Origin of the sequence: Vibrio gigantis (genome assembly GCF_024347515.1) — a bacterium.
GTDB lineage: Bacteria > Pseudomonadota > Gammaproteobacteria > Enterobacterales > Vibrionaceae > Vibrio > Vibrio gigantis.
Window position 1 is genome coordinate 3344573 of the sequence record NZ_AP025492.1, and the last position, 115343, is coordinate 3459915.

Below are 115343 nucleotides of genomic sequence, written 5' to 3' on the forward strand. Positions count from 1 at the left end.
AACGCGACGCTAGCATCTCTAACTCAGCGACTGTCACACGGTTCTGATAAAGGCTGATATTCTCGTTCTCAGGCAGTGGCGTACCAACGAATGCCGCTGATTGTAAGCGCTCACTTAGGCTTGGCCTAGTCATCATCGAAACCACGGCATAGCACAAGGTATTGAGCACAATACTCAGCACAATTCCCCAGTTCGAGCTGCTGATATCCCAACTTCTGAGTAGCTCTGGTGGTGTGATGATCCAAAGTAAAAGGTTACTGTCACTGTCGCCAGCCAACATGCTGGTTTGACTCATCAGGGTAATAAGCCAAATCAATGAGCCGACCATTAAGCCGACATACACGCCCTTACGGTTACCTGGCCGCCAGTACAAACCACCAATAAGTGCTGGCGCGAATTGAGCAATCGCAGCAAAAGAAAGGAAGCCGATCGCCGACAAGGAATGAATGGTATCGAGCGCCTGATAAAACAGCCAAGCACCCAGTAACAAAAGTAAAATAAGCCCGCGACGAATCACCAATAGCAACCCAGAGAAATGGCGATGAGTCCTTTGGGTTAAGCGCATACGGCGCAGCAATAGCGGCATCACTAAATCATTCGACACCATGATCGCCAATGCAATGGTTGACACAATCACCATACCACTCGCCGCAGAAGTACCACCGAGGAAAGCGAGCAAGGCAATGTGATTGGCACCTTCAGCCATCGGCACACTGATCACATAGGTATCAGCGGGCATATCGGTTAATAGTCCCTGACCAGCCCATGCAATCGGCAGAACAAACAGCCCCATCAAAATCAGATAAAGGGGAAATAGCCAACGAGCGGTGTGCAGATCTTGGGGGCGTTCGTTTTCAACTACCATGGTATGGAATTGGCGTGGCAAACAGACAATTGCCAACATGGTTAAAACGGTATGAATAATTAAGGTCGGAATATTCGGAGATTCGTAGGTGGAAGTAGCCACATCAAGCAGGTCGATTTTATCGCTGCTCATCGCCAGATACATGATGAACAGGCCAACAATCAAGAACGCCGCCAGCTTAACGATCGACTCAAACGCCACCGCCATCATCATGCCACGGTGATGCTCTGTGTTGTCGATGTGCCTCGTACCAAACAGCATGGTAAAGATAGCTAATGCGCCGACCACAAACCAAGACACATGATAGTCCTGATAACCGAAATCTTGCGCCAAATTCGGGGCTACAATATCAAGCCCCATAGTGATACCTCGCAGTTGCAGCGCGATATAAGGAAGAATACCGACCACTGCAATAACGGTCACCGCCACCGCTAAGCCCTGAGATTTTCCGTAACGAGCCGCGATAAAGTCGGCAATGGAGGTGATGTGTTCACGCTTCGCTATCAAGATTAGCCGCGCTAAGATCCTCCACCCCAGTGTAAAGACCAGAATCGGGGCGAGATAGATGGGTAAAAAGGACCAAGGGTTATTGCTCGCCTGCCCGACCGTTCCATAGAAAGTCCAAGAGGTACAATACACCGCAATCGAAAGGCTATAGATCCACGGACGCCAACGCGATAGCCAACGAACCTGTCTGTCTCCATACCAAGCGATCAAAAATAACACGCCCAAGTAGGCTAAAGAGACTGGAATTACTACCCATCCTTGCATTGAAAACCCTTTCATCATCCATAAAAAAACCTCTCCATAGGGGAGAGGTTTCATTTAACTAAGGATGAGTCATTAACTCAATCGCATCGCTTAAATTCTGTGCTTTAGACTCTAATAATCGCGATTGGTTATCAGCTACGAACTTCTGATTCAGTTTGGTTAACTTCAACCACCGAGCTTCTTTCATCTAGCTTGATAAACAGAGCAATTGCTCCCATCGCAGCCATTGCCCAGAAGATATTCGCGCCCCACAACTCGTAGCCCCAACCACTTAAGGTGGTCATTAATGCAATAAAGGCGCCCAATGGAATCGCGTTATACAGAGCTTGTAACGCAACCATCTTGTTTTGTTCTTGAGATTGAATGTATTGAATAGCAGCGATATGTGCCATGGCGAACGTCACGCCGTGAAGTAGTTGAACCAGAATCAAACCAATAATTGCCGTGGTTGATGCGGTAATTCCCCAGCGAGCCATTACCCCTAATGCCGCGACTACAAACAGAGTACGTAATGCTAACCCAGAGAACAGTCTCTTACTCAGAGCAAATACGGCGACTTCTGCAACCACACCTAAGCTCCACAAGTAACCAATAATCGCCTCAGAGTGACCCGCCTCTTTCCAATAAATCGCACTAAAGCTGTAGTAAGCCGCGTGGCTACCTTGCAGTAGCGCCATCAAAGCTAAAAACTTAACTACCGATGATTCACGTAGCAACTCACCCAGTTTCGGGCGCACCGCTTGCTCTTGAGAGTGCGTCACTGGCATAACGTTAGGATTTCTCATCGCCAATACTAATGACATCAGCACACCGGCAAAAGCAGTATACAAGATCATGTCAGTACCGAATTGCGCAACTAAATAACCAACAACAGTTGAACCTGCGATAAACGCAATTGAACCCCATAAGCGAGTTCGCCCATAATCAAGCATATTAAGGCGGCTGTAGTGATTCGCCATCGCATCCGAGAGTGGAATGATTGGCCCATAGCATAGGTTAAACAGAACCGTTGCTAACAGCATCAATATAAAACTGCCGCCAGTGAAGAAATGGAAGCCAACAAACAGCAGTGCCGCGAAGCTCAAACAACGCAAAGCTGGCATTAAATGCTCAACTTTATGGATACGTGGCGTAATCACCAGGTTAGCTACACAACGCGTCGCAAAGCCAATACCAATAAGGACACCAATGTCACCCGCAGACACGCCTTGGTCTTCAAACCACAGCGCCCAAAATGGCAAATAAACACCATAGGCAAAAAAGAAACCAAGAAAATACTGGGAGATCCAGCCATAAGGAGAAGGGCTAAACATAAATAACCTATAAAATGTGCGGAAAAAGGCAGAACCAATTATGCCTACGTCGCATACGATGAAAAAGGGAATTATTGAGGAGATAGCATTCCTGTATTCAATCAATATCGATATCCCATTTGACTAAGGTATCCGGCGCTCACCCGCCCCCACGATCGCATTTAGACTAAAGTCGTCTAGAGCTTCGCTGGTAATTTGTCACACTGAAAAGAGACTCCCATACCCTTGCGATTGCTTATGCCTGACAAATTTAATATGCAGCACCCGCCCTTCGATAGCTTGTCTGAAACCGAACAGCTAACGCTGCGCTCAGCTTTAGATGTGGTTTATTACCGAGCACACGAGGTGATATTGGAGGCAGACCGCCCAAGTCGCCATCTGCATATTCTGATTAAAGGCGCTGTTGAAGAGCGCGCGAGCAGTGATGGAGAGATCTACGCACACTATGCCAATGACGATATCTTCGATGTACGCAGTCAATTTGAGCCTCACACCAAACACCAATATATCGCACTTGAAGATACGCTAAGTTATCTACTGCCAACCGATGTCTTTCTCGAGCTTTACCACGCCAATGGCCAGTTTGCCGCTTACTTTGATAGCAACCTTTCGACCCGAAAAGCGCTAATTGAAGCCGCTCAACAGCAGCAGAATCTTGCTGAGTTCATACTGACCAAAGTCGACGACTCGATTTACCACCCACCACTGATACTCGAACCTAACCAACCGATTAATCAAGTAACTCAAACCCTTAAAGAGCAAGGTTTAGACTCGGCTCTGGTTCATTTAGATCATGATGTTCTAAAAGCTTTTGGATCATTATGTTCCTTCCCGTATGGAATTGTCACACGAACCAATTTATTGCACGCGGTGATGCTCGATAATCGTCCACTCGATACGGCGGTTGGCGAGATAGCAACCTTCCCTGTTTTGCATGTTAATCAAGGCGACTTCTTATTTAACGCCATGATCACCATGACCCGAAATCGCGTAAAAAGGCTGATGGTTTGTGATGGTCAAAACGCAGTGGGTATGGTCGATATGACGCAAATACTCAGCGCGTTCTCCACTCACTCGCACGTGCTTACTTTGCGAATTGCGCGGGCCACCAGCATTGAAGAGTTGGCCATGGCATCCAACAAACAGCGTCAATTGGTCGAAAGCCTACTCAGTAACGGTATTCGCACACGCTTTATCATGGAGCTAATTTCTGCCGTAAATGAACAGATTATAGAGAAAGCGTTTGAGCTGGTTATCCCGCCAGCGCTGCACAATCATTGCTGCCTGATCGTGCTGGGTTCTGAAGGACGCGGGGAGCAAATTCTCAAAACCGATCAAGACAACGCTCTGATTATTCAAGATGGTTTGGAATGGCACCAGTGCCAAAGTGCCATGAACGACCTCACCCATACCCTGCAACAATTAGGTTACCCACTGTGCCCTGGCAATGTGATGGTCAACAATCCCAAATGGGTACATTCACAGCAAGAGTGGAAACAAACTCTGACGAGTTGGGTAAAAAAAGCGACGCCAGATACGGTGATGGATATTGCGATTATGGCGGATGCACACGCAGTTGCAGGCAATAGAGATCTGCTACTCCCTGTTAAGCAGCACTTGAGTGATTTGATGCTCGGACAAGAATTAATTCTTACGGAATTCTGCCGCCCCGCGCTGAACTTCTCGGTTCCCCTCACCCTATTTGGCAATGTGAAGCAATCCAAGTCAGGGCTCGACATCAAACAGGGCGGTATTTTCCCTATCGTGCACGGTGTGAGAGCACTTTGCCTTGAACATGGTGTCACGGTAAACAACACCTTTGAACGTATTGAACAGTTGGTCATCAAGAAAGTGCTCGAGCAAAGTACCGCCGATAACCTTAATGAAGCGCTCAAACAATTCTTTAAGTGGCGCTTAACCCAAAGACTTTCTCAACAGCACAGCAGCAACAAGATTAACGTCAAACTAATGGAGCGAGCAGACAGAGATCTGCTTCGTCATAGCCTGCATGTGGTGAAAAAATTCAAACAATGGCTCGGCTATCACTATCAGATACGAGATTAGGCGATTGAACGATGAATAGGTTGGTTCGCTATTACTGGCATCACAAGCTCAAAGGCTCTCCCTATCAGCCTCTCTTTACTGCGCCAATTGATCACGAATATGTCTCACTCGATTGCGAAACCACCAGCCTAGACCCCAATCAGGCAGAATTAGTTACTATTGCCGCGACAAAGATCATCGGTAACCGAATCATTACCAGCCAACCTTTTGAAGTCCGATTGCGCGCCCCTCAATCGCTCGATTGCAATTCAATAAAAATCCACCGTATTCGTCATCAAGATCTAAAGCACGGCATCGAAGAAAAACAGGCTTTAGTTGAGTTACTGGATTTCATCGGGAATCGTCCTTTAGTCGGCTATCACATCCGTTATGATAAAAAAATTCTCGACCGCGCCAGTTTAAAACAACTTGGATTTCCACTGCCTAACCGATTAGTCGAAGTGAGCCAACTTTATCAAGACAAACTCGAAAGACAGCTACCCAATGCCTATTTTGATCTCAGTATGGACGCCATTTGTCGCCAGCTCGATTTACCTATCCCCGTCAATAAACATGATGCATTACAAGACGCTATCTCTGCAGCTCTGATCTTTGTGCGCCTGAAACATGGTGATCTGCCTCGTTTCAACTCTTCTTATTCTTAATTCAACCACTGGCTCTTCACATAGAGAGCAATATCTCAAAAATGAACTTAACTCGCTATTTTGTAAGTGAAAAGCAGCGTCTCATCCTAAAGTCTAATTGTGGAAATCGCCGTCCTAGCCGAGAGTGATAACACAACGACGGTTCTGTAATAGACCTAGAAACTGAACACAAAGGAAGTTGCCAGTTCATTAGGAATGTAGGCACAAGGAGAGATGCAATGAGTGAAGCCCACGTTTATCCGGTAAAAGAAAATATTAAATCAACCACACACGCGGATAATGACACTTACCTAGCCATGTACCAGCAATCTGTTTCTGACCCTGAAGGCTTTTGGGGTGAACACGGAAAAATCGTTGATTGGATTAAGCCTTTCACACAGGTAAAAAATACCTCTTTTGACCCTGGCCATATCGACATCCGCTGGTTTGAAGATGGCACGCTTAACGTTTCGGCTAACTGTATCGACCGCCACCTTGCTGAGCGCGGTGATGAAGTCGCTATCATCTGGGAAGGCGATGACCCAGCTGACGATAAAACCCTAACTTTTAATGAACTACACAAAGAAGTGTGCCTGTTTTCAAATGCCCTTAAAGAGCAAGGCGTACGCAAAGGTGATGTGGTTTGTTTATACATGCCAATGGTGCCAGAAGCGGCAGTAGCAATGCTGGCATGTACCCGTATTGGCGCAGTTCACACAGTAGTTTTCGGTGGTTTCTCACCAGAAGCTCTATCTGGTCGTATTATCGATTCGAATGCTAAAGTGGTGATCACTGCCGATGAAGGCGTGCGTGGCGGCCGTGCTGTTCCACTGAAGAAAAACGTCGATGAAGCTCTGACTAATCCTGAAGTGAAAAACATCGAGAAGGTTGTGGTATTCAAACGCACTGGCGGTGATGTAGCTTGGCACGAACACCGCGATGTGTGGTGGCACGATGCTATTGCTAATGTATCTGCAGATTGCCCACCAGAAGAGATGAACGCAGAAGATCCACTCTTCATCCTTTATACGTCAGGCTCAACCGGTAAACCTAAAGGCGTTATGCACACCACAGGTGGTTACCTTGTTTATGCAGCAATGACCTTCAAATACGTATTCGATTATCAAGAAGGCGAAACTTTCTGGTGTACTGCGGATGTGGGTTGGATTACTGGCCATACTTACCTTGTTTACGGACCGCTTGCCAATGGCGCAAAAACCATTCTGTTTGAAGGTGTGCCAAACTACCCGAACACTAGCCGCATGAGTGAAGTGGTCGATAAGCACCAAGTTAATATTCTTTATACTGCGCCAACGGCTATTCGTGCACTAATGGCGAAAGGCAATGAAGCCGTTGAAGGCACCTCTCGTGACAGCCTAAGAATCATGGGCTCAGTGGGTGAACCTATCAACCCAGAGGCGTGGGAGTGGTACTACAAGACAATCGGTAATGAGCAGTCTCCAATTGTTGATACATGGTGGCAAACAGAAACGGGCGGTATCTTGATTGCACCGCTACCAGGCGCAACAGACCTCAAACCCGGCTCTGCAACTCGTCCATTCTTCGGTGTGCAACCGGCGTTAGTTGATAACATGGGTAATATCATTGAGGGTGCTACAGACGGCAACCTAGTAATCCTAGATTCGTGGCCAGGCCAAATGCGTACCGTTCATGGTGATCACGATCGCTTTGAACAAACTTACTTCTCTACGTTTAAAGGCATGTACTTCACCAGTGATGGCGCTCGTCGTGATGAAGACGGTTACTACTGGATTACTGGTCGTGTTGATGACGTACTTAACGTGTCTGGTCACCGTATGGGTACTGCAGAGATTGAATCGGCTCTAGTCGCGTTTGATAAGATTGCAGAGGCCGCGATTGTGGGCATCCCTCATGACATCAAAGGCCAAGCGATTTACGCTTACATCACGCTGAATGATGGTGAGTTCCCAACCGCAGAGCTTCATAAAGAAGTGAAAGATTGGGTACGTAAAGAAATTGGGCCAATTGCAACGCCAGATGTACTGCACTGGACCGACTCATTACCGAAAACTCGTTCAGGAAAAATCATGCGTCGTATTCTGCGTAAGATTGCCACCGGCGACACGGGTAACCTAGGTGATACCTCGACACTGGCCGACCCGAGCGTGGTTGATAAGCTAATTGCCGAGAAAGCTGAACTGGCATAAGCAACCAGTCACACCCTGAATTACTGTTTAAAACAGACCTTACCTAAACCGTCACCTATGTGGCGGTTTTTTTATGGCTGATCTTGATCTCAAATATCCTCGACAAAATTAAGGCTAAGGCGCTTTTTTGTTAAGTTGGTAACAATTCCATGCTGTATCAATAGGAGATTAGACCAGTAAATTGCTGCGATTTGCGCTGAATTAGCTATAATCTGGTTCTAATTTTTAAATTTGGGTTTTTCTCACTGGAAATTAACCCCAAATTTTCAATAAAATGGCAACATTCACGTTCGTAAACACGATAAAGGAAGATAGCCCCACGATGTCTACAAAGTTTCGCATTCTAGTTTTAAATGGCCCAAACCTTAACCTGTTAGGCCTAAGAGAGCCGGCACACTACGGTTCTCAAACACTTGACCAGATTATTAGCTCATTGACCGAGCAGGCGAAAGCACACGATGTTGAGCTATCTCACTTACAGTCAAATCGCGAGTACGAACTGATTGAAGCTATCCATAGTGCTTATCAAAATGTTGATTTTATTATTATCAACCCAGCAGCCTTTACACATACCAGTGTGGCACTGCGTGATGCATTACTTGGAGTTGCAATCCCATTTATTGAGGTCCATCTATCGAATGTTCATGCACGTGAACCATTCCGTCACCACTCTTACCTATCTGATAAAGCAGAAGGTGTGATTTGTGGCTTAGGTGCCCAAGGTTATCAATTTGCTTTGACCGCTGCGCTCAGTAAGCTCAACTCAAAGTAAACATAAACAACGAACTATTACTAACCTACTCAGTCAAAGAGTAAGTTCAATTAACAGATAAAGAGAAAGAAACAATGGATATTCGCAAAATCAAAAAGCTAATCGAATTGGTTGAAGAGTCTGGTATTTCTGAGCTAGAAATCTCTGAAGGTGAAGAGTCAGTACGAATCAGTCGTAACAGCACTGCACCTGTAGCACCTGTTCAATATGCGGCTGCTCCAGCACCTGTAGCAGCGGCAGCAGCTCCTGCGGCGGCACCTGTAGTAGCAGAAGCAGCGGCTCCTGCAGTTCCAGCGGGTCACCAAGTTCTTTCTCCAATGGTTGGTACTTTCTACGGCGCTCCAAGCCCAGATGCAAAACCATTCGTTAAAGTTGGTCAATCTGTAACTGCTGGCGAAACTCTATGTATCGTTGAAGCAATGAAAATGATGAACCAAATCGAAGCTGATAAATCTGGTGTTGTAACAGCTATCCTAGTTGAAGACGGTCAACCAGTAGAATTCGACCAAGCTCTAGTAATTATCGAATAATAGAGAGCACTCATTATGTTAGATAAATTAGTAATCGCGAACCGTGGTGAGATTGCACTACGTATTCTGCGTGCATGTAAAGAGCTTGGCATTAAAACGGTAGCGGTTCACTCAACTGCTGACCGCGATCTTAAGCACGTACTGCTTGCAGACGAAACCATTTGTATCGGTCCAGCTCGTGGTATCGATAGCTACCTAAACATCCCTCGTATCATCAGTGCAGCTGAAGTTACAGGTGCAGTAGCTGTTCACCCTGGCTACGGCTTCCTATCTGAAAATGCAGATTTTGCAGAACAGGTAGAGCGTAGTGGCTTTATCTTTGTTGGCCCTAAAGCTGAAACCATTCGCATGATGGGTGACAAAGTGTCAGCTATCACGTCAATGAAGAAAGCTGGCGTACCTTGTGTACCAGGTTCTGACGGTCCTCTTGACGACGACGACGCGAAAAACAAAGCGCACGCTAAGCGCATTGGTTTCCCAGTAATCATCAAAGCATCTGGCGGCGGCGGCGGTCGTGGTATGCGTGTTGTTCGTTCTGAAGCAGAACTAACAGAAGCTATCGCGATGACTCGTGCTGAAGCAAAAGCATGTTTCAACAACGACATGGTTTACATGGAGAAATTCCTAGAAAACCCACGTCACATTGAAGTACAAGTGCTTGCAGATGGCCAAGGTAATGCTATCCACCTAGGTGAGCGTGACTGTTCAATGCAGCGTCGTCACCAGAAAGTTGTGGAAGAAGCACCAGCTCCAGGTATCACTGAAGAGATGCGTAAGTACATCGGCGAACGCTGTACTCGTGCATGTATTGAAATCGGTTACCGCGGTGCAGGTACATTTGAATTCCTATACGAGAACGGTGAGTTCTACTTCATCGAAATGAATACTCGTATCCAGGTTGAACACACGATTACTGAAATGGTAACGGGTATCGACCTAGTGAAAGAACAGCTACGTATTGCAGCTGGTCAGCCTCTATCATTCACTCAGGATGATATTAAGCTGCGCGGCCACTCAATCGAATGTCGTATCAATGCTGAAGATCCAGTTCGTTTCCTACCTTCACCAGGTAAGATTGAACGTTTCCACGCACCGGGCGGCATGGGCGTACGTTGGGAATCTCACATCTACACGGGTTACACAGTGCCACCGCACTACGATTCAATGATTGGTAAGCTGATCACTTACGGTGAGAACCGTGATGTTGCTATCGCTCGTATGAAGAACGCATTGGGTGAAATGATTGTTGAAGGTATTAACGTTAATACCGAGCTTCAATTGTCTATTATGAACGACGAAAACTTCCAACACGGTGGTGCAAACATCCACTACCTTGAGAAGAAACTTGGTTTGTCATAATCCGTTCGTTTTAGAACAATCAAAATGCTCACTTCGGTGAGCATTTTTGTTTTTGAGCCACCGAAAAATTCAATCTTTAATCCCCATTATATTCCGTGGGGTTTTGGTGAATTTGCTCATATTTTCTGCTAGACTCGCCATCCAATTTTTCTCATATAGAAGATGCAGCCATGCCTTGGATTCAAATCAAGCTTAATGCTACCAATGAAAATGCCGAACAAATCGGCGACATGTTAATGGAAGAGACTGGTGCTCTTTCTGTAACTTTCCTGGATGCACAAGATACCCCTGTATTTGAGCCTCTGCCGGGCGAAACTCGCCTTTGGGGTGATACTGACATTCTCGCGCTTTACGACGCTGAGACTGATACTGGTGTCGTTCTAGCGCAGATAAAAGCAAGCAACATGTTCCCTGCAGACTTTGCTCATAAAGTAGAGCAAATTGAAGACAAGGATTGGGAACGTGAATGGATGGACAACTTCCACCCAATGAAGTTTGGTGAGCGTTTATGGATTTGCCCTAGCTGGCGCGATATCCCTGAACCTGACGCTGTAAACGTAATGCTAGACCCAGGTCTTGCATTTGGTACAGGTACCCACCCGACAACGGCACTGTGTCTTGAGTGGCTTGAAGGCTTAGACCTTGCAGGCAAAACCGTGATCGACTTCGGTTGTGGTTCAGGTATCCTAGCGATCGCTGCGATCAAACTGGGCGCAGAAAAAGTTATCGGGATCGACATTGATCCTCAAGCCCTGCTTGCATCAAAAGACAACGCACAACGCAATGGCGTAGCTGAGCAACTAGAGGTGTTCTTGCCACAAGATCAACCGGAAGGCTTGCTAGCTGACGTTGTTGTTGCCAACATTCTTGCCGGTCCATTACGCGACCTTTCTGGCATCATCAAAGGCCTAGTTAAGCCAAATGGTGTACTTGCGATGTCGGGTGTTTTAGATACACAAGCGGAAGATGTTGCGACTTATTATCGTGATGAGCTTCACATTGATCCGATCATTGAGCAACAAGAATGGTGTCGAATCTCAGGTCGCAAGCAAGGCTAGACAAGACTTTGGGCGCTAATTGACTGAAATTTAAACAAATTACTAAAACAAATTGTAAATGCTCAAATATTAGTCTTTTCACGCAGCGAAAAAATGCGTAAAATGCGCGCCCTTGCTGGTACAGAACTGTGATGACATTTTTGAAAATCGGAAATTATCAACTTAAGAACAATCTAATCGTCGCTCCTATGGCTGGCGTAACGGATAGACCATTCCGTGAGTTGTGTCTTCGCTACGGTGCGGGGATGGCAGTCAGTGAAATGATGTCCTCCAATCCGAAAGTTTGGAAAACGTCAAAGTCTCAGCAGCGTATGGTACATGAAGGCGAATCGGGCATTCGTTCAGTACAAATCGCTGGTGCAGATCCACAGCTTATGGCCGAGGCTGCTCAATTTAATGTCGATAACGGTGCGCAAATCATCGATATCAACATGGGTTGTCCAGCCAAAAAAGTGAATAAGAAGCTTGCGGGCTCAGCCCTACTGCAGCATCCAGAACTCATTGAAGACATTCTGAAAGCGGTGGTAAATGCTGTCGACGTTCCAGTTACGTTGAAAACGCGCACAGGCTGGGATACAGACAATAGAAACTGTGTCCAGATCGCGAAAATAGCCGAAGACTGCGGCATACAAGCTCTTGCCCTCCATGGAAGAACTCGCGCTTGTATGTACAAAGGTGAGGCAGAATACAAACACATTAAAGCAGCGAAACAAGCAGTATCTATTCCGGTTATCGCTAACGGTGATATCGATAGTCCGGAAAAAGCGAAGTTTGTGCTGGAGTACACCGGCGCTGATGCTTTAATGATAGGTCGACCTGCCCAAGGACGTCCTTGGATTTTTAACGAAATCCTACACTATTTGGAAAACGGCACCACGATGGACCCACTCCCGATTTCGGAAGTGAAAGACATCATGCTTGGTCATGTGCACGCTCTACATGAATTTTATGGAGAGTTTTTAGGCCCTCGCATCGCTCGTAAGCATGTGGGTTGGTATCTGAAAGAACATGAACAAGCGAGTGAGTTTCGCCGTACCTTCAACGCATTCGAAGCAGGTGATCTGCAGCTTGAAGCGCTAGAAGGTTTTTTTGATAACGTTGCACCATAATTACGAGAAGAGCTAGACCGAATATGTTCGAACAAAATCTGACTTCAGAAGCATTGACAGTAACTACAGTTACATCACAAGACCAAATCACGCAGAAGCCACTACGTGACTCAGTTAAAGCATCATTGAAAAATTACCTTGCTCAATTAAACGGTCAAGAAGTCAGCGAGTTATACGAATTAGTATTAGCTGAAGTTGAACAGCCACTACTAGACACTATCATGCAGTACACTCGCGGTAACCAAACTCGCGCAGCAACCATGATGGGTATTAACCGCGGTACTCTTCGCAAGAAACTTAAAAAATACGGCATGAACTAATCGTTCTTTCGTAATTTATTGAATTGAAAGCCAAGCTCATTTTGAGTTTGGCTTTTTTTTGGCTTGTCGATCTGTAAGAGGTGACTGATTACTCTCCAGTGCGACAGCAGCGCCCTTTGTCGACGTTTGCTGAGTCCAAGGCTGCTAGAATCGAGCAATGGCTTGCATCGTCGTCTACGTGGCCACAACACGCATCATTGATCTTTTTAAGTGCGGTACGAATCTTGGTTAACTCGGTAATCTTCTCATCGATCATCTCTAATTTGGCCGAAGTAATTGACTTCACTTCGGCGCAACTGTGCTGCGTGGCTTCGAGGCGAATCTCAAGCAATTCTTTAATCTCGTCCAAACTTAGCCCCAATGCTTTAGATTTAAGGATAAACGTCACTTGTTTTTGGTTATTTTCATCATATAGGCGATAACCCGACTCACTGCGACTGGCTGGCGCGATCAGGTTATTCTTCTCATAAAATCGCAAGGTATCGGCTGTCACACCGCATCGTTTCGCTAATTCACCGATCTGAAACATGTTTTTTCCTACTGTTTCGTCCATTCCACAATTAACCTTATCGTTACTTTTCAGGCTGAAATGGCACTTTTCATAATTAATTTTGAGATGCCAAACGATTGCGCGAGCTTTTTTGTAATAAATTAGTTAGAATCTGCGCCATCAAATTTGGAGTTGGTTATCTTATAGCTTAATCATAAGACTAACCCAAAAGGTCTTTACCAAAACTGGCCAATATTTTATCTCTTACTGGTATCTAAGATAATCCACGCTAAGAAGATAGAAACAAGTTCTTTTTTGGCAAATATCTTTATTTTAACCCCATGAATTTGAGGAAGATGGAAGCATGAATAACGCTCGTCCAATTCGCCGCGCTCTAATCAGCGTATCAGACAAAACTGGTATCGTTGAATTTGCACAAGCTCTTGCTAACCGTGGTGTAGATATCCTATCTACCGGTGGTACTGCTCGCCTGCTTGCTGAAAAAGGCATCTCTGTTACAGAAGTATCTGACTACACTGGTTTCCCAGAAATGATGGATGGCCGTGTTAAGACTCTGCACCCAAAAGTTCATGGTGGTGTTCTAGGCCGTCGTGGTCAAGACGATGACGTGATGGAAACTCACGGTATCAACCCTATCGATATGGTTGTTGTAAACCTATACCCATTCGCAGAAACCGTCGCTAAAGAAGGTTGTACCCTTGCTGACGCTGTTGAGAACATCGACATCGGCGGTCCTACAATGGTTCGCTCTGCAGCGAAAAACCACAAAGACGTGACTATCGTTGTAAACGCACACGACTACGAGCGCGTTGTAACTGAAATGGACGCGAACGAGAAATCTCTAACGCTAGAGACTCGCTTTGACCTAGCTATCGCAGCATTCGAACACACAGCTTCTTACGACGGCATGATCGCAAACTACTTCGGCACTATGGTTCCTAGCTACGGCGAGAACAAAGAAGGCGACGAAGAGTCTAAATTCCCTCGCACGTTCAACCAACAGTTCGAGAAGAAACAAGACATGCGCTACGGTGAGAACAGCCACCAAGCAGCCGCATTCTACGTTGAAGCAAACCCTGAAGAAGCATCAGTATCTACTGCTCGCCAAATTCAAGGTAAAGCGCTTTCTTACAACAACATCGCTGACACTGACGCAGCACTTGAGTGTGTGAAAGAGTTCGACCAGCCAGCATGTGTGATTGTTAAGCACGCTAACCCATGTGGTGTAGCACTAGGTGAAGACATCCTAGAAGCTTACGACCGTGCATTCAAAACAGACCCAACGTCTGCATTTGGCGGCATCATCGCATTCAACCGTGAACTAGACGCAGCAACAGCAACGGCTATCACTGAGCGTCAATTCGTTGAAGTTATCATTGCACCTTCTGTTTCTGCTGAAGCAGTAGAAATCGTAGCGGCTAAGAAAAACCTTCGCCTACTAGAGTGTGGCGAGTGGACAACTAAGACAACTGGCTTTGACGTGAAACGCGTTAACGGTGGCTTGCTAGTTCAAGACCGCGACCAAGGCATGGTGTCTGAAGATGACCTTAAAGTAGTTTCTAAGCGCCAACCTACAGCTGAAGAGCTAAAAGACGCGCTATTCTGCTGGAAAGTAGCGAAGTACGTGAAATCTAACGCGATCGTTTACTCGAAAGGCGACATGACGATTGGTGTGGGCGCAGGCCAAATGAGCCGTGTTTACTCTGCAAAAATCGCAGGCATCAAAGCAGCAGACGAAGGCCTACAGGTTGAAGGTTGTGTGATGGCATCAGATGCATTCTTCCCATTCCGTGACGGTATCGATGCGGCGGCTGAAGCGGGCATCAAGTGTGTTATCCAACCGGGTGGTTCTATGCGCGATGATGAAGTTATTGCAGCAGCAGACGAGCACGGCATGGCGATGATCTTTACTGGCATGCGTCACTTCCGCCACTAGAAAGAAAAGATACGAGAGCGCTTCGCTACGAGAAACGGGAACGCTGCGCTCCGAGATGAGCAACACTCTCATTTAGTGTTGCTCAGACATTTTCTAGTTCTACTACTATCAATTTTGATTGAAGGTTTAAAACATGAATGTACTAATTATTGGTGCCGGCGGTCGTGAGCATGCACTTGGTTGGAAAGCAGCACAAAACCCAAACGTTGAAACAGTATTCATTGCTCCAGGTAATGCAGGTACTGCACTTGAGCCGAAACTTGAGAACGTAAACATCGGCGTTGAAGACATCGCAGGTTTAGTGGCGTTTGCTCAAGAGAAAAAAATCGAACTGACTATCGTTGGTCCAGAAGCGCCATTGGTTATTGGTGTGGTTGACGCATTCCGCGAAGTAGGCCTGCCGATCTTTGGCCCTACTCAAGCAGCAGCGCAGCTTGAAGGTTCTAAAGCATTCACTAAAGACTTCCTAGCTCGTCATGACATCCCAACGGGTTACTACGCAAACTTCACTGAGATTGACCCAGCAATCGCTTACGTACGTGAGCAAGGCGCGCCAATCGTAGTCAAAGCAGACGGTCTTGCGGCAGGTAAAGGCGTTATCGTTGCGATGACTCTTGAAGAGGCTGAAGACGCAATCAAAGACATGCTAGCAGGCAACGTATTTGGTGAAGCTGGCAGCCGCGTAGTTATTGAAGAGTTCCTTGAAGGCGAAGAAGCAAGCTTCATCGTAATGGTTGACGGTTCTAGTGTTCTTCCTATGGCCACCAGCCAAGATCACAAACGTGTTGGCGACAAAGACACAGGTCCTAATACTGGCGGCATGGGGGCTTACTCTCCTGCTCCAGTTGTGACTCCTGAAATCCACAACCGTATCCTTGAGGAAGTTATCTACCCAACGGTACGTGGTATGGATGCAGAAGGCGCGCCTTACACTGGTTTCCTTTACGCAGGCCTAATGATCGATGCTGACGGCACACCTAAAGTTATCGAATACAACTGCCGCTTTGGCGATCCAGAAACGCAGCCTATCATGATGCGCATGGAGTCAGATCTTGTTGAGCTTTGCCTAATGGCTATCGACGAGAAACTAGACGAAGCAGAATCTAAGTGGGATCCACGCGCTTCTATCGGTGTTGTTCTTGCGGCTGGCGGTTACCCTGCTGACTATGCAAAAGGTGACGTTATTTCACTACCAACAAGCGAAGTTGAAGGCCAAAAGGTTTTCCACGCAGGTACGACAAATAACGAAGCTGGCGACGTGGTGACAAACGGTGGTCGCGTACTTTGTGCAACGGCGCTGGGCAACACGGTATCTGAAGCTCAAGAGCGCGCTTACGCGTTGACTAAGCAAGTTAGCTGGAATGGTATGTTCCACCGCAATGACATTGGTTACCGTGCGATTGCGCGCGAGCAAGAGCAGTAATCAATCTTGTTACTCGCTTACTTTCCAATAACAGTAAGCGAATAACAGCAAAAGGCGCCTCGATAGGCGCCTTTTTTATTACTCAATCCTTCTAGAAATCTGCACTTGTACAGTTAAATAAGTATTTGGACTATGGTAGGCCAAATAGTCTCAATCCTTTGATTGCTTGCTATTCTTTCAACAATGACGGCCTAACGACACAATCATGGCTGTCTTCAGCCAGCATCAGTAACTCCTCCACACTCATCTTGCCCAATGAGTCACTGCCAAGGAACGCCGCATAGCTTTCCACAGATGCCAATCGGTTGATCACGAAACTTGGTAAAGTCTGGTTAAATTCAATGCGATCAAACTCACCACCTGCACACGTCTTAAAAGAGCTACGATCCCAGTAACCCTGAACCAGTCTGAGCCCTTCATCATTCTGCTTCATCGTAGTTTCTAGAACCGACTCAGCTTCTTTCTGGTAGTTTTCGAGTTGCTTAGATTGAATAGGTAAAATTTTGCTGTCGATACGATACTGTTGATACACAGCTTCGCCTGACTTATTGAAACGTACATGAACACGATAAGGAACCAGCTCATTAGAAGAATTACGCTGCTCACCTTCACGAATAAATTCACGAAGCACGCCTTCTGACCAAGCATAATCAGTTTGGTACCAGCCGTAATCACCCACAGTGACATAGTCAGCTGAAGTATGAGGTTGTGTAAGCTTGTTTGTAACCCAGTAGAAACTTGTCGCGTCGCCCATAACTTGGCCGCCGGTGTGAGTTTCAAATTGCTCTAGGTTTTTGCGAGGGCTTGTTGAAGAACAGCCAATGAGAAATGTCGATAATAGTGAAACGAGAAGAAATGCTTTTTTCATAAAAACCTGTACCGAGGTGGAATACGACTACCTCGGTACAGTTTAGATTATTTCACTGAATCTTTCAGCGCTTTACCTGCAACAAATGCTGGAACATTTGCAGCAGCGATTTGGATCTCATCACCAGTTTTTGGGTTACGACCAGTGCGAGCTGCACGGTGGTTTACTTTAAAAGTACCAAAACCAATTAGCTGAACTTGATCGCCGTCTTTAAGAGCATCTGTAACACCGCCAAGAGTCGCTTCTAGAGCAGCTTTAGCTTGTGCTTTAGAAAGGTCCGCTTTTTCAGCAATAAAGTCGATTAATTGAGTCTTGTTCATTTTAGGTTTCCCTTCTTTGTATTTTTGAATTCAATTCACTCTAAAACATAAATGCCCCATCTGGCAAAGGTTTGTCGTCGATCTTTAGCTCTAATGCCGTAGTTTTAGCCATAATATGAGTAATAACTCACAATTTGTTACTGATTTTATTGAGCAAGCCCTTGTTTAAAAGGGGCTCAGCACAAAATTAATGATGACCTAGCCACTACTTTTTCTCTATAATCCACGCTGAATCGCTGATAAAGCGTACAATTTAATTTAAGGGCAAACATGCTGCTGCTAACTATTTACGTCTCCATTGCTATTGGAGTTTCTTTCATTTGTTCTGTTTTGGAAGCTGTGCTTTTGAGTATTAGTCCGAGCTACATTGCTCAACTAAAACAAAATGGGCACCCTGCAGCAAAGTCTTTAGACAAACTGAAAACAGATATTGACCGCCCGCTTGCGTCAATTTTAACACTCAATACCATCGCGCATACTATCGGTGCTGCGACAGCGGGCGCACAAGCAGCTGTTGTTTTTGGTAGTCAATGGTTAGGTGTCTTCTCTGCCGTGCTAACTCTGGGTATTTTGGTTTTGTCTGAGATTGTTCCAAAAACCATTGGTGCAACCTACTGGCGTCAACTTGCTCCGGCTTCAGCAAGCGTGCTTCGTTGGATGGTGTTCTTCCTAACACCGTTTGTATGGTTTTCAGAACAGATCACCAAACGTCTTGCTCGTGGCCACCAAGCACCAAAAATGCGTGATGAGTTGTCTGCGATGGCTATTTTGGCAAAAGAGAGCGGTGAGTTTGCAGAAGGCGAGTCAAAAATCCTGAGCAACCTACTGGGTATTCAAGATGTACCCGTGACTCAGGTAATGACGCCGCGCCCAGTGGTATTCCGTGTTGATGCGGAAATGAGTGTGAATACGTTCCTAGAACAACATAAAGACACACCATTCTCACGCCCGCTGGTTTACAGCGAGCAGAGTGACAACATCATTGGTTTTGTTCACCGCTTAGAACTGTTTAGATTGCAGCAAGCCGGGTGTGGTGAGAAAGCTCTGGGTGAGGTAATGCGCCCTATCCACGTATTGCTGAACAACATGGGTTTGGCTAAGGCCTTTGACCAGATGATGGCAAACCGCCTGCAACTGTCTTTAGTTGTGGACGAATACGGCACCATTCAGGGCATCATCACCCTAGAAGACATCTTTGAGCACCTAGTAGGTGAAGAGATTGTCGACGAGGCGGATAAGACGACTGACATGCAAGAACTGGCGTTCCAACGCTGGGAAAAGTGGAAAGAGACACACGGTGTTATCGAAAACCGCGATGACGAGGACGAGCTAGAGGAAGAAACTCCAGCAGATAATGATTCCTCAGATTCAAAGTCAGCGGATGACGACGACATGTCAAAAGATAAAGCATCAAAAGACAAAGCGCAGAACGAAGACAAAAAAGACGCTTAATCTAAATTTGATATCGTCAGATACAACAAAGGCTCCCTAGGGAGCCTTTGTTTTTATTCGTACCTTGGTGCGATAGCGAATTATAACTCAACACCAATGTTACTGACTGGATCTTCGCGCAGTTCGTGGCGTAGGTCTTTGATCAGCTCTAAGTCACGCTCAGTCGTTTCACGTAGAGGTCGGAAAATGGCCCACTGAACGTCCCACTCTTCACATACCGCTTCGTTTTCTTTCTGGTTTTCGTTCGTCACTTCTTCAGCGCCTTGAGCGAACTCAAGCTCAGCAACCGTTTTAACCGACTGTTGGCTTACTTTAATCACAGCTTCAAACATATGCTCGCGGTCAAGCAGGCCATGAATTAGCGTAGCTAGGCCTTGGCATGCGTCCATTGCTGGGTAAACACCATAGAAGTCAAAATCATCTGCGCTAGGAAATAGTTCTTCTACTTTCTCTAATTGGCGTTCAAAGTTCACCTTTGCCGTTTTAACCGTTAGGATTTCCCAAATGCTATCCAAAACATCACGATAGATTCGAGCTTCCGCAAATTCTGTATTTTCACAAAACATGGCATAGTTAGGGTACATACGCTCACATAGACACGCCATAAAGGTAATTTGTTGCCAAGGTTCTAACTTTTCAAGACGAACCTGCAGTGGATTCTGAAGCATAGTCACTCAATAATTGCAGAAAAAGACAGCGAAAGTGTACTTGATAAACCCTGGGGGGAAAAGGTAAGCCGATGAACAATTTTACGAATAAGCTCTATATTCTTACTGAGCATGACGATACCTATACGCAACTGATTCTAAACCAGGATTTACCCGACCTAGAAATCACTCAAAACCCCGAGCTAGCTGAGATTGTATTAGCGTCGCCTCCTCTGATAGCCGAGCGTCTCAACGAATTTAAAACGCTTGATTGGGTACAAAGCACCTACGCTGGCATCAATAAGCTCACTCAACCAGAGCTTCGTCAAGATTACACGCTGACCAACGTCAAAGGCATCTTCGGTCCTGCTATCGCAGAATACGTTTTAGGTTACGCAATCAGCCACTTTAGACACTTTCCTCATTACCACCAGCAACAACAGCAACGAAACTGGCAGCCACAGCTTTATTCTAGCCTAACTGACAAAACCATGGTGATTTTGGGAACGGGGTCTATTGGTAGTCATTTAGCCAAAACCGCGACGGCTTTTGGTATTCATACCATAGGTGTCAACCGTACGGGCATCCCATCCAAACAAGAAACCTATAAAGATACCTTCCACATCAATGAGTTAGAAGCCGCTCTAAAGCAAGCAGATATTGTGGTCAATACCCTGCCATCAACAGCTGAAACCTATCAACTGTTGAACCAAACCACGTTAGGTTACTGCTCTAATGTGTTGCTGTTTAATGTCGGCAGAGGGGAAAGCATCGACAACAAAGCTTTGCTGTTAGCGATTAAAAACCGATGGGTAGAACACGCATTTTTAGATGTATTTGAAAGCGAGCCCCTTTCGCAAGATCACCCTTTCTGGAGACTACCGCAAGTGACGATTACGCCACACATTGCTGCACTCAGTGAGCCAAGACAGGTAGTAGAGATCTTCGCTGAGAATTACAAACAGTGGCGAGATGGTTTTACACTGAACCATGTCATTGATTTTGATAAAGGCTACTGATGTCCTCTTCGTTACTCAAAGAGATACGACAATGCACAGCATGTGAGCCTCACCTCTCGCACGGCGCCAACCCTGTCATTCAAGCACATCCAAACGCGCGCTTGTTGATCATAGGCCAAGCGCCGGGTATCAAGGTGCATGAGTCATCTATCCCTTGGAACGATGCCAGTGGTGAACGCTTGAGAGAATGGCTAGGGATAGACAGCGATACCTTTTATGACGAGCAAAAAGTTGCGATTGTGCCTATGGGGTTTTGTTATCCGGGAAAAGGAAAAAGTGGCGACCTGCCACCACGGAAAGAGTGTGCTGAACTCTGGCATGACAAAGTGCTGCAATCCCTACCCAATATTCAAGTGACACTGCTGATTGGTCAGTATGCGCAAAACTATTACTTGAAGGAAAGGACAACCAAAACACTGACTGAGACAGTAAAAAACTGGCAGGCTTGGGCACCGGAATTTTTACCACTTCCCCACCCTTCACCACGCAATAATATCTGGCTCAAGAAGAACCCATGGTTTGAAAGTGAGGTTATTCCTTACATCCGAAAGCACATCTCGGAGCATTTGGCCTACCATGATCCAAATGCCTAATGAACTGCACGCTACAAGATTAAACCGCTATCCAATACTCATCGCAGATAATAAAAAAGCGCCGTTAGTTTCCTAACAGCGCTTTCAACAATCTTACTCAGAATTACTTGTGGTAAGGCTTAGACAGTTCGTGAACAGCGTCAACGAATACGCCAGCGTTCTCTGGCGGCACATCTAAGTGGATACCGTGGCCTAGGTTAAATACATGACCTGTACCACCATCGCCGAAGCCTTCAAGGATGCTACCTACTTCTTCACGAATACGTTCAGGTTGAGCGTAAAGCACTGAAGGGTCCATGTTACCTTGCAGAGCAACTTTGTCGCCGATGCGAGCTTTTGCGTCTGCAATGTTGATTGTCCAGTCAAGGCCAACCGCATCACAACCTGTTGCTGCGATAGACTCAAGCCACATGCCGCCGTTCTTAGTGAACAGAGTTACGGGTACTCGACGACCTTCGTTTTCACGGATTAAGCCATCAACGATTTTGTGCATGTATTGCAGTGAGAATAGGTTGTAGTCACGAGGAGTCAATACCCCCCCCCATGTATCAAAGACCATTACTGATTGAGCACCCGCTTTAATTTGGGCGTTGAGGTATTCGATAACACTGTCAGCCAGCTTGTCTAGAAGCAGGTGCAGTGTTTGTGGTTCTGCGTACATCATCTTCTTGATCTTAGTGAATGCTTTAGAGCTGCCACCTTCAACCATGTATGTCGCTAGTGTCCATGGGCTGCCAGAGAAACCAATCAGTGGTACTTCGCCTTTCAGATCTTTACGAATCTGACGAACAGCATTCATTACGTATTGAAGCTCACCTTCTGGATCAGGTAGACCAATTTTCTCTACGTCAGCTTTACACGTGATTGGACGCTCGAACTTAGGACCTTCACCTGTTTCAAAGTACAAACCTAAGCCCATTGCATCAGGGATAGTTAGGATGTCTGAGAACAAGATTGCCGCATCAAGCGGGAAACGACGTAAAGGTTGAAGGGTTACTTCTGATGCCAGTTCCGCGTTTTTGCACAAAGACATGAAATCGCCCGCTTCAGCGCGCGTTGCTTTGTACTCAGGAAGATATCGGCCAGCTTGGCGCATCATCCATACCGGTGTGTAATCAACAGGCTGTTTTAAAAGTGCGCGTAAATAGCGATCGTTTTTTAATTCGGTCATTCCGTTAAATTCCAATTCAATCTTGTCTAGTTTTGATGGCAAGTATTCTAACACTGATTGAAGGGTAAAAGCTGTGTGCTTTGCAACCTAGATCAAGTTATTAACTTTTAAATCAATGCTTAATTTGCACCCAATTACGGGAGCATGTTAAAAATTTGTTCGCTAGCGAAAATTACAATTATAACATCTGAGTAGTCACTACTCAGCATCTCATAACGACATCTTACTTACCCCCTCCACTTGTGGAGGGTTTTTTTTAGCTTTTGACCACCCATAGGCCAAATACTATCACAGGTAAATTAGCGCTCTAGCATCTACTCCGTAAAACCAACTTTTACCACGTCATCAACTGTTTTCTCAATCAACTGTCTCGCAATGGTTCCAACAGGAGCAACATCAGGCAGACTTATTACGTCAAACCATTGAGCATCCGAAAGCTCACTGTAGTCTGGCTTAAGCGTGCCACCAGTATAATCTGCGAGAAAGCCCATCATCATACTCGATGGAAACGCCCATGGTTGGCTGCCAAAGTAACGAATATTACCGACATCGATACCCGTTTCTTCTTTGACTTCCCTTGCCACACACTGCTCTAGAGTCTCTCCAACTTCTAGGAAGCCCGCTATCACCGTATACATGCCTGTTTTATGCCTTGGGTGCTGCGCAAGTAATATCTTGTTGTCGTTTCGTACAGCGACAATGATGCACGGGAAGATACGAGGATAATGAAGCGTGCGGCAATCCCCACACTGCATCGCTACTTGATTATGGTTGAGATGATTACGCCCCCCACACTGCGGGCAAAAACGCATACTTTGAGTCATGTGCCCATACTGAATAGCTTTGCTTGCAGTCAGAAAACTCGCTTCTGGCCAGTGCAGTAATTCTCTTAGGCTGACCATGCTCAGTTCATTCTCTACATCACAATCATTAAGCCAAAACACCTTGCGACCTTGATGCTGACCAATACAGATTGCATGCTCAACACTCAGTCCTAGTTCTTCAGCAGAACCAAAAGGAAACTGATCATTATTGACCCAAATATCACTACCAGAAACGACGCACCAATAAGCTTGCTCTGTCATTTTGTTATCACTTTTTTTTAACATCCCTATGCCTCATTGCTTGCAGTTCGTTCATTTTACTGGCAATCTAATTTCATACTAGAGTTGTAGCAGAGAATATTTCAAGCTATTACTTTTAGTAGCTACCAATAAAACGGACCCTGCTTAGGCAATTACTTGATCACAAGGTTGTGATCAGATCATGAGGACATGGTCATGCTAAATAAATTCAAACAAATACAAGAACAATGGGGTGGCTCTAATGAAGTCATCGATCATTGGCTCGAAACTCGACAGTCTCTAATCGTTGAGTATTGTAAGCTTGCCGCTCTACAGCCTTCATCGTCGAAAGCAACTGCAATCACCGAACTGCCTTCTCCAGAAGAACTCCAAAAATTCAGCCAACATCTTGTTGATTACATCTCCGAAGGTCATTTCAAAATCTATGACATGGTGATGGACAAATGGCAGTCTACTGGCTTCAAAGCAACAGACGAAATCAACCAATCTTATGGTCATATCGTTCTTACCACAGATCCACTGCTCAACTTCACCGATAAATACGCAGCCATTGAAGCGACTGATACACTAGAAAGCTTTGATAGTGAGTTATCACTCGTTGGTGAGATCCTTGAGGCTAGATTTGCGGTTGAAGACCAGCTGATTCAACAAATTGCCGACAGCCTAGCAGTTCCACCAGGAGCGTAATGGTCTAACATTTTCTAAGCTTGCCTCAGTGCAAGCTTTTTGTTCTGTCTATAGCGTTACCTAAAAAATCCAGCTCCTCTACCAGAGCCTATTGGTTCGTCCATATTCTAATCCATAGTTTTTCACCAGTTTCAGACTCATGACCTCCCTATAAACACCCAAACTTCCCTCGAGAACGCACTCACCAATAAGTCCACCAGCTAAGTAATCAAGCATATCGACCAACTCCTGGTCTATAAACTTCTCATTAGATACCAATACGCCAGATACAAAAAAGGCACCCGAAGGTGCCTTTTTCTTATCTCTTAGAGACTACTCGTAGAGCTTACTCTTCTGAAGAGAAACCAGCGTTTAGAAGTGCTGCTAGATTGTCAGTAGCTTGTTCAGCTGAAGGACCTTCTTGCTCTTCTTCACGTTGCTTTTGACGCTCTTGGTGGTAAGCGAAACCAGTACCAGCTGGGATCAGACGACCAACAATTACGTTCTCTTTCAGACCACGAAGGTCATCACGCTTACCAGAAACCGCAGCTTCTGTTAGTACGCGAGTCGTTTCTTGGAACGATGCAGCTGAGATGAATGACTCAGTTGCAAGAGATGCTTTAGTAATACCTAGTAGGTCACGTTCGAAACGTACTAGTTCTTTACCTTCAGCTTCTAGCTTACGGTTAGCAATCTTAACATTGTGGTACTCAACTTGTTCGCCAGGTAGGAACGGAGAGTCACCAGAATGAGTGATTGTACACTTACGTAGCATTTGACGAACGATAGTCTCAATGTGCTTATCGTTAATCTTTACGCCTTGTAAGCGGTAAACTTCTTGAACTTCGTTCGCGATGTACTGAGTTACTGCGTGGATACCACGTAGACGCAGGATATCGTGTGGAGTTTCAGGACCGTCGGCGATTACATCACCACGTTCAATCTTCTCACCTTCGAACACGTTCAATTGACGATGCTTAGGAATCATCTCTTCGTAAGCGTCACCGCCTTCACGAGTGATTACTAGACGACGCTTACCTTTCGTTTCTTTACCGAAAGACACAGTACCTGTGTGCTCAGCAAGGATCGCAGGCTCTTTAGGCTTACGAGCTTCGAATAGGTCAGCTACGCGTGGTAGACCACCGGTGATATCTTTGTTTCCGCTCGATTTTTGAGGGATACGAGATAGTGTGTCACCGATGCCAACTTCAGCGCCATCTTCGATGTTTACAATCGCTTTGCCAGGTAGGAAGTAGTGAGCTGGCATTTCAGTACCAGGAATCATTACGTCGTTACCTTGCTCATCAACAAGTTTGATAGCTGGACGCATATCTTTACCTGCTGCTGGGCGAGCTGCTGCGTCTGTCACTTCACTTGAAGAAAGACCAGTTAGATCGTCAGTTTGACGAGAAACTGTAATACCATCGATCATATCTACGAATTGGATACGACCTGCCACTTCTGTGATGATTGGCATGGTATGCGCTTCCCAGTTAGCTACAACTTCACCAGCAGTAACTGCTGCGTTGTCGCCTTTGGTTAGCATCGAACCGTAAGGAAGTTTGTGCTTCTCTTTAGTACGGCCGAATTCATCAATAATCGTCATCTCAGATGCACGAGAAGTGATAACCAGTTTCTTATCTTTGTTAACTACGAACTTAGCATTGTGAAGTTTCACAGTACCAGTTGTCTTAGCTTGGATGCTGTTCTCTGCTGCTGCAGTAGATGCCGCACCACCGATGTGGAACGTACGCATCGTTAGCTGTGTACCCGGTTCACCGATAGATTGTGCAGCGATAACACCAACTGCTTCACCTTGGTTCACTAGGTGACCACGTGCTAGGTCACGACCGTAACACTGTGCACAACAACCGAAGTCTGCATCACAGGTAACAACAGAGCGCACTTTCATGCTATCTACTGAGTTGTCTTCCATGATCTGACACCACTTCTCATCAATCAGAGTATTACGTGGAATCAGTACATCTTCAGTACCCGGCTTAAGAACGTCTTCAGCAACTACACGACCTAGAGCAAGCTCAGAAAGTGCAACTTTAACGTCACCACCTTCGATGTGAGGCATCATGTCGATACCTTCATGCGTGCCACAGTCATGTTCGTGTACTACAACGTCTTGAGCAACGTCTACTAGACGACGAGTTAGGTAACCCGAGTTTGCTGTTTTCAGTGCTGTATCCGCAAGACCCTTACGAGCACCGTGCGTTGAGATAAAGTACTGAAGGACGTTTAGACCTTCTTTAAAGTTCGCTGTGATCGGCGTTTCGATGATTGAACCATCTGGACGCGCCATCAGACCACGCATACCTGCTAGCTGACGAATCTGAGCTGCAGAACCACGTGCGCCCGAGTCGGCCATCATGTAGATGCTGTTGAACGATTCTTGCTGTTCTTCTTCGCCGTCACGGTTAATAACAGTTTCAGAAGAAAGGTTATCCATCATTGCTTTCGCAACACGGTCATTCGTAGATGCCCAGATATCGATAACTTTGTTGTAACGCTCACCCGCAGTAACAAGACCAGATTGGAATTGCTCTTGGATTTCACGAACTTCTTCTTCAGCAGATTCAATTTCATCGTATTTCGCTTGAGGTACAACCATATCGTCGATACCTACAGAAACACCAGAAAGTGCAGCGTATGCAAAACCTGCGTACATGATTTGGTCAGCAAATACTACTGTATCTTTCAGACCAAGCTTACGGTAACACTCGTTAAGAAGAGTAGAGATCTGCTTCTTACCTAACTTTTGGTTAACGATGCTGTACGGTAGGCCAGCTGGAACGATTTGCCATAGCATTGCACGGCCGACAGTTGTATCAACCATCTTCGTTTCAGTAGTGCTGTTACCATCTTCATCTACTACAGTCTCGGTGATACGTACTTTAACGCGAGCGTGTAGCTCAGCAGTCTTAGTACGGTATGCCTTTTCAGCCTCAGCAGGGCCAGCAAGGTACATACCTTCGCCTTTCACGTTGATCTTGTCACGTGTCATGTAGTAAAGACCCAATACAACGTCCTGAGAAGGTACGATGATCGGATCACCTGACGCTGGCGACAGAATGTTATTCGTTGACATCATCAGAGTACGTGCTTCAAGCTGTGCTTCTAGAGTTAGAGGCACGTGTACCGCCATTTGGTCACCATCGAAGTCGGCGTTGTATGCCGCACACACTAGTGGGTGAAGCTGAATCGCTTTACCTTCGATTAGTACTGGTTCAAACGCTTGGATACCTAGACGGTGAAGTGTAGGTGCACGGTTAAGTAGTACTGGGTGTTCGCGGATTACTTCATCTAGGATATCCCAAACGATAGCTTCTTCGCGCTCTACCATCTTCTTAGCAGCTTTGATTGTCGTAGCCATGCCACGAGTTTCTAGCTTGCTGTAGATGAACGGCTTAAATAGCTCAAGTGCCATCTTCTTAGGAAGACCACACTGATGTAGACGAAGGTATGGACCTACTGTGATTACAGAACGGCCAGAGTAGTCTACACGTTTACCTAGAAGGTTCTGACGGAAACGACCTTGTTTACCCTTGATCATATCAGCAAGAGATTTCAGAGGACGCTTGTTAGAACCAGTGATAGCACGACCACGACGACCGTTATCTAGAAGTGCATCAACAGACTCTTGCAGCATACGCTTTTCGTTACGTACGATGATGTCCGGAGCAGCTAGCTCTAGAAGACGCTTCAAACGGTTGTTACGGTTGATCACACGACGGTAAAGGTCGTTCAGATCTGAAGTCGCAAAACGACCGCCATCTAGTGGTACTAGAGGACGTAGATCTGGCGGCAGAACCGGAAGTACAGTCAGAATCATCCATTGCGGATCGTTACCCGATGCAATAAACGCTTCAACTAGCTTCAGGCGCTTAGTAACTTTTTTACGCTTAGTTTCTGAGTTAGTTGTTTCTAACTCTTCGCGCATTTCTTCCACTTCTTGATGAAGGTCCATTGTTGCAAGCAGATCTTTGATCGCTTCAGCACCCATCTTAGCAGTGAATTCGTCACCCCACTCTTCTAGACGATCCAGATACTCTTCTTCAGTAAGCATCTGAGATTTTTCTAGATCAGTCATACCTGGTTCAGTTACTACGTACATCTCGAAGTAAAGAACACGTTCGATATCACGTAGAGGGATATCCATTAGTAGACCGATACGAGACGGTAGTGATTTTAGGAACCAGATGTGAGCAACTGGTGAAGCTAGCTCGATGTGGCCCATACGGTCACGACGAACTTTAGTTTGTGTAACTTCAACGCCACACTTCTCACAGATAACACCACGGTGCTTCAGGCGCTTGTATTTGCCACAAAGACATTCGTAGTCTTTAACTGGACCAAAAATACGTGCACAGAACAGACCATCACGCTCAGGTTTGAACGTACGATAGTTAATTGTTTCCGGCTTTTTAACTTCACCAAAAGACCATGAACGGATCATGTCTGGTGAAGATAGACCGATTTTGATTGCATCAAATTCTTCGGTCTTATGCTGTGCTTTTAGAAAGTTTAATAAGTCTTTCACATTCAGCTCCTGTAAGGAGTTAAAGGAGCTCACTGCTGTAGCAAGCTCCCTTTTACCAAATAATCCTATCTTCTTTTAAAAAGAGGAGGGATTACTCTTCGTCTTCTAGCTCGATGTTGATACCTAGCGAGCGAATCTCTTTCAACAGTACGTTGAACGACTCTGGCATGCCAGGTTCCATGCTATGGTTACCGTCTACGATGTTCTTATACATCTTAGTACGGCCGTTAACGTCATCTGACTTAACTGTTAGCATTTCTTGTAGAGTATATGCTGCACCGTATGCTTCTAGTGCCCATACTTCCATCTCACCGAAACGCTGACCACCGAACTGAGCTTTACCACCAAGTGGTTGCTGAGTTACTAGGCTGTAAGAACCAGTTGAACGAGCATGCATCTTGTCATCAACCAAGTGGTTCAGTTTCAGCATGTACATGTAACCAACAGTTACAGGACGCTCAAACGAATCACCAGTACGACCATCAAACAGTTTAAGCTGACCAGATTCTGGCAGATCACCCAGTTTAAGTAGTTCTTTGATTAACGCTTCTGAAGCACCGTCGAACACAGGAGTAGCAATCGGTAGACCGCCACGTAGGTTCTTGATCAGTGTACGAACTTGATCATCAGACAGTTCAGCAATATCAACTTTCTGACGAGTATCACCAAGATCATAAACCTTCTGTAGGAACTCACGGAACTTATGCAGTTCTTGTTGCTCCTTAACCATTTGGTTGATCTTGTCACCGATACCTTTAGCAGCCAAACCTAAGTGAACTTCTAGGATCTGACCGATGTTCATACGCGATGGTACACCCAACGGGTTAAGTACGATGTCTACAGGTTGACCTTTCTCATCGTATGGCATGTCTTCAACAGGGTTAATCTTAGAGATTACACCTTTGTTACCGTGACGACCGGCCATCTTATCACCAGGCTGGATACGACGTTTAACCGCTAGGTAAACTTTAACAATCTTAAGAACGCCAGGCGCTAGATCATCACCTTGAGTGATTTTACGACGCTTAGTTTCAAACTTCTTATCGAAGTCTGCTTTTAGCTCATCCCACTGCTCAGCAAGTTGCTCAAGCTGTGTTTGTAGCGCATCGTCTTCTAGAACTTGCTCTAGCCATTGCTTACGACCGATAGTATCAAGCTTAGCTTCAGAGTAACCACCAGACAGAAGTACAGCTTTAACACGGTTAAGAAGGCCACCCTCAAGAATTTGGAACTCTTCAGTTAGGTCTTTCTTCGCTTCTTTAAGCTGCATCTGTTCGATTTCAAGTGCACGCTTGTCTTTCTCTACGCCATCGCGAGTGAAGACTTGTACATCGATGATAGTACCCGAAACAGAGTTTGGTACACGTAGAGAAGTATCTTTAACATCAGATGCTTTCTCACCGAAGATTGCACGTAGTAGCTTCTCTTCAGGTGTCAGTTGAGTTTCACCTTTAGGTGTTACTTTACCAACTAGGATGTCGCCACCCTTAACTTCAGCACCAATGTAAACGATACCTGACTCGTCTAGTTTAGACAGAGCAGACTCACCTACGTTTGGAATATCAGCTGTGATCTCTTCAGAGCCCAGCTTAGTATCACGAGCCACACAAGATAGTTCTTGAATGTGGATTGTCGTGAAACGGTCTTCTTGAACTACGCGCTCAGATACTAAGATCGAGTCTTCGAAGTTGTAACCGTTCCAAGGCATGAATGCGATACGCATGTTTTGGCCAAGAGCAAGTTCACCAAGGTCTGTTGAAGGACCATCAGCAAGAACATCGCCGCGTGCAACTGGTTCACCAGGAAGTACAGTTGGACGTTGGTTAATACATGTGTTTTGGTTCGAACGCGTGTACTTAGTTAGGTTGTAGATATCGATACCAGCTTCGCCAGGTACCAATTCATCTTCGTTAACCTTAACTACGATACGAGAAGCGTCTACAGACTGAACTTGACCACCACGTTTAGCAACCGCTGTAACACCAGAGTCAACTGCGATGTTACGTTCGATACCAGTACCTACTAGAGGCTTATCAGCCTTAAGTGTTGGTACAGCTTGACGTTGCATGTTGGCACCCATCAATGCACGGTTCGCATCATCGTGTTCTAGGAACGGGATAAGCGAAGCAGCGATAGATACTACTTGGTTTGTCGCAACGTCCATGTAGTCAACGTGATCGCGTGGGTGAAGACCAGATTCACCTTTTTGACGAGCTGTGATTAGCTCATCTGCAAACGTACCTTCTTCAGTAAGAATAGTGTTTGCTTGCGCGATTACGAATTGACCTTCCTGGATTGCAGACAGGTAATCAACTTCTTCTGTTACTACACCATCTACTACACGACGGTACGGAGTTTCTAGGAAACCGTAATCGTTACAACGTGCAAACGCAGATAGCGAGTTAATTAGACCGATGTTTGGGCCTTCAGGCGTTTCGATCGGACATAGACGACCGTAGTGAGTTACGTGAACGTCACGTACTTCGAAGCCTGCGCGCTCACGAGTAAGACCACCAGGACCTAAAGCAGAGATACGACGTTTGTGCGTAACTTCTGACAATGGGTTGTTTTGGTCCATGAACTGTGAAAGCTGTGAAGAGCCAAAGAATTCTTTAACTGCAGCAGAGATCGGCTTAGCGTTGATAAGATCTTGAGGCATGATTGCATCAAGGTCACCAAGGCTTAGGCGCTCTTTAACGGCACGTTCTACACGAACTAGACCAACACGGAATTGGTTTTCTGCCATTTCACCTACAGAACGAATACGACGGTTGCCAAGGTGGTCGATATCGTCCACTTCACCAATACCGTTACGGATACCGATCAGCTTCTTCATCACTTCGATGATGTCTGATTCATCCAGAGTACCGCGCTCTTCTTCTTCTTCACGCTCAATAGAGCTGTTGAACTTCATACGGCCTACAGTTGATAGGTCGTAACGTTCTTCAGAGAAGAATAGGCTTTCGAATAGAGATTCTGCAGCTTCTTTCGTTGGTGGCTCGCCAGGACGCATCATGCGGTAGATTTCTACCAATGCAGAGATGCGATCTACTGTGCTATCTGCACGTAGAGTGTCTGACATGAATGGACCGTGATCTAGGTCATTCGTGAACAGAGTTTGTAGAGCCTTGTGACCTGCTTGAGACAGGTTAGCAAGTGCTTCTAGGCTAATCTCTTGGTTCGCGCCAACGATGATCTCGCCAGTTGCTTCATTGATGTAATCTTTAGATGCAACTTTACCAACGATGTACTCAACTGGTACTTCGATGTGCTCAACGCCATCTTTTTCAAGCTGACGGATATGACGAGCAGTAACACGACGACCAGTCTCAACGTAAGTTTTACCGTTTGCTTCGATGTCGAATGACGCAGTTTCACCACGTAGACGATCAGGAACCAACTCCATAAGAAGAGTTTGGTCTTTAACTTCGAAGTTCACCTTGTCGAAGAACAGATCTAGGATCTCTTCAGTCGATTTACCAAGTGCACGAAGAATAATCGATGCTGGTAGCTTACGACGACGGTCGATACGTACGAATAAGTTATCCTTAGGGTCGAACTCAAAGTCTAACCATGAGCCACGGTAAGGAATTACACGTGCGTTATAAAGAACTTTACCTGATGAGTGGGTCTTACCCTTATCACTGTCGAAGAACACGCCTGGGCTTCGGTGCAGCTGGGATACGATAACCCTCTCGGTACCATTAATTACGAAAGTACCATTGTCTGTCATAAGCGGAATTTCGCCCATGTAGACTTCTTGTTCTTTAATGTCTTTTACAGTACCTGCTGGTGCATCTCGATCAAAGATAACTAGACGTAGTTTTACGCGTAGTGGCTTTGAGTAAGTAACACCGCGGATTTGACATTCTTTAACGTCAAAAACTGGCTCACCAAGACGGTAGCTAACGTATTGCAGCTCAGAATTGCCGTTGTAGCTCTGAATTGGAAATACAGAACGGAAAGCAGCTTCAAGACCGTATTGACCTTCTGGATCCTGTTCGATGAATTTGTCGAAAGAATCAAGCTGGATCGATAACAGGTATGGAATGTCCAAAACTTGTGGACGAGTACCAAAATCCTTACGGATGCGCTTTTTCTCGGTATAAGAGTAAACCATGGGGTTCCTCAGCTCGCTGATAAGTGACCCAAACCACCCAAAACACTCTTCAAGAGGGGGCGGTGACAAACAGCTGTTTACTGTAGTGAACAATCATTTCGAAAAAATGACTGTTTTTTTGCTCGGATTATGACGGTTAAACAGCGGAAAATTCGTCATAGCCCTACAGCGCAAAAAGGCCGGTGGTTAATAAACCACCAGCCATTAGCCTTGCGGCTAAGAAATTAAGTAATAATTACTTGATTTCAACAGAAGCGCCAGCTTCTTCTAGCTGTGCTTTAAGAGCTTCAGCTTCAGCTTTGTCAACGCCTTCTTTAAGCGCTGCAGGAGCTGAGTCTACAAGACCTTTAGCTTCTTTAAGACCTAGGCCAGTTGCGCCACGTACAGCTTTGATAACTTGTACTTTGTTAGCGCCAGCAGCAGTTAGGATAACGTCGAATTCAGTTTGCTCAGCAGCAGCGTCGCCGCCAGCTGCGCCGCCAGCTACAACAGCAGCAGCTGCAGTAACGCCGAATTTCTCTTCCATAGCTTCGATAAGCTCAACAACTTGCATTACAGACATTTCTGCAACTGCGTCTAGGATTTGCTCGTTAGTAATAGACATAACAATTCTCTTTTAAGTCAACAATAAGTTTAAATAGCAACCAGTGAAAAGCAAGGCTTATGCCGCAGCTTCTTCTTTTTGGTCGCGAACAGCAGCGATAGTACGAACCAGCTTGCCAGCAGAAGCTTCTTTCATGCACATCATTAGGCGTGCGATAGCTTCGTCGTAAGTTGGTAGTGTCGCTAGTACTTCAGCATCAGTAACTGCGCCTTCAAATGCAGCAGCTTTGATCTCGAAATCTTTATTCTCTTTAGCGAAGTCTTTGAAAAGACGCGCTGCAGCACCTGGGTGCTCATTAGAGAATGCGATCAGAGTTGGACCAGTGAAAGTGTCTACTAGACACTCGTAGTCTGTACCCTGAACCGCACGGCGTGCTAGTGTGTTACGAACAACTTTCATGTAAACACCCGCTTCGCGAGCTTGTTTACGTAGAGAAGTCATTGCGCCAACTTCAACGCCACGAGAATCAGCTACAACTGCAGAAAGTGCACCACTGGCAGCTTCGTTGACTTCAGCAACAATTGCTTTTTTGTCTTGAAGATTTAAAGCCATTTGGATTAACCTCTGGTTGTGATTACAGCACTCAATACAAAATGTAATGAGCGTTTACGATGTTATTTAAAAATGAATAAATTCACCTCAAACCACAACATCGCCTACGTAGGTTTTATTAAGCCATCAATAATCTAATGAAAATCGACAGCGCCTACGGTCTTGGGATAGATGATTTCAAATTGCTTTAAAACCACCCAACCACAAATATTAGGCGCAGAAGTATACACTAAATCTGCGCCTAAGCAAATTAGTTTGCTTGAGTGTCAAGACTAGCTTGATCAACAGCAACACCAGCACCCATCGTAGTAGAGATGCTTACTTTCTTCAGGTAAGTACCCTTAGCTGAAGAAGGCTTAGCTTTCTTAAGAGCAACTAGAAGAGCTTCTAGGTTCTCTTGAAGCTGGTTAGCTTCGAAAGATGCTTTACCGATAGTAGTGTGGATGATGCCGTTCTTGTCGTTACGGTAACGAACCTGACCAGCTTTAGCGTTCTTAACTGCTTCAGCAACGTTAGGAGTTACAGTACCAACTTTAGGGTTTGGCATAAGGCCGCGTGGACCTAGGATTGTACCTAGTTGACCAACAACACGCATTGCATCTGGAGAAGCAACAACAACGTCGAAGTTCATTTCGCCTTTTTTCACTTGCTCAGCAAGATCTTCCATACCAACGATATCTGCGCCAGCTGCTTTAGCTGCTTCTGCGTTTGCACCTTGAGTGAACACAGCAACGCGGATGTCACGGCCAGTACCGTGAGGTAGCACAGTTGCGCCACGAACGTTTTGGTCAGATTTACGAGCATCGATGCCTAGGTTAACAGCAACATCTACAGACTCAACGAATTTAGCAGTAGCTAGTTCTTTAAGAAGAGCAACAGCTTCGTTGATTTCGTATTCTTTAGTCGCGTCAACTTTGTCGCGAATTACGCGCATACGCTTAGTAAGTTTAGCCATGATCTTATCCCTCTACCACTAGGCCCATTGAACGAGCAGTACCAGCAATAGAACGCTTCATTGCTTCGATGTCAGCACCAGTCATATCAGCAGCTTTAGTTTCTGCGATTTCCTGAACTTGAGCGTCAGTTACAGTACCAACTTTCTCAGTGTTTGGACGACCTGAACCAGACTTAACGCCAGCAGCTTTCTTAAGAAGAACAGCAGCAGGTGGAGTCTTAGTTACGAACGTGAAAGAACGGTCGTTGTAAACAGTAATAACTACTGGAGTAGGTAGACCTTTCTCAACAGATTCTGTTTTTGCGTTGAACGCTTTACAGAATTCCATGATGTTCACGCCGTGTTGACCTAGAGCAGGACCAACCGGTGGACTTGGGTTTGCCATACCAGCTGCAACTTGCAGTTTGATATAAGCTTCAACTTTCTTAGCCATGATATTTCCTAATATTTTGGGTACATGCGCTAGCCGTAAGGCGAGCTCCCCATAAATTCAATTAACTCTTTTTACTTCCACAGAAGCAAAAAGGCGCGAAATTATAATCATAATTCGCGCCTTTAACAACCCTAAAAAGGTGATTTTTTATACTCTTTTATTTTGAACAACTTATGAAGTATTTATCCACAGCTTGCTCAAAGGTCAGAGTTTTAGTCCAGTTTTTCAACCTGACCAAATTCAAGTTCAACCGGTGTTGCACGACCAAAGATCGATACAGATACCTTAATGCGGCTTTTCTCGTAATCTACTTCTTCAACAGTACCGTTGAAGTCAGCAAATGGACCATCGTTCACACGAACCACTTCACCCGCTTCGAACATTGTCTTAGGACGTGGAGACTCGCTCGCTTTCTCTAGACGGTTCAAGATAGCATCAGCTTCTTTATCAGTGATTGGTGCAGGACGATCAGAGGTACCACCAATGAAGCCCATAACACGCGGAATGCTGCGTACTAAGTGCCATGATTCATCATTCATGATCATTTGAACTAATACGTAGCCAGGGAAGAATTTACGTTCACTTTTACGACGTTGGCCTGCACGCATTTCCACTACTTCTTCAGTAGGTACTAGCACATCGCCAAATAGTTCTTCCATGTTGTGCATTTTAATATGTTCGCGTAGCGACTGTGCAACACGACCTTCAAAGCCAGAAAAGGCTTGAACTACATACCAACGTTTTTTTGGAGCTTCACTCATGAATCAGAACCCTCTACACCCCAGTTGCTAGAGAAACTAGACGGACCATAATGCCGTCAATTCCCCAAAGCACTAGAGACATAACAATACATACAGCTAAAACGATCAATGTAGTTTGCATAGTTTCTTGGCGAGTAGGCCAAACAACTTTACGAATCTCCATACGAGATTCTTTTGCAAAATCGATCGCAGCTTTACCTTTAGTTGTTGTTGCTGCAACGCCTAGTGCGGCAGCAATCAGCACAACTACACCTGCAGCGCGAATTACAACAGACAATTCACCATACAGGTAATTACCCACAACAGCAGCAGCCAACAGAACAAAAGCGACAATCCACTTCATTGTATCTGCTGCACTTGAGCTATCAGGAGTTTCAGCGTTTGCTTTCATAAAACCAACCTGTGATAAGTCTTAAATATAGACGACAATAACCCCGCTGTTGCAGGGCACATTCCTTTGCGTTGCAAAACAACACATCTAACAGTCATTTTAGTCAAAAAGACCGTTTAATTCTTTGCTAAGAGCCGAATTTGATGTCAAATCGCTCAACTCTTTTTTCAGCGCAGAAAAAGGGCATCAAATGATGCCCTTTTTACTAGTGGTTCGTCAAATCTTATGCAAAGATTTTAGCTACAACACCAGCACCAACTGTACGGCCACCTTCGCGGATTGCGAAACGTAGACCTTCGTCCATTGCGATTGGAGCGATTAGCTCAACAGTCATTTGAACGTTGTCACCTGGCATTACCATTTCTACGCCTTCTGGTAGAGTGATGTCGCCTGTTACGTCAGTTGTACGGAAGTAGAACTGTGGACGGTAACCTTTGAAGAAAGGAGTGTGACGGCCGCCTTCGTCTTTAGAAAGTACGTATACTTCAGACTCAAACTTAGTGTGTGGGTTGATAGAACCTTTCGCAGAAAGTACTTGACCACGTTCAACGTCATCACGCTTAGTACCACGTAGAAGTGCACCAACGTTCTCACCTGCACGACCTTCGTCAAGCAGTTTACGGAACATTTCAACACCAGTACAAGTAGTAAGAGTAGTCTCTTTGATACCAACGATTTCTACTTCGTCACCTACACGTAGGATACCGCGCTCGATACGACCAGTTACAACAGTACCACGACCTTGAATTGAGAATACATCTTCAATTGGTAGTAGGAACGGTTGGTCTACTGCACGCTCTGGCTCAGGAATGTAAGAATCTAGTGCTTCTGCAAGCTCAACGATCTTGTCTTCCCACTGCTTCTCGCCGTTTAGTGCGCCAAGTGCAGAACCTTGGATAACTGGTAGGTCATCACCTGGGAAGTCGTATTCAGAAAGAAGTTCACGAACTTCCATCTCAACTAGCTCAAGTAGCTCTTCGTCATCAACCATGTCACATTTGTTCATGAATACGATGATGTAAGGGATACCAACTTGACGACCAAGTAGGATGTGCTCACGAGTTTGAGGCATAGGGCCGTCAGTCGCAGCAACAACTAGGATACCGCCGTCCATTTGTGCAGCACCAGTGATCATGTTTTTAACATAATCCGCGTGTCCTGGACAGTCTACGTGTGCGTAGTGACGTGCTGGAGTATCGTACTCAACGTGAGAAGTTGCGATTGTGATACCACGCTCGCGCTCTTCTGGAGCGTTATCGATAGATGCGAAATCTTTAGCAACACCGCCGTACACTTTTGCAAGTGTAGTACAGATAGCAGCAGTTAGAGTTGTTTTACCGTGGTCAACGTGGCCGATAGTACCAACGTTTACGTGCGGTTTCGTACGTTCAAATTTTTCTTTAGACATGGGGTGTCCCTCTAGGTACGGATTAGGTGGCTTAAAATAAGACCACGCAACCAAAAAAATGGTTTTCTTTATTAAAGGAGAAGAAGCTTTAGACTGGTGCTAATACCCAGAGTCGAACTGGGGACCTCACCCTTACCAAGGGTGCGCTCTACCGACTGAGCTATATCAGCACACAAAATGAGTTGGAGCGTGCAGCGGGAATCGAACCCGCATCATCAGCTTGGAAGGCTGAGGTAATAGCCATTATACGATGCACGCAACACGTAACTCTGTTTGAGCTATTTAACCTTTAGAATATGGTGGAGAGGGACGGATTCGAACCATCGAAGGCAGTGCCAACAGATTTACAGTCTGCTCCCTTTGGCCACTCGGGAACCTCTCCAAATTTTGAGCTTTCTCTCGCTTGCCTTAGAAGGAAGGGAGAAAGTGGTGCCGACTACCGGAATCGAACTGGTGACCTACTGATTACAAGTCAGTTGCTCTACCTACTGAGCTAAGTCGGCACAAGTGGGGCGCATTTTATTGAATGATTTTCCACCTTGCAATAGTAAATTGAAAAAAAGTGCAAAATTCTCTTACTAAACTCCTACATACGGCTATTTAGCTCAAGGTTTCCATCTTTAACCCGCATCTAGCACAGGAAGATATTTTATTTATCTATCGCTTGATGTATTTTCCATGCACTTGTTTTGTTATCCACTATAGAGTTTTGTATGAGCCCATTTATGTCATTTGACCGCGAGCGCTGGTCTGAGCTAAGGAATTTAGTTCCGATGACACTTTCTGAAAGCGACTTAAAAGAGCTTCAAGGCATCAATGAAAAACTCACAATGGAAGAGGCAGTGGAGATCTATCTACCACTTTCTCGCCTGTTGAATCTATATGTGGCAGCCAGACAAAACCGAAACTCGGTACTTCATGAGTTCCTAGATAAGAAAGAGAAAGCGCCACCTTTTATCATCGGGATTGCAGGTAGTGTTGCTGTTGGTAAGAGCACGACTGCGCGCCTGCTTAAAGCCCTACTCTCTCGTTGGGAGAACCACCCCAAAGTTGAGCTAGTGACAACAGACGGTTTCTTGTACCCAAATGAAGTGTTGGAAGAGAAAGGGTTGATGAGTAAGAAAGGCTTCCCTGAGTCTTACGACATCAAGCGTCTCGTGAACTTTGTCTCGGATGTGAAGGCGTGCAAACGAAATGTCACTGCACCGGTATACTCACACCTAACTTACAACATTACTGACGATGTTAAGTGTGTCGACCTACCCGATGTGCTTATTATTGAAGGGCTTAATGTCTTACAGAGTGGCATGAACTACCCACACGAGCCACATCGTGTGTTTATTTCAGACTTCCTTGATTTCTCACTCTATGTTGATGCTGACAGCCAGCAGATCAAAGAGTGGTACATCAATCGTTTTATGAAGTTCCGCGATGGCGCGTTTACCAAACCTGGCTCGTACTTTAGTCATTACACTAAGTTATCTAACCAAGCTGCACTGGACAAAGCGGAAGGTATCTGGAGTTCAATAAATGGCTTGAACCTTGAACAAAATATCCTTCCGACAAGAGAAAGAGCGCACCTCATCCTGCGAAAAGGCGCAGATCACATGGTTGAAGAAGTGTTACTCAGAAAATAGTAACGCCTTAATCCCCTTTTCGTAGCGAAATTTCGCCACCAATATAACTCTCTATGCCATTCTCAGTTTTGAGTAACACGGCACCTTGTTCATCGATGCCTTGAACAACACCTTCGATTTCTCGAGGTCCAATAATCAACCTAACATTGCGACCTAAGAAATTATCTAAGCGATTCCAACGTTCTACAAAATTGGACATTCCTTTAAGTTCATAATCCACAAGAGACTTGTCCCAAGCATTGATAAGAGCCTGCGCTAATTGGTTACGATCGGGCACCTTTCCGTCACACACTTCTCTAAGAGAAGTCCACGGTTGACCAATACCTGATGTTGTTGGATCCATTGATAAATTCAGCCCTAAACCAATAACAATATGAGCTGCGCCACCCGATTGTCCAGAGAGCTCTACCAAGATACCTGCGAGCTTCTTGTCATTATGGTATAAGTCATTCGGCCACTTAAGCTTGATGCCTTCAACCCCCATCTCTTCCAAAGCCTCTACAACCGCAACGCCAACAACAAGGCTTAAGCCCATTGCAGCAGCCATACCGGCGTCAAGCCTCCAGTACATTGAAAGGTATAGGTTTGCACCAAATGGTGATACCCACTCTCTCCCACGACGTCCACGGCCAGCAGCTTGATATTCAGCAACACAAACCGAGCCAGATTCGAGAATATTCGTACGATCTAACAAGTGTTGGTTTGTAGAGCCAATGATTGGGATCAGCTCAAGCGAAGCGTCGGGACTTGGAGCTGACAATTTTTCTTGGTCAAGCATGTCTAACTGATTAGCTAGTTTGTAGCCCTTACCTTGTACTCGGTAGATATCTAAGCCCCATTCTTGGATACCTTTAATGTGCTTACTGATAGCCGCTCGTGATACGCCTATCATCTCGCCGAGATCTTCTCCAGAATGAAACTCACCATCGGAAAGACATTTTAGTAGTGCCAGCTTAGTACTGTGCTCCCTCATACTAACGCCTCCAAGGCTCTATCTAGGTTTGTCTCGCTATCTCTACCCATAAAGCGGACTTCGTGCTCCAGCTGAATATCGAACTTGTTCAGGACAGATTGACGAACTCGGTCAGCAAGCTTAAGGATATCGATAGCTGAAGCTTGATCATAATTAATGATAACCAGTGCTTGGTTTGGGTGAACTTGAGCGCCGCCTTCAGTAACACCTTTAAACTGGCATTGATCAATCAACCACCCAGCAGCAACTTTGATCATATCATTGCTCTCATAACCGACGATGTTTGGGTACAGAGCTAACAGGCGATCAAAATGATCTTTGGTGATCACGGGATTTTTGAAAAAGCTTCCAGCATTGCCTTGTATTGAAGGATCTGGAAGTTTGCTCGAACGAATGGCACATACTTCATTGAATATCGAGCTAGGAGAAAGTGTTTCTGCTGGCAGGCTTTTAAGCGGACCGTAATGGTTACATGGCTTCCACTCTTTCGGTAGTGTTAAACCAATCGCGACAACAATCGCTTTGCCATAAAGCGCGTGTTTAAAAATGGAATCTCGGTAACCAAAGAGGCATTCCTCTTTGCTTAATCGCTTAACTGTATAAGTATCCAGACACAGAATATCGACGTATTCACATACGTCTTGCAGCTCAACGCCGTACGCACCAATATTCTGAATAGGTGCTGAGCCTGAGCAACCCGGTATCATTGCTAGATTTTCTAAGCCGCCAAGCCCTTTATCAACACTCCACTTAACCAAGCTAGGCCAATCCTCACCACCATTAACATGTAGATGGTAATGACTATCTGTGTCTGTTAGCGTAATCCCAGCTAACTGGTTCACAATAATCAAGCCTGCGAAGTGCTCAGTAAAAAGCATATTACTGCCCTTACCCAGTATTAACTTAGGTAAAGCTGACCATTTGGGGTCTTTGTAAAGCGATATCAGTTCTTCGATGGTGGTCACTTCAACCAACGCATCACACGTCTGATCGATGGAAAAAGTATGAACATTTTTTAAACTAGCATTGAGATGGAATTGCATGGCGATATTCAATTAACTTACACTGCGGTCATTCTACAGCAGATAAACCAATGGCGCAGTGACTGAATGAACAATGTCATCATTACCCAATTAGACCCAGTAAAGGTCCCCCTAGTTAAACGCTTCTATAAAGAACATTATCCAACGGGAAAAGCGAATAAGAGCGAACTGATCTATTCGTTATTACTGGACAACGAGCTGTGCGGTGTCGTGCGCTTTCGGACAATAGAAAATAATCGCTTACTGACCGGTATGGCGATATCAAAACAGCATCGTGGTAAGCAATTAGGCTCTCAGCTTATGAACTATTGTGCGAAACATACGTTAACGGAAGACGATTACTGCTTTGCGTACGCTCATCTCATCAATTTTTACACGCGACACAAATTCATACGAGTAGCCCCTAAAGACCTACCAAATGGTTTAAGAGTTTTATACGAGCGCTATTCGAATAGCGGAAAAGATCTCATTCCTATGCATTATCAGCAAAATTGTTAGAGAATGCCTCGATTATCTAGTATTTGATGCTATCCCTTTGGTAAAATTAAAGGTTCGCAATTTTGCATATTTTTAAGGTAAAACAGTCAATATGATTGCCAGTAGGAATCCATTCATACAGTTGCCAACCATAGCGCAGAATCCTGACAAGTTTGAAGTACTACTATCAGCGCAAGAGTTTCGAACTCGTCTACTTGATGAGATATCTCGCGCAACAACTCGCATTAGTTTAGTTGCTTTGTATCTTGAAGATGATGAAGCTGGCCGTGAGATCCTAACTGCCTTATATGAAGCAAAGCAAAAAAATCCAGAACTAGACGTGAGCGTTTGTGTCGATTGGCACCGTGCGCAGCGTGGATTGATTGGCGCAGAGTCTTCTGAAGGCAATGCTGCCATGTATAAAGAGTTCGCTGAAAAATACCAGCACTCTGTTCCTGTCTATGGCATCCCTGTGCGCGGTAAAGAAGTCTTTGGCGTATTGCACTTAAAAGGCTTTATCATCGATGACAGCGTAATATACAGCGGTGCAAGCCTTAACAATATCTACCTGAACTATCACGACCGCTATCGCTTTGATCGCTACCACGTTTTAAACAACGCTGCACTTGCTGATTCAATGTTTACCTACGTACATGAACAGATGATCTCAGACAGCGCTGTTTATGACTTGGCTGATAAGAACAAGCCAATTACTAAAGAGCTTAAGCCGGCCATTCGCCAGTTCCGTGCTTCACTAGCACGATCTCAATACCAGTTCGATGGTCAGGATGTTTCACCTGATCAGGTGGCTGTAACACCATTAGTTGGTATCGGTAAGAGACGTAACCGCCTGAATCAGGGCATCAATCAACTGGTTGCTCAAGCTAAAGATGAAATCTTTATCTGCACACCTTACTTCAACTTCCCACCTAGCCTAGCTAAAGAAGTGAAGAAAGCGCTTAAGCGTGGCGTAAAGGTCAGCATTGTTGTTGGCGATAAGACAGCGAATGATTTCTTTATCTCGCCAGAAGAAGAGTTTAAAACGATTGGTGGTTTGCCATATCTTTACGAATTGAACTTACGCCGCTTTGCTAAAGCCAATGAAGCTCATATTGCTAGTCGTAACCTTTCAATTCGACTTTGGCAACACGATTCAAATAGCTTCCACCTAAAGGGGATTTGGGTCGATAAGCGGTACATGCTACTAACAGGCAATAACTTGAACCCTCGCGCATGGAAACTGGATCTAGAGAACGGTATCTTTATTCAAGATAACTACCATCACCTAACTGATAAGTTCCAGGCTGAGGTGGATAATATCCTTCAACATACTCAGCTTATCTGTACTTACAAGCAATTAGACAAGGTAGAGAGCTACCCGATGGAAGTTCAGAAATTGATTCGTAAAATCACTCGTGTGAAAGCAGATAGGGTGCTCAAACAAATACTTTAGTCGATGATTTATCAACGCCTAGCAAACGCTAGGCGTTTTTGTATCTACGAGATAGCGAGATAGCGAGATAGCGAGATAGCGAGATAGCGAGATAGCGAGATAGCGAGATAGCGAGATAGCGAGATAGCGAGATAGCGAGATAGGTTTGCTTGATGGTTATTTCGAGTCAATATATCTATTTATTAATAGTGAGTGTAGTAGCTTGAAGAGCTAAACATTCTATCTTTTTCTTAGCTCCTGATACGTCTATCAGGTATAGAGAGCAGTTAAACTAGTACTAAAACGAACATATTCGACAATTACCTTCTACGTATTAAAGCAATAACGTTCGTCACTCCCTACAACGACGCACGAACGTGATCGGGTGTCTCAAAATTAAAGCTCTTAGATTCGTTCTATTTGGCTTAGCTAAAAGAGTAGAAGTAACTATCTCGATTCGTCAGATCTAAGAACCGAACAGCAGCCCCACGGCCAGAGATACACATCATAGGTAGTGATAAAGATCTGTAGCCAAGCTCCAAAACACAGATGCCGGAAACGACGAAAGCCTAGTCGTCAGACTAGGCTTTCTAATACGAGCGAGAATAGCGAAAGCGTTTAATGCGGCCACCGAGCAAGGAGAAATCCTGTTGGCACGATCTCCTCGAGAGACGAAACACTTTTCTTAAAATGTAAAAAAGCCCTGCTATTTCTAGCAGGGCTTTTCTAATAAGTGGCGGAGTGGACGGGACTCGAACCCGCGACCCCCGGCGTGACAGGCCGGTATTCTAACCAACTGAACTACCACTCCGCAGTGGAATACTTGTCGTCGCTGACAAGTGTTCAAATTTAAAGCCTGGCGATGTCCTACTCTCACATGGGGAAGCCCCACACTACCATCGGCGCTATTGTGTTTCACTTCTGAGTTCGGCATGGAATCAGGTGGGTCCACAATGCTATGGTCGCCAAGCAAATTTTAAAATTCGGAAAGCTGTTTTTGTTCTCTTCAAACTCATTCAAGCGTTTGGTATTTCTTTGAGTCCATCAAAACCCCTTGGGTGTTGTATGGTTAAGCCTCACGGGCAATTAGTACAGGTTAGCTCAATGCCTCGCAGCACTTACACACCCTGCCTATCAACGTCGTAGTCTACGACAACCCTTTAGGACGCTTAAAGCGTCAGGGAAAACTCATCTCAAGGCTCGCTTCCCGCTTAGATGCTTTCAGCGGTTATCGATTCCGAACTTAGCTACCGGGCAATGCCATTGGCATGACAACCCGAACACCAGAGGTTCGTCCACTCCGGTCCTCTCGTACTAGGAGCAGCCCCTTTCAATTTTCCAACGCCCACGGCAGATAGGGACCGAACTGTCTCACGACGTTCTAAACCCAGCTCGCGTACCACTTTAAATGGCGAACAGCCATACCCTTGGGACCGACTTCAGCCCCAGGATGTGATGAGCCGACATCGAGGTGCCAAACACCGCCGTCGATATGAACTCTTGGGCGGTATCAGCCTGTTATCCCCGGAGTACCTTTTATCCGTTGAGCGATGGCCCTTCCATTCAGAACCACCGGATCACTATGACCTGCTTTCGCACCTGCTCGAATTGTCATTCTCGCAGTCAAGCGGGCTTATGCCATTGCACTAACCACACGATGTCCAACCGTGTTTAGCCCACCTTCGTGCTCCTCCGTTACTCTTTGGGAGGAGACCGCCCCAGTCAAACTACCCACCAGGCACTGTCCGTAATCCCGATTCAGGGACCAACGTTAGAACATCAAAACTACAAGGGTGGTATTTCAAGGACGACTCCACCACATCTAGCGACGCGGTTTCAAAGTCTCCCACCTATCCTACACATGTAGGTTCAATGTTCAGTGCCAAGCTGTAGTAAAGGTTCACGGGGTCTTTCCGTCTAGCCGCGGGTACACTGCATCTTCACAGCGATTTCAATTTCACTGAGTCTCGGGTGGAGACAGCGTGGCCATCATTACGCCATTCGTGCAGGTCGGAACTTACCCGACAAGGAATTTCGCTACCTTAGGACCGTTATAGTTACGGCCGCCGTTTACCGGGGCTTCGATCAAGAGCTTCGACCGAAGTCTAACCCCATCAATTAACCTTCCGGCACCGGGCAGGCGTCACACCGTATACGTCATCTTACGATTTTGCACAGTGCTGTGTTTTTAATAAACAGTTGCAGCCACCTGGTATCTGCGACTCTCGTCTGCTCCATCCGCAAGGGACTTCACTGATAAGAGCGTACCTTCTCCCGAAGTTACGGTACCATTTTGCCTAGTTCCTTCACCCGAGTTCTCTCAAGCGCCTTGGTATTCTCTACCCGACCACCTGTGTCGGTTTGGGGTACGATTCCTTACAATCTGAAGCTTAGAGGCTTTTCCTGGAAGCATGGCATCAATGACTTCACTACCGTAGTAGCTCGACATCGTATCTCAGCGTTAATGAAAGTCCGGATTTACCTAAACTTTCCGCCTACGTACTTGAACCTGGACAACCGTCGCCAGGCCCACCTAGCCTTCTCCGTCCCCCCATCGCAATTGTAAGAAGTACGGGAATATTAACCCGTTTCCCATCGACTACGCCTTTCGGCCTCGCCTTAGGAGTCGACTTACCCTGCCCCGATTAACGTTGGACAGGAACCCTTGGTCTTCCGGCGAGGGAGTTTTTCACTCCCTTTATCGTTACTCATGTCAGCATTCGCACTTCTGATACCTCCAGCAGCCCTTACAGACCACCTTCAACGGCTTACAGAACGCTCCCCTACCCCACATACCCTAAGGTACGTAGCCGCAGCTTCGGTGTATAGCTTAGCCCCGTTACATCTTCCGCGCAGGCCGACTCGACCAGTGAGCTATTACGCTTTCTTTAAATGATGGCTGCTTCTAAGCCAACATCCTGGCTGTCTGAGCCTTCCCACATCGTTTCCCACTTAGCTATACTTTGGGACCTTAGCTGGCGGTCTGGGTTGTTTCCCTCTCCACGACGGACGTTAGCACCCGCCGTGTGTCTCCCGGATAGTACTTACTGGTATTCGGAGTTTGCAAAGGGTTGGTAAGTCGGGATGACCCCCTAGCCTTAACAGTGCTCTACCCCCAGTAGTATTCGTCCGAGGCGCTACCTAAATAGCTTTCGGGGAGAACCAGCTATCTCCAGGTTTGATTGGCCTTTCACCCCTAGCCACAAGTCATCCGCTAATTTTTCAACATTAGTCGGTTCGGTCCTCCAGTTGATGTTACTCAACCTTCAACCTGCCCATGGCTAGATCACCTGGTTTCGGGTCTAATCCTAGCAACTGTACGCCCAGTTAAGACTCGGTTTCCCTACGGCTCCCCTAAACGGTTAACCTTGCTACTAAAATTAAGTCGCTGACCCATTATACAAAAGGTACGCAGTCACACCACGAAGGTGCTCCTACTGCTTGTACGTACACGGTTTCAGGTTCTATTTCACTCCCCTCACAGGGGTTCTTTTCGCCTTTCCCTCACGGTACTGGTTCACTATCGGTCAGTCAGTAGTATTTAGCCTTGGAGGATGGTCCCCCCATATTCAGACAGGATATCACGTGTCCCGCCCTACTCGTTTTCACTGATTATGATGTGTCGGTTACGGGGCTATCACCCTTTATTGCGAGACTTTCCAGACTCTTCACCTGCATCATTAAAAGCTTAAGGGCTAATCCAATTTCGCTCGCCGCTACTTTCGGAATCTCGGTTGATTTCTCTTCCTCGGGGTACTTAGATGTTTCAGTTCCCCCGGTTTGCCTCCTGTTGCTATGTATTCACAACAGGATACTTACTTATGTAAGTGGGTTTCCCCATTCAGGAATCCCAGACTCAAAAGGTTATTACTACCTAATCTGGGCTTATCGCAAGTTATTACGCCTTTCATCGCCTCTGACTGCCAAGGCATCCACCGTGTACGCTTAGTCACTTAACCATACAACCCGAAAGGGTCTTAGTGTATGGCAACTAACCAAGGTTTTTGGTTGTCATCAAGAAGGGTTAATTCTTGATAACTGTTTGCCGGACTCAATTGTGAATCAAATAAATTTGATTCGAATACAAGACACTTGAATGTGTTTGTTGTGTTTACCTAAAAGGTAAACATTGAGAACTTTTAAATTTGATTGAATTACTCGTAAGTAATCAATCAGTCAGCTTTCCAAATTGTTAAAGAGCATGAGACTTTAAGAACCAGTGTTCTAAAATTCACATTTTCTAAAGACTCTCACAGTCGAAAAATCCAACCAGCGACATAAGAAGTGGTTTGGAGTTTTAACTTCCAAGAATATTTAGAGAATGGTGGGCGATACCGGGCTCGAACCAGTGACCCCCTGCTTGTAAGGCAGGTGCTCTCCCAACTGAGCTAATCGCCCACGATAGTTTTAATTCCTTCGCGGAGAAAGAATGGTGGGTCGTGCAGGATTCGAACCTGCGACCAATTGATTAAAAGTCAACTGCTCTACCAACTGAGCTAACGACCCAATGGTATCCCGTAGGGGAGTCGAACCCCTGTTACCGCCGTGAAAGGGCGGTGTCCTAGGCCTCTAGACGAACGGGACACTGGATTGAAGAACTTGGGAGTTCTTCGTCTCTTTTACTTTCTAAACCTAATCAATCTGTGTGGACACTCATCGTGGATATCTTCGTATAAGGAGGTGATCCAGCCCCAGGTTCCCCTAGGGCTACCTTGTTACGACTTCACCCCAGTCATGAACCACAAAGTGGTGAGCGTCCTCCCCGAAAGGTTAAACTACCCACTTCTTTTGCAGCCCACTCCCATGGTGTGACGGGCGGTGTGTACAAGGCCCGGGAACGTATTCACCGTGACATTCTGATTCACGATTACTAGCGATTCCGACTTCATGGAGTCGAGTTGCAGACTCCAATCCGGACTACGACGCACTTTTTGGGATTCGCTCACTATCGCTAGCTTGCTGCCCTCTGTATGCGCCATTGTAGCACGTGTGTAGCCCTACTCGTAAGGGCCATGATGACTTGACGTCGTCCCCACCTTCCTCCGGTTTATCACCGGCAGTCTCCCTGGAGTTCCCGACATTACTCGCTGGCAAACAAGGATAAGGGTTGCGCTCGTTGCGGGACTTAACCCAACATTTCACAACACGAGCTGACGACAGCCATGCAGCACCTGTCTCAGAGCTCCCGAAGGCACACCTGCGTCTCCGCTGGCTTCTCTGGATGTCAAGAGTAGGTAAGGTTCTTCGCGTTGCATCGAATTAAACCACATGCTCCACCGCTTGTGCGGGCCCCCGTCAATTCATTTGAGTTTTAATCTTGCGACCGTACTCCCCAGGCGGTCTACTTAACGCGTTAGCTCCGAAAGCCACGGCTCAAGGCCACAACCTCCAAGTAGACATCGTTTACGGCGTGGACTACCAGGGTATCTAATCCTGTTTGCTCCCCACGCTTTCGCATCTGAGTGTCAGTATCTGTCCAGGGGGCCGCCTTCGCCACTGGTATTCCTTCAGATCTCTACGCATTTCACCGCTACACCTGAAATTCTACCCCCCTCTACAGTACTCTAGTTCACCAGTTTCAAATGCAGTTCCGAGGTTGAGCCCCGGGCTTTCACATCTGACTTAATGAACCACCTGCATGCGCTTTACGCCCAGTAATTCCGATTAACGCTCGCACCCTCCGTATTACCGCGGCTGCTGGCACGGAGTTAGCCGGTGCTTCTTCTGTTGCTAACGTCAAGAGATAGCGCTATTAACGCTACCCCCTTCCTCACAACTGAAAGTACTTTACAACCCGAAGGCCTTCTTCATACACGCGGCATGGCTGCATCAGGCTTTCGCCCATTGTGCAATATTCCCCACTGCTGCCTCCCGTAGGAGTCTGGACCGTGTCTCAGTTCCAGTGTGGCTGATCATCCTCTCAGACCAGCTAGGGATCGTCGCCTTGGTGAGCCATTACCTCACCAACTAGCTAATCCCACCTAGGCATATCTTGACGCGAGAGGCCCGAAGGTCCCCCTCTTTGGCCCGTAGGCATTATGCGGTATTAGCCATCGTTTCCAATGGTTATCCCCCACATCAAGGCAATTTCCTAGGCATTACTCACCCGTCCGCCGCTCGACGCCCATTAACGCACCCGAAGGATTGTTAGTGTCGTTTCCGCTCGACTTGCATGTGTTAGGCCTGCCGCCAGCGTTCAATCTGAGCCATGATCAAACTCTTCAATTTAAGATTTTGTGACTCAACGAATACTGACTTCAAAACTACTGTGTAATTTTAAAGTTATTATCATTCCAACAGAATGATAATGAATTGACTGTGCCAAATAACCCCTCTCTATAAAGAAAGTAATTATTCGTATTGGTCACTCAGTTCATTGAAATCAATTTTGATTCCGAAGAATCTGTTTTATCTAACGATAAAACGTTTTGATATTCATCAACGAGTGCCCACACAGATTGATAGGTTTAAATTGTTAAAGAGCTTTGCTTTCAGTGCCTTAGCACTTAAGCAGGACGCGTATAATACGCTTTCTACTTTGAAAGTCAACATAAAATACTAAGAAAACTTAGAACTCTATGGTGACTTGTCTAGAAACTAGACAAAGTCGAAATTAAAGCCTGGCGATGTCCTACTCTCACATGGGGAAGCCCCACACTACCATCGGCGCTATTGTGTTTCACTTCTGAGTTCGGCATGGAATCAGGTGGGTCCACAATGCTATGGTCGCCAAGCAAATTTTAAAATTCGGAAAGCTGTTTTTGTTCTCTTCAAACTCATTCAAGCGTTTGGTATTTCTTTGAGTCCATCAAAACCCCTTGGGTGTTGTATGGTTAAGCCTCACGGGCAATTAGTACAGGTTAGCTCAATGCCTCGCAGCACTTACACACCCTGCCTATCAACGTCGTAGTCTACGACAACCCTTTAGGACGCTTAAAGCGTCAGGGAAAACTCATCTCAAGGCTCGCTTCCCGCTTAGATGCTTTCAGCGGTTATCGATTCCGAACTTAGCTACCGGGCAATGCCATTGGCATGACAACCCGAACACCAGAGGTTCGTCCACTCCGGTCCTCTCGTACTAGGAGCAGCCCCTTTCAATTTTCCAACGCCCACGGCAGATAGGGACCGAACTGTCTCACGACGTTCTAAACCCAGCTCGCGTACCACTTTAAATGGCGAACAGCCATACCCTTGGGACCGACTTCAGCCCCAGGATGTGATGAGCCGACATCGAGGTGCCAAACACCGCCGTCGATATGAACTCTTGGGCGGTATCAGCCTGTTATCCCCGGAGTACCTTTTATCCGTTGAGCGATGGCCCTTCCATTCAGAACCACCGGATCACTATGACCTGCTTTCGCACCTGCTCGAATTGTCATTCTCGCAGTCAAGCGGGCTTATGCCATTGCACTAACCACACGATGTCCAACCGTGTTTAGCCCACCTTCGTGCTCCTCCGTTACTCTTTGGGAGGAGACCGCCCCAGTCAAACTACCCACCAGGCACTGTCCGTAATCCCGATTCAGGGACCAACGTTAGAACATCAAAACTACAAGGGTGGTATTTCAAGGACGACTCCACCACATCTAGCGACGCGGTTTCAAAGTCTCCCACCTATCCTACACATGTAGGTTCAATGTTCAGTGCCAAGCTGTAGTAAAGGTTCACGGGGTCTTTCCGTCTAGCCGCGGGTACACTGCATCTTCACAGCGATTTCAATTTCACTGAGTCTCGGGTGGAGACAGCGTGGCCATCATTACGCCATTCGTGCAGGTCGGAACTTACCCGACAAGGAATTTCGCTACCTTAGGACCGTTATAGTTACGGCCGCCGTTTACCGGGGCTTCGATCAAGAGCTTCGACCGAAGTCTAACCCCATCAATTAACCTTCCGGCACCGGGCAGGCGTCACACCGTATACGTCATCTTACGATTTTGCACAGTGCTGTGTTTTTAATAAACAGTTGCAGCCACCTGGTATCTGCGACTCTCGTCTGCTCCATCCGCAAGGGACTTCACTGATAAGAGCGTACCTTCTCCCGAAGTTACGGTACCATTTTGCCTAGTTCCTTCACCCGAGTTCTCTCAAGCGCCTTGGTATTCTCTACCCGACCACCTGTGTCGGTTTGGGGTACGATTCCTTACAATCTGAAGCTTAGAGGCTTTTCCTGGAAGCATGGCATCAATGACTTCACTACCGTAGTAGCTCGACATCGTATCTCAGCGTTAATGAAAGTCCGGATTTACCTAAACCACCCGCCTACGTACTTGAACCTGGACAACCGTCGCCAGGCCCACCTAGCCTTCTCCGTCCCCCCATCGCAATTGTAAGAAGTACGGGAATATTAACCCGTTTCCCATCGACTACGCCTTTCGGCCTCGCCTTAGGAGTCGACTTACCCTGCCCCGATTAACGTTGGACAGGAACCCTTGGTCTTCCGGCGAGGGAGTTTTTCACTCCCTTTATCGTTACTCATGTCAGCATTCGCACTTCTGATACCTCCAGCAGCCCTTACAGACCACCTTCAACGGCTTACAGAACGCTCCCCTACCCCACATACCCTAAGGTACGTAGCCGCAGCTTCGGTGTATAGCTTAGCCCCGTTACATCTTCCGCGCAGGCCGACTCGACCAGTGAGCTATTACGCTTTCTTTAAATGATGGCTGCTTCTAAGCCAACATCCTGGCTGTCTGAGCCTTCCCACATCGTTTCCCACTTAGCTATACTTTGGGACCTTAGCTGGCGGTCTGGGTTGTTTCCCTCTCCACGACGGACGTTAGCACCCGCCGTGTGTCTCCCGGATAGTACTTACTGGTATTCGGAGTTTGCAAAGGGTTGGTAAGTCGGGATGACCCCCTAGCCTTAACAGTGCTCTACCCCCAGTAGTATTCGTCCGAGGCGCTACCTAAATAGCTTTCGGGGAGAACCAGCTATCTCCAGGTTTGATTGGCCTTTCACCCCTAGCCACAAGTCATCCGCTAATTTTTCAACATTAGTCGGTTCGGTCCTCCAGTTGATGTTACTCAACCTTCAACCTGCCCATGGCTAGATCACCTGGTTTCGGGTCTAATCCTAGCAACTGTACGCCCAGTTAAGACTCGGTTTCCCTACGGCTCCCCTAAACGGTTAACCTTGCTACTAAAATTAAGTCGCTGACCCATTATACAAAAGGTACGCAGTCACACCACGAAGGTGCTCCTACTGCTTGTACGTACACGGTTTCAGGTTCTATTTCACTCCCCTCACAGGGGTTCTTTTCGCCTTTCCCTCACGGTACTGGTTCACTATCGGTCAGTCAGTAGTATTTAGCCTTGGAGGATGGTCCCCCCATATTCAGACAGGATATCACGTGTCCCGCCCTACTCGTTTTCACTGATTATGATGTGTCGGTTACGGGGCTATCACCCTTTATTGCGAGACTTTCCAGACTCTTCACCTGCATCATTAAAAGCTTAAGGGCTAATCCAATTTCGCTCGCCGCTACTTTCGGAATCTCGGTTGATTTCTCTTCCTCGGGGTACTTAGATGTTTCAGTTCCCCCGGTTTGCCTCCTGTTGCTATGTATTCACAACAGGATACTTACTTATGTAAGTGGGTTTCCCCATTCAGGAATCCCAGACTCAAAAGGTTATTACTACCTAATCTGGGCTTATCGCAAGTTATTACGCCTTTCATCGCCTCTGACTGCCAAGGCATCCACCGTGTACGCTTAGTCACTTAACCATACAACCCGAAAGGGTCTTAATGTATGGCAACTAACCAAGGTTTTTGGTTGTCATCAAGAAGGGTTAATTCTTGATAACTGTTTGCCGGACTCAATTGTGAATCAATGTAAACATTGATTCGAATACAAGACACTTGAATGTGTTTGTTGTGTTTACCTTAAAGGTAAACATTGAGAACTTTTAAATTTGATTGAATTACTCGTAAGTAATCAATCAGTCAGCTTTCCAAATTGTTAAAGAGCTTGATTCATAAATGAACCATTTTTAAAGATTCTTAGGGAAAAACCCTTAAAGATGGTGGAGCTATGCGGGATCGAACCGCAGACCTCCTGCGTGCAAGGCAGGCGCTCTCCCAGCTGAGCTATAGCCCCATCTAGGTCGATATTGGTGGGTCTGAGTGGACTTGAACCACCGACCTCCCGCTTATCAGGCGAGCGCTCTAACCAGCTGAGCTACAGACCCAATATCGTCTCTTAACTTTTCTAAACCTAATCAATCTGTGTGGACACTCATCGTAAGTATCTTCGTATAAGGAGGTGATCCAGCCCCAGGTTCCCCTAGGGCTACCTTGTTACGACTTCACCCCAGTCATGAACCACAAAGTGGTGAGCGTCCTCCCCGAAAGGTTAAACTACCCACTTCTTTTGCAGCCCACTCCCATGGTGTGACGGGCGGTGTGTACAAGGCCCGGGAACGTATTCACCGTGACATTCTGATTCACGATTACTAGCGATTCCGACTTCATGGAGTCGAGTTGCAGACTCCAATCCGGACTACGACGCACTTTTTGGGATTCGCTCACTATCGCTAGCTTGCTGCCCTCTGTATGCGCCATTGTAGCACGTGTGTAGCCCTACTCGTAAGGGCCATGATGACTTGACGTCGTCCCCACCTTCCTCCGGTTTATCACCGGCAGTCTCCCTGGAGTTCCCGACATTACTCGCTGGCAAACAAGGATAAGGGTTGCGCTCGTTGCGGGACTTAACCCAACATTTCACAACACGAGCTGACGACAGCCATGCAGCACCTGTCTCAGAGCTCCCGAAGGCACACCTGCGTCTCCGCTGGCTTCTCTGGATGTCAAGAGTAGGTAAGGTTCTTCGCGTTGCATCGAATTAAACCACATGCTCCACCGCTTGTGCGGGCCCCCGTCAATTCATTTGAGTTTTAATCTTGCGACCGTACTCCCCAGGCGGTCTACTTAACGCGTTAGCTCCGAAAGCCACGGCTCAAGGCCACAACCTCCAAGTAGACATCGTTTACGGCGTGGACTACCAGGGTATCTAATCCTGTTTGCTCCCCACGCTTTCGCATCTGAGTGTCAGTATCTGTCCAGGGGGCCGCCTTCGCCACTGGTATTCCTTCAGATCTCTACGCATTTCACCGCTACACCTGAAATTCTACCCCCCTCTACAGTACTCTAGTTCACCAGTTTCAAATGCAGTTCCGAGGTTGAGCCCCGGGCTTTCACATCTGACTTAATGAACCACCTGCATGCGCTTTACGCCCAGTAATTCCGATTAACGCTCGCACCCTCCGTATTACCGCGGCTGCTGGCACGGAGTTAGCCGGTGCTTCTTCTGTTGCTAACGTCAAGAGATAGCGCTATTAACGCTACCCCCTTCCTCACAACTGAAAGTACTTTACAACCCGAAGGCCTTCTTCATACACGCGGCATGGCTGCATCAGGCTTTCGCCCATTGTGCAATATTCCCCACTGCTGCCTCCCGTAGGAGTCTGGACCGTGTCTCAGTTCCAGTGTGGCTGATCATCCTCTCAGACCAGCTAGGGATCGTCGCCTTGGTGAGCCATTACCTCACCAACTAGCTAATCCCACCTAGGCATATCTTGACGCGAGAGGCCCGAAGGTCCCCCTCTTTGGCCCGTAGGCATTATGCGGTATTAGCCATCGTTTCCAATGGTTATCCCCCACATCAAGGCAATTTCCTAGGCATTACTCACCCGTCCGCCGCTCGACGCCCATTAACGCACCCGAAGGATTGTTAGTGTCGTTTCCGCTCGACTTGCATGTGTTAGGCCTGCCGCCAGCGTTCAATCTGAGCCATGATCAAACTCTTCAATTTAAGATTTTGTGACTCAACGAATACTGACTTCAAAACTACTGTGTAATTTTAAAGTTATTATCATTCCAACAGAATGATAATGAATTGACTGTGCCAAATAACCCCTCTCTATAAAGAAAGTAATTATTCGTATTGGTCACTCAGTTCATTGAAATCAATTTTGATTCCGAAGAATCTGTTTTATCTAACGATAAAACGTTTTGATATTCATCAACGAGTGCCCACACAGATTGATAGGTTTAAATTGTTAAAGAGCTTTGCTTTCAGTGCCTTAGCACTTAAGCAGGACGCGTATAATACGCTTTCTACTTTGAAAGTCAACATAAAATACTAAGAAAACTTAGAACCCTATGGTGACTTGTCTAGAAACTAGACAAAGTCGAAATTAAAGCCTGGCGATGTCCTACTCTCACATGGGGAAGCCCCACACTACCATCGGCGCTATTGTGTTTCACTTCTGAGTTCGGCATGGAATCAGGTGGGTCCACAATGCTATGGTCGCCAAGCAAATTTTAAAATTCGGAAAGCTGTTTTTGTTCTCTTCAAACTCATTCAAGCGTTTGGTATTTCTTTGAGTCCATCAAAACCCCTTGGGTGTTGTATGGTTAAGCCTCACGGGCAATTAGTACAGGTTAGCTCAATGCCTCGCAGCACTTACACACCCTGCCTATCAACGTCGTAGTCTACGACAACCCTTTAGGACACTTAAAGTGTCAGGGAAAACTCATCTCAAGGCTCGCTTCCCGCTTAGATGCTTTCAGCGGTTATCGATTCCGAACTTAGCTACCGGGCAATGCCATTGGCATGACAACCCGAACACCAGAGGTTCGTCCACTCCGGTCCTCTCGTACTAGGAGCAGCCCCTTTCAATTTTCCAACGCCCACGGCAGATAGGGACCGAACTGTCTCACGACGTTCTAAACCCAGCTCGCGTACCACTTTAAATGGCGAACAGCCATACCCTTGGGACCGACTTCAGCCCCAGGATGTGATGAGCCGACATCGAGGTGCCAAACACCGCCGTCGATATGAACTCTTGGGCGGTATCAGCCTGTTATCCCCGGAGTACCTTTTATCCGTTGAGCGATGGCCCTTCCATTCAGAACCACCGGATCACTATGACCTGCTTTCGCACCTGCTCGAATTGTCATTCTCGCAGTCAAGCGGGCTTATGCCATTGCACTAACCACACGATGTCCAACCGTGTTTAGCCCACCTTCGTGCTCCTCCGTTACTCTTTGGGAGGAGACCGCCCCAGTCAAACTACCCACCAGGCACTGTCCGTAATCCCGATTCAGGGACCAACGTTAGAACATCAAAACTACAAGGGTGGTATTTCAAGGACGACTCCACCACATCTAGCGACGCGGTTTCAAAGTCTCCCACCTATCCTACACATGTAGGTTCAATGTTCAGTGCCAAGCTGTAGTAAAGGTTCACGGGGTCTTTCCGTCTAGCCGCGGGTACACTGCATCTTCACAGCGATTTCAATTTCACTGAGTCTCGGGTGGAGACAGCGTGGCCATCATTACGCCATTCGTGCAGGTCGGAACTTACCCGACAAGGAATTTCGCTACCTTAGGACCGTTATAGTTACGGCCGCCGTTTACCGGGGCTTCGATCAAGAGCTTCGACCGAAGTCTAACCCCATCAATTAACCTTCCGGCACCGGGCAGGCGTCACACCGTATACGTCATCTTACGATTTTGCACAGTGCTGTGTTTTTAATAAACAGTTGCAGCCACCTGGTATCTGCGACTCTCGTCTGCTCCATCCGCAAGGGACTTCACTGATAAGAGCGTACCTTCTCCCGAAGTTACGGTACCATTTTGCCTAGTTCCTTCACCCGAGTTCTCTCAAGCGCCTTGGTATTCTCTACCCGACCACCTGTGTCGGTTTGGGGTACGATTCCTTACAATCTGAAGCTTAGAGGCTTTTCCTGGAAGCATGGCATCAATGACTTCACTACCGTAGTAGCTCGACATCGTATCTCAGCGTTAATGAAAGTCCGGATTTACCTAAACTTTCCGCCTACGTACTTGAACCTGGACAACCGTCGCCAGGCCCACCTAGCCTTCTCCGTCCCCCCATCGCAATTGTAAGAAGTACGGGAATATTAACCCGTTTCCCATCGACTACGCCTTTCGGCCTCGCCTTAGGAGTCGACTTACCCTGCCCCGATTAACGTTGGACAGGAACCCTTGGTCTTCCGGCGAGGGAGTTTTTCACTCCCTTTATCGTTACTCATGTCAGCATTCGCACTTCTGATACCTCCAGCAGCCCTTACAGACCACCTTCAACGGCTTACAGAACGCTCCCCTACCCCACATACCCTAAGGTACGTAGCCGCAGCTTCGGTGTATAGCTTAGCCCCGTTACATCTTCCGCGCAGGCCGACTCGACCAGTGAGCTATTACGCTTTCTTTAAATGATGGCTGCTTCTAAGCCAACATCCTGGCTGTCTGAGCCTTCCCACATCGTTTCCCACTTAGCTATACTTTGGGACCTTAGCTGGCGGTCTGGGTTGTTTCCCTCTCCACGACGGACGTTAGCACCCGCCGTGTGTCTCCCGGATAGTACTTACTGGTATTCGGAGTTTGCAAAGGGTTGGTAAGTCGGGATGACCCCCTAGCCTTAACAGTGCTCTACCCCCAGTAGTATTCGTCCGAGGCGCTACCTAAATAGCTTTCGGGGAGAACCAGCTATCTCCAGGTTTGATTGGCCTTTCACCCCTAGCCACAAGTCATCCGCTAATTTTTCAACATTAGTCGGTTCGGTCCTCCAGTTGATGTTACTCAACCTTCAACCTGCCCATGGCTAGATCACCTGGTTTCGGGTCTAATCCTAGCAACTGTACGCCCAGTTAAGACTCGGTTTCCCTACGGCTCCCCTAAACGGTTAACCTTGCTACTAAAATTAAGTCGCTGACCCATTATACAAAAGGTACGCAGTCACACCACGAAGGTGCTCCTACTGCTTGTACGTACACGGTTTCAGGTTCTATTTCACTCCCCTCACAGGGGTTCTTTTCGCCTTTCCCTCACGGTACTGGTTCACTATCGGTCAGTCAGTAGTATTTAGCCTTGGAGGATGGTCCCCCCATATTCAGACAGGATATCACGTGTCCCGCCCTACTCGTTTTCACTGATTATGATGTGTCGGTTACGGGGCTATCACCCTTTATTGCGAGACTTTCCAGACTCTTCACCTGCATCATTAAAAGCTTAAGGGCTAATCCAATTTCGCTCGCCGCTACTTTCGGAATCTCGGTTGATTTCTCTTCCTCGGGGTACTTAGATGTTTCAGTTCCCCCGGTTTGCCTCCTGTTGCTATGTATTCACAACAGGATACTTACTTATGTAAGTGGGTTTCCCCATTCAGGAATCCCAGACTCAAAAGGTTATTACTACCTAATCTGGGCTTATCGCAAGTTATTACGCCTTTCATCGCCTCTGACTGCCAAGGCATCCACCGTGTACGCTTAGTCACTTAACCATACAACCCGAAAGGGTCTTAATGTATGGCAACTAACCAAGGTTTTTGGTTGTCATCAAGAAGGGTTAATTCTTGATAACTGTTTGCCGGACTCAATTGTGATTCAAACAAGTTTGAATCGAATACAAGACACTTGAATGTGTTTGTTGTGTTTATCATAAAGATAAACATTGAGAACTTTTAAATTTGATTGAATTACTCGTAAGTAATCAATCAGTCAGCTTTCCAAATTGTTAAAGAGCATAAAGCAAAAAGCTTTAATCAATAACTTACGTTATTAATTAAAGCTCTGGCTTTAACTAAATCTAAACCATCAATCTGTGTGGACACTCATCGTAAGTATCTTCGTATAAGGAGGTGATCCAGCCCCAGGTTCCCCTAGGGCTACCTTGTTACGACTTCACCCCAGTCATGAACCACAAAGTGGTGAGCGTCCTCCTCGAAAGGTTAAACTACCCACTTCTTTTGCAGCCCACTCCCATGGTGTGACGGGCGGTGTGTACAAGGCCCGGGAACGTATTCACCGTGACATTCTGATTCACGATTACTAGCGATTCCGACTTCATGGAGTCGAGTTGCAGACTCCAATCCGGACTACGACGCACTTTTTGGGATTCGCTCACTATCGCTAGCTTGCTGCCCTCTGTATGCGCCATTGTAGCACGTGTGTAGCCCTACTCGTAAGGGCCATGATGACTTGACGTCGTCCCCACCTTCCTCCGGTTTATCACCGGCAGTCTCCCTGGAGTTCCCGACATTACTCGCTGGCAAACAAGGATAAGGGTTGCGCTCGTTGCGGGACTTAACCCAACATTTCACAACACGAGCTGACGACAGCCATGCAGCACCTGTCTCAGAGCTCCCGAAGGCACACCTGCGTCTCCGCTGGCTTCTCTGGATGTCAAGAGTAGGTAAGGTTCTTCGCGTTGCATCGAATTAAACCACATGCTCCACCGCTTGTGCGGGCCCCCGTCAATTCATTTGAGTTTTAATCTTGCGACCGTACTCCCCAGGCGGTCTACTTAACGCGTTAGCTCCGAAAGCCACGGCTCAAGGCCACAACCTCCAAGTAGACATCGTTTACGGCGTGGACTACCAGGGTATCTAATCCTGTTTGCTCCCCACGCTTTCGCATCTGAGTGTCAGTATCTGTCCAGGGGGCCGCCTTCGCCACTGGTATTCCTTCAGATCTCTACGCATTTCACCGCTACACCTGAAATTCTACCCCCCTCTACAGTACTCTAGTTCACCAGTTTCAAATGCAGTTCCGAGGTTGAGCCCCGGGCTTTCACATCTGACTTAATGAACCACCTGCATGCGCTTTACGCCCAGTAATTCCGATTAACGCTCGCACCCTCCGTATTACCGCGGCTGCTGGCACGGAGTTAGCCGGTGCTTCTTCTGTTGCTAACGTCAAGAGATAGCGCTATTAACGCTACCCCCTTCCTCACAACTGAAAGTACTTTACAACCCGAAGGCCTTCTTCATACACGCGGCATGGCTGCATCAGGCTTTCGCCCATTGTGCAATATTCCCCACTGCTGCCTCCCGTAGGAGTCTGGACCGTGTCTCAGTTCCAGTGTGGCTGATCATCCTCTCAGACCAGCTAGGGATCGTCGCCTTGGTGAGCCATTACCTCACCAACTAGCTAATCCCACCTAGGCATATCTTGACGCGAGAGGCCCGAAGGTCCCCCTCTTTGGCCCGTAGGCATTATGCGGTATTAGCCATCGTTTCCAATGGTTATCCCCCACATCAAGGCAATTTCCTAGGCATTACTCACCCGTCCGCCGCTCGACGCCCATTAACGCACCCGAAGGATTGTTAGTGTCGTTTCCGCTCGACTTGCATGTGTTAGGCCTGCCGCCAGCGTTCAATCTGAGCCATGATCAAACTCTTCAATTTAAGATTTTGTGACTCAACGAATACTGACTTCAAAACTAATATTCATTCGCTCTTTTCGAAAAAGGAACGTGAACATGTAATTCTAAAGCTATTACCATTCCAACAGAATGATAATGAATTGACTGTGCCAAATAACCGAGGTTATTTGTATTGGTCACTCAGTTCATTGAAATCATTTTAATTCCGAAGAATCTGTTTTATCTAACGATAAAACATTTTGATATTCATCAACGAGTGCCCACACAGATTGATAGGTTTAAATTGTTAAAGAGCGCTAGCGTTTTGTGATTCATATCTCAGTCGCTAGGGGTGCGTACTATACCTGCACCACTTTGAGAGTCAAGGGTTATTTTCAAACTCTTTTTCTCTACCGATTTCGCTGTGTGACTTTCGTCTCACTCCGTGTCGGTGAGGCGGCATTATAGAGAGATTGAGATGGAGCACAAGGGCTTTTTGAAATAAAAGTTTTGTTCGCCTAAAAAGCCACCAGATCCGCATTTTTCGAATAAAAACTAAACATTTGAGACGTATCACAGCAATACATTGGAAAAATGGAAGCCATGAACGTAAGATTCATGTGTCTATTTTGTTAATGGTAGATGCGTCTATTTCGTTTATTAATATGTAGTATTCCGATATGAACTCAAAAAAATCGATGTTGTTAATTGTCGCACTGGCTGTATTAGGCGGCATTGTTTTCTCTCAGGTAGATATATCGCCTGCAATTACCTTTATCCTTGGTGTCTTGGCTTCCGCTTTTGTTGTTAACTTTTCAAGCACCGACTCAAAATCAGATTCAGAACCTAAGGCTTCAACAAAAACACTTTATGTGGGTAACCTTCCATACAAAGCGAACGAATCACATGTACGTGAATTATTCTCAGAGCATGGTGAAGTATTTGCAGTACGTTTAATGAAAGACAAACGTACTGGTAAAAGAAGAGGCTTTGGATTTGTTGTTATGGCAAGTAATGATGTGAATCATGCAATCTCTGCACTTAACGATAAAGATTACATGCAACGAACTTTAAAAGTGCGTGTTGCAAATGATCCTAAACATCCTGAAGCGGACGAATCTGAACTGAGCTAAACCCTAACTGCTTTAACATACTATTTAGTGCACTTTCTTTTTTAGGAAGTGCACTACAAAAAACCTCACGCACTCCCTCTTCTTTATTAATGCTTTCCAAACCCAACAAATCTTGAACTCGCTTCGCAATCGCTTTACCAGAATCGATCAGCACTACGCTTTCGCCCAGTACTTGTTGAATCTCTGATTTGATCAGCGGGAAATGGGTACATCCTAAAACAGCCACATCAATTGTATTGATCATCGGTTGAAGAATCTGTTGCAACTCTTCTAGGCTAATCTCCTCGCCTCTGAGTTTATCTTCGGCCATATCCACCAGCCGAGTAGAACCCAACAATTCTACTCTTTTATTACTCGAGAAGTTTTTGATGAGATCATGTGTGTATTCACGAGTAATCGTCGCTGGAGTTGCAATAAGGCCAACGGCTTTATTAGCAAGTAACGAGGCAGGCTTGATTGCCGGGACAACACCGACAATTGGGATAAGGTTGTTAGCACGAAGTGTAGGTAGGACTATCGTACTGGCTGTATTACAAGCTATCACCACAATATCAATAGCGTGACTCGCAACAAAACTGGTCACGATAGTTTGGACTCGCTGAATCAGAACTTGCTGATCGAGCTCACCATATGGGTAGGCCTCGTTATCGAATACATAGATATAGTTGTGATTTGGTAGTAACTGGCTTATCTCTTTATATACAGACAAACCACCCACTCCAGAATCAAAGACCAATATGTTTTTTTGTATGCTTTCCGACACAACAATTACCTGTAATAAGTTCCGCAGCAATGATACCCCTTCACTCAGTTTTCGCCAATCCTCACGCTATACAATGCAAGCTCGATAGCGTTGATGTACAAAACGTTCACCTTGCTCTATCACTTCGAGCTCTATATCAAGCTTTCCTTTAAAACACGGTGCTGACGTCACTAGGGTATGGAACTCACCGTCTTCACCACATGGATCGACATGACTCGGTAAACTGTCTATTAGTTTTGACGTGTATTTCTGCCCACAGTAGCTCTTATCCAATGCGTCGCTATCAACCGTGACGAGAAAGGTTTCGATCCCTCTGTTTATTATCTCACTAGCTAGGGCTTGGCTGCTCTCTCCTATGAGAGGAAATACACACTCCCAACCAGCCGGTTCTATATAGCTTTTTCGGTAGTCGGCTATACCGTTACAAAACATATCGCCAAATGCGACCGCATCAATTGATAAGCCAGACCATTTCAGTGCTGAGACAATCGTACTTTGGTAAATCTCATTGCTTGGGAACACTTCAGGAAGCTCTATGGTGATGAGTGGCAAACCAATTAATTGCGCTTGCATGGCAACCACATCAATAGGAGTTACCTGGAAAGGGACTTCATCTCCAACATACGTAGTATAGAGAGCAACAACTTCATACTCGGCACTCTCAAGTAAACGCTCTAGGGTTAAGGTAGAGTCTTTACCTGATGACCAGCTTATGACGACTTTCTTTTTCATTGATATACCCAATAAGAAAAAACCGCCCGAAGGCGGTTAATATTCTAGAAATCATATGTCGCATTCAAGTAGTAAGCCCTCTCATTCCCCGAGTACCAGCCACTGTAAAATACATAACTTGCATATTTTTCATTGAACAGGTTTTCCGTACGAAAGCTCAATGTTAAATCATCATAATTGTAGTTAACCGCTAGGTTTACCAACCAATAAGCATCAAGCTTATCTAAGCTATTAGAGTTGTCACCATCTCGATACTTCTCACCAGTATAAACAGCATCAGTATAAAGACCTAAGCTCTCTGTCAGTGAGTAATCAAGTGCAACTCTACCTGTATGGTTAGCTACCCATGCGACGTCTTTTCCATCATTTACGCCTTCGGTAAACTGAGCATCAACATAACTATATTCAGCACTTAATAAAAGATCGTCAAAAACATAATAATCACCGGCAAGCGTTGCACCATTGCGTGTTGAAGCATCAGCATTAGCATTGCGCCCAGAGCCAGAGCTAGGATCGGTTACGTAGACAATTTCATCTTCTAGTTGGAGGTTGAAGAAGTCTGCTCTGAAGGAAAATACATCATCATTCCAATTCCAGCCGAACTCATTAGATATACCAGTTTGCGGTTTTAATCCAACAACACCAGGGAAGGTATAAGATTGCTCAGAAACTTTTGCGAATCGAAAATTACTTTCGGTACGGATATAAACTCTAGATTTATCGCTGATACGATAATTGGCAGATAACTCATAAGCTGTTGCATCGTTATCTAAGTCCTGCCCATCCGGGTACTGCACCATATCTGTGACTCGATCTTCCACTTTCGCATAACGACCACCGAGGTTAACAGTTAGATCTTGCGTCAGCGGGTAACTATAGCGAGCATAAACATTTACAGACTCTTGCTCATTATCTCTATCAGTCCAAGGGCTTGCATAATCGTAATGACTCTTTAACAAATCTAAGCCGACAATCAGATTTCGGGGACCACTTTCAGAATCGAAGGTTCCTTCAAACTGACCAGCATAAAACAACTGACCGCTTTCCGTTTCCTTGTCCGTACCATACGCTAAACCATGTCCAGTCATATCATCGAACATAATTTCATTCTTCAACGTCCAAGTGTTATTAAGCTTCTGATCGTAACCTAATCGCACACTTCGAGTTATCTCATGATTAAAATCATCTGGGTACGTTGTATTCGCTTGCGTTGGATCTTCCTTAAATTGCTCTTCAGTTAAGCTACCAGCATATTGTCTTTCTGTATCGTAATATCCAACTTCTACAAACAACTTCCGAGTTTCATCTCTATACTCGACAAACCCTAAGATTGACCCATTTTCGCTATCATTGTGATCTCGGTAGTTATCTGAGTTATTTTGAGTTGCAGAAAAGCGGTAACTTACTTCATCTGTAACACTACCAGACGTGCTCGTACTCAATATAGTGGTATTGAAGCTACCGTAAGTCGCACTCACAGAAGTAGAATTTTCCGAAGGCGTTCTAGTAACAATGTTAATGACCCCACCAACAGCCTGATCACCGTACAATACACCAGCACTCCCAGATAAAACCTCAATTGTTTCAATATCTTTAAGTTGAATAAAATTTAGGTTTGGAGCGACTAGATCTTGAGAATTTAAACGACGACCATCCAACAATATGAGCGTGTTACTTGAAGCTTGCTCACCGCTAAACCCACGTAAAGAAAAAGCAGCGCCACTATTTGAGTCAGATATTTGAATGCCAGCTCTACCACGCAGTAAAGACTCTAACGAGTTTGCACCACTTTGTTCGATTTCAGTACGGTCTATAATCACAATGTTTGATGGAACATCTGAAATAGTATTAACATTATTGCTGCGTGCTAAAACCACCATGGTTTCATCAGCAGAGGCTTCTTGGGCGTGTAAATTGGAGATAGGTGAAAGCAGCGATGCTACAGCAACCGCTAAAAGGGATTTGTTCATGTTGTGATCCTAAATCGCGTAAAGTCCTACCAAACCACATCTTATAGTTTGGCCGCTGGCAGGTATTCGGACTCAAGAGCACAACCCTATGGTTACCTAATATTCGACTTCCCACAAAAAGCTATTTGCAGTGTCTTATGAATACTCGTTCTCTTTTACCGCTGCGCGTCAGTTCTGGATTCACACCAGATTCCCTCTTCAGCCATCTATACATCTAAATGACACCAGCTTGCCGGAGATAGTATTGACCTATGAATCATTTGTCTAGTCTAAGATAGTTATAAGCTATAGTTTTCATGGCCTATTTACACTGAATGACTCTCAACACTGGACAAGCGCCTGTGATTGAATAAAATCTGCGCTCTTGATTTAAAAGCACGACAGCAAAAGGCATAACAATGGCGAATTTAGATGTAAACCCGCAACGCTACCAAGAACAACTGGCAGAAAAGACTGAGCGTCTTACTGAAATGTTCTCAGAATATAATGTGCCTGAGCTGGAAGTGTATGAATCTCCAGAACAACACTACCGCATGCGTGCTGAGTTCCGCGTGTGGCATGAAGGTGACGATATGTATTACGTCATGTTCAATCAAGAGACTAAAGAAAAATACCGTGTAGATCAGTTCCCTGCTGCTAGTCGCCTTATCAATGACTTGATGCCTCTATTAACAGATGCAATGAAAGACAACCATTCTCTACGCCACAAGCTATTCCAAGTAGATTTCCTTTCTACACTAAGCGGCGAAATTTTGGTGTCTCTGCTTTACCACCGTCAGTTGGGTGAGCAGTGGATTCAAGATGCTAAAGCACTTAAACAGCAATTAAACGATGAAGGTTTTAACCTAAACCTAATTGGCCGTGCGCGTAAGATGAAAATCGTACTAGACCGCGACTACGTGATTGAAAAGCTAGACGTAAATGGTGATAGCTACATCTACCAACAAGTAGAAAACAGCTTTACTCAACCAAACGGCAAAGTAGCCGAGAAAATGTTGGAATGGGCTGTCGACTGTACTCAAGACAGCAAAGGCGACTTGTTAGAGCTTTACTGTGGTAACGGTAACTTCTCATTAGCATTGGCACAGAACTTCGAGCGTGTACTGGCAACAGAACTAGCGAAGCCATCAGTAGAATCAGCGCAATACAACATTGCGGCGAACAAGATTGAAAATGTTCAGATCATCCGTATGTCTGCAGAAGACTTTACCGTAGCAATGGAAGGCAAGCGTGAATTCCGCCGCCTACAACAAGCGAACATCGATCTTAAGAGCTACAACTGCAACACTATCTTTGTTGATCCACCACGCTCAGGTATGGATGTTGATACTTGTAAGATGGTGCAAGGTTACGAGCGCATCATGTACATCTCTTGTAACCCTGAAACGTTGAAAGAGAACCTAGAGATCCTCAGCGAAACGCACGACATTACTCGTTTTGCTCTATTTGACCAGTTCCCTTACACGCACCATATGGAAGCAGGTGTGTTCTTAGAGCGTAAAGCATAGAGTTCGTTTTCTAGGCCAAGTCTAAGTAAACAGCAGATACAAAAAACGAGCCAATTGGCTCGTTTTTTATTTGTAGATTGGTTTAAGCGGTTTTACCGATAAAGCCTAATTTCTTACCTACCCACGCTAAAAGCAGCATCGCGACAATAATCGCAAAGAAGTTTGAACCTGCATCAGGGTATTGTGCTTTCACGAAAGCCGAGTGACCAAATGCACCCACGAAGAAACAAGCCAAACCTACTAGTGGAATATCTTCAGATACTGGGTTAGTTAGGTATTCTTGGTAAAGCGCTTGTACCGCCAACACTAAAGCAATCAATGGGAAAATAGAGAAGCCCACTTCGCTCATCGTTACCCAAGATAACAGAGCATCACCACACACACCGGCAATAACAGCAAGTACCAGTGTCTTTCTTTCTGAACCACGGTTTACAGTATTATTTTCATTCGACATTATTCAATCCCGCCTTTTAATCGGTTACGTTCACGTTCTTTACGATACCAAAAAGCCCCTTTGGCCATCATTCGCAATTGCATGATCAATCGTTCAGCTAATTCATCTCGCTGACGTCGATCTAAATCTAATGCTTCTGCCCCTGAGTTGAAGACTAAAATGACCGAGGCTTCAGCTTGAGTGAAAGCTTCGTCCCTTGTCATGCCAGTCGTTATCAAATATTCGGTTAACTCAGCAGAGAAGTGCTGTATCTCACGAGCTACCGCTGCACGAAACTCAAATGACGTTCCTGAGCGCTCTCGCAATAACAGTCTGAATACGTTAGGGCTGCTTTCAATGAATTCCATAAAGGTTTCAACCGATGTGCGAATCACACTGCCTTCTTTTACTATGCGTTGCCTAGCTTGACGCATTAACTGACGCAACAGTAAGCCACCTTCATCCACCATGGTTAAGCCAAGCTCATCCATGTCTTTGAAGTGACGATAAAAGGAAGTCGGCGCTATTCCTGCCTCACGAGCGACTTCTCTCAAGCTTAGGTTGGAAAAACTACGATCGGCACTGAGTTGGCTAAATGCTGCATCGATTAAGCTGCGACGAGTTTTTTCTTTTTGCTGTGCGCGAATGCCCATTGGTTTCATACTTTATCAATTTCTTCTTTTACAGCCTAAACAGGCATGTCTAATACTCTGTTCAATATAACGCGAATCACTTATTTATATAAGGCACTCTGGTTATATAAGACACTAAACATACCTCTTTGTTCACGTACCGAAGTAAATACGTTCGAAGAAAAAATTTCAATATCCACACTGTCATTTGGAGACATACGACATACCAAATATTATTTTTTCGATAACACTGCGTGATCCCACCGACTCTCTGATGCCCTTTTCATGTACCCAAGAACAGAATCAGTTAAAATCTCGCTAAAGCAATGTTAATCAAATATAACAAGGAAGATATCTATGCCACACTCCAACCACTTTGATGTAATCGTAATTGGTAGTGGCCCCGGAGGCGAAGGGGCAGCGATGGGATTAACCAAAGCCGGGTTGAACGTTGCAATCATTGAAAAAGAGAGCAGCGTTGGTGGTGGTTGTACCCACTGGGGAACCATTCCTTCAAAAGCACTGCGTCATGCCGTGAGTCGTATTATCGAATTCAACAACAACCCTCTGTTTTGTCAGAACAACAAAAGCATTCACTCAACGTTTTCCAACATTTTAGGTCATGCTAAATCCGTTATCGACAAGCAGACTCGACTGCGCCAAGGCTTCTACGACCGCAACCAGTGCACGCTGGTATTTGGTACCGCGCGTTTTATCGATACCAACACCATCTCGGTGATGCAGAGCGATGGTACTGAAGAGCATTACAGCGCCGACAAATTTGTTATCGCTACGGGTTCTCGTCCTTACCAACCAGATAATGTCGATTTCCTGCATGAACGTATTTACGACAGCGACTCGATTCTTTCTCTTAAACACGACCCGCAACACATCATCATCTATGGTGCTGGCGTTATTGGTTGTGAATACGCGTCGATTTTCCGCGGTTTAGGCGTAAAAACCGATCTTATCAATACTCGTGATCGTCTGTTGTCATTCCTAGACAATGAAACCTCAGATGCACTTTCTTATCACTTCTGGAACAGCGGTGTGGTGATTCGCAACGATGAAACCTTTGAGAAAATTGAAGGCACAGATGATGGCGTTATTATCCATCTAGAATCAGGCAAAAAAATGCGTGCCGACTGCCTACTGTATGCCAATGGCCGAACCGGTAATACCGATAAGTTGAACCTTGGTGCAGTTGGCTTAGAGGCGGACTCTCGTGGACAAGTATCAGTCAACACCAACTATCAAACCAATGTTGACCATGTTTATGCAGTAGGTGATGTGATTGGTTACCCTAGCCTAGCGAGTGCGGCTTATGACCAAGGTCGATTTGTTGCACAAGCGATTGTCAAAGGTGAAGCTGAACGCCACCTTATTGAAGATATCCCAACTGGTATCTACACCATCCCTGAGATCAGTTCTGTTGGTAAAACCGAGCAAGAACTAACGGCTGCGAAAGTACCTTATGAAGTGGGACGTTCTTCATTCAAACACTTAGCTCGCGCTCAAATCGCCGGTAAAGATATTGGTAGCTTGAAGATTCTGTTCCACCGTGAAACCAAAGAGATTTTGGGTATCCACGTGTTTGGTGAGCGTGCGGCTGAAATCATCCATATCGGCCAAGCAATTATGGAACAGAAAGGTGAAGCAAATACCATCGAGTACTTTGTAAATACCACCTTTAACTACCCAACGATGGCAGAAGCTTATCGTGTTGCAGCACTTAACGGACTTAACCGTTTGTTCTAAATAAAGAACCAACAGGAGTATTTGACCACCCATAGGCCAAATACATAAACAGCAAGCCATGAGCTTGCTGTTTTTATTTAAGATACTGAATAATATGGTATTGGTAGTAATTAGATCATGATGCTCTAAATACTACCTTACCTGTACAGCCTCTATTTTCCGTTCCCTGATGAGCGACTTAGCTAGGAGAGAAACTCTCCCTTCTTCCACTGAGAAACAAACAACACACCCAAGCCAATACCACGCATTGCCATAAAGCTCAGCATCGCAAGCCACAGTGCATGATTTTCTAGACTAGACGCTAAGAAAAAAATCACGAAGAAACTGCAGGTCGCCACGAACATACTATTGCGCATATCCTTGCCTTTAGTGGCTCCAACAAAAATACCATCCAACAAGAAGCACCACATAGAAACCAGCGGCATCGCTATCAGCCATGGCAGATACACTTCCGCTTGGCTCTTAACGTCAGGGATTGTGGTGATCATATTAATCAAGCTAGACCCTGCAATCGCGAACACGATAGTGAGCACCAAGCAAATATTGAAGCTCCAGAAAAAGGTGCCAATCAATGATTGGTTTAATTCGTCTTTATCTTTCGCGCCAATCGCTTTACCGACCATGGCTTCCATAGCGTAGGCAAAACCATCCATCCCATAAGAGATAATCATCAAGAAGCTCATCAACACCGCATTAGCTGCAACTACATCATCACCAAAGCTTGCCCCTTGGAAGGTCATGAAAGTGAACGTGGCTTGCAGACACAAAGAGCGCAGAAAAATATCGCGATTCAGTTTTACGAAGCGACTCAAACCTTGACTGGTTTTCTTAAGTAGATCCCAAGGCGATGGTAACTGTTTCTTCGCCCAGATTCGGTAAACACAAATCAAGCCAAACGTTAAGCCTGCATAATCAGCCATGACAGATGCCAATGCAGCACCCTCCACTTGCCACCCTAAGCCGATAACAAAAGCGATATCCAAAACGATATTAGTAATATTGGTGATAATCACCATCCACATTGGTGCTTTGGCATTTTGAGTCCCGAGTAACCACCCCAAAATCACAAAGTTAGTCAGCGCGGCAGGTGCACTCCAGGCGCGGATTGAGAAATATTGCTGACCATAATGCTTAACTTGATCACTGGCGCTGCTCAATGAGAAAACTAAATCGGCGACTAGACTGTGTAAAAGCAAAAAGGCACCTGCAAACCCTAAAGCCATGGTCACGCCTTGCACAAAAACTAAGCCAAGCTGCTTGCCATCATTTGCGCCATAAGATTGCGCGGCTAGTCCTGTTGTCGACATACGCAGGAAACCAAGCAACCAAAAGGTCACGCTGATCATGGTACCGCCCAGCGCCACACCGCCTAAATACCAAGAGTGCTCCAGATGACCGATAACCGCAGCATCGACTAAGCCCAACAGCGGAACGGTAATATTGGAGAGAACCATCGGGATCGCGAGCAACAGCACTTTTTTGTGCATCGCCTGATTGGATAGCGTTTGAAAAATAGTTTGGGGATTAAATAGCTTCACGATCACCTCTTAGGTTAGAGGCGATAGTTTAACCTAGTGAGTGTGCTTTCACTATGTTGCGGAATTTTACTTATACCGGTTATGTATTCAGTGACTCGAAATGCAGAATCGTTCGGATTACCACTTAACAAGCACTAATTGCGGCGTTAAACGCTTTTTGACCTGAGAGATCTTACAAAGAAGTCGTTGCCACAATTTCCAACGATTGCATTGTTGATCAAGCGGAGAAAACGCTTTTACCCATTGCGCCCATGGCAACCAATTAAGAACGCTGTCTACCGGAGAAGACAACCCGTGAGCATATTCACCAGATCCTAACTTCTGCCCCAACGTACTTGAGCTCTTATCTCCGGCCAAGACTAAGCAGGCGTGAGCATGAGTAAAATAACGACTGAGAGACTGAATAAAATGTGCCGTCTGCTGTTCATTACAATCAAGCAACGCATGTTCACACACCACCATTACCGAGGCTTGCTCTGGGATGTTCAGTTCATCGAGCCACGTTAGATCGTCAACCGAGCCACATTCCAAACGATAGCGTTCATTTTTGTGGAACAAACGCTGGCGCCAAACTAGGTTTTCTGTGACATCTAATTCAACCCAATGACAGCGGCCATTATCTAAACGGTAGAAACGGGTATCGAGCCCGGCTCCAACATTAATGACCCAAGCATCTGGGTTGTGAGATAGAAATTGTTGAACTTGAGAGTCACAAAGTTGAGTCAATGTTGCGTAGAGAAGCTGTTGCTGGTCGAGTTCGCCAGTAAGACATTCTGGTGCGAGTTGGCAACGCTTACAGGCTTGTGCTGCTATAGGGTCATAAACGAGACCATCATCGGCTAGACTTTCACGACTACGAAACCAAAGATGTTGAACGAGGTTCGTCGGAACTTGGAATTCTTGATGTGCGGAATGTTGTTTAGAGGCGTGCGGCTTACGAATAAGCGGCTTAATTTGAGGTTTGGTTGGATTTGGCATCATCATCTTCCTTGTATCTCGACAAAGAAGATGATAATGAATATCAATTACAATAACAAGTTATTGAGAATAAATATCAATAAGCTGTTTGTACTGACTACATCCAGTCGGTGTTGCGAATAATACCAACCGCAAGTCCTTCGATAGACAAGTGTTGAGATTCTAGATCGACATGGATTGGAGAAAACTCTTCATTTTCAGCATGTAACAGAACTGTTGAACCTTTACGTTCTAGGCGTTTTACCGTTACATCATCATCGACACGCGCTACGACAACCTGACCATCGCGTACATCTTGTGTTTTATGAACAGCCAGTAGATCACCATCCATAATACCGATGTCTTTCATACTTTCGCCATTTACACGAAGTAAGAAGTCAGCTTGTGGTTTAAACATGCCTGGGTCAACTTGGTAATGCATTTCTACATGCTCTTGAGCCAGAATAGGCTCACCAGCGGCAACCTGACCGATTAATGGTAAACCTTGCTCTTCGTTTGCTGCATCTTCAAGCAAAATACGAATACCGCGAGACGCACCCGGGATAATCTCAATCGCTTCTTTTCGAGCAAGAGCTTTCAAATGTTCTTCTGCAGCATTAGCAGAACGAAAGCCTAGTTCACGCGCGATTTCTGCACGTGTCGGTGGCATACCGGAATCTTCGATCTTACCTTTGATAAGGTCAAAGACTTGTTGCTGGCGGGGCGTTAACGGCTTCATGATTCACCTGTCTTTTTATACAGTTGACTGTGAGTATATCCAGTAACTGAACAAAAGCAAAGCAATTGGTTGTTTTTAGTTCATTTTTAGCAAATTACAAAAACAAAATATCTAGCCACACATAACCGGTTAGTGCCAAACAGATGAAAACCGCAGCCGAACCGACATCTTTGGCCATCCCGGAAAGCTCATGGTGTTCACTGCCGATTCGGTCGACAACCGCCTCAATCGCGGTATTGATTAGCTCGACAACCATCACCAACACGACTGCTGAGATCATCAGGATTCGCTCTACTTGGCTTACATCTAAGTAAAATGCCAACGGAATAAGCACAGCCGCCATGAACACTTCTTGCCGAAATGCAGCCTCGTTTTTAAACGAACTGGTAATGCCTTGCCATGAAAAGCCTGCAGCTTTGATGATGCGTTTGAATCCGGTGTTTGATTTTTTCGTCATTTTTGACCCTATACTCAATCAGTCGATGAATGATTTTCCACAAACTTAACGGCAATATGACTATTTCCATTAAAAGGTTAGACCAGTTTCTGGTATTCTTGCATCGATTAAATTTACGCCTAGGCTTATCCCTATTTCACTCATAGGATTTATCCTTTTTATCATAGAAATAGAGATACGCTTCAGCACATTGAAATAACTATTGAGGCAGTGAACCTATATGTCTTCTGGACAATCTTTTTCACGTTCATTAATGAAGCTACCTTTATCCGTATTGGTAAAGGGCACATCAATTCCTTCAAACCCTGTCGAGGATTTGAACATTGATTTGAGCAAACCGATTGTATACGCCTTACCGTTTCGCTCAAGTGTAGACATTCTTACATTGCAAAAACATGCACTTGAATTAGGTCTACCTGATCCGTTGAGCATGCTTGAAATCAACGGCAAATCACTGCAACGCTATGTTTTTATCTCTTCTCGCAAAACTCTACTGCAAGACGATGATTATGTACCAAGCTCTTCAATTGAAGTTTTCTCTGAATTGCTTTCACTGCACGCTGACGACTCTGAACTCGATGTTCAAGTCATCCCAGCCACTGTGCTGTGGGGACGCAAACCTGGTAAAGAGAATAATCAGAAGCCTTACCTACAGGCAATGAACGGCTTAGAGAAATCAAAAGCAGTATTGCTAGCAGGCCGCGACTGTCTGGTTCGTTTTAGTCCAGTGGTTTCTCTACGCTATATGGCCAATTCACACGGCACCGACAGCACCATCGCTCACAAACTGGCGCGCGTGGCACGAATTCACTTTTCTCGCCAGAAACTTGCTGCCTCAGGCCCTAACCTGCCAAGCCGCCAAGCTCTGTTCGATCGCCTACTAAAATCAGAAGCGATCAAGAAAGCGATTGAAGACGAAGCGCAAGCAAAGAACATCTCGATCGAGAAAGCGAGCAAAGAAGCTCAAGACATCATGGACGAGATTGCGGCGAACTTCTCTTACTCGCTGATCAAGCGTGGTGAGAAGATTCTTGGCTGGCTGTGGAATAAGCTATACCAAGGCCTGCATATCAGCAACGCTTCAACGGTTCGTAAACTGGCTCAAGATGGCCACGAGATCGTTTATGTGCCTTGTCACCGTAGCCACATGGATTACTTGTTGCTTTCTTATGTGCTTTACCACGAAGGCATGGTGCCTCCACATATCGCTGCGGGTATCAACCTGAACTTCTTCCCTGCAGGTCCGATTTTCCGTCATGGTGGTGCGTTCTTTATTCGCCGTAGTTTCAAAGGCAATAAGCTTTACTCGACCATTTTCCGTGAATACCTAGCGGAATTGTTCGCTAAAGGTTACTCAGTAGAGTACTTCAGTGAAGGTGGTCGTTCTCGTACTGGTCGTTTACTGCAAGCGAAAACGGGCATGCTGGCGATGACAATTCAAGCAATGCTGCGTGGCATGAACCGTCCGGTGACGTTGGTTCCTGTGTACATCGGCTACGAGCACGTGATGGAAGTAGCGACCTACGCAAAAGAACTTCGTGGCAAACGAAAAGAAAAAGAAAACGCGAGCCTAGTGATTCGTACCATTCGTAAGTTGCGTAACTTTGGTAAAGGCTACGTTAACTTCGGTGAGCCGATTCAGCTGAACCAATATCTGAACGAGCACTCACCAGAGTGGACTAAAGATATCGACCCAATGGGAACCAGTAAACCACAATGGATGAATCCAGTGGTTAATGACTTGGCAACCAAAATGATGACGCACATTAATGATGCGGCAGCGACCAACGCACTAACACTTTGTGCAACGGCGCTATTGGCTTCAAGACAGCGTGCATTGTCTCGTGACTCTTTGGTTTCTCAGATCAATTGCTACCTGTCTCTGCTTAAGAACGTTCCATATTCCGCAACTTTCACTGTGCCAAAAGACAGCGCTGAAGATCTGGTAAAACATGCTGAATCACTGAACAAGTTCTTAATTGAATCAGACTCAATGGGCGACATCATTTCGCTAGACCGTCATCAGTCAATTCTGATGACCTACTACCGTAATAACATCATCCACTTGTTTGCATTACCATCGTTAATTGCTCAAATGACCATTCGTCAGCACGGCCTAACGATTGATACGATTCAAAAGAATGTTGCAGCAATCTACCCGTTCTTGAAGAAAGAGCTGTTCCTAAGCTACGACGAAGATCAGCTTGAAGATGTGGTTTCGAAGATCATTGAAGAGCTAGTCGGCCAAGGCATGCTTGTCGTTTCTGATAACGAAGTCACCATCAACCAGTCAAACAGCCAAGCACTGATGCTACTAGGCCGTACGATTTCAGAGACGCTACAACGCTACTCTATTGCTCTGAATCTGTTGGCAGAGAATCCTGATTTGGATAAATCAGACCTTGAACAAAAGAGCCAAGACATCGCCCAGCGACTTGGTCGTCTACAAGGTATCAATGCACCAGAGTTCTTCGATAAAGGCGTATTTGCGTCGATGTTCGCAACTCTGAAACAACAGCAATACCTGGATAACAATGGTAACTGTGATTTAGAAAAGACTCAGCAATTCGCTAAGCTTCTCTACTCAATGCTTTACCCTGAAGTACGTTTGACGATTCAAGAAAGTATCCATCAAGCAGAGTAACAATCCGTTTGGCATAGCTTTAATAGCAAAACGGAACACGATCAAAAAAGGCACCCAATGGGTGCCTTTTTCTTTAGCATTTGTTAACTCAAAAAGTTGATGCTTACCAGAAGGTAATGAACAAGCCTACGGTTACTGCCATTCCAACATAATTGTTGTTGAGAAAGGCTTGAAAGCAGAGGTCACGATCACGGTGGCGCATCAGATGTTGTTGATACACAAACAAGCTTCCTGCGACCAACAATGCCCAATAGAAGGTATCACCTAGTTGGTAATGCATGCCTAACGCAATCAGCATCGCTAGGGTGACGAGTTGCAAAGCACCCACAATCAGCTTGTCGAAACGGCCAAACAAAATCGCTGTCGACTTGATACCAACCTTAAGATCATCGTCTCGGTCAACCATCGCATATTGGGTGTCGTAAGCGATTGTCCACAGCGCATTAATCACGAAGATAAACCAAACGATACTTGGTAGATCACTGGTTTGTGCAGCCCATGCCATTGGTATCGCCCAGCTAAACGCCAAGCCAAGGAACAGCTGTGGAAGATGCGTAAAACGCTTCATGAAAGGATAAATAAACGCTAGACCAACCCCAATAAAAGAGAGCTTAATGGTCAGTGGGTTCATGGTCAGTACCAGCAAGAATGAAACCACGGCTAACACTAAAAAGAGCAGAATAGCTTCCTTGCTGGAAACTAAACCAGAAGGTAATGGACGCTGCTTGGTGCGTTTAACATGACCATCCACTTTACGGTCAGCAAAATCATTGATCACACAGCCAGCTGAACGCATCAATACTACGCCGAGAACAAAAACAACCAAGACATCAAAATCGGGCATACCTTGCGCGGCGATAATCAGCGACCACAAGGTAGGCCAAAGGAGCAATAGGGTACCAATCGGACGATTCATTCGCGTTAATTGCCAATACGCCTTCGCTTTGGTGGCAAGCATTTACACACTCTCCTTAGAGTAAATTGGGGCTGTGGGTAAAAACAGTTCTGCCACAAGCATCGGTTTATGGTTCATCCATAGTCGAGAACGGCGCGCGAGTAATCGCTCATCACCTGCGATAACCCAACCGACTTGCAGCGCATCTCTCTCCACGTTCTCAGCACTGAAAACAGTTAATCCAAGCGGAACATTGCCTTGTTGAGAAAGGTCAGAGTGCTGATGATCTTCTAGCGTGACTCGGGGAATCAAGGTTCGACCTAACACCCACGGCTCATCATCACCCTTCAATATGACTTTACGCAGTAAGCAATCGAACGATGATAAAAGATCTTCCTCGTCCTGTTGTAGCAATGAGCGTTCTACAACTTGATTATGAAGCAACTCAACAGATAGGTGCTGACAGCTCTTGCCCAATTTGCGGGAAAGAGAACCTTGCTCCATCAGCCACTCTTTGGTGGTTTCATTAGGAAAATCAAATGTTTCTGTACTTTGCCAATCTACATTCATTAACGAATTAAGATACAGCGATATTGGCTGATTCATACTAGTATTCAATAGGTGACTTTACACGTACAATAAAGCTTCAACTTTCGAACAAAATTAAAGCGCTCTTCGAATTGTAAACGTATTTAGATTTAGACCGCTCATTGTAACAAGACTAATGCGTTTCGAATATCGCGAATAAACTAAAGAAAAGTCACAAATATGCACAAACGTTATGTAGCCCAAATATTTCTTGCGATTACCCTACTCTTTTCAGCATCAAGTTTCGCTGAAGAAGAATCGGCACCCAAACTCGCCTACTTCACACTAGAGCCAGACCTGACTACCAATTTTTACACTAAAGGTAAAAAGTTGGGCTACATTCAGGTTCGTCTCGATATCATGGTTGCAAATAGTAACGACTTAGCCGCCATTGAGCATCACCAACCACTTATTCGTGATGCGGTAATTGAGTTGCTTGGTAAACAAAATGAAGAAACCATTAAGTCTCTGTCTGGCCGTGAAGACCTAAGAAAATCCTTAGTTGAGCACCTCAACAAGATTTTGCTTCCGGAGACAGGTAAAACCCTCATTGCTGACTTACTGTTTACCAAATACCTTTATCAGTAATGATGTAAACGAATCCCAATAAAAAAGCGGCTCATCTGGCCGCTTTTTTGTCTCTATCGTTTAGCTACCCATTAGAAGACATGAGTTAGCTTCTTGCCGAGCTTGGTGCTTTCATTGCATCGATAAAACCAATCATGACACCAGCGGCTAGGCCAGCTAAATGTGCCGTGTTAGCGATCGCCATAAACGGTTGCATGTAGCCAAGTACCAACCACACCAACATAAAGCCGACGATCTGTCTTGGAATACCCAACCCAAGTTGTGGTGCTTTGGCGCCAACTACCCATAGGTAACCAACCAAGGCATACACCACACCAGACAGTCCACCGAAGTTAGCACCTTCAACCCAATATTGACCAGCACCAGAAAGCGCAGAAGAGACAGCAAATATTTGCAGTAACTTAAGACCGCCTAACTTTTTCTCAATATCTCCACCCAGTTGCCACCACCACAAGATATTAAATGCGATGTGCATAACTGAGAAATGCAAAACAGCATGACTGAGCCAGCGCCACAATTGCCATTGCTGCCCATCAACCGCAGGGAAATGCAATGCGTTAAAAATCGCTTGCCCGAAACCTATCTGCTGCAAAGCAAAAATCACCACACACACCGACATGATACTCAGTGTTACTGGGCCAGCTTTGGCTTTTATCATGCCCATGAAGCTTGGCGTGTGGTAATGAAAGTTGCTCTTTCTAGTCTCTGCCATATCCCAAGACGCCGCTTGATAACGCTTATGATTGGGTTCCGACAAAAAGCGGTTGAGCTCAGCTTCAGTTTCCACCTGAAATTGACCATCAATAAGCCAAAGAGCAAAACGCCCTTCACCCTCAGGAGACATCTGAATAGGGATCTGACGAGACGCCATATAATCAATAAATGCTTGAGCAAGACGTGGGTTGTCTAACACCATCAATCTAATCATTGTTACTTCCTATTCATGCTATGAGAGATGCTTGAAGCGATAAAGGTAATTAACCAGCAATCACAGGAAGTTCAGCACGGTGCCAAGCTTCGAAACCGCCGTCTACACTATATACCTCTTCAAAGCCTTGGTTCACTAAATATTGTGCTGCACCTTGGCTACTAATACCGTGATAGCACATCACCAAGATAGGTTGTTCGAACTCAACCTCATCCATGAACGACACCATTGTATCGTTAGTCAGATGGTAGGCTGTTTTTGAATGGGCAACCGCAAAAGACTGCGGGTCACGTATATCGACAAGTCGGGCTTCGCCTTGCTCAATGAGGGCTTGAGCACCTTTAACGTCGATATGTTTAAACTGGTCCATGACTTTCTCTTTTTATACTGATTTACTTTGCTGCCATTGTAACCTATCCCAAGGCTAACAATCACATCCACTTAATAAGGTTATCCACCAGCGATCACTTTTACACCATTTGTGGATAAATCTGTGAATTGCGTGAATAAAGTGTCTTTTCAAAAATAGATCCACAACATGTAGTAATGATCCTGATCTAACTGTGGGTTAACTGAAACATATCCCCACTCGAAAAACCCCGTCAAAGCCTTACTACACCCTGCTTTTAGACAGCTGACGAATAAACTTCTCACAGAGTTATCCACAAAATCAATTTGCAAATTTCGATCGCAAAAGTTGAGAAATCGATCCAAAACAAAAAGGCCGAGATCTCTCGATCTCGGCCTTTTAAAAATTCAGCTATTTGCTAGCTACTATTAGATACCAAATATTTTTAGAAACTAAATGCTATTAGAAATCACCAACGGCTTGTTTCAGTTTCTTCATCGCATTCTTCTCTAACTGGCGAACACGCTCTGCAGAAATGCTGTAGGTATCCGCTAAATCTTGTAGCGTTGCTTTGTTGTCATCTAACCAACGTGAGCGAACAATATGTTGGCTACGCTCGTCCAAGCTTGCTAGTGCTAGCCCTAGGCGATTATTGGTGTGTGACTCCCAGTTAGCCGCTTCAACCGTTTCAGCAACGTCTGATGCTTTGTCTTCTAGGTAATAAACTGGAGCGGTATAAGCAGAACCGCCATCGTCATCGTCCATAGGCGCTTCAAACGTCGCATCTTGTGCTGCTAAGCGAGATTCCATCTCACGAACTTCTGAAGGTTCAACACCCAGTTCGCGAGCAACCGTCTCAACTTCACCGTTATTAAACCAACCTAAACGCTTTTTAGACTTACGAAGGTTAAAGAACAGTTTACGCTGTGCCTTAGTAGTCGCAATTTTAACGATACGCCAGTTACGTAGAACGTATTCATGGATTTCAGCTTTGATCCAGTGAACAGCAAACGAGACCAGACGAACACCAACTTCTGGATTGAAGCGCTTAACAGCCTTCATCAAGCCGATGTTACCTTCTTGGACGAGATCAGCCATTGGCAGCCCGTAGCCAGAGTAGCCTCTTGCAACGTGCACCACGAATCGTAGGTGGGAAAGGATCAAGCCTTTCGCAGCGTCGATCTCACCTTTGTAATGTAATCGCTCTGCAAGTCCACGTTCCTCTTCAGGTGTCAGCATTGGATAGCTGTTCGCTGAGCGGATATAGCTATCTAAACTATCTTGTGTGACTAAAGCCATTTGATACGCTTGGTTTGCCATTCGGTTCCTCATCAATCTCTGATCTGGAGTAATACATCTATTAAAACCCGACAATCTTGAACCTAAAATGAACAGGTTTCAAGGAGGGGGAAGTAATTATGCATAATCAATTCGTCTATACAAGGCAAAAGCTGGTTAAGAAGTGCCTATTTTTCGTCTAAATATGACTCTATTCACCTAAACTGGTTCAATTTCTTTTAGGTGACGCTGTGCTGAAAGCTTCGCAGCCACACTACCAAGCAGCGTTCCGACGATCAAAAGCAGTAAAGATTCATCCCAACTCAGGCCAATTAAACGGAAATGACTATCGTATAGCTGAGCCAAATCATCCACAGCACTGTTCAGTAATACGGTAATCAATGCCGTCATTACCCACGCGCTAATCGAACCTAAAACGCCAAACCACATACCCGCATAAAGGTATGGTCGAAGAATATAGCTGTCAGTCGCACCAATCAGCTTCATGGTTTGAATCTCTTCTTTATGCGCCAATACATTAAATCGCAATGTATTGCCGATAATCAAAAATACTGCGCCTAGCATTAATACCGTTAAGGTAATCACGATCACAGCCGCTAATGCTTTGATAGCATCTAATCGAGCTAACCAATCTTCGTCTAGGCGAACATCGGTGACTAATTCTTGTTGTTTAACTGTGCCTGCCAATTCTTTTATTTGGGTATCGCTGTGTACGCTTGGCGTAATCACCAGCACACCCGGCAGTGAATAATCGTCTAGGATGGTTAGAGCATCTTCAAACCCAGAATACTGGCTGAGGTCTTCAAGGCCTTGCTGCGGCGAAATGTACTCCACTAACTCGACTTGATCCAAACTTTCGATTTCATCCTTAAGCACCATGACTCGAGGCTCAGGAATACCATCCTCTACATAAGCACTTATTTGTGACGGACTAGTGACATCTTTCGCCACTTCACCAACATTTTTACCCAATAGGTACAAACAAGCTGGCATCGCCAAAGCCATTGAGATCACTGCAAGGGTCAGCAAATTGCCTAACGGACGCTGCCACATTTCCGAGAACGATGACTTGGCTTGTTTCCAATGAACAACAAAGAAGCCATCGCTTGAAGCGCGGTTTGCAGCTCGATTGGATTGAGGTTTCTTGATGCGCTTATTCGCGGCCATAGTCTTCAACCTCGCTCAAAAAACCTTGGTTTAATTCAAGATGACGATATTGAGGGCGAGTGTTCACTAACCCGATATCGTGTGTTGCTAGGATGATCGTCACACCTGCGCGGTTGAACTCTTCAAACAACCGCAATACACGGTTGGATAACTCAGGATCTAGGTTACCAGTCGGTTCATCGGCTAAAAGCAGAGTTGGGCGGTTTACTACAGCGCGAGCGATACCCACGCGTTGTTGTTCACCACCCGAAAGCTGGCTTGGTAAACAACGGGCTTTGTCGAGTAAGCCGGTTTTATCCAACGCAGCACTGACTCGGCGTTTTATTTCATTTTCAGAAATAGATTCAATACGCATAGGCAGCGCGACATTATCAAAAATCGATCGGTCCATCAGCAGGCGATGATCTTGAAAGACAATCCCGATATTACGACGTAAAAAGGGAATGTCTTTAGCTGGAATACGAGTGATATCGTGATCGTTGAACCAAACGCGACCGTCAGTTGGGCGTTCAATCGCGCAAATCAACTTCAGCAAGGTACTTTTACCTGCACCGGAGTGCCCGCCTAAAAATGCCATCTCTCCACGTTTGAGATGGAAGTCCACTTTTTGGAGTGCTTGGCGTCCGCCTCGGTAGGCTTTGCTCACTTGCTGAAATTTGATCACCGAAAATTCCTCTTACGATCACTCATATCAAATTTAAAACGATAGCAGGTTAAGGATAAACCACTTGCTACTCGAGTTACTCTTCGCGGCTAAATAGTGCTTCAATGAAGTCTTTTGACTCAAATGGACGTAGGTCATCAATACCTTCACCCACGCCAATGTAGCGAATTGGAATCTGGAACTGGTCAGCAATTGAGAAAATTACGCCACCTTTCGCTGTACCATCTAGCTTGGTCAGTGTAATACCCGTTACTGGAGCCACTTCACTGAATAGTTTCGCTTGGCTGATAGCATTCTGACCAGTACCGGCATCTAGCGTTAGCATGATTTCGTGCGGCGCAGAGTCATCAATCTTCTTCATTACACGAACAATCTTGCGTAGCTCTTCCATCAGATTGCTCTTGTTCTGCAAACGACCTGCTGTATCGGCAATCACTACGTCAACGCCACGTGCTTTCGCCGCTTCAATTGCATCGTAGATAACTGACGCGCTATCCGCACCTGTGTGTTGAGCAATAACAGGGACATCGTTACGCTGACCCCAAACCTGAAGTTGTTCAACAGCTGCTGCACGGAAGGTATCACCCGCCGCTAGCATCACTTTCTTGCCTTCATTTTGGAATTGTTTCGCCAGTTTACCGATAGTAGTCGTCTTACCCACACCGTTCACACCAACCATTAAGATAACGTAAGGCGTTTTGGTGGTATCAACCACTAATGGCTGTTCCACTTGGCTTAGGATATCCGCCATCTCTTCTTTGAGCAGACCATAAAGTGCTTCGCCGTCTTTTAGGTCATTGCGAGATGCTTTTTCTGTCAGGTTTTCAATGATCTTAACCGTGGTATTCATACCCACGTCAGCGATCAGAAGTTGCTCTTCTAGCTCTTCAAACAGGTCTTCATCGATTTGCTTGCCTTTGAACAGACCAAAGAAGCCCGCACCGATGTTTGCTTTAGTGCGGCTAAGACTGCGCTTAAGGCGAGCAAAGAAGCTTTCTGTTGGCTTCTCTTGTACTTCTTCAACCTTAGCTTGAGGAGACACCACTTCTTCCTGCTCTGCTTCTGCTTCTGCTTCTGCTTCTGCTTCTGCTGCGACAGGTTGCAGCTCTTGTTGAGTTTCTTCAAGCGCTTGCTCAGATTCAGTTGGCTTAGCGACTTCAGCTTCAGGCGCGACCTGTTCAGCCTCAACTTGCGATTCAACTTCAGTTTGATCTTCAACGCTTTCTACGTTCGCTTCATTCTGAGTTTTTGGGCTTTGTTCTTCTTCACCAAAACCAAGCCACGATAATAATCCGCGCTTCTTTTTTTCCGTCATCAGAGGAGTTTCCTAGATCTACTAATTAGCTGTATTGACTTAATACACGTCGACTCTTTGCTATTGTTATACAATACAAGCTTGTACAAACGAATAGTAAAGAAAAATGACAAAGCAGTGATAAGTTTGCTTTTAGCTTGATACACTTTGTCATTGCAAATTTATTTAATACACAAACCCACTTAAATTGGGCTCGGTATAGTATCACTTAATTAGCGGTCAAAAAATCTATGGTAAGACGTCGCCAGCAAAACACATCACAAAAAAAGCCATCCGGAGGCTTTGTTCGAATTATTAGTGGCTCATGGAGAGGTAGAAAGCTGCCTGTCCATGATTTAGAAGGATTACGCCCAACCATTGACCGAGTAAAAGAGACACTCTTTAACTGGGTGGCTCAAGATATCCCACATTCAACTTGCTTGGATGTATTTGCCGGTTCTGGCGGTCTAGGTTTTGAAGCAGCTTCTCGCCAAGCAAAAATGGTGACACTGCTCGAAATGAACCAAAAGGCAGCTAAACAGCTTTCTGATAACGCGAAAGAGCTTAAAGCAGACAACATCAATGTGGTAAATACTGATGCTATCTCTTTCCTTAAGAAGCCAGGTACCCCTTACGATATGGTTTTCCTTGATCCACCATTTCGTAAAGGCTTACTTGCAGAAACAATACAACTGCTTGAGGGTAACGGTTGGCTTGCAGACAATGCCATCATTTACGTTGAGACAGAGAAAGAACTGAAACTCGAAGCTATGCCAGAGAACTGGGAATTGCATCGCGATAAGACCACCGGGCAGTCAAGCTACCGACTGTTCAATCGAATCACTGAAGAATAGGAGTTATTGAATGAAGTTCTTGCTTCCACTAGCAAAAGCAGCCATCGCCTTTGTTTGGTTTATCTTAATCGTAAATATTTTCTACCCGTTTCCGGGTAATGCTGCGATCGCACTTTATATCATGACAGCGTTCTTGTTCTTCATGCACGGCCTGCAGATGCTGATTTTTATCGGTGCATTCGGCGATAAGATCGAGATGTCACGTTGGGAGAAGTGGTCAATATTGATTTTCGGAGTCTTTGCCCTACTCGATATCCGTCGTAAACATATGATGTAATCGAGCTTACGCTCAGAGATAAAAACGCCGCTCATTTGAGCGGCGTTTTTATTTAGCAATAATACTAATGTTAGCCCATATAGCCTTTCACACCATCTAGGAACATTTGCGTCGACAGCATAACCAGTAACAAGCCCATCAAACGTTCGATGGCTTTAAGGCCTCTCTCACCCAGCACTCTCAGGAAAAAGCCATTAAACATCAGAATAAAGAAGGTAGCGCCCCAAGCCAGCATCACTGCAGCTGAAAGCTCTAACATGTTGTCAGGGTGCTGTGTCGATAACAGAATCAATGCCGCAATCACTGAAGGGCCAGCAATCATAGGGATCGCCATCGGCACGATAAACGGTTCTTCACCCGCCGCTAAGCCAGTAATACTACCTGCACTTGGGAAAATCATCTTAATCGCGATGATGAACAGAATAATACCACCGGAGATACTCAAGGTTTCGGGCTGTACGTGCAGGAAGTTCATAATGCTTTGACCAGCAAACAAGAACAACAACAAGATTATCAGTGCAAACATCAGTTCACGAACAAGAACAATACGACGACGCTTCGGATCAATATGCTTAAGGATAGAGAGCACGATTGGTAGATTGCCAAGCGGGTCCATAATAAGAAACAGCATGGTCGCTGCAGATAAAATTTCCATAAGTTTGTCTCGAAAAGCGTAAGTGCGCGGAGTATAGCAGCCTCAACATCGATTTTCGAACGCAGTAATAAAAGGATTAACTTATGTAATTAGAAGGGAATTTTGCGAAAGCAGGAAGAAAAGATAATTTGAAGAGTGGAGCCGAAAACATCGCATCCACTCCCGGCTCACGAAAACAAAGTCACTAGGAATTAGTGGTTACACACACGTTCGCGATTAGTGCAAAGCTTGTCATCGATAACCACGACCTTTTCCATTTTCAGGAAAAACTTCAGCAATCCATCTAAATCCAGGCCGTTCAGCTTACACGTATGGAAACGAGCTTCTTCGCCATAAGTTTGAGCGAGCTCTTGCGTCAACTCTTCACGAGTCAGTGGCTTGTCACTCAGTAGGTTTAAAACGTTGTGTGCATGAATTTCGGTAGTCATAACTCTATCTCATGTTTAATGAAGTAGACGTAGAGTACCTACTTTCATCTGAGCTGCCTTGATGTAGCTCAGAGTTAAGCTAGCTCTACCCTAAATGGTAAGGGAAGCAACAATGAGAGCGTGCGCCACAAAGTAACTGCCCGTTACCCAAAAGTAGGCACCCTTAATTGGGCTACGATAGAAATTTAGAGCATACGCCAATGCCGAAAGCAGCAACACGGCACAACCAGCAAAACCCACCGCATGCGACAGTTGAGGATCGAGCAACCAGACCTCACCAGAAGCCCATGCAAGCTGAATAAGCACGATACCCATGATAACCACAGGAAAGACGAGTTTGTCTAAGCGAGGCAGCAGTAAGAAGAAAGCAACGACACAAGCCGCCAATAAGAGCGCGAACAACCACCAGACCATTTCTCCTGATAGCTGTAACCAAAATGCTTTGCTGTAGCAGAGCTGAGCCAGCAAGAAACAAACAAAATGCAGAGGACGTTTTTGACTAACGGTATGAAGGACATCTGCAATCGCAGAGATCGCCAACCCAGCCACGATCCAATAGGTAAAATCAGCAACGACAGATTGAGTTAAAGCAATGATCGCTAATAATACAAAAGTAAACACCTTATACGATAAGGCCTGACCGATATGTCCATGTTTCGTTCCTGCTATTGCTCCGATACCAGACAAGGAAACCGCCAACCAACTCCACATACCATTTGCCCTATTGCTTTAAATCGTCGCCAGTCTAGGCACACGAGTGTTGATGTAAAGCCTCAGCCCCTCAAAATTGGATCTTGATTACGCTTCCACTAAAAAGAGCCTCTTTAGATTGAAGTCGTAACAATTACCACAGTGAGAATGGCTATTCGTTTAAAACTAGAGCAAATCATCGTGAAACCCATTTAAACTGGCCTTAGAGTGGCCATACTTGAATTTTGGTCACTTATAACCTATCGGCTCCACTAAAAACCGCCATATACGGTCAAACCCCACACCTAAAAAATTAAAAAAACAACATTAAAACCAAACAATAACAACATCTTAAACAAGAAAGCCAAAATTAATAGGAATAAAAAACGATACCCAAGCCTAGACTTATAAAGTGGTTAATTTTCTTTTTCAAAGCCCAACTTTGTCAATTTTTTCCAAACCTCCTGTAAAAATCGCCACAAAAACCAAGCAGAAAACTCAAAAAAACAACCAAAACAAACCTAGACCACACCAACCCCCATTAATACAGTTTAACAACCTTTAACAATATAAATTACACAAAACAACCATTACAAAACAATAAGTTAAGATCAATTAGAACAAATACAAACCACAACGAACAAAATAAGAACACACCATAAAACACAGTTAAATACAGCAAAACAAGTCAAATACTCATAGTTTTCTGCTACTTTTAAAGCTTTCGAAAGTAATTCTTGATCTAAAGCCATAAGTAGTGCTATTCTTTAAAACATAGCGAGAGACAACCAAATTTAGGAGTAGTGTTATGATTTCATCTTCGCAAAGACAAGGACTTGTAATGATCGCGGTAGTTGTAGGTCTAATGACACTACCGATGATGTACTAAGCAAGTTACAGATAAAAAAAGGGACGCCATGAGCGTCCCTTTTTTGTTCAATTTTTTTACTTCGAAAACAGATGCAGTGATAACACATCCCAGTTCGCATAATAGAAACCTGCGGCAGCTAAAGTCATTGCCATCATCAGTAAGATCGCAACTCGCCAGATAAAGCGACCACTGCGTGGAGTCAGTTCCTTCTCACAGTCGTTACACATCATGATGAACTTATGTTGGTCTTCCAACTTAGCCTCATGTTCATTGACGACCTTGTTACGACACGTTGCAATATAACGCAGTTTGCTCACCATATCGTGCGGCAGCCTTTCTTCACAGCTTGTTACAAGCTCATGCAATCCTTCGCCTTCGGCATGATATTGAAGCCTCAATAATTTCTCTATATTGCGAGTTCTTGTCACCACTTTTTCAATATCGGTCATCTTGACCCTCCCACTCCACACTATAATTCTAGTCGAGTATTTCCTTATTCTTATACAAAATCACTGTTATTTACGAGAGAAAGAGACAATAAATAACAATGCTTTATCCCAAACTGGCCATTAAATGTGATGTCTGCCGAAAAATAATCAGCTTGGCTTACAACAGTTCACGAATAACGGCTTTAAACACATATCCCTATTGCTTGAAAGACTAGAATAACCATCACGACTACATGGAGGTTATATGCCTAATTCACTCTTTTTTGCCATCTTTGTACTCGCAGCTCTAGCTGCTTGGGTATTTATTGGTTTCTATCGAAAACACTCGCAAGGTGAAAATGCGCCAGAAAAGAAAGTGAATGTCACGGTGTTAGACAAACAATCCATCGACCTTCCTGACGCAGAACTAGGCCAAGAAGATCAAGAGTACTGGATTTACGTTCAACGTGGTGTGGTTGGTCCGAAGCGAGAATTCCAAGTCGGAATCCACTACTTCCACGCCCTTAACCCAGGTGACAAAGGAACCTTAACCTACCAAGGCGATAAATTCTTACACTTTGCATTGAAGCGCTAACGTTAGCCGCTTCAACTTTCCGTCTAAGTAATCCATCAGAAAGCCTTAGCACTCACCGCTAAGGCAGTAGCCAACGTGTTTTCTCTGACTTAGACACCAACCAGCTCATCCATAACGCACCAGCTCCGCTGATCACAATCCATAATGGAATAACCCAAGCAGGATGTCCTTGGTACCAACCGAACTCTTTCATAGGCCACAAGAAAATCGGGTGCAGTAAGTAAATGCCTAAGCTGTGTTTACTGATAAAGCCAACCACTTGATTACTCTTCTCAGATAACCCTTCACCAAAGTAACGACATACCATGAACACCATGCTCGCCGCTAATACCGTATTTAACGTTTTGTAAGATAACCAGCGCCCTACCGTGTACTCTTCTGCCATCAAACTTGCATCAACCACCATATAGACAGTAGTTAATAACGCTAACCCACCAAGTAACACACTTACACCGACAGTCGTCTTATTAAGTGGAACAATCTGATACAGCAAGTAACCCAATGGTAAGTACCCGCTGTACAACCACAATTCGTGACTCCAAGGACCATCGATTTTCAATAAGAACAATAAAGTTGTGAACAACCATATCGCCGTAAAGGCATAGACCGATTTATCTCCATACTTTCTGACCATGATCTGTAAGAAAGGAATCACAAAGTAGAGAGGGATGAAATAATAGAAGAAACCAAGGTGGTAATAGGTGTAGTGATGATAGCTATTGAGCAACACATCCCAGCTGACATCGGCATCAAAGCCCATAGCCGACCACCCCGACAGGTAGGTATAGAAAAGCGACCAGACGATGAAAGGTATCAATACCTTGCCTAAGCGTCGCTTGAGGTAGTATTTGGCATCAAATGGACGCTGATCACTCAGCATCAGTGCGCCAGTAATCAAGATGAACACAGGTACTGCCCAGCGGCTGAAACCGTTCACCGTAACGGCGGTAAGCCATTCGCCGAAAGGAATAGTACCCAATTCATTGCGATAAGGAGCCAAAACATGAATCGCGATAACCGCTACGGCCGCGACACATCGTGCTAAATCAAAAAAGAGAATTCGCTGCTTCATGTAAATGCCTGATTAATATTCAATCATTCTACTATAGCAATAAAAAAGCTGACCGGAATAAATACCAAGTCAGCTTAGTGTTAAAGGAGATACTTATCGCGAATTTAGCTCATACGCCTCTAGCTTATGCGACTTTAGCTTTTACGAATGAGGTTCATGCGGCTGAAGCTTATGCCGCTGAAATTTGCGGCACCTTAGGTAAACGCAGAGAGATCGCTGTCGTTATCGCTAAGAATGCAAAGGAGACCCACAGACACGCAGACAAACCGGCCATTTGGAATACCAAGCCCGACAAGATTGTGCTAATCAAACGGCCCATTGCATTCGCCATATAGTAGAAACCAACATCAAGCGACACGCCATCGCCTTTTGCATAACTCACAATCAAATATGAGTGAAGTGATGAATTCACCGCAAAGATGGCACCAAATACCATCAAACCGCCAACGATAACTAACTCTGGTTGCCAACCAATCTGTACCGCGTAAGCGATAACAGCGGTCACCATGGCCAGCGCACCCGCCCATAACAGCGCGGCATGTCCATCTGGCACCTTACCTTGGGCTTTACCGGTAATCTTCGGCGCTATGCCCTGTACAAAGCCATAAGCAATTGTCCAAGCAGCTAAGAAACCGCCAACCAATGAGTGATCCCAACCAAACACACTGCCTAGGTAAATTGGCAAGGCAATTACAAACCACACGTCACGAGCACCAAACAGGAACATGCGCGCAGCAGATAAAATGTTGATTGATTCAGACTTAGAGAAGATCTGTTTGAACTTAGGCTTGGTTTTCGCTTTACCCATGTCCGCTTCTAGGCTCACCACACTACCAACGAAGACCAATGCCAGTACAACGGCCATCGCAGTCACTGCGTATTGGAAGCCAATCGTTGAAAGCAATAAACCACCAATAAAGAAGCCTGCACCTTTAAGTGCATTCTTAGATCCGGTCAGAATCGCAATCCACTTATAAAGTGCACCTTGCTGCTCATCCGGTACTAAGGTCTTAATTGAGCTCTTGGCACTCATCTTATTGAGGTCTTTAGCGATGCCTGACAGCGCCTGCGCTGCCATCACCCAAGGAATAGTCAACATGGCCGAGGGCAGTGCGAGCATACCCAAGGCGAAAACTTGCATCCCGAGGCCAATGTTCATGGTTTTATTGAGGCCAAGACGCGCGCCCAACCAACCACCGATTAGGTTCGTCACCACGCCAAAGAATTCATAGAAAAGGAACAGTGAGGCGATCTCTAACGAGCTGTAACCAAGGTCGTAGAAATACAGGACCACCAGCATACGAAGTGCACCATCAGTAATGGTGAAGTTCCAGTAGTTGAAAGTCACCAACATGTATTGGCGAACGCTCTTACTTAGATTTGAAAACATAATGCTATCTCTGCAATCAAAACAAAAAGAGCTTTTAGATCATAGGTGTCCAAAAGCTCTAATTCCTTACTTTCCGCTTAACTTATACTCAAAATAATTGGAGTTGCAGCTAGGCAACAAGCAAGTTCAGCCCTATGAGCATAGGTGTTCTATGTGATTAGGGTGAACTTGCGCAGTTAACAACGCTGCAGGTTCAAGTATGAAGAGCTACGCAGAAGCTACGCCATTGATATACTCAACCTGGATAGGTTTAGTGAAAGCACCTGGACGAAGCGCTTGAACTTCTTGAACGATCTTGTCGAGGTCCCAGCCTTTTTCTAACAGCAGGTGAGCCGCGAACAAACCTGTACGGCCTGAACCGCCCATACAATGCATAGCGACTTTCGCACCGCTATCAACGATTTTATGTAGCTCAGGGCTTGCCGCAGACCATTTCGCTGCAAACTCAGCACCCGGTGCACAGTCGTCTTCGATTTCGATTTGGAACCACTGCATGCCTAGTGCACGTGCTTTCTCACCAAGTGCTGCCACGTCTTTGCTTGCAAGCTCTGCATCATCAAGCGCAGTCACGATCGCTTCAACGCCCTGCTCTTTAAGTTGTGCCAGAGATGCATCAAGATCAGCGTCTTTAGTACCTGGGCATGGAGTCAGAATCAGCGCGCCTTGCTCAAGGTCTAGTTGCCATGTTGGATGTGTCATAGTGTTATCTCCTAAGTGCTCAGGTTTATGCTAAACCAACAGTACGAACTAGCTCAGCGGTACGTGTCGCGTAACCCATTTCGTTGTCGTACCAAGCGTAGATCTTAACCATGCGCTTACCGACCAACATAGTTGATAGTGCATCTACGATGGTTGAACGTTGGTCACCTTTGTAGTCGATAGACACCAATGGACGCTCTTCAAAGCCAAGAATGCCTTTCAATTCATTCTCAGACGCTTCTTTCAGCATCGCGTTCACTTCTTCTGCCGTCGTGTCTTGCTTCACTTCGAAGATGATATCAGTCAGAGACGCGTTCGCTAGTGGTACACGAACCGCGTGGCCGTTGATGCGGTTTTCGAGCTCAGGGAAGATCTCAACAATCGCCTTCGCAGAACCTGTCGTGGTTGGGATTAGGCTCATACCACAAGCACGTGCACGACGTAGGTCTTTATGTGGCGCATCTAGAATAGTCTGCGTGTTAGTTAGATCGTGAATCGTTGTGAAGGATGCATTCTCAATACCAAGCTTCTCGTTGATCACTTTAACCACAGGTGCAATACAGTTAGTAGTACAAGACGCGGCAGTCACGATCTTATGTACTGCTGGGTCGAAGATGTTGTCGTTTACACCAACCACGATGTTTGCGATGTCTTCTTCTTTCACTGGCGCCGATACCACAACGCGCTTCACGCCCTGCTCTAGGTACTTGTTTAGGAAAGAAGTCTTACGGTGAACACCTGTCGCTTCAATCACAACATCACAACCAGACCAATCGATCGCATCAATGTCGCGCTCTTTGGTCGTTTTGATGCGCTGACCATTTATGATCATCTCATCGCCTTCAGTTGTTACTTCATGGTGCCAGCGACCTTGAACTGAATCGAACTCAAGAAGGTGTGCAAGCGTTGCTGTATCGCCAGCTACATCGTTAATCTGTACAAACTCTAGCTCTTCCCAATCGAAAGCTGCGCGAAGTGCTAGACGGCCGATACGGCCAAAACCATTAATACCTACTTTGACTGTCATGTTCTTTTCTCTCAGTTAGTTGCCTTCATATTTGAAGCAGCAGCGTTGTTGACTGCATTCACTTCCCGGATCGCCGGCCGCCCTAGTCACATAGGAAACCTATGCTCATAGGGAGAAGTTCACTTGTCGCCTAGCTGCAACTTCAACTATCTTGGCAATAAATTTTTATAGATTTAAACGCAACATTGAGGGCGTGAAGTCATCGCTTCTAGGCGCTCAATGTCTTGTTGGTATTCAGTTTTCAAACAGTTCGATGCGATAAGGTCATCAATTAACTTTAGCATCCAACCCGGTAAATCATTGGCAAGGCGATAGAACACCCATTGCCCTTGGCGAACGTCAGTCAAAATGCCGCTTGAACGCAGCTGCGCAAGGTGGCGTGATACCTTTGGCTGACTTTCTTGCAATGCCTGAGTCAACTCACCAACTGAAAGGCACTCTTGGCGCACAATCAACATTAAGCAACGCACTCGCGTTTCATCAGACAGTAATTTAAAAAATTGGTGAGGAAGCATAAATACATACTCATATATGGATATGCGTATATATTAGTTATAAAAAAACGCACGTCAAGGCGTGCGTTTCAATTGTCATAAAAGTTTAACGAAGAAACATCAGAGCTTGTTGGTCACGGTATGACTCCAACGACGAGCTTCTGTGAGCTCCGTTTTTACCTGATCCACGCTTAATCCTAAATCAGCGCAATGCGCATCAATCTGTTGCCAATCGGCATGTTCAAAGCTCTCTTCAAGCGCGAGCAAGGTACCATATGGCCCCTCTCTACGAAGCAGAGCCACCTTAATACTTTTACACAAAGGCAGTTGCTCCACGAGATTCTCTAACGACAAGTCAAGCAGTGCATCCAACAACGAGAATAAGCCAATCATAAAGGCTTGCTCGGTATGCCCTTCAAATGCCTGATAACGAGACATACGCTGGCAGAACTGTGCACGCTGCAAAGACAAACCGTACAGCTCTTTTGGCTTTTTATCAGAGACGTAAGACGCCACCGCCAACGAAACAAACATTTTCAGCTTCTCTTGCCCCAAGTAAACCAAAGCCTGACGGAATGACGAGATGGTCACCTCAAGACGAGGCGACATGGTGTTCACAAAGCGCAACAGCTTATAAGACAAGGCGACATCTTTCGCGACGATGCTTTCGACACGTTGGAAGTCGACATCCGGCTTACAGACCTCTTGAAATAGCTCCATCGCAATCACTTGCTCTGGGCTAATATACTTAGTCTTGATAATTTCCGGCTTGCTAAAGAAATAGCCTTGGAAGAACTTAAAGCCCGCCTCTTTGGCTTGCTGGAATTCTTGTTCGGTTTCGACTCGTTCAGCAAGAAAGCTAAATTTCTTCCCTTGATGCGCCCTAACCAAATCACACGCTTCATCTAAGCCCATCTGCATGATATCGAGCTTAACAATATGCGTATATCTGAGGAAACGTTCCCATTCTGGAGTCGAAGTAAAGTCATCAAGGGCGATCATGTAACCCGCTTGGTAGAGCTCTTTAACAGCTTCTAATAACTCGTCGGTCGGCTGGCAGGTTTCAAGGATCTCGACCACGACCTTGTCTTTCGGCAAACTCAAAGGCAGCCGACGAATCAGGCTTTGATACGGGAAGTTAATAAAGCAGCGTGAAGAAGGGATCGAAGGGTTAAGCCCGACCGACAAGAAGTTCTCAACAATCAGACGATACGTTGCTCTGTTAGACTCAATATGCGCTGGATAAGCATTCCTTTCTCCGTCGCGAAACAACAGCTCATAACCAAGCGTGTTCTTCTTACGGTTTAAGATAGGTTGTCGAGCAACGTAGGTAGCGGTCATTTCTTGATAACTCTAATTCGTTTAACTATAACTCTATTGCTTTCACTAGGCTTTGGCGGCAGCCAGCAATGCGCCGCAACCCATGAACATACCACCAAAGATTTTATTTATCTTACCCATTATACGATCTGAACGAATAAAACGTCCCATTTGTGAAGCTAATGAGGTGTAGACCAACATAACAACGCTATCAATAAATACCGTTGTCACGCCCAGCACTAACAGTTGCGGTGCTTGCGGTTGTGTTGGGTCGATGAATTGAGGGAACAGAGCCACCAAAAACACAATAGATTTTGGGTTGGTAAGGTTAATAAGCACTGCATTTCTTAGCAGCTTGCCACTCGATAGCGTCGAGTTTTCTTGTGAAGCAACTAAGCTAGAGTTGTCACGCCACTTTTGAATACCCAACCAAAGAAGGTACACCACGCCCACCCATTTGATGATGGTGAATGCCAAAGCGGATTGAGCGACTAATGCACCAATACCTGCGCCCACCAGCATGATGTGAAATGCAAGACCAAGCTGTAAGCCTGCGATCGACGTGAGTGACTTTTTAGTGCCATAGCTTAGTCCATTACTGATTGAGTTAACGGTACCTGAGCCCGGAGCCAGACTAAACAAAATCGCCGTGACGACATAAGCAAGCCAAACATGAGTATCCATTTGCATTTCCTTACTAGTTCTTTAATCTAACAACATTAGTAGCAATAAAGCTCTCAAACGCATCAGTTCAGGTGATTTCCCATGGAAAACCACAGCGGCGCCCCGTTTTCGTACACGCAAGAACCTCAGTTCGAGCAAGCGATTAAACACCCGATCCCCACTCTTTGGCAACAACGAAAAGAGGGGTATATAACATCATCCGGTAAAAAGAAGCTGTACTGGTGTAGCCTTACTTCACCGGGTCATACCAAGGTGATTGTTATTTCAAATGGCCGCATCGAGTGCTGCCAAAAATACCAAGAACTTTTTTATGATTTTTATCAACAAGGCTATGACGTTTATTCATTTGACCATCAAGGTCAAGGCCAGTCAGAGCGTATGGTAACAGACTCTGACATTGGTCACATTCATGAGTTTGATGATTATGCATCTGACATGTCTGACGTCATTGCCAGTTTCGATCTCAGTAAGTATTCCAATCGCTACCTGCTCGCGCATTCAATGGGCAGCACCATAGCCACTCGCTACCTACAAACTCATCCAGAGCACCCATTTGATAAGGTGACTCTGTGCGCTCCGATGTTTGGTATCAATACAGAGTGGTATCTGAAACCTATCGCGATGATCGTTGGGCAAGTACTCACCGCTTTTCATTCCAAGCCGACTTTCGCGCCTGGGCAGCAAGCATATTACTCGAAGCCTTTTGAAAACAACTTGCTGAGCCACAGTAAGGTTCGTTACCAATGGTTCCGCCGTTTGTATGACGAGTCACCCTCTTTGCAGGTGGGTGGACCAAGCACGCGCTGGGTGTGGCAAGGGTTAATGGCAGCCAAGCAAGCGGTTCAACAAACTCGTCAAATCAAGATCCCTCTGCTATTGATTCAAGCTGGGGAAGATAGGATTGTCAGTAATAGTGCCCAAGTGAAATTCATTTCTAAGCTGAAAAGAACGAACTCTGAGTGCCAGTTTAAGCTGATTGAAGGTTCTAGGCATGAGCTGTTGTTTGAGCAAGATAAATACCGCAATCAAACGCTGGATGCGATCAATCAGTTCTTTGCTTAGTGCTAATACGTGAAGCAAGCAACCTAGCAACAAGATAAGCACTAAAGAGGAAGAAAAGTAAGTGAGCTTTGCCCTCTTTTCTTGCATGAATTTGGCATACAATTTCTGCTTAGAGATATTGTAGTTAACACGACTATAGCGCTGACTAGCGTCAATATTGGTTAAGTATTTTGCAATGAGGGTTAAATGAGTATTCCTGCACTAAAAGATTCCGTGAAAATTGTTGCTTCTGATTTAGATGGTACGCTTTTGGCTCCCAACCATCAGCTAAGCGACTTTACCAAGCTAACGCTTAAGAAATTACACGACCAAGGTTATACCTTCATCTTCGCTACGGGTCGTCACCACGTCGATGTGGCGGGTATTCGTCAGATTGCGGGCATTCCGGCGTACATGATCACTTCAAACGGTGCACGTGTGCATGACCAGAACGATCAGCTGATGTATAGCCAGAACGTGCCTCAGGAACTCGTTCAACCGGTTATTGATATTGTTCGCCAAGATCCAAATATCTTCATCCACATGTACCAAAATGAAGATTGGCTACTAGACCGTGAAGATGAAATGTTGGCTAAATTCCACAGCGAATCTGGCTTTAGCTACAAGCGCTTTGAAGCTGACAACGCTCCAAATAAAGGCATTGCGAAAGTCTTCTTCACACATCCAGAGCAAGATCATGAATATCTCGTCACGTTTGAACAAAAGTTAAGAGATGCTTTTGGCGACAAGTTGAACATCGCTTTTTCAACTCCTTGGTGTTTAGAAGTAATGGCCGCAGAAGTATCTAAAGGCTATGCCTTAGACGCTGTTGCGAAATCTCTGAACCTAACGCTGGATAACTGTGTTGCTTTTGGTGATGGTATGAATGACGCTGAGATGCTAGCTATGGCAGGTAAAGGGCTAATCATGGGCACATCACATGAGAAAGTGATGAAAGCTCTGCCAGACAATGAAGTAATTGGCAGCAATGCAGATGATGCCGTTGCTCACTACTTAGAAAAACACCTACTCTAAGCAGTCCCAATAAAACATAAAGGCAGCCAATGGCTGCCTTTTTTGAACCTTACGCTAAAAGCTTCCTCTAAGGTTAGCGAGAACCGAGTACTTCTTTACTTAAGATGGCCTGCCACTCCTGCTCAGTAACAGGCATGATGGATAAGCGATTACCACGCTTCACCAATGGCATTTCTGATAGCTCTGGCATAGCTTTCAATGTTGCTAAGGGAATCAAGCGCTCAGTCACTCGTACAAACTCGACATCCACCATAATCCAGCGAGGGTTATCAGGTGAAGATTTAGGATCGTAGTAATCACTCTCAGGATCGAATTGAAAATGATCTGGGTAGGCTTCTCTGGTTACTTTTGCGATCCCCGCTACGCCCACTTTTTTACATGATGAGTGGTATATCATCACTAGGTCGCCAAGCTTGACCTCATCACGCATCATGTTTCGAGCTTGATAGTTACGAACTCCCTCCCAACAAGAGGTTTTTTGTACTCTCAGCGTCTGAATAGAAAAAGTGTCGGGTTCTGTTTTAAATAACCAATATGCCATAATAAATCCAATTAACGGTTGCTCCGAGGAAGATATAACATGAAGGTAATGAAAAACCCAGTGACATGGCTAGCCGCATTCGCGCTACAAGGCTGTGTAACCGCTCCAGAAACACCGCAACAACCTGAAGTTCCACCAGCAACCTTAGATGAACCCCTGAGCATTCAACCGCAAACCTTCATCATGCGCGGTCAAGTTGTGGTAGGCCATGAAAGCCGCACGTTTACCCCTTGTGGTAGCCAACAACAATACTGGTTAGATATGTCCCCTGAGCTAGCGCTAGAAGCACAAGGGCTAGCAGCCAGACCTTATCAAGCTCTGTATGGCGAACTGATTGGCCACCTTACAGTGCCTAGCCAAACCGGCTACAACGCTGATTTCACGGCACGTTTCGTGGTTGATCAAGTCAATATCCTCACTGCAGAGAACCCTGACCGTTGTGACCAGCCCTTGCGCTCTACTCGTGTGTTCGGCAATGAACCATTCTGGTCGGCGACCTTTGATAAAGACCAACTGACCTACACCAAGATGGGAGAAGCGCCTCAGGCTCTCAACATCGAATCAAGCCGCACCACACCAAGCAGTCGTGATTACCAACTAGAAGGTCAATCAACCCAAGGCGAGCTAAACCTTAAGAAAGAGAGTTGTAGCGATGGCATGAGCGACTCTATCTATGGTTGGGAGGCGAAACTCAACCTTAATGACAGCAAGTACAGCGGCTGTGCCACTGTCTCTAACCAAGATCCTACGCTGGACTGGAGCGGACTCTACTTCGCGAGCTCAACGCAAAATTCTGGGTTCTCTATCAACCTAGAGCTCAATGATGACCACAGCGCAATCACCACTTATTCGTATAGCAATGGCGATCCTTCTATTGTTGAACAAGGCTTCTGGCAGCAACTCAACCAAAATCAGGTCCAAGTAGTAATGACTCGCCACCAGCAGCAATACCTGATCTCCGAGCGCATCTTCACACTTGATAACGGTAAGCTGGTCGCTGAAAAAGAGAAAGTCGGCAACGTTGTCTATCCGATTGCCAATGGCGGCCTGGTGTTATTCGAAGCTAAAAGTTCGCAAGCACAACTAAACACTACGACGGATGTTGATCTAACCGCAAAGCAGGTAAACTCCAGTGATCAACTTGATCCAAAAGTAGACCAAGCGATCCGCGAGTATTTTAAGATCAACAACAGCTCGCCTGATGATACCAAATACCGCTGGCTAACTTACGACCTCAACGGTGACGGTAAAGAAGAGCTGTTTGCTCAGCTCGATTGGTGTGGCTCAGGTGGTTGCACACTGCTGATTTTCGAGAACCACCAAGACACATGGCGCTTCAATAGCCGAGTGACACTGGTTAAGGGCGACATACGCTTAGGTAAATTGCAAAACCACGGCTGGCAGGATCTGATCTTCAATGTTAGCGGCGGTGGTGCAACACCGGCAAAGCACACACTGTCATACTCTGGTGTCAGCTACCCACTAAATCCAAGTGTCGCTCCGGTTGCAGATGATGCTGATATCAGCGATGTTGTTTTGTTTGCTGATGGTATCTCACCCGCACAAAGTGGAGTGAAGCTGTAAACATGAGTAACCAACAAGCTTGCCCTGGTTGTGGCTTCACTCACCAATGTATTTGTCATCTGATACCGAGTGTTGAAAGCCGAATAGATCTAGTACTGCTCACTCATGAGAATGAACTGTCGCGCGATACCAATACCGGAAAGCTGCTTCAGAAATCCCTTCAACAGTGTCAGCCCGTTGTATGGCAAAGGAAAACACCACCAGCAGAGCTAATTGCACTGCTTGAAGATGAAACACGACAACCTTTTCTGTTGTTCCCAAGTGATAAAAGCATCGAGTGTCAGCAAGCTGTGACAACCAAAGCCCAGAGTCGAAAACCACTATTCATTATCTTAGATGGCACATGGCAAGAAGCGAAGAAGATGCTTAACAAAAGCTCGTGGTTACAAGCCGTTCCACAAGTTCACCTCGACATAACCTGTGAATCTTCATACACCTTGCGCCGAAATCAAGACAGCGGCCACTTGTGTACTTGTGAAGTAGGCATCGAGTTACTCAAGTCTTTAGGTGAGGTTGAACCTGCCAAACTCATTGATGACTACTACCAACATTATCTAAAAGTCTTCCACGCCGATAAGTGTGGGCACGCTCTCAAATAGACCAAGTAAGAGCGCGGGAAGATAATCAATATATACCGAAAACAAAAAGGGTGAGCCATAAGCTCACCCTTTTCAATCTAACTTTAATCTATTGAACCAATTGGTGTTTCACGTGAAACGTCCACTCCACTGACCCACTAAAAGGCATTTAGTTTCTTCGAAAACACTTCGCCATATAACTCGCCCTATCAGAACAGACGCTGAGGTTTACCAAAGTAATACCCTTGTAGGTAGTCCACCCCCATATCCTCAGCAATGCGACACACCTGCTCGTTATGAACAAACTCAGCCACTGTCTTAGCATTCAGAATCTGACATAAGCTTACCAGCTGCTGAGCGATCTTACGTTGCTTTTTATCTTTATCGATATTGCGAATCAAACTGCCATCAAGCTTTATCACCTGTGGCTCTAACTTCAATATCTCATCAATATTCGAATAGCCCGAACCAAAGTCATCGACAATAATATTCACACCCAGATCGCGGAAGTGATTGCACACCTCAATCAAGCGACCGTAATCTTGAATTTGTTCCGTTTCCAACACCTCTAAGCCAATACGTTGTGGGTGACTGATTTTTTTGATGGCTTGCTCAAGATGAAGAATGGTTTTCTCATTACTGAAATCTTGTGGTGCCAAATTAATTGAGAACGAATCGGTTCGCTGACTCATAAAATCAAAAGTGCGCGTTATCATCTGACGACTCAGGCGTGTATAGAGATGTGTTCCTTCAATAATTGGCAGGAACTTACCTGGCGCAATCAACTGACCATCCTCTTCAATTCGAACCAAGCATTCGTAGCTCTCTACCTGATGACTATGCGCCGAAACAATAGGTTGAGAACACGCCACAATATTCTGATTGAGTACGGCACGGCTAACACACGACAGCCAGCCGAGCTGCTCTTGGCGGTGCTTCTCCAATTGAATGAGCGTCTTGGCACTCACCAAGTGTTTGTTCTGGCTGACGGCGCTACGCCTCGCATCAATCGCCTTCAACAATAAGTCATCTATCGAGGTCGTAGGGAAATCTCGACGGCTGGCAATACCCGCGCAGATAGACACCGACAGGTAATCAATGTCAGGTAAGCCAGTAGGCTCGAAATTGACATGCTCAGTTTGATCGGAAAATTCCGAGAATCGCTGATGAATATGTTCTTGGCTCGACCAGCTATCAAACACTACCGCCCACTCTCCAATACCGATACTGTAGAGCTGGCATCCCTCGTCAAAGAACCGCCACAGAGCCTTTTGAAAGTACTCACTTAAATCATACAGAAGCTTATCACCCACCCGATAGCCATACTTCTCATTAATCTGACCAAAGGTCGTTACCTTCAAAGCTAACAAGTGGCTATTACCGCTCATTTTAGATAGCTTCTCACGCAACACACTTCGATTGGGTAAACCAGTTCGATGATCAATTCGGTAGCTCGCCGTCAATGCGGTGGCTTGCTGCTGAATCTTACTCGCCATGCTGTTGTTCATATCATCAACATCAAGCAGTGCATTTCGGATCAATGAAAACAGAGGGGATATGTTGGTCGCGGGTTGTGTCTCTAATGGCAATGCAACCTTCCCCTCGCCTTCTCTCAATGCGAGGTAAGTGAGGCTATGGTGCAAGATACGTTGTTGGCCATTCTCTTGATAGAGCTCTCCCATACAGTACGCTCCATAGGTGTCCGCCAATGTTTGGAAAGCCTCTACTTCTTGGTTGCCATCAATAAAGTCAATACGAGAGGTGCAGTTATAGATGAAGAACTGTTCCGGCTTATGAAAGGCAATCTGTTGAACGCCTAGTCGGACTTGCTCCAAGGTCAATGAAGGGTGGTCATAACAAAACCGAACCTCGTCACCTACTTGGAACTGACCGCTGAACTCTATTTCTCCACAGTCCGTTATCTTGAGCGGTAAATGAATGTTTTGCGCTTTCGGGTCACCAACCATCAAAGGGAAATTATGCAATTGCTCGAAAGGTACTTCGAGCCCATCAGCGAGATAACGATTATAGAGTTCACGAACGGGCATACCATCTAACTCAACTAACCGATTATCTTGAGCACCAGTCACTCGGAAAGTTCGCCCGATAGGGTTCCATTCCGTGTAGTAACCCTTTGTGATTGCAAGCTCAACACTGTGCAGCGCCAACATCACATAAGCATTTTCATAGCAGATACCATCAAGCATCACCCACCGGCCATTATTTGTGATGGTCGATGCGCCGCCACAGATAGGCAATGAATATCTCGATTGCTCAAATGCGGCAAACAGTGCTCGGTCATTTATCTGCAGGCGATCAGCAAAGCAGATGATGCTTTGAGTACTCTCGTGACATTCAAGCTGCTGCCACATCGCTTGGCTGTCAGCTTGTGGTTGTTCGCTGTATTCCACAACGCCACAGGTGTAAGACGTCGCATCAAAGCGAGTGACAATGAGGTAGAGACCTTGATGGAGAATAACACCTTGGCTGATGTAGTGGTTAGCACTACAACCAATCAGTTTGGCATTAGGGAAAGTCGATTGAATCACTTGGCAGGCAGCCAAAACCGCACCTTTCTCGAAAGACGAAAACACCTGAATCAGTAGCTTTTCCTGTTGATGAAAATCTATCTTTTCCAATTCACGTTGGGTTTGTTCTATGTCTTGTATCAGGAGAGAGGTCGACTGCATATTCACATTAATCGTTGCGTTAATGATTTGTTATTGTGCTTATTATAGATAAGGCTTGCACGGAATATTTACGATCGTCTTATGAATAATGTGAGGTTAGTTAGACATCACTCATTCCACCAAAAAGCGGTCATTAATGGCGGCTGAGCACTTTTGTATCCAGTAGCTTTAGAATACTGATAGCTTTAACAGCTAAAACAGTCGCTTAGGCTCACCAAAGTAGTAACCCTGCAGATAATCGACACCCATTTGCTCTGCTATCTCACAAACTTGTTGGTTGTGGACAAATTCAGCGACCGTTTTGGCATTGAACACTTGGCATAAGCGAACCAACTGAGAGGCGATATTTCTTTGTTTTTGGTCTTTATCGATATTACGAATCAAGCTCCCGTCGAGCTTAATGATCTGCGGCTCAAGCTTGATGATTTCATCGATATTGGAATAACCAGAGCCAAAATCATCAACAATAATTCTCGCTCCAAGCGATCGAAAATGGTCACACACCTCAATCATGCGGCCATAATCTTTAATCTGTTCTGACTCCAAAACTTCTAGGCCAAGTCGCGTAGGGTCGTTCATACCACTGATCGCAGTCTCAAGAACCTCAAGCGTCTTATCGCTCAGCAAGTCTTGTGGCGATAGATTAATAGAAAACGAACTCTGTTTATCCGCCATGTAGCCGATTGTGCTCTTAATCATGTGGCGACTAAGGCGCGTGTAGAGATGGGTATCAGCAATGATAGGTAAGAACTTTCCTGGTGGTACAATGGTGCCGTCCGACTCCATGATTCTGACCAAGCACTCTTGGCCAATCATTTCATGCGTACCCGATTCCACAATCGGCTGTGAGTAGGTGATGATGTTCTGATCTAAAATCGCACGACTCACACAGCTCAACCAACCGAGTTGCTCTTTGCGGTCCTCTTCGCTCACCTGAATGTCTTTTGCATTGGTGATATGGGTATTGTTACGCACCCCATAGCGTCGAGCTTCGATCGCTTTCAATAAGATCTCGTCACCACTGTCGGTTAAGAAGTCGCAACGACTGGCAAAACCGCCACACAGAGAAACTGACAGGTAATCAATATCAGCCAAACCGTACGGCTCAAAATTAATATGTTCGATGTCATCTGCGAACTCAACGAACCCTTCTTTTATTTTCGCGCTACCAACACTGGCGTTAAAAATAATCGCCCACTCTCCGACACCAATACTGAATAATTCGACTTTCACACGAGGCTCTTTCACGACACGAAGCTGCAACCGCTCGATAAAATGATTAGACAGATCAAGCAATAACTGATCGCCCACTTGATAGCCATACTTCTCGTTAACTTGATGGAAATTAGTCAGCTTTAAAGTCAGTAAATGTTCACTAAAAAGAATCGTATTGAGACGCTCCTTCAATACGATACGGTTCGGCAAGCCGGTACGCGAGTCAATGCGGTAGCTTTCGGTTAAGCGACGCGCTTGTTGATGGAGTTTTGTCTCCATCTGAGTATTCATACTGTCGAGATCAGCAACTGAATTTCTGACAAGGTTAAGCAATGGCGATACTGTTGAGGCACACTGAAAATCTTCACAACGAAACTCTTTAATCTCGTCAGACTCGCGCATGGCGATATAAGTCAGGCTATGGTGCAGTATTTCTTGGCGGCCTTCATTGCGGTGTAGCTCACCCATGCAGTAAGCACCGCATGTATTCACTATCCCTTCAAATGGCTTGAGCTCAAGTTTACTATCGATAAACTCAAGTCGAGATACACAGTTATAGATGATCACCGATTCAGGCTGATGCATGGCAAGCATCTCGGCACCGTGACGCACCTTTTCAGCGCTCAAAGAGGGATGGTTATAACAAAACTGAGCCTCTTCACCGACATGCCAAGGGCTATCAAACTCGATACTGCCGTCATCATTAATACGTAAAGGCGTCGAAATACCCTTCTTTCTGCCAAGCTCTCGATAAAGCGGAAAGCTCATCAGCTGACTAAAGGGAAGGTCTTTACCATCCGCAAGGTAATGTTTGAACACCTCTATAGCGGGCTTGTCATTCAACGCATATAAGCGGTTTCCGACTGCATGTGTTACTCGTAGCTTCATCCCAATTGGGTTCCACTCAGAGTACGCATCCGACCAAACCTTCAATCTTGGGTTGGTCAGAGCCACCGCAACACAGGCGTGCTGGTAGGTTTGATCGTTATGCATAACCCAACGACCAAATTCATTCTCATGACACAGTCCACCAGCAATCGGCAGTGCATAAGGCAAATTCTCAAAAGCGCTATAGATAGGGTAATCACGTCCTTCAACCTGATCGCACAAACTGATGACCGTTTTGGTGCTCTCTGTAAGGCCTAATTGAAAAGCTAAATCTTGGCTGTCTTGATTGGGATTTCCAGAAAAAAGCTGAATCGCAGAGGTTAAATGGGTTTCGTTGAACTCACTGATGATGACTAAGGTACATGCGCTTTCAAGGCAATTATCACAGATAACATGACGAGCACTCTGACCGATCAGCGTCGCATTGTTTAAACGGTCGAGGGCAACACCCGCGATTTGACGAGCAAGATCTGAAGATTGAGCAGAGAAGATTTGAATAAGGTATTGTTTGCTGTTACACCATTCTCGCTGATCAAATTGAGATCTAAATAACGCCTCAGTATTCGCGAGAAATGTAAATGTCTGCATGCCAACCCTTGTTCAAAATCGAGTGAAGTAACAACCTGCAACCACTGCTATGACTGAAATGAATCGATAAAAAGTAGTCGCCAATTATCCTAGCCTAAACAGGCTTTTATAGGCGACCAATGTAACAATTCAATATCATAAATGCGACACAATAAGCTTACCGAGCCATTAAATTAGTCGCATAAGATCACTAAGTTGGTCTATTTCAACATCAGGGAGCACACTCGCCTTCGAGGAGAGGTATAAATTGGAACCAATGTCATTAAACCAGCACGCTTGGAAGCCATTTTGCTTGGCTCCATAGACATCCGTTTTGAGGTGGTCACCAACATGAAGAATATTCTCAGCGTCGCAATCTAGGTGTTGCTGAGCTTTTTCAAACATATCTGGGTAAGGTTTAGCTCTGCCATCAGGACCGGCTTTAAGAATTAACTGAAAGTACTGCCCTAAGCCTATTTTATGTGGGTCAACATTGCCATTGGTAATCGCAACGAGAGGAATGCGCTGGCTAAGCTCTGCCATCACTCGATGTGTTTCTTGAGGAACGTCGACTTGATTGCGCAGCCATAAGGCATGTTCGATACCTTCACGAGCCGCCTGCTCTGCTTGCTGCTGTGAATAACCCAACTGCAGTAAACCGACCTTTATCTGAGTCTCACGCCACACGGTGACATCGTGCTTTAGCATTGGATTATCAGATGCGACCTGCTGCTTGATGCCCTGCCACTCTTCGAGTGATAAAGAAGCCGACACAGGATGCTTTTGATAAAGCCACTGCGCCATCTCTTTCTCAACCTTCATGATCACAGGCCAGTTGTCGTACAAGGTGTCATCCAAGTCAAAGGTCATGGCTTTGATCGGCTTTAAGCCTCGATAAATTCGCATAGTAAAACCTTAAATCTAATCTTTATTCTTCTTACGAGCTCTCGGGTGGGCCTGATCATAAGCTTGTGCTAAGTGTTGGAAATCTAAGTGAGTATACACTTGCGTAGTCGAGATGTTTTCATGCCCAAGCAACTCTTGAACTGCACGAAGGTTTTGACTCGACTCTAGCACATGCGTTGCAAAGGAGTGACGCAGTTTATGTGGGCTGATATGGCTCGCGACTGATTGCTTCTTGCCCCACTCTTCCATGCGCTTTTGCACGCTACGATGAGAGATACGAGTCCCGAGCTTAGAGACAAACAACGCGGTTTCACCCGGTGAAGCCAATTCACCACGAACTTTAAGCCATTTATCGACCCACTCCTTAGCTAAACCAGAAAAAGGCGCTTTGCGTTCTTTGTCGCCTTTACCAATCACTCGGATTTCGCCTTGTCGACCTAGCACATCTTTAAGATTGATACCGACCAGTTCTGCTAGTCGTAATCCAGCACCATACATCACTTCCATCATCGCCCGGTCACGAATCGACAGTGGGTCGTCCTCATTCACATCAAGCAGTTGACCCACTTCATCAACATCGAGGTTTTTAGGCAAAGGACGTTGTTTGCGAGGTGCAGAGACACCTTTAGCAGGGTTAGCGGTCATTTCGCCACGCAACACAAGAAAATCAAAGAAGCTGCGTAGTGAAGATAAGCGGGTTGCAATGCTACTCGCCTTCATTCCCTCACGCATGCCTTTACTGGCAAGTTGTCGTACCCACGCCGCATCAACTTGCCCCCAATCCTTTAGCCCTAGAGTGACTAAATGACCGGCCATGGTTTCAAGTTGTTGTTTGTAATTACGTTGGGTGTGTAGGCTGAGTCCCTTCTCGCTTCTGAGATATTCATAGAAGCGAGAAAGTGGCTTTTGAAGACTGTTAGGAAGAGGTCTTTTGGGCTCTAGGCTCATTATTTATCTGCCAAGGTAAGGTGTCCGCCAAATGAGCAACAACAAGCGCTAAATGGCGTAAAAAGAGCGTATCCATATGGGGTTGGAAATGACCGCCATCTTCGCTAGAAAAGGCGAGCAAGCCCAATGGAGACTGCTTAGCAAGCGGAAGTACTACATAAGAGCCTAGCTCTGGAACTGGAAAATCACCAAACAAATCATGTCTGTCGGCTTTTCTCAAGCGCCCAAGATAAGCATCTTTGCCATTAAAATGGTTAAGTGAAAACTTAGAGTAACCCTCAGCACTCAGCTGATAAAAACCCGATTGTGAAAGAACTCGAACATGAGCCTTAAGCCCAAGATCTAACGCTTTTTGTTCAACGGCTTTTATCACCTGCATGAAATCACTGCATTTCAGCACCTGCGCTTGCAGATCCATAAACTCATAGAAGGTTTTATCGTTATTTGCTGCCAATGACATCAATCCTGTGATCTCTTCTTCGAGCTCTTCGATTCGATGACGCTGGCGTTTAAGCTGAACTTCAACCAGAGAAACAGCGCCCTGCTCAACATTATTGATAGCAAGGCGATCAACCAAATCTTTTCGGTCTTGGAAAAAATCTGGGTTATCACGTAAATATTCCGCGACCACTTCTGCGGTGAGTGCGTCGGCTTCAACGTAAGACAAAACCTATCCTTTATTTTTATGAATCTATTTATTTTGGGTCGTTATTAGCAAGAAAGTTGACCATCAAACACATGCGTTGCAGGGCCAGTCATAAACAAAGGTTTACCCGGACCTTGCCAGCTAATGTGTAAGTCACCACCAGGTAGGCGAACTTTCACATTCTCAGCCAGTAAGCCTTGATTAATGCCAACGGCAACTGCGCCACACGCACCGCTGCCACACGCCTGAGTTTCACCCGCACCGCGCTCGTAAACACGCAAGCGAACTTCTTCACGGTTAACGACCTGCATAAAGCCAGCATTAACACGCTCAGGGAAACGTTCGTGTGATTCAAGTAACGGGCCTAAGGTATCCACATCGGCCGTGTCGACATCATCCACCACAGTAACCACATGTGGGTTACCCATGCTTACCGCACCGCAGAACAAGGTGTGTACATCCGTTCTTAGGATATACGTCTTCTCTGGTTGCTTCGCCTTGAATGGAATCTTGCCCGGTTCGAACTCAGGAATGCCCATGTTCACCGTAATCAGGTCATTCTCTTCAATCTTGAGAACCATTTTACCTTTCTTGGTGCTGACGTTGATGCTGTACTTATTCGTTAAGCCTTTCATGCGAACGAATCGTGCAAAACAACGAGCGCCATTGCCACACTGCTCCACTTCACTGCCATCCGCATTGAATATGCGGTAATGGAAGTCAGTTTCTGGATCATAGGGAGCCTCGACTACAAGTAGCTGATCAAAGCCCACGCCAGTGTGACGATCCGCCAAACGACGGATCAAATCTGGAGAAAAGAAAATATTTTGAGTAATGCAGTCCACGACCATGAAATCATTGCCCAAACCATGCATTTTAGAAAAGTGGAAGTGCATAACGCTTAAAATTACTCCGGAAGAATGTTTTCAAGTTCCCACAGACTCGTAAGCTCTTCACGCTGACGAACCAAATGAGTTTTATCGCCATCCACCATCACTTCAGCCGCACGCGAACGAGTGTTGTAGTTAGATGACATCGCGAAGCCATAAGCCCCCGCAGAACGAACCGCTAACAGATCACCTTCTTCAAGAACAAGGTCACGATCTTTACCTAGGAAATCCCCTGTCTCACAGATTGGGCCAACCAAATCGTAAGTCACGGCTTCACCCTGACGAGGGCTCACAGGAACAATATCCTGCCAAGCTTGGTAAAGTGCCGGGCGCATTAGGTCGTTCATCGCTGCATCGATGATGGCAAAGTTCTTATGCTCTGTTGGCTTGAGGAACTCGACTTTCGTTAATAATACACCAGCGTTAGCAGCAATCGCTCTTCCAGGCTCGAAAATCAGCTCTAGATCAGAATGATTCTCTAGGCGAGCCAATAAGGCTTTTGCGTAGTCAGAAGGCTGTGGTGGTAATTCATCACGATAAACCACACCTAAGCCGCCACCAACATCAAGGTGTTTGATGGTGATACCATCAGCACGTAGTTGGTCGATCAAAGCAAGCAAGCGGTCAGTCGCATCAATAAAAGGTTCGATGTCTGTTAGCTGAGAGCCAATATGACAATCAATACCATGAATAGACAGATTCTCGAGTGTTTGTGCAAAGGCATAAACGGCAGGTGCACGATCGAAGGCAATACCAAATTTGTTATCACGCAGACCAGTCGATATATAAGGGTGAGTGTTAGCATCAACATCTGGGTTGATACGCAGTGAAATCGGCGCCTTAACACCAAGCTCACCAGCTACTTTATTCAGTCGCTCTAGTTCTGGCTCAGACTCTACGTTGAAACACTTAATGTTTAACTCAAGCGCGCGTTTCATTTCAGCGGCTGTTTTGCCGACACCAGAGAATACAACTTTTGCCGGATCGCCACCTGCAGCCACAACACGCTCTAGCTCACCACCAGAAACGATATCAAAGCCAGACCCCAAACGCGCTAAGGTATTCAATACACCAAGGTTTGAGTTAGCTTTAACGGCGTAACACACTAGATGCGGATGCTCACCAACCGATGAGTCAAATGCGTTCCAGTGACGTTCTAATGTTGCACGAGAATATACATACAGCGGTGTACCATATTGTTCTGCAAGTTGTGAAAGTGCGACGTCCTCAGCCCAAAGCTGGCCATCTTCCTGATAGTTGAAGTAATCCAAAGTTCTTATCCCTTATAAATAACGATTTCTGCGTGTTTTCACTTATTGTGATTGTTCAGTCTGTTGAACTTCATCAGGATCGTACAAAGGACCCGTTTGACCACAACCAGAAAGTCCAATAACGGACAACATAAATAGAGCAGTAATTAATTTTTTCATTTTGCATATCGTGATTATTAACTCAATGCCCCCTATAATCGCACCACACTCAGGAAAAGCAATAGGATAGAAAGGATGAACGAGACTGAATTTCATCAACTGGTCGATATACAGATGCAAAACATCGAAGAAGCGATCGATGAATCAGAGGCAGATATTGATTACGAAGTGACAGGTAACGTGATGACGCTGGAGTTTGAGAACCGCAGCCAAATTATCATCAACCGCCAAGAACCAATGAAAGAAATCTGGTTAGCGTCTAAATCTGGTGGCTTTCACTTCAAACTAGTTGACGACAAGTGGACATGTTCAAAGACGGGCATGGAGCTGTTTGAGATGGTTAAAGAAGAATGCGTAAAGCATGCAGGTGAAGAGATCGATTGGGTCTAATCATTTGTAAGCAAAACTAAAAAGGAGTGAATCAATCACTCCTTTTTTAATTTCAACCGACTCAAACTAGCCCTAGATATTGACTATCTTCGAACTCCGAGAAGACAAAATAGAGTCGTTACGATAAGGCACAACATAAGAATTGCCTTCTTCCGGATGAATGATTTGGTAATACTGAGGTAAGTTAAAATTAATCAACTTCGATGACAACTTAGACTCATCTTTTACTGAAGTATAAAAAGAGTTCACGCTAGCAATCATCTCATCTTTCTCACCGTTGTATTGGTGATACGCCTCTACCTGATTCGATTCATCCAAGACATAGATATTGAAACCTTTGTCGGTATCTTCGAAGAAGAACTGGATTAAACCCTCACTAGCAAAACCATCAACCACTTCTGGTAGTTGATACTCTTGCTCTTTATCAAGCATCAATAAAGGTGAACCCTTCAACTTATTACTTGAGATACTACGGTAGAAATCGACCGAATTTTCCAACATCTGTACCGAAACACCTCGACGTTCAAAGAACAGACCGAACATTTTGTTGGCTAAGCGAATAGCCTTAAAGCGACGACGCTTCTCAGGTTCAATTGGCTTCAGACGCAAGTCGATACATTCAGCAAGCAATTGGTACACCATATTGCGCATCACACCACGCAGATTCTTGCTATAGCAGAATACATCCACAGATTCCGGCGGTAAGGCATCTTGATGCATTTTCCCAAGAACCGTTTTCAAAGCATCTAACATCGCAGTATCACCTTGGAAGTGAAGCGTACGAACTTCATGCCAAGAATTACGATAAACCAGATCAACACTACCAACTAAGCTCTTACCTTCCTCACCAAAACTGAAGATATCAGCATTCTTGAGGTCTACTTTCAGCTCACGACTGCTTAGCTCAGAAGTCGGGTCATTCTCAAAGTTGATGAACATCGCCAGCTGGCTGATTTCACAGGGGCTTGCGAGAGCTTGCATGCTCGGACGACGCTTACGCAGCGAGAAAGTGTTACGCAGGTCGCTGACCATTTGATAGAACTTATCGATATCAATTTGAGCGTCACGAACCACTGAGTGCAAACGCGTCGACTCTGTAATTAAACCATTAAAAAACGACCAAGCAACCAACTTGCTCAGGTACTCATGATGCTCAAGAGAAGGCTGACCAAGAATACGGTGCGCAACCAACGGTTGTTTATACAGGTACCAACCCGCTTTGTTGGACTGGCCCTGACGCACTTCAATAAAGCTCAAGTCTGACTCATGGAGATCCGGTGAGATTTGCGGGTTCAGTAGCGTCACTTTGCCAGGTAAGACTTCAAACGCAGCATAAAGCTTACGGGCCAAGATACTAATATCTTGTGGGCTAATGGCAGAAGTAATGTCGTTACGACGAGCAAATTGAATCAGATTTCGATAACTCAGCATCAAGGCATCAAGCAGCGCATGATGCACCACTTTAACCTGCTCGACCTTCCAATTACGGCGGTTGTCGAGCTCAGCAATAGTGTCATGTCCCCAATTCCAAGATTTAGTCATCTCGGTTAAGGCTTCGCGGCGCCATGCTACCGATCCCATTCCCGCTTCTCGCGACAACTTCTCGTGAGTCTTGAGGTAAAAACAGCGCCTTACCAAGTCTAATCGAGTGTGGTCATTGATACGCTCGAGGTAACGAGTCACCTTCTCAAGCATCAGATAGTAACTATCCATGCCATACAGATCAGGTTCATCCGCAAAGAAGCGGCGCTTGGTATCAATACTTAGCAGTTGGGTGTTTGGGTATTCCCATGAATAGGCCTCTAACAGGATCGCCTTCAAAACCGATTTATACGGTGAGTCAATACTCTTATAAAGTTGCCATAGGTTTGAACCAAAGTACTCTTCAGCGGGAATACGATTCAGCTTGCCGAAATCGATCCACTGCGAGCAATCAAGATAACCATCCTGACACAAGCCTTGAACATACTCGTCGTAGCACTCTTCCATTTCTGGCGGAATGATTTGCCACAACAGGCGCTGCCCCGCTAAGCGAACCGCAGAGCGATAGAATTCATCAAGCAATAACAAGTGTTGTGAGGAACCACAATTATCACCCGTCATCTCTTCTGAATGGTTCGAGCGGAAACGCTGTTCATCCATCAAAAAGAAGTTAGCTTCAACGCCTAACGTTTCAGCCCAGTCAGTAATCAGCAAACATTTGTTGGTTAGGCTATCGCGAGATGCACCGTCCATATCTGGTGATACACAAACCCAGATATCAAGATCACTTGAAGTGCTTTGGCCAATAGAAGACGTACTACCCATGGTGTACAGGCCAAGAATTGCTGGTTCAGCAGATTCCGTTAACTTGCCACCTAGCGTTAGTTCAGTATCAGAGACAAATTGCTTTTGGAATTCATTAAGCGTGAAACTATGAATTCCAAAAGGAACTTGTTGGTCATAATAACCGGGTATCATTGGATGATTGAAATGAAACAGTGCTGGAATAAGGTTAAAAACTTGTTGGCCTTGGACATTCATCAATGCCAACGCACGATCAATGCGCTGTTGATTTAGATTGTCTAATCGTTGAATCAGTGTCTGAGTGTAAGCCTGCAAGGTAAGTCCTTGGTTTGAGATTAAATGCACTTCTGTTTAGTTACTGAACGAACGCAGCAACAAAACGTGATCAATTTAACACTTTTACCCTTACTGGTAAAGTAAAGGAAGCTGCCATACTGACCAATTTCTTGATGACAAAAAGTTAAACTCACGGCGCCGTAGTGTCCTCTTTATTGACTATTTCTAATAATAGCCCATGTTTCAAATGAGATACCAATCACACTATTTTGGTGAACTTATGAAAATCGCTCAGCTAACAAAGCATGGAATGATCAAACAGTAAGAATTTTTGCCTCACAATGGTAGGATTAGGCTATTACAGAACCTATATCGGAAACACCATGACAAATTCAGCACCAATCCGTATCGCAACCAGAAAAAGCCCTCTTGCCCTTTGGCAGGCATACTTTGTAAGGGATGCACTGCAAGCTGCTCACCCTGGTTTAGAGGTTGAGTTGGTAACTATGGTGACCAAAGGTGACATCATCCTCGACACTCCGCTTGCTAAAGTAGGTGGTAAAGGACTGTTCGTTAAAGAACTTGAAGTCGCGATGCTAGAAGGTCGTGCTGACCTAGCCGTTCACTCAATGAAAGATGTACCTGTCGACTTCCCTGAAGGTCTAGGTCTGGTGACGATTTGTGAACGCGAAGATCCTCGTGACGCATTCGTATCAAACACTTACAACAACATTGATGAACTACCACAAGGTGCTGTTGTAGGTACATGTAGCCTGCGTCGTCAGTGTCAATTGCTTGAGTACCGTCCTGACTTAATCATCAAAGAACTACGCGGCAACGTGGGCACTCGTCTAGGTAAACTCGATGATGGTCAATACGATGCTATCGTGCTGGCTGCTGCTGGCCTTAAGCGTCTAGAGCTAGAGGAGCGTATCCGTAGCTTTATCGAACCAGAACAGTCTCTACCAGCTGTCGGCCAAGGTGCTGTTGGTATTGAGTGTCGTCTAGATGACGAACGTCTGATCAAGCTTCTTGAACCGCTGAATCACAAAGACACAGCCGATCGTGTACTTTGCGAACGTGCGATGAACCTAACTCTAGAGGGTGGTTGTCAGGTGCCTATCGGTAGTTACTCTCTGTTAGATGGCGATAACATCTGGCTGCGTGCATTAGTAGGTGAACCCGATGGTTCTAAAATGGTTCGTGGCGAAATATCTGGCCCTCGTGAGGATGCAGAAGCGCTTGGCGTTACTCTGGCTAATCAACTGCTGGATGACGGTGCGAGAGAAATCTTAACTAAGCTTTACGCAGACCAAGATTAATCATGACAGTGTTGGTAACTCGTCCTGGCTCAGAGGGACAATCGCTTTGCCAACAACTAGCGGATGAAGGAATTCAAGCAATCCATCATCCGCTGATTCGTATCGTTGATAATCCACACTCATCGGATTTAAGCACCCAGCTTAATAACAGCGATATCATTATTGCAGTCAGTCACCATGCTGTGACCGCAGCCCAAAGTATCCTTTCAAAAACCTCATCCATTTGGCCCACTTCGCCGCTTTATCTTGGCGTTGGTCAAAAAACTGCGCACGTTTTAAGCAAAGTCTGTAAACAAAAAGTAAACTACCCTCAAGTTAGTGATAGTGAACACCTTCTTAAACTTACTGAACTTAATGGCGTAGAAAATAAGTCCATTTTGATACTACGTGGCAATGGTGGGCGTGAGCTCATTAGAGATTCTTTA

91 protein-coding genes, 10 tRNA genes, 9 rRNA genes and 1 riboswitch (2 of these 111 running past the window's edge) are annotated in these 115343 nt (G+C 45.5%); of the genes, 33 read left to right on the forward strand and 77 right to left on the reverse strand.

Features of this window, described 5'->3' with window-relative positions; genetic code table 11:
- Positions 1 to 1636, reverse strand: the start of a protein-coding gene (locus OCV56_RS15035; protein ID WP_086715897.1) for a hybrid sensor histidine kinase/response regulator. Its footprint begins 1796 nt before the window's first position; 1636 of the gene's 3432 nt are visible here — the first part of the coding sequence; the start codon lies at positions 1634 to 1636; its stop codon lies beyond the left edge, outside the window.
- Positions 1637 to 1767: 131 nt separating this feature from the next.
- The gene (locus OCV56_RS15040; protein ID WP_086715860.1) at positions 1768 to 2949 is read right to left on the reverse strand and encodes a 3-phenylpropionate MFS transporter; all 1182 of its coding nucleotides are present in this window, start codon (positions 2947 to 2949) and stop codon (positions 1768 to 1770) included.
- A 231-nt stretch (positions 2950 to 3180) separates the two neighbouring features.
- Between OCV56_RS15040 and OCV56_RS15045 the strand changes: the two genes are divergently transcribed.
- The 9 genes from OCV56_RS15045 (at position 3181) to fis (ending at position 12973) form a co-directional block, all read left to right on the forward strand.
- A complete protein-coding gene (locus OCV56_RS15045) occupies positions 3181 to 5013 on the forward strand; it encodes a DUF294 nucleotidyltransferase-like domain-containing protein (RefSeq protein WP_190960478.1) in 1833 nt (610 codons plus the stop codon).
- A gap of 11 nt (positions 5014 to 5024) precedes the next feature.
- The gene (locus OCV56_RS15050; protein WP_086715863.1) at positions 5025 to 5657 is read left to right on the forward strand and encodes a 3'-5' exonuclease; all 633 of its coding nucleotides are present in this window, start codon (positions 5025 to 5027) and stop codon (positions 5655 to 5657) included.
- A 218-nt stretch (positions 5658 to 5875) separates the two neighbouring features.
- The gene (gene acs, locus OCV56_RS15055; protein WP_086715865.1) at positions 5876 to 7825 is read left to right on the forward strand and encodes an acetate--CoA ligase; all 1950 of its coding nucleotides are present in this window, start codon (positions 5876 to 5878) and stop codon (positions 7823 to 7825) included.
- Positions 7826 to 8147: 322 nt separating this feature from the next.
- The gene (aroQ, locus tag OCV56_RS15060) at positions 8148 to 8597 is read left to right on the forward strand and encodes a type II 3-dehydroquinate dehydratase (RefSeq protein WP_010435475.1); all 450 of its coding nucleotides are present in this window, start codon (positions 8148 to 8150) and stop codon (positions 8595 to 8597) included.
- A gap of 74 nt (positions 8598 to 8671) precedes the next feature.
- A complete protein-coding gene (gene accB / locus OCV56_RS15065) occupies positions 8672 to 9127 on the forward strand; it encodes an acetyl-CoA carboxylase biotin carboxyl carrier protein (protein ID WP_086715867.1) in 456 nt (151 codons plus the stop codon).
- A gap of 15 nt (positions 9128 to 9142) precedes the next feature.
- Positions 9143 to 10486 (forward strand): acetyl-CoA carboxylase biotin carboxylase subunit, encoded by a 1344-nt coding sequence (gene accC, locus OCV56_RS15070; RefSeq protein WP_076655833.1) that lies wholly within the window; start codon positions 9143 to 9145, stop codon positions 10484 to 10486.
- A 170-nt stretch (positions 10487 to 10656) separates the two neighbouring features.
- Positions 10657 to 11544 (forward strand): 50S ribosomal protein L11 methyltransferase, encoded by an 888-nt coding sequence (prmA, locus tag OCV56_RS15075; RefSeq protein ID WP_086715868.1) that lies wholly within the window; start codon positions 10657 to 10659, stop codon positions 11542 to 11544.
- Positions 11545 to 11684: 140 nt separating this feature from the next.
- The gene (gene dusB / locus OCV56_RS15080; protein ID WP_032546269.1) at positions 11685 to 12653 is read left to right on the forward strand and encodes a tRNA dihydrouridine synthase DusB; all 969 of its coding nucleotides are present in this window, start codon (positions 11685 to 11687) and stop codon (positions 12651 to 12653) included.
- A gap of 23 nt (positions 12654 to 12676) precedes the next feature.
- Entirely contained in the window at positions 12677 to 12973 is a 297-nt protein-coding gene (fis, locus tag OCV56_RS15085; protein ID WP_004729744.1) for a DNA-binding transcriptional regulator Fis, read from the forward strand.
- Between the two features lie 88 nt (positions 12974 to 13061).
- Here fis and zntR read toward each other — a convergent pair whose 3' ends face one another.
- Positions 13062 to 13502, reverse strand: coding sequence for a Zn(2+)-responsive transcriptional regulator (gene zntR, locus OCV56_RS15090; RefSeq protein ID WP_048612394.1), 441 nt, complete (start codon positions 13500 to 13502; stop codon positions 13062 to 13064).
- Between the two features lie 325 nt (positions 13503 to 13827).
- Between zntR and purH the strand changes: the two genes are divergently transcribed.
- Both purH and purD read left to right on the forward strand, forming a co-directional pair.
- Entirely contained in the window at positions 13828 to 15420 is a 1593-nt protein-coding gene (gene purH / locus OCV56_RS15095) for a bifunctional phosphoribosylaminoimidazolecarboxamide formyltransferase/IMP cyclohydrolase (RefSeq protein ID WP_086715871.1), read from the forward strand.
- A gap of 133 nt (positions 15421 to 15553) precedes the next feature.
- Positions 15554 to 16843, forward strand: a complete 1290-nt coding sequence (purD, locus tag OCV56_RS15100) for a phosphoribosylamine--glycine ligase (protein ID WP_086715873.1) — start codon at positions 15554 to 15556, stop codon at positions 16841 to 16843.
- A 169-nt stretch (positions 16844 to 17012) separates the two neighbouring features.
- On the opposite strand, the gene OCV56_RS15105 is transcribed toward purD, so the two are convergent.
- Complete coding sequence (locus OCV56_RS15105; protein WP_086715876.1) at positions 17013 to 17711, reverse strand: DUF1481 domain-containing protein; 699 nt, start codon at positions 17709 to 17711, stop codon at positions 17013 to 17015.
- Positions 17712 to 17758: 47 nt separating this feature from the next.
- The gene (gene hupA / locus OCV56_RS15110; RefSeq protein WP_004729753.1) at positions 17759 to 18031 is read right to left on the reverse strand and encodes a nucleoid-associated protein HU-alpha; all 273 of its coding nucleotides are present in this window, start codon (positions 18029 to 18031) and stop codon (positions 17759 to 17761) included.
- Positions 18032 to 18301: 270 nt separating this feature from the next.
- Here hupA and OCV56_RS15115 point away from each other — a divergent pair, with 270 nt between their 5' ends.
- The gene (locus OCV56_RS15115; protein WP_086715877.1) at positions 18302 to 19483 is read left to right on the forward strand and encodes a CNNM domain-containing protein; all 1182 of its coding nucleotides are present in this window, start codon (positions 18302 to 18304) and stop codon (positions 19481 to 19483) included.
- Between the two features lie 80 nt (positions 19484 to 19563).
- Here the strand turns inward: OCV56_RS15115 and OCV56_RS15120 are convergent, their stop codons facing one another.
- Complete coding sequence (locus tag OCV56_RS15120; protein WP_086715879.1) at positions 19564 to 20151, reverse strand: YjaG family protein; 588 nt, start codon at positions 20149 to 20151, stop codon at positions 19564 to 19566.
- 71 nt (positions 20152 to 20222) lie between these two features.
- Between OCV56_RS15120 and OCV56_RS15125 the strand changes: the two genes are divergently transcribed.
- The gene (locus tag OCV56_RS15125) at positions 20223 to 21149 is read left to right on the forward strand and encodes a D-2-hydroxyacid dehydrogenase (RefSeq protein WP_086715881.1); all 927 of its coding nucleotides are present in this window, start codon (positions 20223 to 20225) and stop codon (positions 21147 to 21149) included.
- Positions 21149 to 21742 (forward strand): uracil-DNA glycosylase family protein, encoded by a 594-nt coding sequence (locus tag OCV56_RS15130; protein ID WP_086715884.1) that lies wholly within the window; start codon positions 21149 to 21151, stop codon positions 21740 to 21742. The genes OCV56_RS15125 and OCV56_RS15130 overlap by 1 nt, the downstream gene beginning before the upstream one ends.
- Positions 21743 to 21845: 103 nt before the next feature.
- On the opposite strand, the gene hemE is transcribed toward OCV56_RS15130, so the two are convergent.
- Complete coding sequence (gene hemE, locus OCV56_RS15135; protein WP_086715886.1) at positions 21846 to 22913, reverse strand: uroporphyrinogen decarboxylase; 1068 nt, start codon at positions 22911 to 22913, stop codon at positions 21846 to 21848.
- Positions 22914 to 23227: 314 nt separating this feature from the next.
- A complete protein-coding gene (nudC, locus tag OCV56_RS15140) occupies positions 23228 to 24022 on the reverse strand; it encodes an NAD(+) diphosphatase (protein ID WP_086715888.1) in 795 nt (264 codons plus the stop codon).
- A gap of 165 nt (positions 24023 to 24187) precedes the next feature.
- On the opposite strand from nudC, the gene OCV56_RS15145 reads away from it, so the two are divergent.
- Complete coding sequence (locus OCV56_RS15145) at positions 24188 to 24685, forward strand: Rsd/AlgQ family anti-sigma factor (RefSeq protein WP_048605474.1); 498 nt, start codon at positions 24188 to 24190, stop codon at positions 24683 to 24685.
- 325 nt (positions 24686 to 25010) lie between these two features.
- Here the strand turns inward: OCV56_RS15145 and rpoC are convergent, their stop codons facing one another.
- The 13 genes from rpoC to OCV56_RS15210 all read right to left on the reverse strand — a co-directional run bounded on the left by rpoC (position 25011) and on the right by OCV56_RS15210 (position 38940).
- A complete protein-coding gene (gene rpoC, locus OCV56_RS15150; protein ID WP_017068865.1) occupies positions 25011 to 29213 on the reverse strand; it encodes a DNA-directed RNA polymerase subunit beta' in 4203 nt (1400 codons plus the stop codon).
- A 91-nt stretch (positions 29214 to 29304) separates the two neighbouring features.
- Positions 29305 to 33333: a DNA-directed RNA polymerase subunit beta gene (gene rpoB / locus OCV56_RS15155; RefSeq protein ID WP_086715890.1), complete on the reverse strand. Its 4029-nt coding sequence runs from the start codon at positions 33331 to 33333 to the stop codon at positions 29305 to 29307.
- A gap of 235 nt (positions 33334 to 33568) precedes the next feature.
- Positions 33569 to 33937 (reverse strand): 50S ribosomal protein L7/L12, encoded by a 369-nt coding sequence (gene rplL, locus OCV56_RS15160; RefSeq protein WP_017631516.1) that lies wholly within the window; start codon positions 33935 to 33937, stop codon positions 33569 to 33571.
- 57 nt (positions 33938 to 33994) lie between these two features.
- Positions 33995 to 34489, reverse strand: a complete 495-nt coding sequence (gene rplJ, locus OCV56_RS15165) for a 50S ribosomal protein L10 (RefSeq protein ID WP_010435550.1) — start codon at positions 34487 to 34489, stop codon at positions 33995 to 33997.
- 250 nt (positions 34490 to 34739) lie between these two features.
- Positions 34740 to 35444 (reverse strand): 50S ribosomal protein L1, encoded by a 705-nt coding sequence (rplA, locus tag OCV56_RS15170; RefSeq protein WP_048659214.1) that lies wholly within the window; start codon positions 35442 to 35444, stop codon positions 34740 to 34742.
- Positions 35445 to 35448: 4 nt separating this feature from the next.
- The gene (gene rplK / locus OCV56_RS15175) at positions 35449 to 35877 is read right to left on the reverse strand and encodes a 50S ribosomal protein L11 (protein WP_010435555.1); all 429 of its coding nucleotides are present in this window, start codon (positions 35875 to 35877) and stop codon (positions 35449 to 35451) included.
- Between the two features lie 212 nt (positions 35878 to 36089).
- Positions 36090 to 36638, reverse strand: coding sequence for a transcription termination/antitermination protein NusG (gene nusG, locus OCV56_RS15180; RefSeq protein ID WP_010435556.1), 549 nt, complete (start codon positions 36636 to 36638; stop codon positions 36090 to 36092).
- A 13-nt stretch (positions 36639 to 36651) separates the two neighbouring features.
- On the reverse strand, positions 36652 to 37029 hold the full coding sequence (gene secE, locus OCV56_RS15185; RefSeq protein ID WP_017631512.1) for a preprotein translocase subunit SecE: 378 nt from the start codon (positions 37027 to 37029) through the stop codon (positions 36652 to 36654).
- A 223-nt stretch (positions 37030 to 37252) separates the two neighbouring features.
- Positions 37253 to 38437: an elongation factor Tu gene (gene tuf, locus OCV56_RS15190; RefSeq protein WP_010435158.1), complete on the reverse strand. Its 1185-nt coding sequence runs from the start codon at positions 38435 to 38437 to the stop codon at positions 37253 to 37255.
- 94 nt (positions 38438 to 38531) lie between these two features.
- Positions 38532 to 38607, reverse strand: a tRNA-Thr gene (locus tag OCV56_RS15195).
- A 13-nt stretch (positions 38608 to 38620) separates the two neighbouring features.
- Positions 38621 to 38695, reverse strand: a tRNA-Gly gene (locus tag OCV56_RS15200).
- 39 nt (positions 38696 to 38734) lie between these two features.
- Positions 38735 to 38819: transfer RNA gene (locus tag OCV56_RS15205), tRNA-Tyr, on the reverse strand.
- A gap of 45 nt (positions 38820 to 38864) precedes the next feature.
- Positions 38865 to 38940: transfer RNA gene (locus tag OCV56_RS15210), tRNA-Thr, on the reverse strand.
- Positions 38941 to 39150: 210 nt separating this feature from the next.
- On the opposite strand from OCV56_RS15210, the gene coaA reads away from it, so the two are divergent.
- Entirely contained in the window at positions 39151 to 40074 is a 924-nt protein-coding gene (coaA, locus tag OCV56_RS15215) for a type I pantothenate kinase (protein ID WP_048657856.1), read from the forward strand.
- Between the two features lie 7 nt (positions 40075 to 40081).
- Here the strand turns inward: coaA and birA are convergent, their stop codons facing one another.
- Positions 40082 to 41047: a bifunctional biotin--[acetyl-CoA-carboxylase] ligase/biotin operon repressor BirA gene (gene birA / locus OCV56_RS15220; protein ID WP_086716325.1), complete on the reverse strand. Its 966-nt coding sequence runs from the start codon at positions 41045 to 41047 to the stop codon at positions 40082 to 40084.
- On the reverse strand, positions 41044 to 42090 hold the full coding sequence (gene murB / locus OCV56_RS15225; protein WP_086716323.1) for a UDP-N-acetylmuramate dehydrogenase: 1047 nt from the start codon (positions 42088 to 42090) through the stop codon (positions 41044 to 41046). The genes birA and murB overlap by 4 nt, the downstream gene beginning before the upstream one ends.
- Positions 42091 to 42156: 66 nt before the next feature.
- Between murB and OCV56_RS15230 the strand changes: the two genes are divergently transcribed.
- On the forward strand, positions 42157 to 42588 hold the full coding sequence (locus OCV56_RS15230) for a GNAT family N-acetyltransferase (RefSeq protein ID WP_086716321.1): 432 nt from the start codon (positions 42157 to 42159) through the stop codon (positions 42586 to 42588).
- 91 nt (positions 42589 to 42679) lie between these two features.
- Positions 42680 to 44020, forward strand: a complete 1341-nt coding sequence (gene pssA / locus OCV56_RS15235) for a CDP-diacylglycerol--serine O-phosphatidyltransferase (protein WP_086716319.1) — start codon at positions 42680 to 42682, stop codon at positions 44018 to 44020.
- A gap of 44 nt (positions 44021 to 44064) precedes the next feature.
- On the opposite strand, the gene OCV56_RS15240 is transcribed toward pssA, so the two are convergent.
- The 16 genes from OCV56_RS15240 to OCV56_RS15315 form a co-directional block, all read right to left on the reverse strand.
- Positions 44065 to 44190, reverse strand: coding sequence for a hypothetical protein (locus OCV56_RS15240; protein WP_261901413.1), 126 nt, complete (start codon positions 44188 to 44190; stop codon positions 44065 to 44067).
- 543 nt (positions 44191 to 44733) lie between these two features.
- Positions 44734 to 44810: transfer RNA gene (locus tag OCV56_RS15245), tRNA-Asp, on the reverse strand.
- 43 nt (positions 44811 to 44853) lie between these two features.
- Positions 44854 to 44969: ribosomal RNA gene (rrf, locus tag OCV56_RS15250) — 5S ribosomal RNA — on the reverse strand.
- 95 nt (positions 44970 to 45064) lie between these two features.
- Positions 45065 to 47958 (reverse strand): 23S ribosomal RNA (locus OCV56_RS15255).
- 363 nt (positions 47959 to 48321) lie between these two features.
- Positions 48322 to 48397: transfer RNA gene (locus OCV56_RS15260), tRNA-Val, on the reverse strand.
- A 32-nt stretch (positions 48398 to 48429) separates the two neighbouring features.
- Positions 48430 to 48505: transfer RNA gene (locus tag OCV56_RS15265), tRNA-Lys, on the reverse strand.
- 2 nt (positions 48506 to 48507) lie between these two features.
- A tRNA-Glu gene (locus OCV56_RS15270) sits at positions 48508 to 48583 on the reverse strand.
- Positions 48584 to 48672: 89 nt separating this feature from the next.
- Positions 48673 to 50227, reverse strand: a 16S ribosomal RNA gene (locus tag OCV56_RS15275).
- A 390-nt stretch (positions 50228 to 50617) separates the two neighbouring features.
- Positions 50618 to 50733 (reverse strand): 5S ribosomal RNA (gene rrf / locus OCV56_RS15280).
- A gap of 95 nt (positions 50734 to 50828) precedes the next feature.
- Positions 50829 to 53722: ribosomal RNA gene (locus tag OCV56_RS15285) — 23S ribosomal RNA — on the reverse strand.
- A gap of 297 nt (positions 53723 to 54019) precedes the next feature.
- Positions 54020 to 54095, reverse strand: a tRNA-Ala gene (locus tag OCV56_RS15290).
- A 14-nt stretch (positions 54096 to 54109) separates the two neighbouring features.
- Positions 54110 to 54186 (reverse strand) — tRNA-Ile (locus OCV56_RS15295).
- A gap of 67 nt (positions 54187 to 54253) precedes the next feature.
- Positions 54254 to 55808, reverse strand: a 16S ribosomal RNA gene (locus OCV56_RS15300).
- Between the two features lie 390 nt (positions 55809 to 56198).
- Positions 56199 to 56314, reverse strand: a 5S ribosomal RNA gene (rrf, locus tag OCV56_RS15305).
- A gap of 95 nt (positions 56315 to 56409) precedes the next feature.
- Positions 56410 to 59303, reverse strand: a 23S ribosomal RNA gene (locus tag OCV56_RS15310).
- A 350-nt stretch (positions 59304 to 59653) separates the two neighbouring features.
- Positions 59654 to 61208: ribosomal RNA gene (locus OCV56_RS15315) — 16S ribosomal RNA — on the reverse strand.
- Together the 16S, 23S and 5S rRNA genes with 6 tRNA genes alongside form the textbook arrangement of a ribosomal RNA operon.
- Before the next feature lie 637 nt (positions 61209 to 61845).
- Here OCV56_RS15315 and OCV56_RS15320 point away from each other — a divergent pair.
- Positions 61846 to 62298, forward strand: a complete 453-nt coding sequence (locus OCV56_RS15320; protein ID WP_017061054.1) for an RNA recognition motif domain-containing protein — start codon at positions 61846 to 61848, stop codon at positions 62296 to 62298.
- Here OCV56_RS15320 and murI read toward each other — a convergent pair.
- From murI to OCV56_RS15335, 3 genes are read right to left on the reverse strand one after another with little or no spacing between them, the layout of a single operon-like run.
- On the reverse strand, positions 62261 to 63067 hold the full coding sequence (gene murI, locus OCV56_RS15325; protein ID WP_086713442.1) for a glutamate racemase: 807 nt from the start codon (positions 63065 to 63067) through the stop codon (positions 62261 to 62263). The two genes, OCV56_RS15320 and murI, sit on opposite strands and share 38 nt — an antisense overlap.
- 60 nt (positions 63068 to 63127) lie before the next feature.
- A complete protein-coding gene (locus tag OCV56_RS15330; protein ID WP_086713440.1) occupies positions 63128 to 63793 on the reverse strand; it encodes a Dph6-related ATP pyrophosphatase in 666 nt (221 codons plus the stop codon).
- A 44-nt stretch (positions 63794 to 63837) separates the two neighbouring features.
- Positions 63838 to 65763, reverse strand: a complete 1926-nt coding sequence (locus OCV56_RS15335) for a TonB-dependent receptor family protein (protein WP_086713439.1) — start codon at positions 65761 to 65763, stop codon at positions 63838 to 63840.
- Between the two features lie 40 nt (positions 65764 to 65803).
- A riboswitch (cobalamin riboswitch) is annotated at positions 65804 to 66007 on the reverse strand.
- 154 nt (positions 66008 to 66161) lie between these two features.
- On the opposite strand from OCV56_RS15335, the gene trmA reads away from it, so the two are divergent.
- Entirely contained in the window at positions 66162 to 67271 is a 1110-nt protein-coding gene (gene trmA / locus OCV56_RS15340) for a tRNA (uridine(54)-C5)-methyltransferase TrmA (protein WP_048658870.1), read from the forward strand.
- A gap of 82 nt (positions 67272 to 67353) precedes the next feature.
- Here trmA and OCV56_RS15345 read toward each other — a convergent pair whose 3' ends face one another.
- Positions 67354 to 67725 (reverse strand): YijD family membrane protein, encoded by a 372-nt coding sequence (locus tag OCV56_RS15345; RefSeq protein ID WP_086713438.1) that lies wholly within the window; start codon positions 67723 to 67725, stop codon positions 67354 to 67356.
- Complete coding sequence (fabR, locus tag OCV56_RS15350; RefSeq protein WP_010438693.1) at positions 67725 to 68366, reverse strand: HTH-type transcriptional repressor FabR; 642 nt, start codon at positions 68364 to 68366, stop codon at positions 67725 to 67727. The genes OCV56_RS15345 and fabR overlap by 1 nt, the downstream gene beginning before the upstream one ends.
- Positions 68367 to 68693: 327 nt before the next feature.
- Here fabR and sthA point away from each other — a divergent pair, with 327 nt between their 5' ends.
- Positions 68694 to 70094 carry a Si-specific NAD(P)(+) transhydrogenase gene (gene sthA / locus OCV56_RS15355; RefSeq protein WP_086713437.1) on the forward strand — a complete coding sequence of 467 codons (1401 nt, stop codon included), beginning with the start codon at positions 68694 to 68696 and terminating at the stop codon, positions 70092 to 70094.
- A gap of 182 nt (positions 70095 to 70276) precedes the next feature.
- On the opposite strand, the gene dinF is transcribed toward sthA, so the two are convergent.
- The 4 genes from dinF to OCV56_RS15375 form a co-directional block, all read right to left on the reverse strand.
- Positions 70277 to 71632, reverse strand: coding sequence for an MATE family efflux transporter DinF (dinF, locus tag OCV56_RS15360; protein ID WP_190960489.1), 1356 nt, complete (start codon positions 71630 to 71632; stop codon positions 70277 to 70279).
- 117 nt (positions 71633 to 71749) lie between these two features.
- A complete protein-coding gene (locus tag OCV56_RS15365) occupies positions 71750 to 72610 on the reverse strand; it encodes a class I SAM-dependent methyltransferase (protein WP_086713436.1) in 861 nt (286 codons plus the stop codon).
- Positions 72611 to 72707: 97 nt separating this feature from the next.
- On the reverse strand, positions 72708 to 73328 hold the full coding sequence (lexA, locus tag OCV56_RS15370; RefSeq protein ID WP_019820514.1) for a transcriptional repressor LexA: 621 nt from the start codon (positions 73326 to 73328) through the stop codon (positions 72708 to 72710).
- Between the two features lie 94 nt (positions 73329 to 73422).
- Entirely contained in the window at positions 73423 to 73785 is a 363-nt protein-coding gene (locus OCV56_RS15375; protein WP_086713435.1) for a diacylglycerol kinase, read from the reverse strand.
- A 220-nt stretch (positions 73786 to 74005) separates the two neighbouring features.
- On the opposite strand from OCV56_RS15375, the gene plsB reads away from it, so the two are divergent.
- The gene (gene plsB / locus OCV56_RS15380; protein ID WP_086713434.1) at positions 74006 to 76429 is read left to right on the forward strand and encodes a glycerol-3-phosphate 1-O-acyltransferase PlsB; all 2424 of its coding nucleotides are present in this window, start codon (positions 74006 to 74008) and stop codon (positions 76427 to 76429) included.
- 103 nt (positions 76430 to 76532) lie between these two features.
- Here the strand turns inward: plsB and ubiA are convergent, their stop codons facing one another.
- The gene (gene ubiA, locus OCV56_RS15385) at positions 76533 to 77387 is read right to left on the reverse strand and encodes a 4-hydroxybenzoate octaprenyltransferase (protein WP_086713433.1); all 855 of its coding nucleotides are present in this window, start codon (positions 77385 to 77387) and stop codon (positions 76533 to 76535) included.
- Positions 77388 to 77930 (reverse strand): chorismate lyase, encoded by a 543-nt coding sequence (locus tag OCV56_RS15390; RefSeq protein WP_167373173.1) that lies wholly within the window; start codon positions 77928 to 77930, stop codon positions 77388 to 77390.
- Between the two features lie 162 nt (positions 77931 to 78092).
- On the opposite strand from OCV56_RS15390, the gene OCV56_RS15395 reads away from it, so the two are divergent.
- On the forward strand, positions 78093 to 78500 hold the full coding sequence (locus OCV56_RS15395) for a flagellar basal body-associated protein FliL (protein ID WP_076651413.1): 408 nt from the start codon (positions 78093 to 78095) through the stop codon (positions 78498 to 78500).
- 85 nt (positions 78501 to 78585) lie between these two features.
- Here OCV56_RS15395 and glpG read toward each other — a convergent pair whose 3' ends face one another.
- From glpG to ftsY, 6 genes are all read right to left on the reverse strand, one after another.
- A complete protein-coding gene (gene glpG, locus OCV56_RS15400; RefSeq protein WP_086713431.1) occupies positions 78586 to 79428 on the reverse strand; it encodes a rhomboid family intramembrane serine protease GlpG in 843 nt (280 codons plus the stop codon).
- A gap of 49 nt (positions 79429 to 79477) precedes the next feature.
- Positions 79478 to 79798 carry a thiosulfate sulfurtransferase GlpE gene (gene glpE, locus OCV56_RS15405; protein WP_004736711.1) on the reverse strand — a complete coding sequence of 107 codons (321 nt, stop codon included), beginning with the start codon at positions 79796 to 79798 and terminating at the stop codon, positions 79478 to 79480.
- 441 nt (positions 79799 to 80239) lie between these two features.
- A complete protein-coding gene (gene rpoH / locus OCV56_RS15410; protein WP_017055518.1) occupies positions 80240 to 81097 on the reverse strand; it encodes an RNA polymerase sigma factor RpoH in 858 nt (285 codons plus the stop codon).
- Positions 81098 to 81274: 177 nt separating this feature from the next.
- Complete coding sequence (ftsX, locus tag OCV56_RS15415; protein ID WP_086713430.1) at positions 81275 to 82243, reverse strand: permease-like cell division protein FtsX; 969 nt, start codon at positions 82241 to 82243, stop codon at positions 81275 to 81277.
- The gene (gene ftsE, locus OCV56_RS15420; RefSeq protein WP_004736585.1) at positions 82230 to 82907 is read right to left on the reverse strand and encodes a cell division ATP-binding protein FtsE; all 678 of its coding nucleotides are present in this window, start codon (positions 82905 to 82907) and stop codon (positions 82230 to 82232) included. The genes ftsX and ftsE overlap by 14 nt, the downstream gene beginning before the upstream one ends.
- A gap of 76 nt (positions 82908 to 82983) precedes the next feature.
- A complete protein-coding gene (gene ftsY / locus OCV56_RS15425; protein ID WP_086713429.1) occupies positions 82984 to 84222 on the reverse strand; it encodes a signal recognition particle-docking protein FtsY in 1239 nt (412 codons plus the stop codon).
- 230 nt (positions 84223 to 84452) lie between these two features.
- Between ftsY and rsmD the strand changes: the two genes are divergently transcribed.
- On the forward strand, positions 84453 to 85055 hold the full coding sequence (gene rsmD / locus OCV56_RS15430; protein WP_086713428.1) for a 16S rRNA (guanine(966)-N(2))-methyltransferase RsmD: 603 nt from the start codon (positions 84453 to 84455) through the stop codon (positions 85053 to 85055).
- A gap of 10 nt (positions 85056 to 85065) precedes the next feature.
- Positions 85066 to 85332: a DUF1145 domain-containing protein gene (locus OCV56_RS15435; RefSeq protein WP_016784000.1), complete on the forward strand. Its 267-nt coding sequence runs from the start codon at positions 85066 to 85068 to the stop codon at positions 85330 to 85332.
- 70 nt (positions 85333 to 85402) lie between these two features.
- On the opposite strand, the gene OCV56_RS15440 is transcribed toward OCV56_RS15435, so the two are convergent.
- From OCV56_RS15440 to OCV56_RS15455, 4 genes are all read right to left on the reverse strand, one after another.
- Positions 85403 to 85987 carry a YhgN family NAAT transporter gene (locus tag OCV56_RS15440; protein WP_048658880.1) on the reverse strand — a complete coding sequence of 195 codons (585 nt, stop codon included), beginning with the start codon at positions 85985 to 85987 and terminating at the stop codon, positions 85403 to 85405.
- A gap of 191 nt (positions 85988 to 86178) precedes the next feature.
- Positions 86179 to 86415: a YecH family metal-binding protein gene (locus OCV56_RS15445; RefSeq protein ID WP_086713427.1), complete on the reverse strand. Its 237-nt coding sequence runs from the start codon at positions 86413 to 86415 to the stop codon at positions 86179 to 86181.
- Positions 86416 to 86505: 90 nt separating this feature from the next.
- Positions 86506 to 87126 carry a lysoplasmalogenase gene (locus OCV56_RS15450; RefSeq protein WP_086713426.1) on the reverse strand — a complete coding sequence of 207 codons (621 nt, stop codon included), beginning with the start codon at positions 87124 to 87126 and terminating at the stop codon, positions 86506 to 86508.
- A 924-nt stretch (positions 87127 to 88050) separates the two neighbouring features.
- Complete coding sequence (locus OCV56_RS15455; RefSeq protein WP_086713425.1) at positions 88051 to 88425, reverse strand: DUF4145 domain-containing protein; 375 nt, start codon at positions 88423 to 88425, stop codon at positions 88051 to 88053.
- 244 nt (positions 88426 to 88669) lie between these two features.
- Between OCV56_RS15455 and OCV56_RS15460 the strand changes: the two genes are divergently transcribed.
- Positions 88670 to 88999, forward strand: coding sequence for a DUF2500 domain-containing protein (locus OCV56_RS15460; RefSeq protein WP_086713424.1), 330 nt, complete (start codon positions 88670 to 88672; stop codon positions 88997 to 88999).
- Positions 89000 to 89057: 58 nt separating this feature from the next.
- On the opposite strand, the gene OCV56_RS15465 is transcribed toward OCV56_RS15460, so the two are convergent.
- The 7 genes from OCV56_RS15465 to rhtB all read right to left on the reverse strand — a co-directional run bounded on the left by OCV56_RS15465 (position 89058) and on the right by rhtB (position 95685).
- Positions 89058 to 90071, reverse strand: a complete 1014-nt coding sequence (locus tag OCV56_RS15465; protein WP_086713423.1) for an acyltransferase — start codon at positions 90069 to 90071, stop codon at positions 89058 to 89060.
- 169 nt (positions 90072 to 90240) lie between these two features.
- Complete coding sequence (gene arsJ / locus OCV56_RS15470) at positions 90241 to 91461, reverse strand: organoarsenical effux MFS transporter ArsJ (RefSeq protein WP_086713422.1); 1221 nt, start codon at positions 91459 to 91461, stop codon at positions 90241 to 90243.
- Between the two features lie 207 nt (positions 91462 to 91668).
- Positions 91669 to 92160 (reverse strand): cyclin-dependent kinase inhibitor 3 family protein, encoded by a 492-nt coding sequence (locus tag OCV56_RS15475; protein WP_086713421.1) that lies wholly within the window; start codon positions 92158 to 92160, stop codon positions 91669 to 91671.
- Between the two features lie 25 nt (positions 92161 to 92185).
- Positions 92186 to 93187 carry an ArsJ-associated glyceraldehyde-3-phosphate dehydrogenase gene (locus OCV56_RS15480; protein WP_086713420.1) on the reverse strand — a complete coding sequence of 334 codons (1002 nt, stop codon included), beginning with the start codon at positions 93185 to 93187 and terminating at the stop codon, positions 92186 to 92188.
- 173 nt (positions 93188 to 93360) lie between these two features.
- Positions 93361 to 93702, reverse strand: a complete 342-nt coding sequence (locus tag OCV56_RS15485; protein ID WP_086713419.1) for an ArsR/SmtB family transcription factor — start codon at positions 93700 to 93702, stop codon at positions 93361 to 93363.
- Between the two features lie 99 nt (positions 93703 to 93801).
- A complete protein-coding gene (locus OCV56_RS15490; protein WP_086713418.1) occupies positions 93802 to 95022 on the reverse strand; it encodes an EAL and HDOD domain-containing protein in 1221 nt (406 codons plus the stop codon).
- 45 nt (positions 95023 to 95067) lie between these two features.
- Positions 95068 to 95685 (reverse strand): homoserine/homoserine lactone efflux protein, encoded by a 618-nt coding sequence (rhtB, locus tag OCV56_RS15495; RefSeq protein WP_086713417.1) that lies wholly within the window; start codon positions 95683 to 95685, stop codon positions 95068 to 95070.
- 81 nt (positions 95686 to 95766) lie between these two features.
- Between rhtB and OCV56_RS15500 the strand changes: the two genes are divergently transcribed.
- Positions 95767 to 96747 carry an alpha/beta fold hydrolase gene (locus OCV56_RS15500; RefSeq protein ID WP_086713416.1) on the forward strand — a complete coding sequence of 327 codons (981 nt, stop codon included), beginning with the start codon at positions 95767 to 95769 and terminating at the stop codon, positions 96745 to 96747.
- A 186-nt stretch (positions 96748 to 96933) separates the two neighbouring features.
- Positions 96934 to 97761 carry a Cof-type HAD-IIB family hydrolase gene (locus OCV56_RS15505; RefSeq protein WP_086713415.1) on the forward strand — a complete coding sequence of 276 codons (828 nt, stop codon included), beginning with the start codon at positions 96934 to 96936 and terminating at the stop codon, positions 97759 to 97761.
- Positions 97762 to 97834: 73 nt separating this feature from the next.
- On the opposite strand, the gene OCV56_RS15510 is transcribed toward OCV56_RS15505, so the two are convergent.
- Positions 97835 to 98302, reverse strand: coding sequence for an EVE domain-containing protein (locus tag OCV56_RS15510; protein WP_004740480.1), 468 nt, complete (start codon positions 98300 to 98302; stop codon positions 97835 to 97837).
- Between the two features lie 39 nt (positions 98303 to 98341).
- On the opposite strand from OCV56_RS15510, the gene OCV56_RS15515 reads away from it, so the two are divergent.
- Positions 98342 to 99886 (forward strand): COG3650 family protein, encoded by a 1545-nt coding sequence (locus OCV56_RS15515; protein WP_086713414.1) that lies wholly within the window; start codon positions 98342 to 98344, stop codon positions 99884 to 99886.
- A gap of 2 nt (positions 99887 to 99888) precedes the next feature.
- Positions 99889 to 100485 carry a tRNA-uridine aminocarboxypropyltransferase gene (locus OCV56_RS15520; RefSeq protein ID WP_086713413.1) on the forward strand — a complete coding sequence of 199 codons (597 nt, stop codon included), beginning with the start codon at positions 99889 to 99891 and terminating at the stop codon, positions 100483 to 100485.
- A 188-nt stretch (positions 100486 to 100673) separates the two neighbouring features.
- Here the strand turns inward: OCV56_RS15520 and OCV56_RS15525 are convergent, their stop codons facing one another.
- The 8 genes from OCV56_RS15525 to lptM all read right to left on the reverse strand — a co-directional run bounded on the left by OCV56_RS15525 (position 100674) and on the right by lptM (position 110644).
- Entirely contained in the window at positions 100674 to 103154 is a 2481-nt protein-coding gene (locus OCV56_RS15525; protein ID WP_086713412.1) for a bifunctional diguanylate cyclase/phosphodiesterase, read from the reverse strand.
- 192 nt (positions 103155 to 103346) lie between these two features.
- On the reverse strand, positions 103347 to 105845 hold the full coding sequence (locus OCV56_RS15530) for a bifunctional diguanylate cyclase/phosphodiesterase (protein ID WP_086713411.1): 2499 nt from the start codon (positions 105843 to 105845) through the stop codon (positions 103347 to 103349).
- A 168-nt stretch (positions 105846 to 106013) separates the two neighbouring features.
- The gene (gene yigB / locus OCV56_RS15535; RefSeq protein ID WP_086713410.1) at positions 106014 to 106730 is read right to left on the reverse strand and encodes a 5-amino-6-(5-phospho-D-ribitylamino)uracil phosphatase YigB; all 717 of its coding nucleotides are present in this window, start codon (positions 106728 to 106730) and stop codon (positions 106014 to 106016) included.
- 15 nt (positions 106731 to 106745) lie between these two features.
- Positions 106746 to 107678, reverse strand: coding sequence for a tyrosine recombinase XerC (gene xerC / locus OCV56_RS15540; protein ID WP_086713409.1), 933 nt, complete (start codon positions 107676 to 107678; stop codon positions 106746 to 106748).
- The gene (locus tag OCV56_RS15545) at positions 107647 to 108345 is read right to left on the reverse strand and encodes a DUF484 family protein (RefSeq protein ID WP_086713408.1); all 699 of its coding nucleotides are present in this window, start codon (positions 108343 to 108345) and stop codon (positions 107647 to 107649) included. Before OCV56_RS15545 ends, xerC begins: the two co-directional genes overlap by 32 nt.
- Before the next feature lie 44 nt (positions 108346 to 108389).
- Positions 108390 to 109220 (reverse strand): diaminopimelate epimerase, encoded by an 831-nt coding sequence (gene dapF / locus OCV56_RS15550; protein WP_086713407.1) that lies wholly within the window; start codon positions 109218 to 109220, stop codon positions 108390 to 108392.
- Between the two features lie 11 nt (positions 109221 to 109231).
- Positions 109232 to 110485 (reverse strand): diaminopimelate decarboxylase, encoded by a 1254-nt coding sequence (gene lysA / locus OCV56_RS15555; RefSeq protein ID WP_086713406.1) that lies wholly within the window; start codon positions 110483 to 110485, stop codon positions 109232 to 109234.
- 42 nt (positions 110486 to 110527) lie between these two features.
- A complete protein-coding gene (gene lptM / locus OCV56_RS26210) occupies positions 110528 to 110644 on the reverse strand; it encodes an LPS translocon maturation chaperone LptM (RefSeq protein ID WP_063524726.1) in 117 nt (38 codons plus the stop codon).
- 75 nt (positions 110645 to 110719) lie between these two features.
- Between lptM and cyaY the strand changes: the two genes are divergently transcribed.
- The gene (cyaY, locus tag OCV56_RS15565; RefSeq protein WP_048658898.1) at positions 110720 to 111034 is read left to right on the forward strand and encodes an iron donor protein CyaY; all 315 of its coding nucleotides are present in this window, start codon (positions 110720 to 110722) and stop codon (positions 111032 to 111034) included.
- A 72-nt stretch (positions 111035 to 111106) separates the two neighbouring features.
- On the opposite strand, the gene OCV56_RS15570 is transcribed toward cyaY, so the two are convergent.
- Positions 111107 to 113635: a class I adenylate cyclase gene (locus tag OCV56_RS15570; protein WP_086713405.1), complete on the reverse strand. Its 2529-nt coding sequence runs from the start codon at positions 113633 to 113635 to the stop codon at positions 111107 to 111109.
- 344 nt (positions 113636 to 113979) lie between these two features.
- Between OCV56_RS15570 and hemC the strand changes: the two genes are divergently transcribed.
- Both hemC and OCV56_RS15580 read left to right on the forward strand, forming a co-directional pair.
- Positions 113980 to 114918 (forward strand): hydroxymethylbilane synthase, encoded by a 939-nt coding sequence (gene hemC / locus OCV56_RS15575; protein ID WP_086713404.1) that lies wholly within the window; start codon positions 113980 to 113982, stop codon positions 114916 to 114918.
- Positions 114919 to 114920: 2 nt separating this feature from the next.
- Positions 114921 to 115343: the 5' portion of a uroporphyrinogen-III synthase gene (locus tag OCV56_RS15580; protein WP_086713403.1), read on the forward strand. It continues 306 nt past the right edge of the window; only the first 423 of its 729 coding nucleotides appear in the window; its start codon is at positions 114921 to 114923; its stop codon lies off the right edge, out of view.

Excerpts from the sequence above, each read along its gene's own strand:
- OCV56_RS15040 (WP_086715860.1), bottom strand. The coding sequence starts at position 2,949 with ATGTTTAGCCCTTCTCCTTATGGCTGGATCTCCCAGTATTTTCTTGGT.
- OCV56_RS15050 (WP_086715863.1), top strand. The coding sequence starts at position 5,025 with ATGAATAGGTTGGTTCGCTATTACTGGCATCACAAGCTCAAAGGCTCT.
- acs (WP_086715865.1), top strand. The coding sequence starts at position 5,876 with ATGAGTGAAGCCCACGTTTATCCGGTAAAAGAAAATATTAAATCAACC.
- aroQ (WP_010435475.1), top strand. The coding sequence starts at position 8,148 with ATGTCTACAAAGTTTCGCATTCTAGTTTTAAATGGCCCAAACCTTAAC.
- accB (WP_086715867.1), top strand. The coding sequence starts at position 8,672 with ATGGATATTCGCAAAATCAAAAAGCTAATCGAATTGGTTGAAGAGTCT.
- accC (WP_076655833.1), top strand. The coding sequence starts at position 9,143 with ATGTTAGATAAATTAGTAATCGCGAACCGTGGTGAGATTGCACTACGT.
- prmA (WP_086715868.1), top strand. The coding sequence starts at position 10,657 with ATGCCTTGGATTCAAATCAAGCTTAATGCTACCAATGAAAATGCCGAA.
- fis (WP_004729744.1), top strand. The coding sequence starts at position 12,677 with ATGTTCGAACAAAATCTGACTTCAGAAGCATTGACAGTAACTACAGTT.
- zntR (WP_048612394.1), bottom strand. The coding sequence starts at position 13,502 with ATGTTTCAGATCGGTGAATTAGCGAAACGATGCGGTGTGACAGCCGAT.
- purH (WP_086715871.1), top strand. The coding sequence starts at position 13,828 with ATGAATAACGCTCGTCCAATTCGCCGCGCTCTAATCAGCGTATCAGAC.
- purD (WP_086715873.1), top strand. The coding sequence starts at position 15,554 with ATGAATGTACTAATTATTGGTGCCGGCGGTCGTGAGCATGCACTTGGT.
- OCV56_RS15105 (WP_086715876.1), bottom strand. The coding sequence starts at position 17,711 with ATGAAAAAAGCATTTCTTCTCGTTTCACTATTATCGACATTTCTCATT.
- hupA (WP_004729753.1), bottom strand. The coding sequence starts at position 18,031 with ATGAACAAGACTCAATTAATCGACTTTATTGCTGAAAAAGCGGACCTT.
- OCV56_RS15115 (WP_086715877.1), top strand. The coding sequence starts at position 18,302 with ATGCTGCTGCTAACTATTTACGTCTCCATTGCTATTGGAGTTTCTTTC.
- OCV56_RS15120 (WP_086715879.1), bottom strand. The coding sequence starts at position 20,151 with ATGCTTCAGAATCCACTGCAGGTTCGTCTTGAAAAGTTAGAACCTTGG.
- OCV56_RS15125 (WP_086715881.1), top strand. The coding sequence starts at position 20,223 with ATGAACAATTTTACGAATAAGCTCTATATTCTTACTGAGCATGACGAT.
- OCV56_RS15130 (WP_086715884.1), top strand. The coding sequence starts at position 21,149 with ATGTCCTCTTCGTTACTCAAAGAGATACGACAATGCACAGCATGTGAG.
- hemE (WP_086715886.1), bottom strand. The coding sequence starts at position 22,913 with ATGACCGAATTAAAAAACGATCGCTATTTACGCGCACTTTTAAAACAG.
- nudC (WP_086715888.1), bottom strand. The coding sequence starts at position 24,022 with ATGTTAAAAAAAAGTGATAACAAAATGACAGAGCAAGCTTATTGGTGC.
- OCV56_RS15145 (WP_048605474.1), top strand. The coding sequence starts at position 24,188 with ATGGTCATGCTAAATAAATTCAAACAAATACAAGAACAATGGGGTGGC.
- rpoB (WP_086715890.1), bottom strand. The coding sequence starts at position 33,333 with ATGGTTTACTCTTATACCGAGAAAAAGCGCATCCGTAAGGATTTTGGT.
- rplL (WP_017631516.1), bottom strand. The coding sequence starts at position 33,937 with ATGTCTATTACTAACGAGCAAATCCTAGACGCAGTTGCAGAAATGTCT.
- rplJ (WP_010435550.1), bottom strand. The coding sequence starts at position 34,489 with ATGGCTTTAAATCTTCAAGACAAAAAAGCAATTGTTGCTGAAGTCAAC.
- rplA (WP_048659214.1), bottom strand. The coding sequence starts at position 35,444 with ATGGCTAAACTTACTAAGCGTATGCGCGTAATTCGCGACAAAGTTGAC.
- rplK (WP_010435555.1), bottom strand. The coding sequence starts at position 35,877 with ATGGCTAAGAAAGTTGAAGCTTATATCAAACTGCAAGTTGCAGCTGGT.
- nusG (WP_010435556.1), bottom strand. The coding sequence starts at position 36,638 with ATGAGTGAAGCTCCAAAAAAACGTTGGTATGTAGTTCAAGCCTTTTCT.
- secE (WP_017631512.1), bottom strand. The coding sequence starts at position 37,029 with ATGAAAGCAAACGCTGAAACTCCTGATAGCTCAAGTGCAGCAGATACA.
- tuf (WP_010435158.1), bottom strand. The coding sequence starts at position 38,437 with ATGTCTAAAGAAAAATTTGAACGTACGAAACCGCACGTAAACGTTGGT.
- coaA (WP_048657856.1), top strand. The coding sequence starts at position 39,151 with ATGAGCCCATTTATGTCATTTGACCGCGAGCGCTGGTCTGAGCTAAGG.
- birA (WP_086716325.1), bottom strand. The coding sequence starts at position 41,047 with ATGAGGGAGCACAGTACTAAGCTGGCACTACTAAAATGTCTTTCCGAT.
- murB (WP_086716323.1), bottom strand. The coding sequence starts at position 42,090 with ATGCAATTCCATCTCAATGCTAGTTTAAAAAATGTTCATACTTTTTCC.
- OCV56_RS15230 (WP_086716321.1), top strand. The coding sequence starts at position 42,157 with ATGAACAATGTCATCATTACCCAATTAGACCCAGTAAAGGTCCCCCTA.
- pssA (WP_086716319.1), top strand. The coding sequence starts at position 42,680 with ATGATTGCCAGTAGGAATCCATTCATACAGTTGCCAACCATAGCGCAG.
- OCV56_RS15320 (WP_017061054.1), top strand. The coding sequence starts at position 61,846 with ATGAACTCAAAAAAATCGATGTTGTTAATTGTCGCACTGGCTGTATTA.
- OCV56_RS15330 (WP_086713440.1), bottom strand. The coding sequence starts at position 63,793 with ATGAAAAAGAAAGTCGTCATAAGCTGGTCATCAGGTAAAGACTCTACC.
- OCV56_RS15335 (WP_086713439.1), bottom strand. The coding sequence starts at position 65,763 with ATGAACAAATCCCTTTTAGCGGTTGCTGTAGCATCGCTGCTTTCACCT.
- trmA (WP_048658870.1), top strand. The coding sequence starts at position 66,162 with ATGGCGAATTTAGATGTAAACCCGCAACGCTACCAAGAACAACTGGCA.
- OCV56_RS15345 (WP_086713438.1), bottom strand. The coding sequence starts at position 67,725 with ATGTCGAATGAAAATAATACTGTAAACCGTGGTTCAGAAAGAAAGACA.
- fabR (WP_010438693.1), bottom strand. The coding sequence starts at position 68,366 with ATGAAACCAATGGGCATTCGCGCACAGCAAAAAGAAAAAACTCGTCGC.
- sthA (WP_086713437.1), top strand. The coding sequence starts at position 68,694 with ATGCCACACTCCAACCACTTTGATGTAATCGTAATTGGTAGTGGCCCC.
- OCV56_RS15365 (WP_086713436.1), bottom strand. The coding sequence starts at position 72,610 with ATGCCAAATCCAACCAAACCTCAAATTAAGCCGCTTATTCGTAAGCCG.
- lexA (WP_019820514.1), bottom strand. The coding sequence starts at position 73,328 with ATGAAGCCGTTAACGCCCCGCCAGCAACAAGTCTTTGACCTTATCAAA.
- OCV56_RS15375 (WP_086713435.1), bottom strand. The coding sequence starts at position 73,785 with ATGACGAAAAAATCAAACACCGGATTCAAACGCATCATCAAAGCTGCA.
- plsB (WP_086713434.1), top strand. The coding sequence starts at position 74,006 with ATGTCTTCTGGACAATCTTTTTCACGTTCATTAATGAAGCTACCTTTA.
- ubiA (WP_086713433.1), bottom strand. The coding sequence starts at position 77,387 with ATGCTTGCCACCAAAGCGAAGGCGTATTGGCAATTAACGCGAATGAAT.
- OCV56_RS15390 (WP_167373173.1), bottom strand. The coding sequence starts at position 77,930 with ATGAATCAGCCAATATCGCTGTATCTTAATTCGTTAATGAATGTAGAT.
- OCV56_RS15395 (WP_076651413.1), top strand. The coding sequence starts at position 78,093 with ATGCACAAACGTTATGTAGCCCAAATATTTCTTGCGATTACCCTACTC.
- glpG (WP_086713431.1), bottom strand. The coding sequence starts at position 79,428 with ATGATTAGATTGATGGTGTTAGACAACCCACGTCTTGCTCAAGCATTT.
- glpE (WP_004736711.1), bottom strand. The coding sequence starts at position 79,798 with ATGGACCAGTTTAAACATATCGACGTTAAAGGTGCTCAAGCCCTCATT.
- rpoH (WP_017055518.1), bottom strand. The coding sequence starts at position 81,097 with ATGGCAAACCAAGCGTATCAAATGGCTTTAGTCACACAAGATAGTTTA.
- ftsX (WP_086713430.1), bottom strand. The coding sequence starts at position 82,243 with ATGGCCGCGAATAAGCGCATCAAGAAACCTCAATCCAATCGAGCTGCA.
- ftsY (WP_086713429.1), bottom strand. The coding sequence starts at position 84,222 with ATGACGGAAAAAAAGAAGCGCGGATTATTATCGTGGCTTGGTTTTGGT.
- rsmD (WP_086713428.1), top strand. The coding sequence starts at position 84,453 with ATGGTAAGACGTCGCCAGCAAAACACATCACAAAAAAAGCCATCCGGA.
- OCV56_RS15435 (WP_016784000.1), top strand. The coding sequence starts at position 85,066 with ATGAAGTTCTTGCTTCCACTAGCAAAAGCAGCCATCGCCTTTGTTTGG.
- OCV56_RS15440 (WP_048658880.1), bottom strand. The coding sequence starts at position 85,987 with ATGGAAATTTTATCTGCAGCGACCATGCTGTTTCTTATTATGGACCCG.
- OCV56_RS15445 (WP_086713427.1), bottom strand. The coding sequence starts at position 86,415 with ATGACTACCGAAATTCATGCACACAACGTTTTAAACCTACTGAGTGAC.
- OCV56_RS15450 (WP_086713426.1), bottom strand. The coding sequence starts at position 87,126 with ATGTGGAGTTGGTTGGCGGTTTCCTTGTCTGGTATCGGAGCAATAGCA.
- OCV56_RS15455 (WP_086713425.1), bottom strand. The coding sequence starts at position 88,425 with ATGACCGATATTGAAAAAGTGGTGACAAGAACTCGCAATATAGAGAAA.
- OCV56_RS15460 (WP_086713424.1), top strand. The coding sequence starts at position 88,670 with ATGCCTAATTCACTCTTTTTTGCCATCTTTGTACTCGCAGCTCTAGCT.
- OCV56_RS15465 (WP_086713423.1), bottom strand. The coding sequence starts at position 90,071 with ATGAAGCAGCGAATTCTCTTTTTTGATTTAGCACGATGTGTCGCGGCC.
- arsJ (WP_086713422.1), bottom strand. The coding sequence starts at position 91,461 with ATGTTTTCAAATCTAAGTAAGAGCGTTCGCCAATACATGTTGGTGACT.
- OCV56_RS15475 (WP_086713421.1), bottom strand. The coding sequence starts at position 92,160 with ATGACACATCCAACATGGCAACTAGACCTTGAGCAAGGCGCGCTGATT.
- OCV56_RS15480 (WP_086713420.1), bottom strand. The coding sequence starts at position 93,187 with ATGACAGTCAAAGTAGGTATTAATGGTTTTGGCCGTATCGGCCGTCTA.
- OCV56_RS15485 (WP_086713419.1), bottom strand. The coding sequence starts at position 93,702 with ATGCTTCCTCACCAATTTTTTAAATTACTGTCTGATGAAACGCGAGTG.
- OCV56_RS15490 (WP_086713418.1), bottom strand. The coding sequence starts at position 95,022 with ATGACCGCTACCTACGTTGCTCGACAACCTATCTTAAACCGTAAGAAG.
- rhtB (WP_086713417.1), bottom strand. The coding sequence starts at position 95,685 with ATGGATACTCATGTTTGGCTTGCTTATGTCGTCACGGCGATTTTGTTT.
- OCV56_RS15500 (WP_086713416.1), top strand. The coding sequence starts at position 95,767 with ATGGAAAACCACAGCGGCGCCCCGTTTTCGTACACGCAAGAACCTCAG.
- OCV56_RS15505 (WP_086713415.1), top strand. The coding sequence starts at position 96,934 with ATGAGTATTCCTGCACTAAAAGATTCCGTGAAAATTGTTGCTTCTGAT.
- OCV56_RS15510 (WP_004740480.1), bottom strand. The coding sequence starts at position 98,302 with ATGGCATATTGGTTATTTAAAACAGAACCCGACACTTTTTCTATTCAG.
- OCV56_RS15515 (WP_086713414.1), top strand. The coding sequence starts at position 98,342 with ATGAAGGTAATGAAAAACCCAGTGACATGGCTAGCCGCATTCGCGCTA.
- OCV56_RS15520 (WP_086713413.1), top strand. The coding sequence starts at position 99,889 with ATGAGTAACCAACAAGCTTGCCCTGGTTGTGGCTTCACTCACCAATGT.
- OCV56_RS15525 (WP_086713412.1), bottom strand. The coding sequence starts at position 103,154 with ATGCAGTCGACCTCTCTCCTGATACAAGACATAGAACAAACCCAACGT.
- OCV56_RS15530 (WP_086713411.1), bottom strand. The coding sequence starts at position 105,845 with ATGCAGACATTTACATTTCTCGCGAATACTGAGGCGTTATTTAGATCT.
- yigB (WP_086713410.1), bottom strand. The coding sequence starts at position 106,730 with ATGCGAATTTATCGAGGCTTAAAGCCGATCAAAGCCATGACCTTTGAC.
- xerC (WP_086713409.1), bottom strand. The coding sequence starts at position 107,678 with ATGAGCCTAGAGCCCAAAAGACCTCTTCCTAACAGTCTTCAAAAGCCA.
- dapF (WP_086713407.1), bottom strand. The coding sequence starts at position 109,220 with ATGCACTTCCACTTTTCTAAAATGCATGGTTTGGGCAATGATTTCATG.
- lptM (WP_063524726.1), bottom strand. The coding sequence starts at position 110,644 with ATGAAAAAATTAATTACTGCTCTATTTATGTTGTCCGTTATTGGACTT.
- cyaY (WP_048658898.1), top strand. The coding sequence starts at position 110,720 with ATGAACGAGACTGAATTTCATCAACTGGTCGATATACAGATGCAAAAC.
- hemC (WP_086713404.1), top strand. The coding sequence starts at position 113,980 with ATGACAAATTCAGCACCAATCCGTATCGCAACCAGAAAAAGCCCTCTT.